The organism is Vibrio sp. CAU 1672, from assembly GCF_029223195.1.
Lineage (GTDB): Bacteria > Pseudomonadota > Gammaproteobacteria > Enterobacterales > Vibrionaceae > Vibrio.
In genome coordinates this window covers 1-115,343 of record NZ_JARHUF010000013.1, presented here as the reverse complement: position 1 = coordinate 115,343, position 115,343 = coordinate 1, and the positions used below count along the sequence as shown (strand labels likewise).

Here is a 115,343-nt window from a genome sequence, read left to right as displayed (position 1 = left end):
AATGATGGGAAAATCAGCCATATCGAAGCCAAACCGCACCGCATTGTAAGCCTGTGGAACCAGACAGATGTCAACGACACCAGGTGCATCTGTGACAGCGTAACAGCAATCTCCCATCTGGCTCCGGTGAACGGAGAGCTTTTCTTCCAGTGCATCAAAGCCGGCTTTCAGCCAATGGTGGATCCAGTCCAGTTTACTCTCCTGATCACAGTGCAGTGTACCTTCCAGATACTGCAATACTCTCAGGTTATTTAACGGATGGATCTCGCAGGCAATATCTTGCGCCAGCGCCAGCGCCTGATAACGCAAAGCGCCCTGCCTCGGGAGCACGGGATGATCGGCATAGGTATCGTCGAGATACTGAATGATCGCCAGCGACTGGCTGAGCGTCATATCACCATCGACCAGAACCGGCACCAACTCGCAAGGATTCATCTGATGGAAGCGAGCAGTGTGCTGCTCCCCCCCGTTTTTGATCAGGTGGACCGGCAGTGACTGATAAGCAAGCCCCTTAAGGTTGAGGCAAATGCGCACCCGGTAGGCCGCGGAGGAGCGCCAATAGCCGTAGAGGGAAATACTCATGCGCCTCTCCCTTGCTTAATGTTTGTGATACAGACTGACTTGCTGATCGATAGTGCCGAAAATATTGTTGCCCTCGGCATCAAACATTTCCAGACGAATCGAATCACCAAATTTCATAAACCCGGTCGACGGCTGACCGTCACGGATGGTCTCAATCATGCGCACTTCCGCAATGCAGGAATACCCCACCCCGCCTTCATCGATAGCGGTGCCGTATTCGGTTCCCTGTTTGTTGGATACCGTACCGGAGCCAATGAGCGCCCCGGCAGACAATGGACGTGTCTTAGCCGCATGGACAATCAAGTCCGCGAAGTCGAACGTCATATCTACCCCGGCATTCGGACAGCCAAACGGCTTGCCGTTATAGGTGGAAATCAAAGGCAGGTGCACTTTATTCTCATACCACGCGTCACCCAGCTCATCTGGTGTCACTGCCACCGGAGAAAATGCTGAAGAAGGCTTAGACTGGAAAAAACCAAAGCCTTTGGCCAGTTCTGCCGGGATCAAACCACGCAGCGATACGTCGTTAACCAGCATGATCAGGCGAATCGACTCCTGGGCCTCAGCAAAGCTGGCACCCATCGGGACATCCCCGGTCACCACCGCCACTTCCCCCTCAAAATCAATCCCCCAGTCGTCACTGGCAAACTCGATGTTATCGCACGGGCCGATAAACGTGTCGGATCCCCCTTGGTACATCAGCGGATCAGTCCAGAACGACTCCGGCATTTCTGCCCCGCGGGCTTTACGCACCAGTTCGACATGATTGACATAAGCACTGCCGTCTGCCCACTGATAAGCCCGGGGCAATGGTGATGCACAGTAATGCGCCTCAAACTCCTCGACATGTGAAATCTGGCCATTATTCAGCGCGGTATAGAGTTCATTCAGGTGAGGCGACACGCTGTCCCAGTTGTCCAGTGCCGCCTGCATGGTCGGCATTAGCCCTAAACTGTGAAAAAGCTCAGTGACCGGCAGGCAGTGTTTAAGATCTCGGCTCACGACCATCAGCAAGCCGTCGCGGGTTCCGTTTTTCTTGGTTGCTAACTTCATGGTTGTTCCTTATTTTTCTTGCCAGCTGTAGACATACTCTTTGTTTTCCACCCCGTCCAACTCATCGGCGAACTGCAGCGCATGACGGGTGTCGATCATCACGGCCACTTCATCGGTGAATTTCTTCTTGTATTCCTGCCCGGCTTTAAATGCTTTCGGGTGAGGACCGTGAGTAAAACCGGCCGGATGGAAGGTCACCATGCCCGCTTCGATGTTGTCACGGCTGAAGAAGTCACCGGCGTGGTAGAACAGGACTTCATCATAGTCATCATTATTATGGTAGAACGGAACTTTCAGTGCGTCAGGATCACTTTCAATCGGACGCGGAACAAAAGTACAGACCACAAATCCCGAGCCGACAAACGTGGTGTGTGCAGAGGGCGGCAGGTGGTAACGATGGGACATCAACGGACGAATGTCACGCCAGTTGATTTTAACCACCGCCAAATCTCCATGCCAGCCGATGGCATCCAACGGATTAAATGGATAAGTGATCACGCTGATGCGCTCATGGCGTTTCACCTGCACCTGAGTCTGCTGCTCTGAATACTGGGCTTTGAACTGATCATTGATAGAGGGGGTTTCGAGCACCGCCGGATCAAACACAGCATGATTACCGACTATGCCCTTCTCGGGCAGCGTGTAGGTGGCATCGGTGTTTTCGACCATCAGGATAAACATCGGCTCAAATACTTCCAGCCGCCAGTTGGTGGTACGCGGGATCAGCACATAATCGCCTTCACTGACCGTCAAATGACCATAGTCACAATATAAGTCGGCTCTGCCCTGGTGAATAAACAGCAACTCATCACCATCGGCATTGCGTACCAGAAAATCCATCTTCTCCTCGAGACGCCACACGCGGATTTTGCAATCTGAATTGTGCAGCAGGTTGGGCACCGCCCACGGTGAGATCTGACTGGCTTTTTCCACTAAATTGAAATTGAACGCGCGGGGACGCAACTCCCCTTCCCACTCAGACCAGGCTGTAGGGGCGTGCTGATGATGAAAGTGTGCCGCCGGGCCAAAAAAGCCACTGCGCCCGGCTTCTCGTTCGTAAATTGCCTCTTTAGGGAAATCCGCATGCGCCTGCTTCGAGCACACGCCCTCCCGGTGAGGGAATGTGATCCATTTATGCATCGCTTAGTACTCCCCGGCGGATCTGGTCTTCCTCAATCGATTCAAACAACGCTTTGAAATTGCCTTCACCAAAGCCTTCATTGCCTTTGCGCTGGATGATTTCAAAGAACACCGGACCAATCACTGTCTGGGTGAAGATCTGCAACAAGATACCGTCTTTCATTGGTGCCCCGTCGATCAGGATCCGTAACTCGCGTAGCTTCTCCAAATCTTCGCTATGACCTTCTACCCGCGAATCCACTTTTTCATAATACGTGTCCGGCGTCGGCATGAATTCCATGCCGCGGTCACGCAGTGTTTGCACCGTGGTATAAATATCATCGGTCGTGAGCGCGATATGCTGAATACCCTCACCATTGTACTCACGGATGAACTCTTCAATTTGTGATTTGTCGTCGGACGACTCATTGATTGGAATGCGGATCTTGCCACAAGGTGCGGTCATCGCCCGGCTTACCAAACCGGTCAGTTTGCCTTCAATATCGAAGTAGCGGATCTCACGGAAGTTACCAATTCGCTCATAGAAGCCGGCCCAGACATCCATATTGCCCTGTTTGACGTTGTGCGTCAGGTGATCGATCTCATACAGGCCGACACTGGCCTCATCCAGGCGCGTTTGTGCATCTGGATAGAAATTAAAATCAACATCATAGATACTTTGTTTACCGTAACGATCGACAAAGTAGAGTAAGCTGTCACCAATGCCATAGATCGCCGGAATACTCAGTTCCATCGGGCCGATTTCAGTCTGATACTGCCCGGCGCCGTTTTCCAGCGCGTAAGCCAGAGCAACCGAGGCATCTTTGACCCGGAAAGCCATCCCGCAGACGGAAGGCCCATGCACTTTGGCAAAGGCTTCAGCCTGGCTGTATGGCTGCGCATTGACAATGAAGTTCACATCCCCCTGGCGATATAACCAGGCTTCTTTTGAGCGGTGTTTGGCAACCTCGGCAAAGCCAAGCGAGACAAACAGTGCTTTAAGTTGTGCAATACCGTCGAGGTTGGCGGCAGTGTATTCGACAAACTCAAATCCATCTGTACCGAGCGGGTTATGGGTGTCCACCATGACTTTCTCCTTGTCCTTGTGTTCATTTCACGGCTGTGTTGTCTAACTTGGCTCAGATGGATTGAAAAAGGAATATCATGGCAACAATCTGTCAAACCGGCATCGGGCACACAAAATGTAAAGCATTTGTTACACGAATTTTCTTTGCGCCATCCATGGGTAAACTCGGCTGACATCGCCCTTGTTATCAGTACGTTAGCGGACAGAGAGCAGGTTTACAATCCGATGATAAATGTAAACATTGTGTTACTTTAATAGGTATTCATCGGGCAACAGCGCCGCATTGCCGGCTTTGTCGTTAGAAACGACACGCCTGAGCTTGCCTGCATTAAATTGACTAAATGATCGGCTGATCCATTAAGCCAGGTTATCGGTCATTATGTTTAATATCAGTATTAAATTGGCCATTCGTGACCCTTTCATCATATCCGTAAGTTCAACGGTCAGAATACTGTCAGGCCGCTGAGTTTATTGATTTATCTCACCTTTTCCACAACGTCCCTGTGACATAAAAAGTGCTCTGTTCCCGACCGGGCGCATATTGCATTCCAATGCGCTCGACAACAAAGAGAGATAACCACATGACACAAATCAATCAACAACGTCTGGTTGAACACTTCTGCCAACTAGTCCGTATCGACAGCGAATCAATGAATGAAAAGCAAATCGCTGAAACACTGGCAGAGCAGCTTGGCAGCATGGGCTTTACCGTACATAAACTACCAGTACCCGAGCATATCTCTAACGGTTTCAACGTATATGCACGTCTGGAAGGTAAAAAGGAAGGCTCTATCCTGATGAGCTGCCACATGGATACTGTTACGCCGGGTATTGGCATCGAGCCAATCATCGAAGACGGTATCATCCGCTCTAAAGGCAACACTATTCTGGGTGGCGACGACAAATCCGGTATCGCGGCTATCATGGAAGCAGTACGTTGCATCCAGGCTGAAAACCTGGAACACAAAACCCTGGAACTGGCTTTCACGGTGCACGAAGAAGGCGGCCTGTTCGGCTCAGAATACTTTGATATGGCACACGTAGCTTCTAAACAAGCCATTGTGCTGGATACCGGCGGCCCTATTGGCACCATCGTGACGGCAGCGCCGGGTCAGCAGAAAATCGTTGCAACCATCAAAGGCCGCCCGGCACATGCTGGTCTTGCGCCGGAAGAAGGCATCAGCGCCATTATGGTTGCAGCGGATGCGATCAACCAAATGAAACTGCTGCGTATTGATGAAGAAACCACCGCTAACATCGGCATGGTGAGCGGTGGCCAGGCAACCAACATCGTTATGCCTGAGCTAACCATCGTTGCTGAAGCGCGTTCGTTAAACGGTGAAAAACTCGATGCACAAGTAAACCACATGATCTCGACTTTCGAAGCGGTGGCCGAAAAGCACGGTGCAGAAGTAGAAATTGAATCAAGCCGTGCCTACGATGCATTCGTAATTGAAGAAGGCAACGCACACGTTGCTGAAATCAAAGCGGCATTCGCTGACATGGGCATCGAGGCATTCACTAAAGGCACTGGTGGTGGCAGCGATGCGAACAACTTCAATAAGAAAGGCCTGACAACCGTCAACCTTTCCACCGGTATGGCAAAAGTGCACACCACTGAAGAGTTCATCGCCATTGATGATATGGTGAAGATCACTGAATTTGTTAAGCTGTTCCTGACCAAATAACCCCCGGCTTAGCCAGACTTCCCCTCCCCGCTCAACCAGCGGGAGGGGCATTACTCTCACCGATTAAGTACACGGCACCGCCATAATCACCGTTAAGTCAAGATCATGATAACAGGAGCAGGAATGGTACCGTCGCTTATCTTGCGGGCAAATAATGAGTATCAGGTAAACAACAGAACTATGCGGCTTTATTGTAGAGCGAGGTTATTTCATCTTTTAATGCACATAGATATTCAACATCAAGCATATTTTGCTGATAGTCTTCGTACTGTTTAGAATTATAAAAGTACTCTTGCATATAATTGCTCGGAACCTGACTGAAACACAAGGTTTCCAACTGCTCCTCAAGCTCACTATTTCTTAGCTGGTCATAACTATATGCAGAGCGAAACGTAAACTTATTTTTGACATTTTCTACATATAAGTGACAGTCATTAATAAGTTCTTCCACCCGGTGGATACGCTGTTCCAGCTGCGGCACGCAAGAGGAATTCCAATCATATTTTTCACGTTCAAGCTGCTGCAGAGCACCTCGTTCGATTAATTTGAGGCCAGTTTCTTTGATCTTGATTAGTTCATCCTGCACCCGCATATACTCCGACTCCGCCTTGAGCTGCAAAACCTCCAACTCCAGGGAGAACAACTTTGCTTTCAACTCACTGGCTTGATGCAAGCCTGAAACGACAGCTTGTTTACTAACTCCAAACATAAAAACCTTCGGACAATAAGCGAATATTAAACCGTGACTATTCAAATTAAGGCGCGGTCACCGATAGCCTATGAACTGCACATTTAATATAACAGTAGTCGGTATCTATTCATAATCAAACGACTACAATCAATGCTATCATTAAACACTGCATTTAACTATCTGAATGAATGTCACATAACTCTCTTATTATAAAGGAAATTATTCATATCATTCGACCCAAAATCGATACTAAACAGATTGCAAACATATGCAACAAATGTAATTGCAATTTCCTGTTCGACAAACAGTATAAATAAACGGCCAATGTAACCTATTTCCTTGCGCAAAATATACTGCCCTTAGCGCGAACTGATCCTGCTTTGGTTTTGTTTGAAAGCACGCTAAAATGCCAGCAACCCTATTTTAATCACCTTTTTATGAACAACGCAGATATCGAGCTTCAGCATATTTGGCTGGAAATCCAGGCACAGCGCTGGTCCAATATCGGGCGCTTCTTATTCAGTTACTATTGCTTCCTACATGGATGGGTAACAAAAGCGAATAAGCCCTGTTGGGAAACCGCACGCCGCAAGCTATGCGCATCAAGCACTATTCAGACTCGTAGCCAAACGCTGATTGAGCCACTGGTACCAGAAGACACCGTCATCGGATTACTCAAATCTCACAGTAAATCTGAGCCTTTAAGTCTGATTGAAACCCAAAAAATCCTGACTCAGTTTTTGCACTACGCTGTGATTAGCAAACAGGAAAAGCAGCGCTTGTCGGTCAATATGCCTGCTCACTGGTATCACCAGGATGAGAAACCGTTACAGACAAGATTTGAACAAGCCGGAATTGTGATTAAGGAACAGTAGATGCAGCTGCAAACCTTAGGTAAAGGGCGCTTTGAAACATCCTGGAGTCAGGACAAACAACTTATTGAACATACGATTCGGCAATGCATCTGCACCCGGCGGATTTTTGATGAAAACGAAAAGCTTCTGACCCAAGGGGAGTATGTTGAAAACCTCTATCTTGTCGATTCAGGCCGCATTTCCATGGGCATGACGGCACGAAACGGCCGCACGTTCTTATTGGGGACGCTCGAGTGTGAGCAACAGGTTTTCGGTGAAATGGAGTTTTTTACCGGCTATCGTTGCCAGATGGACATCATCCCGCTGGAGCCGGTCGAGGTGGCCATCATCGATGCACAGAGACTACAACAATGCTTGCTGGAGCAACCGCGGCTATCCCTCTACTTTGCCAGTGCGATTGCGATTGATTATCAGGACACGCTGGAAATCCTCTCAAGGCGGATGCTCTATCCGATCACTTACAACGTGGCGTATGACATTTATCACCAGTACCTGAATGATTTACCCGTTGATGGCTTCCAAAAGAACTATCTAGAAGCGGAACGCTTTGCCACCACTGATCGCGTCTATCGCCGGGCGGTTAAAGAACTGAAAAGTAAAGGACTGATCGCTAAAGAAAAACAGGGTCTGCGGATTCTCGATCTGGATGGATTGAAAGCCTTTTTGGAATGAAAGTAAATGGCAAAAGGTCTGCATCTGAGCAGACCTTTTGCGTTTAAGGTTAAGCCGCTTGTACCTGGGCTTGCCCTACTTTGTATTTCATCGAAACAACCAACATTGCCACAATCACCGCGTAAATTACCGGGATTGCATACATCACCGTCTGCAGACCAACAATGCTCTCCATCACCGAACTGATCGCCGGACTGAACATCGCACCCGCACTGCCGCTGATCAAAATGTAAGACACATTCTTACTGGTGGCACTGCGGACAAAAGAGACACCGTAAGCGATAAAGGCATTATACAGCGCCGCACACGCGAATCCGTAACCGTAGGTCAGGTAGGCCAGCCACTCTAAATTCTCTGTGGATACGATCACACTGGTGATAACCATCGCCACAGAAATGATGGTCAACAGGAAGTACTGGATCTTCATCCGCGATACAATCACGGTTGACACCAGTGCCCCAACCAATGCCGCAGACCAATATTGGGTAATGATGTTGCCGGCCTGCTCGAATGGAATATCAAACTTCTCTTTGACAAACATTGGGGCCCAGGTCAGGAAGGTGTAGAGCGCTAACATACCCAGGAACAGACCCACACCCCCGCTGATGATGCCAAAGTTCCACTCTGATTTCGCTTCCTGTTCAGAGCCAGTTTCGCTGCCACACTGGTTGAAGTTGGTCAACAGGGCGATAAACATCGTCGCCAGCGCCACTACGCCGACGCTGAGGTAGCTGATACTCCAGTTCATAGCATTGGTTAATGCGTAGGTCGTGATCATCGGGAAGACCACCCCGGCGATATTAAACGTCGCATCCTGTACCACCAGCATGGTGCTTTGGATTTTGTCTTTCCATACCGAAACAACGATGGTACCGGCAATACAAAGACCCACACCGCCACAGAAGCCGATAACCGTCATACTCAGCATGACAACCAGCAGGGATGGTGCAAGGTATAAACTAAATGCCGATAAAGCGATAGCAGCATAGCACAGCACGGTCATGCGCTTAATCCCGACTTTCTCAATCAGGAAAAATGCAGCGATGGTACCCGCCAGGGCGCCGCCGTTAAGCAAAGAAAATATCGACGCCACTTCATTTACGTTAGCAGCGAAAGCATGCGCAATCGGTTCGACCAGCATACCAAACTGGGTCGCGAAACCGGCCATAATAAAGTTGGCCAGAAAACTGATAGCGGTGAGTGTCATTTTATTATTCATTGTTCACTCCAAAAGACTCATAGGGTTGATGTTCTATAAAAGTTAGGAGCCGAACTAACCGGCCCCGGGTCTGCGCTACGCGGTTACGGCGGTTTCCAGCGCGATTTCGATCATGTTATTGAAAGAGCGCTGACGCTCCTCAGCGGTAGTCTCCTCACCGGTGATGCAATGATCCGAAACGGTCAGGATCGCCAGTGCCTCAATACCGAACTGATGCGCAAGGCCATACAAGCCAGCCACTTCCATATCAACACCCAGTACACCAAAACGTTCCAGTGCCGGGATCAAATCTTCATCCGGATCGTAATAAAGGTCGCCGGTAAATACATTACCCACTTTTACCTCAATCCCTTTCTGTTTCGCGGACAGATAAGCATGATGCAACAGCTCAAATGTTGCCGAAGTAGCCATATGATAACCGCTGCTGCGCTTGGCGTTAGTTGGTGAGTCCGTACCCGCCGCCTGGGCCAGGATGACATCGCGCATATGAACATCTTTTTGCGTTGCGCCAACACTACCGATACGAATAATGCGCTTCACGCCAAAATCATTAATTAATTCATGACCATAGAGCACCATAGATGGGATACCCATACCATGGCCCATTACGGTGATCCTCTGGCCTTTATAGTAACCGGTGTAGCCCAGCATATTACGGATGTCGGTAACCAACTGCGCATCCTCAAGGTAGGTTTCAGCGATGTACTTCGCCCGAAGTGGATCACCCGGCATGATGACGGTTTCAGCAAAATCTGCTGAGGTTCCTGCAATATGAGCAGTCATAAATTAGTCCTCTTTGGTTCTGATGGCGTCATCATAATGAAAGGAGCTTGTTAAGCTTGAGGACAAAAGTCCGGTTTAAACGGATGAACTCTCATAACGGCACAAACCAAGGAACAAATAATAAAAGGCACCACAAACGGTGCCTTGTCGCCAATTAGTACAAACCAAAAAAAAACATCGGCATATTGCCGATGTTTTACATGCTATACAACGCCCGAACGAAGGGCCAACAACTGGTGTTGCTTATAAAAAGTGGAACGTTGCGTTTAGAGAGAATGTACCAATGTCGTCTTTATCGGCAGTGTAATTCATGTAGCTTGCGCCAAGAGAAACAGGTCCCATCATAAAGTACTCGGCACCAACACCGTACATCACGTCAAAGCCGTCGTCGTTAGACGCACCGGTCACGTCTTCTTTCCACTGGTGAAGGCCACCTTTTGCATAGATATGCAGTGGGCCGAAATCGATACTTGGTTTCAGCGCAGCATAGTAAGACGTCAATTTAGTGTCATTACCATCGACTTCAAATGTACCGTGCTGAGTGATACCCGCTTCAAGACCAATAATAGGCAGAATACCAGTACCGACATGCACTGAGTAAGACGTATCCGTTTCACCCTTGTAATCTGACTGACCAACGGTCGCACCGCCGTAAATCCATGAATCTGCCATCGCTGCAGAAGACGCGCTTAGAAGCGCCACTGCCAATAGAGTTTTCTTCATCATCAACTTTTACTCTTATATTTTTTACCACACCCAGAAACCAGGCATCAGTACTGCAAACTGAAGGAGGCTAACCATTGCCTCCTTCAAAACCAAATGTATCTCTTGCCTAGTTTTCTAGCAAAAAACGTACCGTCAATTTAATGCCAGCTTAACATGCATCAATCGCGTTTTTAACTCGTTTGTCAGAAACCGGATAAGGTGTACCTAATTGCTGAGCAAAATAGCTTACCCGCAACTCTTCGATCATCCAGCGAACTTCCTTTACGTTATCTGGAACCGCCATGCCCTTTGGAATCTTATTCAACAACTCTTTGTAGTCGTTAGCTATCGATTCTATTTTGAGCATGTGCAGGCGATCTTTATTCGGGTCAATCGGCAACTTCTCCATCCTGCGTTCTATCGCTTTCATATAGCGCAGAATATCCGGCAGGCGCTTCCAGCCACACTCAGTGGCAAAACCTTTGAAAATCAATCCTTCAACCTGCGCTTTGATGTCAGACAGGGCAAACGCCATGCTAAAGTCAATCTTGCCTTTAAGCTTTTTGTTAATATTAAATGCCGTGGTCAGAATGGTTTCGACCTGCTTGGCGATGTCGACTACCGTATCACCCAGTTCGGCTCTGACGTGTTCTTTCAGCGCTTCAAACTGTTCCGGCTCCCAAACCAGACCACCCTGCTCTTCAATCAGCTTGTCGACACCACAGGCAATACAGTCATCAATCAGATCCAAGACTTTACCATACGGGTTAAAGTACAAGCCCAGCTTGGATTTATTCGGCAGGTTGGCATGCAGGTACTTGATCGGCGAAGGCACGTTAAGCAAAATCAGGCGTCGTTGACCACCGCGCATCGCAGCGGCCTGATCTTGCTCGGTTTCGTACAGCTTAATTTCCACGCTGTCTTTGCTATCGACAATCGCCGGATAGGCTTTGACCTCGTAGCCACCCCGCTTTTGCTTATACACTTTCGGTAACTGGCCAAAGCTCCAAGTGTGCAATCCCTGTTGCTCAATATCGTCATCGGCCACTTTCGACAGCGTTTCCTGAACTTTGTCTTTTAAGCTCTCTTTTAACTCATAGAGATCTTTGTTTTCCTTCAGCTTACGGTTTCTGTGGTCAACCGCGCGGAAGGTAACCTTCAGGTGTTCCGGAACCTGGCTCAGGTTCCAGTCTTCCCGCAGCACCTCAACCCCGGTCATCCGGCGTAGTTCTTTCTCCAGCGCGTCAAGCAGTGGCATTTCCATTGGCGTCGCCCGCGCCAGAAACGCGTCGGCATAGTTCGGCGCCGGAACAAAATTCTTGCGCAGTGTTTTGGGCAAAGACTTGATCAAGCTGACCACCAACTCATGGCGCAATCCCGGAATCTGCCAGTCAAAGCCGGCAGGCTCAACCTGGTTTAAGATCGGCAGCGGCAAATGCACTGTGACACCGTCACTGTCATCGCCTGGCTCAAACTGATAGCTCAACTTGAGTTTCAAACCACTTTGATGCCAGAAGTTCGGGTAATCCAAATCGGTCACGTGGCTGGCATCGCCCCTGAACAGCATCTCTTTTTCAAAGTTCAGCAGTTCAGGATTGTCTTTCGATGCTTTCTTCCACCAGCTATCAAAGTGCTTACCAGATACGACTGCGGTACCGACACGCTGATCATAAAAATCAAACAGCTCATCATCATCGACCAGAATATCGCGTCGACGGGACTTATGCTCGAGCTCTTCGACTTCCTGTAGCAATCTGCGGTTCTGCTTGAAAAACGCGTGCTTAGTATCCCACTCTCCTTCAACCAGAGCACTGCGAATGAAAATTTCGCGGCTGACCGCTGCATCAATACTGCCATAGTTAACCAGGCGCTTAGGTACGATCGGCACACCGTACAACATCACTTTCTCGTACGCCATGACTGCGGCACGCTTTTTCGACCAGTGCGGCTCACTGTAACTGCGCTTGATCAGGTGCTTCGCCAGCGGCTCAATCCATTCAGGTTGGATCTTGGCAATAACCCGGCCCCAAAGCCTGGAAGTCTCAACCAGTTCTGCCGACATGATCCACTTAGGTTGCTTTTTAAACAAACCAGATGCAGGGAAGATATGGAAGCGCGCATTACGAGCCCCCTGGTACTCATTCTTTTCCTGATCCTTCATGCCGATATGTGACAACAGGCCAACTAAAATCGCACTGTGCACGCTTTGGTATGCCCCCGGCTCATCATTGAGTTTGAACTCCATTTCCCGCATCGACTGATGGATCTGGAAATAGACATCCTGCCACTCGCGGACACGCAGATAGTTAAGATAATCCTGCTTACACTGTTTACGGAACTGATTGCCGGTCAGCGCTTTTTGCTGTTTCTGCAGATATTCCCACAGATTCACAAAAGTCAGAAAGTCCGAGTCTTCATGGAAGAAACGGCGATGCTTATCATCCGACGACTGCTGCTTATCTGATGGACGCTCACGCGGATCCTGAATCGACAGTGCAGACGCAATGATCATCATTTCTTTCAGGCAGCCCAGCTTAGGCGCTTCCAGCACCATTCGCGCCAGACGCGGGTCAATTGGCAGACGGGCTAACTTGCGGCCAATCGGTGTCAGGCGTTTTTTCGGGTCTTTCGCCTCCGCATTTATCGCGCCCAGCTCTTCCAGCAGACGGATACCATCTTGAATATTGCGCTTATCCGGGGCTTCGACAAACGGAAATGCCTGAATATCACCCAAACCCAGTGCCGTCATTTGCAGGATAACCGACGCCAGGTTGGTACGCAGAATTTCCGGATCGGTAAATTCCGGACGGGCGCTGAAATCCTCCTCAGAGTAGAGACGAATACAGATCCCTTCTTCAACACGACCACAACGACCTTTACGCTGGTTGGCGCTCGCCTGTGATACCGGCTCAATCGGCAGGCGCTGCACTTTAGTGCGGTAACTGTAACGGCTGATACGCGCGGTACCCGGATCGATCACATATTTGATGCCCGGTACCGTCAGTGAGGTTTCCGCCACGTTCGTCGCCAGTACAATACGCCGCCCGGCATGGGGTTGGAAAATTTTGTTTTGCTCACCCGCCGACAAACGTGCATACAAAGGTACGATTTCAGTGCTTTTCAGGTTGCGTTTTGACAACGCGTCAGCGGTATCTCGAATTTCGCGCTCACCGTTCATGAAGATCAGGATATCACCCAAGCCTTCATCGCACAGTTCATCGACCGCATCAAAAATACCTTCCAGTTGATCGCGATCGCTGTCGTCATCACCACTTAGCGGGCGGTAACGTGTTTCAACCGGGTAGGTACGGCCCGACACTTCGATGATCGGCGCATTGCCAAAGTGCTGCGAGAAACGCTCCGGGTCAATGGTGGCCGACGTGATGATGACTTTCAGATCCGGGCGGCGTGGCAGCAGCTCTTTCAGATAACCAAGGATAAAGTCGATGTTGAGGCTGCGCTCATGCGCTTCATCGATAATGATGGTGTCATATTGGTTGAGGAAGCGGTCATGCTGGATTTCAGCCAGCAAGATACCGTCGGTCATCAACTTGATTTGGGTATTTTCTGAGATCTGATCGTTAAAACGAACTTTGTAACCAACAAACTCACCCAGTTTGGTCTGCATCTCTTCCGCGATACGGTTTGCAACCGAGCGGGCAGCCAGACGGCGTGGCTGGGTGTGGCCAATCAGGCCAAACTTACCCCGGCCAAGCTCCACACAAATCTTAGGTAGCTGAGTGGTTTTACCTGAACCGGTTTCACCGGCGACGATCACCACCTGGTTCTCTTCAATCGCTTTGGCGATATCATCACGCTTCTGGCTGACCGGCAGCAGATCCGGATATTCAATGTGAGGTCGGGCGCTACCACGCTGTTCCGCTACCATCATTGACTGCGCAATGTCCAACGCGATTTCATCAAAAACCGCATTGCGAGCCGCGTCTTTTTTAATCTTGTTTGCACCCGAGATACGTTTGCTTAAACGAAACCGATCACGCAACATGCACGAGCTGAGCGCTTTGCGCAGTGAAGCCGCATTGTTGGCTTGCGCTTTTTGCTCACCACGAGTGGGTGTAGCCGGCGTTTTGACGCGGGTGTTTTTTTCAGGCTGTGACGAAGTCAAAGCGTTTCCTATTCTTTTCATTACATAAAACTGCGCGGATTGTACCACACACCGAGGTAAACGGGGCAACCGAAACCATCGTCAAACTCTTATTCAATTTTTTCGAACGACTAGAGCGAAACGCTCGGCTTATCTTGAAGCACTGACCGTCATAGAATGGCCGCTATAGGCTGATACAACCAATAGGAACAACATTATGTCTCGTGTACTTGCATTAAAATCCAGCATTCTTGGCGATTACTCTCAATCCAACAAACTCATTGAAGAGTTCATCCAGCACGTTGACCAGGACAAGTTAACCGTACGTGACCTGGCGGCAAACCCGCTACCAGTGCTGGACTTTTCAGTAGCAACGGCACTGCGCGCGACTGAAGATCTATCTCAGGAGCAACAACAGGTGGTGAACCTGTCAGATACCCTGATCGAAGAAGTCAAAGCCGCCGATACCCTGATCATCGCAGCACCAATGTATAACTTCACCATCCCGACACAGCTGAAAAACTGGATTGACCTGATTGCCCGCGCCGGTGTGACGTTCAAATACACCGAAAATGGCGTCCAAGGGTTAATCCAAGGTAAAAAGGCGATTATCGTCACCACCCGCGGTGGTATTCATAAGGACGCACCAACCGACAATATCACCCCTTACCTGCGCACTGTGCTAGGTTTTGTCGGCATCACTGATGTGGAGTTTGTCTACGCAGAAGCACTCAATATGGGTGAAGAGCCGGCTGCCAAGGGCCTGGCTGATGCCGGTGATAAACTGGCTGCGCTGCAGGCTTAACGCTTCAGCAGCGAAGTGACCCAGTATAAAGACACAAAGCCCTCGCTATTGAGGGCTTTGTGTCTCGGGCAACCGCTAAAACTCATACTGGAAGTAAACCGTGTTATAGTTACTCCCCCCTTTGATCCGGCCAAACTGAGACGCACTCTCAAAGATGGCTGAGCGATGATGGAGTGAATAACCCACCCACATATTTTTCCAGTGGCTTTGGTTAAACAATTCACCCACATTGACATCAAACGAGAAATCCAGATAGTTGAGTAACTTACTCGGCGTATAGCCTTTGCGCTCCATTTCAGAACCTTCAATGTAGGTAATGCTGTCTACATAAGACAGCCCTTCCGCCACGCCGAAACGCCATTGCGTCGGCCAGTTGAAGGTGTAATAGGCTTTGATGGCCGCGACAAACTCGGTACTGGCAGACTGAACCTCTGATGGCCAGTGGTGTACCAGCCCCGGAGTTAAGTAGATGTCCAACGGAAAACCAAACAGTTCATCGGTCAGCGGGTGGCCATAAAACACTGAGCTCAGCTGGTTATTATACTCGTCTTTTTCACGTGCAAAGTTAAAGATCTCACCAATGTTAGACGGTGTTGCCCAGCCATGAGCGACTCTCAGGTAGGCATCATTGCGTAATACGGGTTTTCGCGACTTGCCCTTTTCGTTAAAAAAGCCAAAACCGACCATCACCTCACCCTGATAGCGCTCTTCCACAATATCACTACGATAAGCAGCATTATCAAGACGGGTAACACTGGTTTCACCCAGCAGGTATAAATTAGAGATCACATGATAACGCGCTTTGATGCCAAGGTTTGCATCGATACCCGCCCCTATGTTCTGCCGGGTATAATCGGAGAACGCATAGTATTCACTGTTAAAATCCGCACTTTTATAACGAAACGTTAACGACGGCTCCAGATCCCAGTCACCCAGGTGATAGCTGGCCGCCAGACGATAGTTGGCATGGAGCTGAAACTCATCATCACTCATCGCTTCCACTTCAGCACGCCAGTGATCATCAAACCGATAACGAAGCTGCGCCCCGATATCAACCCGATCCCCTTCTAAGGTGTTCTGCACCGATTTTGGCACATCAACAAAACGTAAGCGCATAATGGCATTCGCCTGCCAGTTCGATTGCGGATTATCATAAAGATGGAAGCCCCCCTCCACCCCATCGATATACAGGTGTTCATTGTTAAAAAACATCATGGGTACAAATGTACTCACGGACGCATCATCGTTTGCCGTATAAAAAGGTATCGACGCAGAACGAACCATGGCGGCAATCCCCCACTCCTGTTCTTGCGCTGCCAATGCCGGCAGTGAAATGACACTCAGCGCCAATGGCCAAACGGTCTGTTTCAATCTGTTCATGACACTCCCAAAATTGGTTGAGAAAAGTGCAAACAAACATGGTTAATCATTTTGGCTTATGTTCTTTGATGTTTAGCCGTTACAATGGTTAACCGGTTTATTGGGCTCGGTTAAAATGAGCTCAATCGGGCAATAAAAAACACCGTACGTGTTTTTGGGAACTTTATCACGGTTACGATCCAAGTCGTCGCTTTTTTTCAATAACTAACAATAAGATAACCCAGGTCATCGCGTTACAATAGCCAGGCACCATGAAAGCTTCAAAACTCATCTCTATTCTCAATAATCTACCAGCAAACTGCGATCCAGACGTCGTGATGGGTGAAACCTGGTTGCCGGAAAGGTTAGTTGATACCACAATAGACGACAATATGCTGTTCTTACAGTTTGATAACGCCCCCGAGGAAAATCAAGGTGATGAAGAAGGCCGTGGGTTTGTCGATCACGAAATCGCATTAATCCGCAAAAGATTGCAGCAAGTCCTTGACGAAGATGCTGATTCCGCCACCAAAGCCGATGCCCTGCTGGGCCTGTTCCTGATGGGGCATGAACTGAGCAGCTCGGAGATTGTAGAGCTGCTTGAACAAGAAGCCGAACCATAAGGAATACCGGTAGCCGTGACTGTCTCTCCCCCATTACCGCTGATCATTACCGGGCCGATGCTGCGCAAAATAAGCGCCGAAGAAGTCACCCTCTGGCTGGTCACCACACAGCGGTTAGAAGGTGAGGTGGAAATTGTCGACGCGACAAACGGTACCCCGATTTATAAACAGGCTATCTGCGCTGAACAACAGGTGCAGGTGGGCGCACAAGCCTGGGTTTGCCTGTTGCACTTATCGGGTAACTTTCCCACTCAGCGGGCGTTAACCTATCAGCTCTATACCCAGCACGGCACGTTGAGCGACCTACTGCCCGAACTCTGTTATTGCCAGCCTTCAGAGCCACCAAACGGGGTGACATTCCAGATCAGCGATAGAGCCGATTACCTTTTGCATGGCTCCTGTCGCAACCCACACCACTTCAGTCAGGATGCTCTGGTGGCGTGCGATGAAAAAATGGCTTCACTTGAGCTGAGCGAGCGGCCGGACATGCTGATCATGAGTGGGGATCAAGTCTACGGCGATCACGTTGCCGGGCCAATGCTGGACGCCATCGAACAAACCATTGAGTTACTCGGCCTACCGGCAGAATCCTTTGAGCAGGCTGTCATTAAAGATACCAGCGCACTTTACAATCACCCCGGCTGTTATTATGGCCGTGACGCGATACTGCCCAATTATGTCGATAGCAACAGTCTGCTGAGCAAGCTTTTTTCCAAGCGATATAAGCAGATATTCAGCGCAAAAGAGATTGAAAATCATCTAATTAGCTTTGCTGAGTTCTTTGCCATGTATTTATTAGTCTGGTCACCGACTGTCTGGCAACTGATTAATCCGGACAGGCTCAGAGATCGTAGATTTACCAGCGGCGGGATACCCCTTTCACCGCAATGGCAACAGCATTGGTACGACGAAAAAACCAATATTGATGCTTTCGTCGCCGGGCTGGGCAAAGTACAACGTTTACTGGCACACATTCCCAGCTACATGATTTTCGATGATCATGACATTACCGATGACTGGAACCTGACCATCGGCTGGGAGAAAGCCGCCTATGGACACCCGTTTTCCAAACGCATTATCGGCAACGGGCTGATCGCTTACTGGCTCTGTCAGGGCTGGGGTAACGCACCGGAAAAATTTGATCAGACCTTTCATCACCACGCTCGCAGGTTCTTTTCCAGTTTAACCAGTGACGCACATGATGCATTTATTCAACACCTCTATCGGTTTGAAAACTGGCACTACACCATCAATACTTCGCCCAAAGTGGTGGTGCTGGATACCCGGACCCGCCGCTGGCGCTCTGAGTCACGTATGAACAAGCCTTCAGGGTTGATGGACTGGGAAGCACTGATTGAGTTTCAGCAGGAACTGTTGCACCAGGATAAGGTAGTCATTGTCTCAGCTGCGCCTATGTTTGGCGTCAAGTTTATTGAGACGTTACAGCGTGTCGTTACCAGTTTGGGCAAACCACTGATGGTAGATGCAGAAAACTGGATGGCACATCCGGGCAGCGCCAATACCCTGATCAGTATCTTCACTCACACTAAGACGCCAACCAATTTTGTCATTCTCTCTGGCGATGTCCACTACTCCTTCGCTTACGATATTAAGCTTCGCTACCGCAAAAACAGCCCGAACATCTACCAAATTACCTGCAGCGGGATCAAAAACCGGTTCCCGGTTAAGCTGCTGAAATTTTGCGACAGTATGGACCGCCTGCTCTACAGCCCCCGCTCACCACTGAACTGGTTTACCAAGCGCAAGCGACTCAAAATATTCAAACGCTCCCCAGGTAACCACTCCTTTTATCGCTTGGTCAACCACAGTGCGATTGGTGAGTTACGGTTAGATAATGAAGGTAAACCTCAAAGAATCAGTATACTAACCGCAGAAGGAAACGAAATTTCTTTTCCGGCTACCGAAAAAATCGACTGAAAATAACCCGCAAGCCTTGAGATATACGTATAACGCTATCATGTTAGTACTAATTGAAAAAACTGAGCACGATTATGTTTAACTCACTCACGTCATTGTTTAAAAGCCTGCTAGAAGGAACAGACTTGTCGAAAGCGGCCACCTCTTCCCCTGACCTGGCGATTGCCTGTCTGTTATGTGAAGTGGCCGGAGCGGATTATCAGATAGACGATACCGAGCTGGCAACAAAACGCACGCTGCTGATGAAGTTACTCTCTGTTAGTGAGGCAGAAAGTGAAGAGCTCCTGGCACAAGCACAGATGAAGATCGCGGAATCCGCTTCACTGTATGACTTTACCTCGCAGTTACGCGAACTCAGCCAGGAAAAGCGCTATGAACTGATCAAAAGTATGTGGCAAGTTGCGTATGCCGATGGTCAAATCGATCCACTTGAAGACGCGGTGATCCGAAAAACCGCAGAACTGTTGTATGTAGACCACCACGACTTTATCCGTGCCAAACTGCAATCTCAGTAAGTTGACACCGACAACCAAAAAACGCGCCGTAATGGCGCGTTTTTTAATGTTCTGACAGTTTTCGCTCACAGCATGGTAAGCGCAAGCTTAGCCAAATTGTAGGCATCCACATAACCCGAATGCTGGCGCCCTTCCCATTCGATGCCTTTGGCTTCCTGCGCAGCTTTGTGTCCAATCCGTTTGTCTTTGAGCCGGTTTTGGATCCGGTAGAGTGTGGCTAAGTTTATAAACTCAACAAACGGTGCATCGATACCTTTCTGTTCACACTCCTGGAAAAGGACCTGATCATCCCGTCCCCACGAGGCAAAAATTTTATTGCGGCCACCAAAATTTTTGATCATCGATTTGATGACGTCTTGTAGCGGCCGGCCCTGTTTTTCAATTTTCCGCGGTGTAATGCCGGTTAATTCACAACAAAATTTAGAAACCTCATCGTGCTCCGGTTTCACAAAATACTGAGCTCGCTTAACGATCTCACCCTTCGACAAATCTATCTCTGCTAAGCCGACTTCAATGATTTCACCTGTACGGCCAACGCCATCTTCGTTCCAGCAGCACATTTCCAAATCAAAGCAGACGACGCGGTTATGATTCATAGTTTGTCATGGTTCCTAAGCTAAAAATGAAAACGTGAAATTCTACATTAACCATTAGAAAAACTCGAATCGACTCGTTGAATTAATCAGCGATTGATACTGAATTACGGCCTTTTTCTTTGCTGTTATACATTTGAACATCCATCTTGTGGTACAACTCTGTAGGATCCTCACCAGCATACAGTACCGCGCCGATACTCAGAGAACAGTTGATCGATGCCCCCTTCCACTGAAATGGGGTACTGGACACCTTCTCACGCAACTTCTCCAGATAACCGGCTAGCTCTCTTTTGTTCCCGACCCGGGACAAGATACAAAACTCATCCCCACCGGTTCTGAACAGTGGGTCTCCGCCATGCAGGGACTCCTTAACCAACCCAGTGACATGAACCAGAGTTTGGTCACCGACCAGATGACCAAACTCATCATTGATCTGCTTAAAGTGGTCGATATCAAAACCTATTAGTGCAAAGAATGCATCATGATCAATGAATTTGCGCAGGTAGCGATTGAACACACGGCGGTTACGTAAGTGGGTCAGCGGATCGCGCTCAGCCATGATTTTGAGCTCTAAGGTTTTCTTATCGAGCATCTCCGCGATGCGCTCTTTTTCCCGGGTCTGCAAATTGATGATGTAACTGATCAAGCTCGCAATCAGAACGCCGGTCAGCGCAATAGCATACAAAATAAACTGATCCCAAGCGCTAAGCGTGTCAGATAACTTAAACTCTAGCGACCATTGGCGGTTTGGCAGTTCGATATACTTCTTCAACACCCGACCGGTTTTGCTCTCCCAACCGTCACTCTGGAACAAAACCGGGTCGTCGTCAGCCTCGAACCCCAAGTCCATGACTTTTACCAACATGTTTATTTCGGTTGACGTAGAGGAGATCAGCTCATCGAAATACACGCTGGTTCGCACCACCCCAATCACCACCCCCAACAGGCTGTGATCCTGACGGTCAAAGACCGGATGGTAAATCAGCATGCCGTTTTTTTTAACCGACTTATCAATGCCATCCTGAAGCAGCCGTACCTTGTCGGAGACATTTGCCCGCCCGTTTTGAGTAATATCATCAAGGATCAGGCTAAAACGCTGCCTGGATGAATAGAAACCCATAACCTCAATATTTTGCTTATCGCGGGGATAAACGTCTGACGCAATAAAAACGGGCTGGTTACCTTCTAAGAGGTAGCCACTGATTTTATTTCCGTTTTTTGGCACCGTATATGGTGTGTAGCCGGGAAACACCACCCGCATCTTTTCGGTATGCGCGGGCAATTCTTCCGCTGAGACCTTCTGCATCCACTGCAGTGAAATCAAACTTGCCGAACCATTAACCACCTGGCGGGCATAAATCGGGAACTGATGCCAGTAAGCTCGGTCGACAGAATGGTAAAAGTTGGCACCGGCGCCAATAAATTCCAGATCATTTTCCAGAAACTCTTGTAAGACGTCAGCCTGACGCTCAGCCAGACCATCAAACATGCGTAAGGTATAACGCTGTTGAATGCTGTAGGCAACCACAACAAAAACGACAGTAACCATCATTACCGCCAGAAAGGCAATAACTGAAGGAAAATAGCGCTTAATCACGTTGTTAGAAATAGTGCTGTTTATCATCCTGTGGCCCATGTCGGTAGAGTAATTACTATCCGATATAAGTTAAATAGTGCGCGAGGGTGAGATTAACTTCAAGTAACAACCCTATTGACTCGAATATTCGCTGCATTTTTCAACGGATCATGCGCTATGTTCACGAATTATTACAGCCTTAAGGCTTGATTATGCTAACATCCACCATCATTTTAATGTCTTAACTGGGTGCAAGTCACAAAGTTGACCTTTACTTAGATTTTAATTGAGCCAACCCTAAGCACCTGTAAATCAATAAATAGAGATAAATCATCATGAACATTGATTTGAACCTGATTCCTCACACGTTTGATATGCTTCACGCGGGCCTGACAGCATCAAGCGTTTTATTACTCCTTGTTGCCGTTTCTCGTAAATCCAAAGTCGTTGAGAAAATCGTTGAAAAACCGGTAGAAAAAATCGTCGAAGTCGAAAAACCAGTAGAAAAAATCGTCGAAGTCGAAAAAGTGGTAGAAGTTGAAAAAGTCATTGAAAAAGTCGTCGAGGTTGAGTCGAAACTGGCAACAGCTTCAACGGATTCAGCAATGCAGCTGCTGTCTATTATGCAGCAAGAAGCTCGCCTGATTGACTTCCTGCAAGAAGATTTGACCTCATTCTCAGATGAAGAAGTGGGCGCAGCAGCACGAGTTATCCACACCGGTGGGCAAAAAGTGCTGAACGATTACGTGACACTGGCACACGTACGCAATGAAGACGAGGAAACTCGCATTACGGTTGAAGATGGCTTCAATCCGCAGGAAATTCGCCTGACTGGCAACGTAACCGGCAGTGCGCCATTTAGCGGCACTCTGGTCCACAAAGGTTGGAAAGCTACATCTATGAACCTGCCAAAACTGGCGGAGAACTACGATGCATCAGTCATCGCCCCAGCTGAGGTTGAGCTGTAATGGAACACATGAACCAAGAAAACAATTCTCACGAACAACAAAGCCAGGCGGCCGCTGAACAGCAGTCTCCAAAATTCAGTGTCGGTATTGACTTAGGTACCACGCACTGCGTGATGTCTTTCATCGATACCCACGATGAAGAGTCACGCGTGCAAGTCATGCCAATTCCGCAGTTAACCGCACCGGGCACAGTCGAAACTCGCAGCCAGCTAGGCTCGTTTCTCTACCAACCACACGAACACGAAATGAATCCCGCTTCACGGGTTCTGCCGTGGTCTGGAGAACCAAGAGCCCTGGTGGGAGCCATCGCGCGTAACTTGGGCTCTAAAACACCTATTCGTTTGGTCGCCAGCGCTAAATCATGGCTTTGTCACGGCGGGGTAAACCGTCGTGAAGCATTTTTACCGGCAGGTAGCCCGGAAGAAGTTGCTAAAGTCTCGCCACTGCGTGCAACAGAACTGTACCTCGAGCACCTTAAAGATGCGTGGAACCACACCCACCCGCATGACTCCCTCGCGGAGCAAGATGTCACGATCACCGTTCCTGCTTCATTCGATCCGGCCGCTCGTGATCTGACCGCAGAAGCGGCGCGAAACGTTGGCTTTGTCCATCTGACCCTACTTGAAGAGCCTCAAGCGGCACTGTACAACTGGATCGACAACAGCAACGACAATTGGCGTGATGAAGTCGAAGTGGGTGATGTCGTACTGGTTGTCGATATCGGCGGGGGTACAACTGACCTGTCTCTGGTGGAAGTCACTGAAGATGAGGGCAACCTGACGCTGAACCGGATTGCAGTCGGTGAACACATCCTGCTTGGCGGTGATAACATGGATCTGGCGTTGGCCTACCGCCTTAAAATGAAACTCGCACAAGAAGGCAAAGAGCTGCAACCATGGCAAGTTCAGGCGATGACCCACGCCTGCCGCGACGCCAAAGAATCCCTGCTTAACGACAGCGAACTGCAGTCTGTGCCGATCGTAGTCCCAAGCCGCGGCTCTAAGCTGCTCGGTGCAACACTGAAAACCGAACTGACTCAGGAAGAAGTACAGCAAACCCTGGTGGATGGCTTCTTCCCGAAAGTAGCTGTTACCGATCACCCGGTCCAACGCAACCGTGGCGCGTTAACCCAGATGGGTCTGCCTTATGCGCAAGATGCGGGCATTACGCGTCATATTGCCGCATTCTTGTCTAAGCAGGCCAATGCACTTTCACCATCAGGAAACGGTGGCGAACCTGCACAGGCGCAGGATTTCAACCCGTTTGCTAATATGCCGGGCATGCCGGGGGCAGAGACTGCTCAATCAGGAGAGTTCATTAAACCAACGGCAATCCTGTTCAATGGTGGCGTGCTAAAATCAACGCTGTTAGCAACTCGACTGGAAGAAACGCTCAACGAATGGCTGATTAACGCAGACGCAGAAATGGCAAAACGCCTGTCTGGTGTTGATCTGGATCTCGCTGTTGCCAGCGGCGCAGCTTATTACGGCTCTGTGCGCCACGGTCAGGGCGTGCGTATCCGCGGTGGTATCGCCTCGGCTTACTATGTCGGTATCGAAAGCGCCATGCCAGCAATCCCGGGCATGGCACCACCAATGGAAGCCCTGTGTGTGGCACCATTCGGTATGGAAGAAGGCTCAGGCGTTGATGTACCAAGCCAGGAGTTTGGCCTGATCATCGGTCAGCCAGTAAACTTCCAGTTCTTTGGCTCAACAGTGCGCCGTGATGATCTGGCGGGTACCCACCTGGATCATTGGGCGCCGGATGAACTGGAAGAGCTACCAGAAATCCAGGTAACGCTACCTGTATCCGAAGGCCGACGTGAAGGTGAAGTGGTTCCGGTCACTCTGGCTTCTCGCGTCACTGAACTGGGTACCCTTTATCTGGAAGCCATTGCCACCGACAACGGTCAGAAATGGCACGTTGAGTTTGATGTGCGCGAAGACGCGAAAAACGACTCCAGCGAAGAAGAATAACTAAAAATTCAACGGCATCCATACGGGTGCCGTTTTCAAATACACGAAGGTTTGTATGGCATCTCCCCGTTTTCTTGTCGGTATCGACCTTGGAACCACCAATACTGTGGTGGCCTACTGTGAAATAACTGACAACCTTGAACAATCCCCTGTTTCCCTATTTGATATTGACCAGTTAATCGGTCCCGGCGAAGTGGTACGTAAACCGCTATTGCCCTCTTTCCGTTACCATCCGGCGCAGAGTCAGATCTCCCCTGCTGATTTAACTCTACCGTGGGAACATCAACCGGTTTCCGGTGATATCAGCAATGTCATCGTTGGTGAATGGGCGCGCGAACTGGGCGCAAAAGTTGAAGGCCGTCAGGTTTCCAGCGCCAAAAGCTGGCTGTCCCACCAGGCCGTTGACCGCAGCTCAGACATCCTGCCTTGGGCTGGCACACAAGATGTCGATAAAGTTTCCCCTGTAATTGCCAGCGCCAGTTATCTTAACCACATCCGTCAGGCATGGAACTACCGCCACCCAAGCAACAGGCTGGAGGAGCAGGATGTGGTGGTTACCGTCCCGGCATCGTTTGATGAAACTGCGCGTAAACTGACACTTGAAGCCGCACAACTGGCTGGCCTGGGCAACATCATACTGCTCGAAGAGCCACAAGCGGTATGTTATGACTGGTACGCCCGCCACCAGCAGACCGCGGCTGACAAGTTAAAAGCACTGCCACTTATCCTGGTGTGTGACGTAGGTGGTGGTACCACCGACTTGAGTTTAATTGAAGCTAAATATAAGGGTGGCGAACTGGCACTGGACCGTATTGGCGTTGGTGAGCACTTAATGCTAGGGGGTGATAACCTCGATTTAGCCCTGGCCCATCTGGCAGAAAGCCGCTTCAGCCAGAGTAAAAAACTCACCGCAGCAAGCCTGACGAAACTGATCCAACAGACTCGGAAAGCCAAAGAGAACCTGCTTTCAGCTGATGCGCCGGATGAGGTAAAAATCACCATGCTGGGCAGCGGCTCCAGGCTGCTTGGCGGCACCAAAAGCATCGCTCTGAGTAAACAAGAAGTACACCAAATTGCGCTGGATGGCTTTTTCCCGCTGTCGGATTTCAGCCAGGTGCCAGACAGACGCCGCAGCGCTGTGGTGGAGTTTGGCCTGCCTTATGTCGCCGACCCTGCGGTCAGTAAGCACATCGCCGAGTTCCTGACCCAACATCAGCACGTTTCACGCGCAGCACTGGGGATTGAAGACGATAAGCAGCCCGCTATTCCTGTTGGCCTGCTACTAAACGGCGGGGTATTCAACAGCGACCTGGTCACTGAACGGGTAACGCGCCTGCTCTCTGACTGGCGCGGCGCCCCGGTCACGGTATTGGACAACCCACATCCGGATTGGTCGGTAGCCCTCGGTGCCGTCGCCTTTGGTAAAGCCCGCCGTGGTGCTCAGCTTAAAATTGGTGGCGGAGCTGCCCGCTCTTACTTCCTGCATCTGCAAGAGAAGAACAGGATGGGCAAAGCACTGTGTCTGCTGGCGAAAGGCACTGAAGAAGGCGATGAAATCCGCTTAAGCGGCCGGCGTTTCTCGCTGACACTTGGTGAACCGGTGCGTTTCAATCTGCTGACCTCAACCCACGACACACTCAGCAATGATGCCACCATTCAAAACGGCATGATGACCGATGTCGATCCTGATCTGTTTGCACCCCTGCCCCCCTACATCACCACACTGGAAGGCGAAGGCTCCGAGCTACACGCCAACCAAAAAGAACGGGTCGAAGTTCAGCTAGCCTGTCAGTTAACTGAAGTCGGCACATTGAAGATGGAGTGCGTCAGCGTAAACGACGACAGTAAACGCTGGGCGCTGGAGTTTGAAGTTCGCAACAAGCAGGCTGATGACAGCGAACAATTGCAACTTCATCCACGGCTCAATGAGTGCCAGCATCTCATTGCTCGCCTGTACAGCGGTAATAAGAAGAGCGCGGACAGCAAAGAGATCAAAACGTTAGCCAAAGATCTGGAGAAACGGCTCGGCAAACGTGATGAATGGGACTTCACCACTCTTCGTCAGTTGTTTGATGCTTTTGCCCAGGGACGAAAACGTCGCCGCCGCTCTGAACAGCACGAAAAAAACTGGCTGCGCTTAGCTGGTTTTGCCCTGCGTCCTGGCTTTGGCGATGCCACCGATTCGTGGCGTATCGAGCAAATCTGGAGTCTGTATCAACAAGGCATTCAGTTTAAAAACCATCAGGGCTGGACAGACTGGTGGGTATTCTGGCGACGTATTGCCGGTGGGTTAAGTCAGGAACAGCAAGAAACCATCCTGGCCGATATCGCCAAATACCTCCACCCTGGGGCAATGAAAAACCCACAATCGGCCAAAGCCGCACAGGACATGGGTTATGAATCCATGGTACGCCTGTCAGCCTCGCTGGAGCATCTGGAAGTCGAAGACAAAGTACTGCTGGCAAGTTGGTTCCTGAGTAAAGCTCTCAACCTGAACCAGTTTGAGCAGGCGCACTGGTGGGCAATAGGCCGCCTGGCTTCCCGGACGCCATTATACGGCAGCCAACACAACGTCGTTCCCCGTGAACAGGTGGAACAGTGGTTGCCTAAACTGATGGAGCAGAACTGGCAAAAAGAACCCATGATTGCCTTCGCTGCGGTGATGATGTGCCGTAAAACAGGTGACCGCTTATTTGACATTTCAGATGATTTTCGCCGCCAGATGTTGGCCAAACTCAAGCTGAGCAAAGTGCCGGCGTCTTGGGTGGAACTGGTTGAAGATGTCAAAGATCTGTCAGAAAGTGAATCCAGACGCGTATTCGGCGATGCCCTGCCAAGCGGCTTGACGTTAGTTCCGCATCCGTAACCGATTACCCACTTCATTTACGCCCTCTCTGCACTTTAGAGAGGGCGTCGGTTCAATTCATCTCCGTGGTTACCACCACATCCAAAGTCTCATTATCAAAATCGGTGATCCCCACCACTGACACATCACGATCCGAGAGATTTTCAATCAGGTCATCCTCCAGTCCCCCGTCAGCCAGCCAAGTATAAAACTTGTTGGCGACACGCTCTGAACCTTCACCAACAAACGTCAACGTAACCTTCTTCATCTGCGGCCCCTCCTATCAAGATGAAATCGTCTGCTTTCTATCATCCACGTATGAATGACGTTATCCATCGTGGTGTAAATTTATGATTCAGCTACTTAATTAAGCGTAGTATGCTTATCAGTGTAGCGACACCAACACGGGCAGAATTCTTTTATGACCATTGAGAAATTTGATGCTATTTATCAGCGCGCGGCAAAACGCAAGGGAGGGGAAGACCAACTGGAAGCCCGACTCTCACGACCATTGAGTCAGGCAGAGTTGCTGGCGATTCCTGATGAACGCTGGCTTGCGGCATTTACGATGAAAGTCTTCCAAAGTGGTATTTCCTGGCAGGTTGTACGCAATAAATGGCCAAACTTTGAAGATGTTTTTTTCGGATTTAACCTTGAGCCGCTATTGATGCTCTCCGATGAACAGTGGGAGCAGAAAGCGACGGATAAACGCATCATTCGCCATCTGACTAAAGTGATGTCGATCCCGGCCAATGCGCGTATGATCCATGACGCGGCCCTGCAACACAGCTCGTTTAGCAACATGGTCGCTAACTGGCCGGCAGACGACATCACCGGCCTTTGGCGCTATCTGAAAAAGCACGGCAAACGGCTGGGTGGTAATACCGGTCCTTACACCCTGAGGCAAATGGGCGTCGACACGTTCATTCTCTCATCGGATGTCGAAGCGTACCTGCGTAACAGCCAAATCATAACCGGCGGCAAAGAGAGCAAAAAGTCGCTTGATGCCGCCACTCAGGCTTTCCTTCAGTGGCGGCAAGAAAGCGGGCGGAGTTTCACCCAAATCAGCCAGGTCATCGCATTCAGCACCGGTGACAACCGAATCTAGGGTTTAGCAACGCCATGCTACCAAACCATGCCATTCGCTCGCCCGGGCGCGCATGGCATGGCCAAACTTGTTCACCGACTCCAGACATTTGGCTCAGTTCCCGCGCGGCTAAGCCTGACGAACAGCAGGCTGTGATGAAAGATACCATGTCCTCGCTGTCAGTTGACTCATTTGCCATTCACGCCGCATTGGTGGTAGTGGTAACGGCATTTTCTTATGTGGCCGCCAATTACCTCTCCTCTTTCCACGACAAAGTCCAGAACCCGACTTTCGTCACTGGCTTTCTGGGCGGTATGCTCGTCCGTATCATCGCCCAACAGACGCGCGCCTCCCACTACCTGTGCGACGGTGCGTTTAAGCATGCAGCGGGCATTAGTACCGATTATCTGATTATCTTCGGTATTTCCGCGATTAAGATCACCGTGCTTGCTCAGTATCTCATGCCGATGATTGTTCTGGCTGTCGGTGGTGTCGGCTTTACCCTCTGGCTGATCTTCTGGGTCGCTCCCCGCATCATGGGAGACGACTGGTTTGAGAAAGGCATATTCTCCTGGGGATGGCTGACCGGCACCGTTGCAATGGGTATTGCGCTGCTGCGTATTGTTGATCCTAAAATGCGCTGTAAAGTGTTGGATGACTACGCGATCGCATACGTGCCCGGCTCTATTACGGATATTTTCATCATTTCCCTGATGCCAATTGCCATGTATAACGGCATGCACTGGCAGGCTTTGAGCGTCGGGTTAGCCTACATCGCCCTTGTACTGTTTATTTGGCGCTTTGTCTTCAGACGCTCCTCTCAGGCCATTTCAGAAAGCTGAACCGCCTTCCCCTTCAAACCCCTGGAATAGACGCTTTCAGGGGCTTTCCTCTCTCCCCGCCCCCCTACCGGCCAAACTGACAAAAATAACAATAAATTCACATTATTTCATTAAGTCGCAACTTCTTAGCCAGAGATCATCGGGCTTTCGCGTCATTAAACCGTCCCGCGACACAATCTCCCGTTTTCCTATCAGCTTGAAAAATGTGCTTGTAATCAATTTATTAACACGAATAATGAATTGAATGTTCTATAAAAATTTCAATTAGTTACGCAGGATGCACGATGAAAATTTTCTGGCAATTGCGTTGGTATTTCCAACTCAAGTGGAAGCATTATGTAGGCTCTATCCTATTGTTTGCCGTTATTTCCGCCCTCCAGCTGGTGCCCCCCAAGGCAGTCGGTGTGATCGTGGATAATGTGGTGGCTGGCACCATAACCGGTCAAACGTTAGCCACGTGGTTGCTCGGGCTGACTCTGCTGCTCTCTGCCATCTATGGCTGCCGAATTTTATGGCGCATTTGGTTGTTCGGAGCCAGTTGGGAGCTGGGTACCATTTTGCGCAACCGGCTCTACCGTCACTTGTCGACCCAACCACCGCGCTTCTTTGAACGCTATAAAACCGGCGATTTAATGGCCCGGGGCACCAATGACGTACGTAACATCGTAATGACGGCGGGTGAAGGCGTGCTGACCGCCGCTGACTCATTGATCACCGGCATTGCGGTGTTGATCGTCATGGTCGGCCACATCAGCTGGAAACTGACGCTAATGGCCTTATTACCAATGCCGTTTCTTGCTGTAGCAATTTTTTATATTGTGCGTATTCTGCACACGCGTTTCCGCATCGCTCAGGAAGCCTTTTCCTCAATGTCGGACATGACGCAAGAGTCACTTAACGGCGTTCGGATGCTACGTGCATTTGGCCTGGAGGATCAGGAACAGCGCCACTTTGAAGGCGTGGTCGACGACACCGGGGCAAAAAACCTCGCGGTTGCCCGTGTTGACGCGCGCTTTGATCCAGCTATACAGATTACGATTGGCATATCTTTCCTGCTCAGTGTAGCAGTCGGTGCCTATCTGGTCGAAAATGGTGAGATCACCCTGGGTGACCTTACCGCCTTTACTATGTATCTGGGCCTGATGATTTGGCCAATGCTGGCCTTTGCCTTTTTGTTCAATATTCTCGAGCGCGGTTCCGCTGCGTGGAACCGCCTGGAGGAAATCTTTAACGAGCAGCCAGAGATCGTCAGTGGTAATACCCCGATACCACAACAGCTGTTGCCGCTCACGCTTGATATTGAAAACTTTCACTGGTCACCAGAATTACCGCCGGCCCTGAGTCAGGTTAGCTTTACGCTACTCCCTGGTAAAATGCTGGGTATTGCCGGTCCGGTCGGGAGCGGTAAGTCTACCCTGCTGGCTCTGTTATTACGCCAGCATGAACTGTCTGGTGGAGCGATCCGATTCGGTGAAGTCGAAATCAAAGATGCCCAACTGGCACAGTGGCGTCAGCGGTTTGCGGTCGTCAATCAAAGTCCATTTCTATTCTCGAAGTCGATTTACGACAACATTGCGTTAGGCAATCCATCCGCCAGCCAAGAAGAAGTCTATCGCGCGGCTAAGCTGGCGTGCATTCATGATGACATTCTAAAGTTTCCCCATGGCTACGATACCGAAGTCGGAGAAAAGGGCATCACGCTCTCCGGCGGGCAGAAACAACGGATTGCAATTGCACGGGCGATGCTCCTAAACACGCAGGTACTGGTGTTGGATGACGCCCTATCAGCCGTTGACGGCCGAACCGAACATCAAATACTAACAAACCTTGAAACCCATTACCGTGAGCAGGCCTTAATTGTCATTGCCCATCGCTTAACGGCTCTCGAAGCCGCAGAGGAAATCATTGTACTCAACCACGGCCACGTTACTGAACGAGGTCAACACGCAGAGCTACTTAAACAACAAGGTTGGTACGCTGAGATGTTCCAATATCAAAAACTCGAACAAGCTATGGAGGACTGATTGATGCAACAAAGTACTTTCCGCCGATTATTGTCATACCCATTAGCTCAACCAAAGCCGATGATAAAAGGCCTGATACTGCTGTTTATTGCTGCGTTAGCCAACGCCGGCGGCCCTTGGCTGATCCAGTATTTTATTGATGAACACATCGCCAAAGGCGATTACTCGACTCCGGTTCTGGCGTCACTGGCTGTAGGTTATATCCTACTTCTGGTAACATCCGCGACATTTCAGTACCTGCAGTCGCTGCAGTTTAGTTTAGTTGCGACCAACACGATTAAAACCATTCGTAAACAGACGTTTTCTGGTGTGCTCAGACAACCCCTGTCAGCTTTTGATTATACTCCTGCAGGTAGGCTGGTATCACGTATCACCAATGACACTGAGTCACTACAGCAGTTTTACGAACTACTGATTGCCACTGTGGTGAAAAATGTCGTGATGATTCTGGTCATGATTGGAGTGATGTTTTTTCTCAGCTGGAAACTGACTGTGGTAGTACTGGTACTCTTACCCGTGGTCATTGGCTTTATGTATCTGTTTAAAAAACTCAGTACCGAAAGCTACCGCAACATGCGCGACTTGTTAACTGACATTAACGCCAACTTAAGTGAGTCAATCCAGGGTATGAGTGTCATCCAGTTGATGCAGCAGGAAGAGCGATTTAACCAACAATTCAATGACCTGACGGAGCAGCATCTGGTCGCCTCTAAAAACGTGATCCGGCTAAATGGCTACATGTTGCGTCCGCTTATGGATCTGCTGGCCGGAGTTGCCCTGCTCTGCTTAGTGGCTATCTTCGGCGTCAGTGGCGTTGAAATGATCGGCGTCGGGGTTTTATACGCTTTTATCAGTTATCTCGGACGGGTGACCGAACCGTTAATCGAAATGACCCAACAGCTGGCGTTACTCCAGCAGGCATTGGTCTCCAGTGAACGGGTGTTTGAACTGATGGACGCAAAAGCGCAAACCTATGGTAATGACGATCAGCCCCTTGTCACCGGTGCTATCCAGCTTGAACAGGTAACATTCAGCTATGATGGTAAACAAAATGTACTGAAGGATATCTCCTTGCAGGCCGACTACCAGCAGTTTATTGCTCTGGTCGGGCATACCGGCAGCGGTAAAAGCACGCTGGCCTCACTGCTGATGGGCTTTTATCCGGTAGAAACAGGTGAGCTGCTTATCGACGGTCGGCCGTTAAAGAGCTTAAGCAAAACGGTATTGCGGAAAGATGTCGCCATGGTGCAGCAAGACCCGCATATTTTGCCTGCCTCAGTGCGCGAAAACATTGCCTTAGGACGTGCCATCAGCGATTCAGAACTATGGCAGGCACTCGAGAGTGTGGGTCTGGCGGAACAAATCCAGCGTTACCCGGATGGCCTGTCAACCGAGTTAGGTCAGGGGGAGACTAACCTTTCTGCGGGCCAGAAACAGCTGTTGGCTCTGGCTCGGGTTCTGGTGGCAAAGCCGAAAATTCTGATTTTGGACGAAGCCACCGCAAATATTGACTCCGGTACTGAGGCACTGATCCAGCAAAGCTTAGCAGTGTTACGTGAGAACATGACCCTCATTGTGATTGCTCACCGCTTATCAACCATTTTAGATGCCGACCAAATCATGGTACTGCATCACGGTGATTTAGTTGAGCGAGGTACACACCAGTCACTGTTAAAAAGCAAAGGACGCTACGCTCAGATGTACCAGTTACAACAAGCCGATCGTCATCTCAAACAGCTCGAAGAAGAGGATAAATGGCTGGAAGAAGCCGTCTAAAAGGATTACGAAAAGAGCCCGCTTATATTTTCCGGGCTCATTTTCGGCCGAGTTCTTGTATAACAACAGCAAATCGTATATTTCTTACCTATTATTGACATTTGCCCTCGCTATTTTCGGCAAGCTCGTTGTAAAATCAGCATCAACGCCAATACTACCCTTTTGAACATTTTAAATTAGCTAATGTTAAGCACAGGGTTGTGTCGGGTATTTCTCGTATTACTTAATAATGTCATGACAAAAGTCCATGGACCAAGATAAGTTTACCAACATATTTCGTCTGCCAAGTTCAATACAGATCCGTATTGCCAAGTGGCAAAAAACTTTCCGCGGCACCTCTGATCTGGTTTTACATCAGGCCTTGGTAGAGCGTAACAAGCAATTTAAGAAACCAAACTTTTTACCCAAAGGATGGTGTATTGCGCCACTCGAAGAAAGTGATATCTCCATTACTCATCATGGTAAGTACATCCAAACAGCCATGAGAACCATGATTGACAGAAAAGTATCGTACAAACGCCTGTTTTTGTCTCGCATGCCAGTGGAAGAAGCCGAAAAGACTCTGCATGAATATAAGCTGGAGTGGATTCGCAAGCATAATCAGATCGCCAAAAAATATAACCAGATTAAAAAGAAACAATACCTCAATTTCGCACGGGAAGAAGAAGAGACCCTCTACCCGTCGATCGAAAAAGGTGAGTTTGACAAGGTATTGTGGAATAAGCTTGTGATTTCATCATTCGGCCCGCCGAAAAAATACAAAAACCCCCACTTTGTACGTAAAGCCGACTTCTGATCCTGAAAGTCCCTGTCTCTGGGGGCTTTCATAACATTCACTTTCCCGGTATCGATTTGGCTCCAGCAATAAAAGAAGACTTACCAAAACACGTGAGTCAAAACCAAATGGGTACTAATACCAGGTTCAAAACTATTCCCATGCTTTTGTCTCACCGGACCGTTACGGATAACAAAAACATCAATCTGAGTGCACAAGCAATAATAAATTATCCCAGACACATTCCGGCATAATTTATCCCTCTCCATTCACAACTGTTCGATCACTTTTATCTATGTGGCTTCTTTGTCTATATAGCATCAACCAGCATGAATGCTTATATCCATGCGTAGGCTGGCATATGCAGAACACTAATCAATGACGCGCGTCTGCACCAAACTCAACTTGTTTATAAATATCAGCCAGTGATTTCTTATCTTGCTTAGCTTTGTGTCGTCTCGGAGCTACCGGGTGGTTCTCTTGTTCATGCAACGCTGCTTCGTGCTCTTTAGCAGACTGCACAAACTCCGGATTGGCCAGTGCTTGTTGCCGCAAGCGGTTGACTCTTTCTAAGGTATCCCACAACATACATTACCTCCCAACGAGTTACTGTATATATAACCAGTATTGGTTATTCCTCCTCTTTCGTCAATAGTTCGTTAAAGTTTTCCTTAAGCTGGTATTACCGCGCGCCAAATCCCAGTGAATACTCCGGATACTTATTGAGTACCTCTTTGAGATATGCCTGATGGCCGCGCAACGCATCCACGCATTCCAGTGAAAGCGCGCCCTGGTAAACCAATTTTTCCAGATCCAGTAATGCCGATGTAATAGAACTGGCTTCTCTGTCAGGATGGTGAGTGGTCATTACATCAAACACATTCGCGACCGCAACGATTCGAGCCGGCACCGGGATCAAATCTTGTTGTACACCATATGGGTACCCTGAACCGTCCAGATTTTCATATTGGTAAGCGATGATCTGATTAAACAAAATAACGCTCGGATGCACCGGGTTACCAATGCGCTCGATAATGCCATCCGCCGCTTCCACACACTCATCCATGTGGCTTTTGAGTATTGCTTCCTGCTCGTTATTCAGACCTTTACGACGACACACAATATCAGGATGCAGACTGATGTCGCTTAACGCATGATACTGAGCGAACAAACCGATTTGCTCGACAACTTCATCACTGAACTGATAACGCTGCGCCAGCTCTTTGGCAATCAGCCTGGCGTAAAGTGTGATTCGTCTGGTGTGGGAGTAGACTTGCGGTGTGTAACCCGGCAAATGACACTGTATCCGTCCGGCGAGGAACTCTATCGCCTGTACAACATTGAGCTCAGACTCGATAGCATACTGAACCATATCAAAATAAGGTTTAAGCGGGTTAAGCTGCGCAAGAGTAAACGCATTTGGCTGGACAGAATTAAGGAAAATGAACCCCGTAAAGTCATGGCTCTCATAACAGGGAATGGCGGCTGAAGAGCAGTAACCTCTTTGCAGCAGGCTGCGTACCCTTGGACTGTGGGCAACTACTTTTAAGTTGTCGATAATGTGTGGAGTAGCAGATTGAGCCGCCGCTTTTAACCGGGGAAGTTTACTCAAAGGCGCTTCGTAGTGAGGCAAACACCCGTTATCACCGATGCTTTCAGCAAAAGAAGTAAGCAAGCCTTGTTGCGGGATGTATTTTGCGTAAGAAATCCGGTCGACAATGGGCAAATGTGCCTGCATGCGACACTTCAATGTTTGCATCTGCTCATTAAGCGGCTTAGCAAATGGATAAAAGCTTCTATGTGCCACGCTCCACCTCCACAGTGAAGAAGAGAAACCAAAACCGACAGCCCATCTGAACGTGATTAATTAACTAATGCTTTTTTAGTCAAAACTTTGACATACCACAACATAAGTGTAAGAGACAATTTCATGACTCTGCCAGTTATTGTGCAAATTATCATTCGTGAGATTGATCTCAAATAAAAAAAGCCAACCGACACGTGTCGGTTGGCTTAAAAACACGTTGGATGGCCTCAGCCTAATGCAGGTAAAAAGCCTAATGTAATCAGTAGTTGCGCAGCCACTATACCAAACCCCGCAAGCCCGGTGAGCACTAACGCAGTTTGCCCGCCGGCAACACGATATTCACCATTAAAGTCCGTACTGCGGCGTACTTTAGCGACCATCGCCAGCGGCAGGAAGATAGCTAAAATGGCCAGAGCGATTGCAGCATAACCCAGCGCCATAATAAAGCCTTGAGGATAGAAAAGCGCGAACACCAATGGTGGAGTGAAAGTCACCGCTGCGGCCAGCATCCGGTTTGGCTGTGCGTTTTTGCCCCGAATGGTGTCACCCAAGAATTCAAACAACCCTAAGCTCACACCTAAAAACGAAGTCAGTAACGCTAAGTCGGCAAACAGGCCAACGATACTTGCTAAGCGGGATTCATGTACTGTCAGAGCAAGTTGATTGATCAGTGCTGTAAGCCCGGTGTTATCAACCAGTTCGTCCTGGCTGACGACACCAAGGGTGACGACCTGCCAGAAGATGTAAATCACCAACGGAATCGCTGAACCAAAAATAATCGCTTTACGCAACGAAGGGGTATCACCTTCCAGGTAGTTTACAATCGCCGGGATACTGCCGTGAAAACCAAACGAGGTGAAGATAACCGGGATGGCCGCCACGATCAGCCCCTGCTCGACTGGCATACTCAGTAGATAAGATTCCGTCACATTCGGCGCAAGAAATGACAGTACCGCGATCATCATTACCATTTTCAGCGTAAACAGCACACGGTTTACCTTATCTACTGTTCCGGTTCCAACGGTGACCACGCAGGTCACAATAAGCGTAAATACGATCGTTGCACTGCTCCCGGCAATCTCAATGTCAAACCACTGCGACAGACGCTCGCCAAACTGCGCTCCGCCACCGGCAATGTAGGCGGCACACAGAGCATAAAACAAAAACAACATGGCAAAACTGGCTACCCACTTACCTTTCGGCCCGAGGATTTGCTTGGCTAAGGTATGCAATGTGGCACTGCTATCGGCGTATTGGTGTAACTCGAGCATCAGCAATGCGGTGAAGGCCATCAGCACCCACAACAAAAGCATGATCATTAATGATGTAGAAAAACCGATACCGGCAGAAGCCAGAGGAAGTGCCAGCATCCCGGCACCGATTGTAGTACCTGCGATGATCAGCGTACTACCAAATACTTTGGATTGACTCATTTGTATAATTATCTTTACAGCTTATTAAGATTAACCAGTATCAGATCCGGGAACAGCCGCCCAAAACTAATACCATGTAAGGCATAAATCCAATTCTGTAGGATATCCACAAGAAGATCAAGCAAAGTGTAAGGATAAAAATCCATTTGTGTACACTAAAGTGTACGCATCAACTAACTGCGCATTTCAGCTAACAGCATGGCACATTGATTCTCATCCATGAATTTGGGAACCGGGTAGTTCCAGTGCGCTTCTTTCAAAATATCCTGCACGAGCTGATCGATGTCGGTTGGTTGAATGGCATTCGAAGTTGGCATAATTCCGATACGCTCATACAAGGCTTCAACTTTAGCCAGCAACCAAGTCGCTTTTTCGCTTTGCGTCAGAGTCCGATCGACTTGTAACACTTCTGCCAGTTGTGCCAGTTGCGGCTCAATGGCAGGTAAAGAAAAACGCAGAACCGGCAACAGAGCAATACTATTGGCTAAGCCATGAGGCAACGCATACTTAGCCCCCAGGTTATGGGAAAACGCATGCACATAACCCAGGCTGGCTTTGGTAAATGCCAAACCAGCGTAGTAGGAAGCCATCGCCATACGCAAACGTGAGGTTTTGTTGGTCCCCTCTTCCACCACCAAAGGAAGGTGGGTGAAAATCAGTTTAATCGCGGCTACGGAGTAAGCTTGCGTTTCAGCAGTCGCATTGCGGGAGATATACGCTTCTAATGCATGGGTTAACGCATCAATGCCGGTTTCCGCGGTAATCGCCGGTGGAAGCCCCAGCATTAAGTCAGGATCTAACGCTGCCATAAGTGGCACCAGTTTGGGATCCACCAGCGGAGTCTTTTTGTGCGTTGCCGGGTCCGATACAACCGCAGCGACGGTGACTTCCGATCCGGTCCCTGCCGTGGTGGGAATCACAAATAACGGTGCCGGCGTTCGCCAAACCCGAAACAGCCCCGCCAAGCGGGCGATCGATCTATGGTTAGTGACTCGCGCAGCAATCACTTTCGCGCAGTCCATGGCTGAACCTCCGCCCAATGCCAGAACTGCATCACACTGATTGTCCGTGTAGTGACGAAGCCCAAACTCAACCTGCTCATAGGTAGGATCAGGTTTCACCTCTGAAAACACATGTACCTTTAACTCAAGCGAGCTGAGAATATTGCCCACTCTCTCAGCCATGCCCAGCTTAACCAGACCATCATCAGTGACTAGCAAAATGCGCTGGTAACCCAGATCGGCGATAGCCTGACACATATCTGTCACTGCCCCCTCTCCGGAAAAAAGCGTCGGTTTGGGAAAAGGTAAAATCTTCGCCGCCAGTTTCAGTCCATTGGTATAAGTGCGGTATAATCGATGAGTTAACATTAGAATTCCTTATCTACGTCAGTTCAGTTTGATTACCTTACCGTTTAAAGCTGTCCGTTTCTTGAAACTGCGCATCAGAATTTCAATCTGGATAAACCAAGCTTAAACGGTTTTCACAAAAATTCGTACATAGCTCAAATTCCTGATCCTCCGCCACAATTCAAGGCTAATATTTTTCCTCCACACCAAGTAGAATCGACACATACAAAATTCCAATAATTACAAATAATATAGTCGGCCCATTAAATGAATAATAACTGTACCCCTGCTGCAACTGATTTTGAGGTTGATTTAAAACAAGCCATCATCTGGGTTGCGCGCGCGCTGGATTATGTCGGAGTGGATGACACCCATCACAACCATCGCGTGGCGTATATTGCGTATGAATGTGCTCTGGTAATGAACTGGGACTTAAATAAGGCAGAGTTTTGCTATTTTGCCGGCATGCTACATGACTGTGGTGTGTCTGAAACCCGAGAGCACATGATGCTCCTTGAAGAGTTAATTCCCCAAGGAGCCAAAGCCCACTGCCTGCGCGGCTATCAATCGCTCAGCCAATGTGGCCTGTTGGCTCAGTTTGCGACCCCGATACTGCATCACCACACTCAATGGCATGAGCTAAAACACCTGAATATTCCCGCTTTTGATAAAGACGTTGCCGCGCTGCTTTACTTGTCAGATCGGCTCGATTTTCTCCGGGCACGTTATGTTACCGACTGTCATTTTGACCTTGTCACCTTGCATGAGTCGCTAATTGCAGACTGTGTCGCCGACAATGCCGGTACCCTGTTCCATCCCGAGATGTGTGAAGCAATGATTAAACTGATCATGACTGACGGGTTCTGGTTTGCCATGGAATCAGAAAACATTGAAACAATAGGACTGCGCTTCGATAACATCGCCTGGCTACAGAAGCAACTCACTATCGAAGACATGAACAGCTTAGGTCTTTTTCTTGCACGGATTGTTGACGCCAAGAGCCCGTTTACTTACCAACACTCGCAAAAGGTGGCGGAGTTGTCGCGCTATTTAGCATTGTGTATGGGGCTGGATGAACATGATCAGGAAATGATATTTATCGCCGGCTTAGTCCATGACATCGGCAAGCTTAAAACACCGGACGAAATCCTGCACAAAGCCGGAGCGCTGACGGCTGAGGAGTACACACGGATAAAACGGCATACCATTGATACCGAACTGGCACTACACAAAGTATTTTCTAATGCCAAAATCGCCCAGTGGGCATCGAATCATCACGAGCGCCTCGATGGCTCAGGTTATCCGTATCATAAAACGGCAGAGGAACTGGACATCCCCTCCCGTATCATTGCTGTTGCAGACGTATTTCAGGCTTTGTCACAAGATCGCCCTTATCGGGGGCCGATGGGGATCACTGAAATTGAAAAACTAATGGACGGCATGATAACAGAGGGCAAACTGTGCAGTGATGTATATGGGGTACTCAAAAGCCACATTCACGACTGTTACCAGCTTTCCTGCCAGGTTGTCTGAAGAGGATGATAATTTCAGGGGCTGACTCTAAGCCCCGATGATTACCGGCTCAAACCACTATTTTAACAAAAGCAACACCTTCTTTTGCTACGAGCAGCCAGCAAATCCAGCTAGCACAATACCACCTCTGTGATATTTCACTAAATAGCCATAGTAATTAATTATTTCATACTGATATAATTAAAAAAATTCGATTTTGAACCTTATCTATGGATTATATCGCTCTTTCACGCATCAGCCTGAAACACCTCACCATTTTGCATACGCTCCTGACGACACACAGTGTCACCCAGTCGGCAGAAACGCTCTGCGTTACCCCTTCCAGCGTAAGTAAAACACTCAGCCAGTTGCGACAAATTCTGAAAGACGACCTGTTCTACAGGGAAGGCGCCCAACTCGTGCCGACGCCATTTGCCGTCAGCATCGGCCCGACCATCCATTGCATTTTGTCGAGCATGAATGGCTTGCTTCACCAAGGTTCATTTAACCCGGCTGACTATCAGGGCCGTTTTTCGCTAGCGATGAGAGACAGTACCTTTGAAGTTTTCGCTCCGGTGCTGCAACGCCTGTCCGAGCAAATGAGCACTCAGGCAATGTTAAGCATTTACGCCAAAGAGCACATGAGCTTTGATGCCCTGAACCGCGGGCAGGTGGACTTTGTGATCCTGCCTCATGACCTCAGTCAGCCGCCAACCCTCAATAGTGAGCTGGTTTGGCAAACCCTTGTCTCTGATGAGATGATTTGCCTGATGGGCGCCAACAACCCGCTCGCTGAAACCGAGCTCACCATCGAAAAGTACCTGGGTGCAAGGCATTTGGGCATTCACGACAAAGACCTGGCTCAACCCTATTTTGAACAGCTGCTTACCCAGTGCCATACCAAACGAAGCATGGCCATGTATGTAGCGGATTTTGGTTCGGCAGCGGTAATGTGCCATCACTCGGATTATCTATTCACCTGCTCAAAACACTGGGCCAGCATGGCATTACAGGCAAAAGGACTGGTTGAAAAGCCATTGCCTTTTGATTACGGCCAAGTGGCCTACAGTTTGGTGTGGAACAAAGCGTCAATGAACGACCCGGCACTCAAATGGCTGCAACAAGAGTTACTGACGGCTTGCAAACCCGGCTAAGGCTGGCTTTAGCGGATCACGCTGGGCAGGGTAATAGATTTGGTGACATAACGGCTTAATTGATCACGAAAACGGCGAATCTCCACCAAGCTACATCTTGGCCAGGTCAATGCCTCGCCGACAACACCGTGATGCTGAAATGCGTTTAACCGGATACGGACCTCGCCCGGTAACTGCTCCAGATAATGACCGACCTGAGCGATCTCCGCCTCCAGATCGCTGATCCCCGGAATATGCAGCAGGCGAACTTCATACAGTTTGCCCTCCTGCGCTAATCGGCTTATTGACTGAAACACACGATGATTTCCACGCCCGACCAGCCATTGGTGAGTTTCTTCCTGCCAGGCTTTGAGGTCTATCATTGCGCCGTCACAATAGGGAATGAGCTTATCCCAGCCTGCCGCGGACAAAGAACCGTTACTGTCAATAAAGCACGTCAGTTCACACAGCTGCGGATCCGCTTTAATGGCTTTAAACAGTTCAATAACAAACGGGAGCTGAAGGGTGGCTTCCCCACCGGATAGCGTAACACCACTTATAAAAAAGCGTTGCTCGCGTATCAAATCGAGCACTGCATTGACACTGTAGTCAGCGATTTTAGGATTGGATTGATGCTGACAGACATCAATACAGTGATCGCAGTGGGTGCACACCTCTTTTAGCCAAACAACGTTGTTGCTTTCGTTTAACTCCAGTGCGCCTGCCGGACATTCGCCCACACAATCACCACAGTGATTACAATGGTTGATCGTATGAGGGTTATGGCAGCTTAAACACTGGTAGTTACAACCCTGAAGAAAGATGACCAGCCGATTTCCCGGACCGTCAACGCAAGAGAAAGGCAGTATGCGACTAACCCTCGCCACCCGATTTTCCGCTCGTCCAGACATCCTATTTAACTCCGTTAGCCACTATTTTACATAGGTTGGCGACATTTCGTGACTCACCACGCGCGGTGAGCGCTCTAAAATCCCGGAATTTTTTACCGCCTCGGCACCAAGGAAGGTGGTGTTAGTGCGTGAACCTTCCTGCTCATATTTGGCAATATCAGACAGCTTAACCATATAACCTGTTACACGGACTAAGTCGTTAGACGCTACATTCGCGGTAAACTCACGATAACCGGCCTTCAACGCGCCTTTACACAAGTTGAACATCGCTGCCGGATTCGCTTTTACTGTTTCATCGATGGTCAGAATATCACTGATACCAGAGCGGTAATATTGGTGATGCCCTGCCGTAGCCTGCACATAAGAAACCGGATCAGGCTCCGAACCATAAGGAATACGCACCCCCGGCGTAACATCCAGATCCAGGCTGATGCCGCCTTGAGCGTGCAGTAATGCCCGGCCCTGCAGACCAAACTTCACCGGAGTGGTTTCGACCAAGTCAGACAATTTTGCCGAAATCGCCAGGCCAAGTTCATTGGCGACACTATCATGTCCGTATTTACCGGCAGTCCCCTCTTTTTCCAGCAGCAGATTAACCGCTTCTGCCATACCGTAAATCCCGTACATTGGGGCAAATCGTGATTCTTCGATCAGGCCTTCTGTGGTTAAAAAACCCTGGAAAAAGTTCGACTTCTCATGCAGGTGTGAGCTACGCGCGTCGATCAACTCTACCATCAGAGTATGGTACATCGGCAGGATGTGACTGAAAAAATCGTCGCGACTTTCTGCACATTGTACTGCTTGTTTGAGGTTCATCCGCACCAGCGTATTCGCGCCCCCAGCCAGTGGCAGTGAATTGTAGCAACTCACTATCCCGAACCGGCCATCATCGTAAGCGTTCGCATGGAGCGGATAATTAGCAATATGGGGTTTGCTGCAATCACAGATATTTTGTGTCGCTTGCTTAAGCAAGTCATCCGGTGTCACCACCTCGTCGTACATAAACGTCAAGTTTGGGGCGATCTGTTTTAGCTCTGCATCAATCTGTAAAATAGTGCGGCAGATAATGTTGTCACTCGGGCCAATATTGACATGCATGAAAGCATCTGGCAGCGTTCGATCCAACATGATCCAGAAGCGCTTCAGCTTCTTATATAATTGGGATGCCGTCAGGTCTCCGATAAACGGTAGCAACAGCTCGTCCAGCTGTCCGAGATAAACCGGAATGTTCGTCACCGAAGGAACATGATGGTAAAGAATGGTCAGCATGTTGAGGGCATCATCAAAATCCTCAGCCGGGGCCAGCTCAAGATAGTCAGAACCCCGGGCAAGAAACTTTGCGTAATCGGGTAAAACATAGCGTGGTTTAAACGGCGCATGCCCCTCGAACATGTCGCAGATAACGCCCTGCGCCATCGCCTCTTTGAGCGCCGGCGAAAGTGGCATATAAGGTATTACAGCTTCAGCTTCTAAAGCCAGAAAATTAGATTTCTGTTTGGGTGACAGTTGGTGGTCGGTAGCGATCGCGAAAAAACGATGCTGAAGTTCGGACAGACTCTGACTCATCGGCGATATTCCTGATAATGGGAGAAATAACGCTCCAACGTCTCGCAAGGCAATGACACTTAACCCGGCTATAAACACAATAGGAGCTCGGCGAAAGTGTACGCCTGCTGCCCCATCATCACTATTGAAAAAAAACAAAAGCCTTATTTCCAAATAAGAAATAAGGCTTCGCTAATTAAGAACAAGGTAATACAATCGTTAGCCGCGGCTGGTGGTGGACAACATCACCCCGGCGCCGACAAACACGCCTCCAAAGAGTCGGTTGAACAATTTTGCCCGGCCTTTGGCAAATAACCAATTAGAGCTTTTCACCCCCAGAAAGGCATAAAACAGCAACCAGCTCAGCTCAAACACCACAAAAGTACTGGCAAAAACCAGATACTGACCGAACATTGATGCCTGAGGATCAATAAACTGCGGAAACAGAGCGGTAAAAAACACGATCGCCTTGGGATTGCTCGAGCCAACAATGAAGCCACTGGTAAAAGCACTTAGGTAACCAATCGAATCCCCTCCGGCATCGGCTTGAGTAAAATCCGTCTGCCTGGAAAGCAGCGCTTGAATGCCCAACCAGACTAAATAAGCCGCCCCACACCATTTGATCAGATTGAATACCAGCTCTGATGACGCGACCACCACACCAAGGCCGGTAAAAGAGAGGGTGAGGATAATCGTGATCGCACTTAAGCTTCCCAACGCAGTAACACCAGCATAACGAAAGCCATTACTGACGCCCTTGCTCAAGCAAAGCAGAGAACTGGGACCCGGAGAAGCTGTCAGGATCAATATCGCGAGGGTGTAATAAATCCAGATATCAAATTGCATTAGTGTTCCTTTCTAATGTGTAAAGTCAGATATTCAAGCCGCCCTCTTCGCGAGCCTGAATCCAGAACGGTTTCTATCCGTGAAACGTCTGTCAATAAACCTGAAGGCTCAAAGCGTGTCATTTAACCAGGGTGAATGCCGCTAAACATCAACGCCTGTTCAATGCGCTCAGCACTGTTTAGTTATGCATTCAAAATAGTCATTATATGCAACAAAGTAAAGAAACTCATATCAAGACTTACATTGGCATGTCGGGCAAAACGAACATAACCATGATGCTGAGCCCTGCCTCAACCTAAAGCGCAACTCACTGCTTTAGCGAAGCATGCATCCTACGAGATCCCACCAGTAATGTGACTTCACAACATATTGACGGTGACTATTTCTATAAACTGTGCCATTCATCAACCACAGAGCGACGCAATTAGTATTTACTATGAGAAAATCGACAGATACACCGATGCCAGGTAACCAATTTGAAAAAACTCTATTGCATACTAAAGCGTATCGATTATTATGCACCCACTAGCACATAACCTGATAAATCAACTTTGATATTACAAAACCAACACAGAGTTGAAGGATGTACCAGACAGAATGATGTTGCCACGACTCCCCGCCCCCATATCTGTACCTGAACAACCTTTGCATGGGGATGACCAGTTATGATCAATGCCTTAGACCCGACAATGACAGATTGCGATCGCGATTTTCTCAAAATCGTTAAAGAACGCTTTGTGCATATCTTTGATGTTTTTAACGAAGGTCTGTTTTACATGGACGAACTTGGGTCGATGGTGTTCTACAACCAGCAGTTTTATGCTCAGTTTGGTATAGATGCCGGAAGAATCAGCCTGGAACAGTGGTTGGATCTGGTACACCCGCTGGATCGAGAACGACTGGCCAAACGTGTCGATTCGCACATCACTACCTCCGATCAACGGGTGGCCACCACCTATCGGTTACGTAAACCCAATGGCCAGTATATCTGGATTGAAGGGGTAGCCATGACCAAACAGAGTGATGTTGGTCAGTACATGGTCGGCAGCCACCGTGATATTTCCGAGCGTAAACTGATGGAAAGTTACATCCATCAGGTTGCGTTTCATGATAATGCATCCGGCATGGCCAACCGGGCTAAATTACTGCTTGATATCGAAGAGCTCACCAACGCCGGTTACGACCAGGCCTCTTTGATTTACATTCAGATTGATGACATCAAATCATACCTCAATCACTATGGTGGGGATTTAATGAATGATCTGGTCGATAAGTTAATCAATACATTACATCAGTTACCATCAGCGGTAACCAACATCTACCGGGTCCGGGATGACGACTTTGCCATCCTGATAGAAGAGGCGTACAGCCAGGAAGAACTGCAACAATTCGCCAATACGATCAAGCAGAATTACCACACTACGGTTATCCAGGACGGCCAGTTACTGGGAAGCAAGATCAGTATCGGGCTTTATCCCTATTTTGACCCTACGATTGAAGCCGAAGGCATTTTGCGTAAAGCAGCGCGTACTTGTCAGTACGCGAGTGAAACCGATGGAAACCGGCTGGCCATTTACAGCAAAAACACGCAAAAAGCGGTGGATCGCTACTTTTTTATTGAGCGGGGCCTCAAGCATGCGCTTGAACAACACAGCCTGAGTGTTAAGTTTCAGCCAATCATCAATGCCCAAAATGCTGAAGTCGCGAGTTTTGAATCATTGGTCCGCTGGCGGAGTAAAGAGTTCGGTGAGATTTTCCCGGATGAGTTTATTCCGGTCGCAGAGAACAAAGGCCTGATCGTCGAACTTGGCTACCAGGTCTTTACCAAAGCCTGTCAGTTCATTAAGGACTACAATGATCGCTATCAACGTAATACCCGAGTCAATGTAAATGTCTCTGTATTACAGCTGTTGAACAGTGAATTTCCAACAAAAATCAAGGCCATAGCAGATAAAATAGGTGTCCCGCCTCAATCGATCGTACTGGAGTTAACGGAAACATTCATTCTGGATAATAACCAAGCCGCGATTGAGCCTTTGAACACCCTTGCTGAACTCGGTTTCGCTTTATCACTAGACGATTTTGGTGCTGGTTACAGTTCGTTAAACTGCTTTTTCGACTTGCCGATGACACAAATTAAAATTGACCGCTCTATGGCTCGCAAAGCGCTCACCAACCGCTCTTCACATGAGTACCTCAAACTTCTGACCGCAATGTGTAAGGAAAACAACATTGAGGTAGTTATTGAAGGCATTGAAGACACCACTATGTGCCAGTTTTACCAACAGTTGCATGTCAACTTTTTGCAGGGATACTGGTTTGCCAAACCACTGTCTCTCGCCAGTGCCAGTCGCTACACCCAAGGGCAGGGTTTGCGCGACGCTTCAAAGTTATCGCACTAAATACCAATCTCACCGCAACGTAAAGGCCATGGAATATGGCCTTCACGCCAACATGCCAGCCACCGCGAGCTTCTGGTGCTTACTCTGCCTTGCCAGCGATTCAAGGCGACCGGCTCATTACTTCATGAGGCGTAACACAGCCTGAACAACAAAAACAAACCACCACCCGGCTTGCCGCTCAGGTGGCATCCGTTTCATCACACTATCTTAAGCTTGCCAGTACAACCTGCTGATCAAGGTGCTCATGGTACTGCGTGTAATCTAAGCCCATATCAAAAATATACCGGGTCACCAAATTACGTACACACTCAATCAGTTGTTCTGCTTGCCAGGGTTTCTCGAAATATCGGTCAATACCTGCAGAATTAATGGCGTTGATGGTATCCGTGTGAGTGGCCTGACCGGTCAACAGCACTTTACGGGTCAGGATAAACCGGCTGTCTTGAGATATCTCAGTTAACAACTCGACCCCGGTTTTCCCCGGCATCACATGATCGGAAATGACCAATGCGATCATCTCTCCGTCGGCATCCAGCTCATCCATTAACTCCAGAGCTTCATCGGCAGATTCGCAATCCTCAATATTCAGCCACTGAGACAAGGGCTGTAAATCCTGCAGAACCGCGCTTAACACCTCTCGCTGGTCATCAACGCAAATTAAATTAAGCTTCTCCATGTTCATCCTCTACCGGTAATTTGATTCTAAAAATGGTTTTTTCGTTGTCACTTTTCACCGCTATCGTCCCGTTATATCCTGTGAGAATACGTTTCACAATAGACAGCCCTAACCCCAGACCGAATGACAACCCACCCTTTTTGGTTGTGAAACTAGGTTGAAAAATCTTCCGCCGTGTCATTTCGTCGATTTCAGGGCCATTGTTGGCGATCGTCACCAGAATACGTTTTTTGCTTAACCGTGTCTGGATATCAATTACGGGGCTTGGATTACCCGCTAAAGCATCACAGGCATTTTTTAAAATATTGACCCAAATCTGAACCAACTCAGTTTGGGAGCCGATAAACACCGGTAGCTCTCCAGGGCGAAAACGCACATTAACCCGGCGCAAATCGCTCTGCAGTAAAGCCAGAGCCCGGTTAATCGAGTCATTGATGTTCAATGCCTCATCTAAATCAATATCCACCCGTCCAAGCTGCTTAACCGATTTGACGATGCCGATAGTATGCTTAGACGCTAAACGCAGATCATGCAGATCGCGCCCCATCTGCCAAAATCGAATCGCTTCCTCTGGCTGTTTGAGCCAATGGGTATTCAAATAGTCGTCAGGCACGGCGCGTGCAAGATCTCTGGCTAACTCTCTGGGTAGCCCATAATGCTTTTCGAACTTTTTCCCCCTGGAACGAGCCTCGCTCGAAGAGACTTTTTGCCCCTGCAGCAAACCAAAATCAAAAAACTGGCTCGCCTCAGGGTGAACTTCTTCCAGCAGCTCCATGATCATAGTTTCTAAGCGCTGTGATTTACTGCTGACCACACCAATGGCGTTGTTCAGCTCATGGGCAATCCCTGCTGCTAACTGCCCTAGTGTCGTCATCTGTTCAGCGGTATGCAGCTTTTGTAGCGCTTTTTCCTTTGCCAGCGCCTCTTGTGTCGCCCGGCGCTGCCGCTGGGATAACTCATTCACGATCACCGGCATAAATTGCGCAGTCAGCGGGCCGTACTTTTCCTCTTCCACGGCCGGCGTTTCGCGCTCGATCCAGGCCAGATCCGCATCTGTTTCTGCGAGCACGGTAGAAGACGCTATTCCTGTGCCGGAGAAAAAACTGTGCACACCAATAAATGCCCCTTGCGAAGCAGAGAATACCTGAGTTTGCTTGTTGCCATCTTCAGAATAAAAACCAGCAAGCTGGCCTGACAGCACATAATACAGCCGCTGATTATGCCCATCCTGCTCAATCAGTACCGACCCCGCGCCGACGGTAAACCGGCGCTCGGTATCACTAAAGTAGCGTTCGACCAGACATTCAAGTTTACTCTCGTACATGTATCAACCAATATGCCCCACCGTGTGGAGGATCCACACCATCACGAAACTAAGCAGTACCCCGACGACACCCAGAATCACCCCTACTTTTGCCATCTGGCTGCTTTGCACATTGCCAGTCGCATGTGCCAAAGCGTTAGGTGGTGTACTGATAGGCAGCGACATCCCCAAAGAGGCGGCGAAAGTCACCACCAGGATCAGGGTCACTTCCCCGCCAAGTGGCGTTAAAGAGGTCATTGATGTACCCAATGCAGCCATGATTGGCATCAACAAGTTTGCTGTCGCCGTGTGGGACATAAAATTCGCCATCAACAAACAAAGTGCGGCGGCGCCGAACAGCACCACATACGGTGAAAACTCATTAAACGGAATGCTGTGTACCACCAAACTCGCCAAACCCGTTTTATCAAGCGCCAGGCCTAACGCAATCCCCCCCGACACCAGCCACAACACATCCCATGAAATCTTCTTCAAATCCTCTTTATTGATGATCCCCGTCAGCGAAAATACCGCGACCGGGATCAGCGCCACTGTGTAAGAGTTCATCCCATGAGACGACCCCATCAACCATAAAATGATTGTCGTGGCAAAAGTAACATAAACTACTATCGCCTTAGGTGTTTTAAGAAACTTACTCTTGATGCTCAGTTCAATCTTGTCTTGCTCTGCCTGGTATAAGAAACCAATCAGCACCCAGGCTAAGGCCATCATTACCACGACAAACGGCACGCCAAACATCATCCACTCACCAAAGGTGATCAAATTGTCGCCAACTAAATACTTTAACGCGATAGCGTTAGGTGGAGTGCCAATCGGTGTGCCGATCCCACCAATGTTGGCCGCCACAGGGATGCACAAAGCAAAGGCAATTCGGCCCGGGTCTTTCGGCCCGAATACCGCGATCACCGGGGTTAGTATTGACAACATCATTGCGGTCGTTGCGGTATTGGACATAAACATCGAAAACACCGCCGTGATCAGCATCAACCCTAACATTACATACTTAGGGTTCTGGCCAAATGGCTTAAGTAATACCCGCGCTAAGTTAACGTCAAGACGGTACTTAGTGGCCGCCATAGCAAGGAAAAATCCCCCTAAAAACAGCATGATAATTGGACTTGCAAAGGTCGCCATGATCTCATGGTACTGGAGCAAGTCACCAAAATGAGGCTGCCCTTCTTCAAGCCGGAACAATACGATTCCTTTATTCGATACCATCAACAGCTCAAGTACAATAATCACAACCGAGGTGGCATAAATGGGGATCGGTTCAAATACCCAGCATAATGCTGCCAGTAAAAAGATCGCAATAACCCGTTGCTGAACGACCGTCATCCCCTCGAACGGGAATGCCGATAACGGCATCAGCAAAATCAGCAAAGGGATAACGGTAGGAATAATATATTTGAGATAAGGGCGCATAGTACTACTTCTCTTCCTGAGACATTTAGCGAGTCGACATTAACCACGAAAACACAAGATAGAGTTTATACTCTACCCTGCTGATAAGTTGAATTATGAGCGCAGTTGAGCACTCATTGTTTGGAGTTAGATCAATGAATTAGGATTCATAATCCACAACTTGGCTTAACTGTGTGCGAGCTCACTATATCAGCAGTAAAACCCGATTTAGTTGACTGATAATCCGGTCAAATGCTTGATTACTCGGGTATTGACCGCGCTACGCTTTATTTGCCCGGCACGACTGGTTAGAATGGGCAAAACATTAAGCAAGGTAGATATCCATGGCCAAACTTACCCTTCAAGAGCAAATGCTGAAAGCGGGTTTAGTAAACGAGAAAAAACTCAAGAAAGCGAAAAAAGGCTCCAAGAAGTCACGCGTACAAGCGCGGGAAGTCAAGGCGGCTGTTGAAGAGCAAAAACGCCAACAACAGGAACGTGACAAGGCATTGAGTAACCAGCAGAATGAGCAGCGCCTTAACAAAGAGATCCAGTCACAAATCAAGCAGCTTATCGAAATGAACATGCTGAATTTGAAAGACGGTGAGATTAAGTACAATTTTGCTGATGGCACACTGGTCAAATCACTCTATGTCGACGAACTCGTCCGCGAGCAGTTAATCAAAGGGGTGTTGGCAATCGCTCGTCATGGCGAAGGCTACGCAGTGATCCCAAGCGTTGTCGCCAATAAAATTTCACAACGAGACCAGGACGTCATTATTGAACAGAAAGAAGCGGACTCCGACACCATCGCGGAAGACGATCCTTACGCAGACTTTGTCGTTCCAGACGATTTAATGTGGTAACACACCAACCGTAATCCGGCAGTAACCTGATCTTGGCATATGTGGTTACTGTCAGATTTCGACCTAATTGGGTTTATTGCTGCCTTCTCCCGCTCCCTGACGCTAGATACCATTCAGGTAAAAGCCTTCCCCTCTCTGCATTCACAAATAATGGAGCCCTTCACTGGGCGACCACTCTGTACCAAAACCAGTCACCGGCATTTCGAGCTAATAGTCCGAACACTGCACAGCTCACAATTTAGACCAATAAAACCAAGATTAAACCATCAAAACCAACATAAATGACGGATAATATCAATCACATCTCATTTAACTACAAAGAGAATAAACCGTATGTTCTCCTATGACCACTTACTGGCCTTCTGTGCCACCTATGAAGAGCAAGGTTACAGCGCAGCCGCAAAAAAGTTAGGGAAAGACAGGACGACAATCCGCGACCAGGTAAAAGCGCTGGAAGAGTCCTATGATGTGGCGTTATTCAATATAGTGGGTAAAAAAGCCACACCAACACCGGCCGCTCAGCATGTTTACCAGCGGGCGAAAAGCATCATTGCCAATACCAAAAAGCTCAACCAGTCGCTGTGTGTACTGCATCAGGAAGATCTGGCCAGTATCACGGTTTACCACGATATTTCATTACCTCTGGAACTGGCATTAAAAATTGAACATGCAATGGGCCAGAAGTTCCCGGAAGTCAAACTGCACTGGCTGCACCGCAACCGCGATGAAGCTTTTGCCGAAATAGAACAGACCAGCAATAGCATCGCCATCATGCAACATCGTCACCGACAGTCGACTCAGCAAGCAATTGAGTTCGTCTCACTCGGATACGGTAAGCTTTCTCTTTATACCGGTGCCCGCAGTACGCTTCGCCACCTTAATAATCTGACAGCTGAAGATCTAAAACTCGCTAAACAGTACATCAGTGAAAACCATTTCAACATCCTGCCGGAAATGTTTGCTATTTCTCCGCATTACCATTTAGTCAGCAACAATGATCTGCTGATCACCCTACTCAAATACGATGGCTGGGCGATCCTCAGCACGGAACTGGCCCAAACCTTTGTGGCTAAAGGCGAACTGTATGAACTTGATATAGCCGAAGTCGCCAATCAGTTTTCCTATGGCTTGAGCCTGTTTTACTCAGCACCGCTGGAAACACACCCGATGATGGAAGTGATTAAGTCAATCTGTAAGCAGCACTTCACTCATCAATAAATGATGGAATTCATCACTCATTTGTGTCTTTTGGACCGACATGTACTCAGGCAATCTTTAGCTCGAATACAAACCTGAAAGGTAAAAGTGATGAACAAAAAACTGCTTTCTTGTGCGGTGGCCGGATTAATGACAATGGGCCTTGCGACCGCAGCTGAAGCGTGTACACGTGTTGTTTGGCAAACAGAAAACCAAGGTACATTTGTAACCCGAACGATGGACTGGTCGGAAGCCACCAACCCTCATCTGGTGAACATGCCAGCAGGCGCAGAATACACGCCACACCTGGATCATGCTACCAAACTGAAAACACGTTACGATGTAACCGGCACAACCACTTACGGCATCATCACCGACGGGATGAACAGTGCAGGTCTGAGCGGTAATGTCTTGTATGACCGTAATATGCATACCGAAGATGACGTTAGAGATGGTGAAGTGGGTGCCCTGCACTACCTGACCCATATTCTTGGCCAGTTTGCGACCGTCGAAGAAGCAGTAAAATTCGTTGCTGACAACCCGGCGAAGACAGAATTTATCCCTGGCGTACCTGTCCGCATTGCGGTGCACATCAGCTTGCAGGACGTTACAGGTGACTCGGCCATCATCGAGTTTAGTCAAGAAGGTTCGCGCATCTGGCATGGTGCTGAATACAGCATCATGACCAATCAGCCGGATTATGATCAGCACCTGGCTAACATTCAGCGCTCGCAGCGCGGTTGGGGTGAACTGGATAAGCAGTTCTCACAAACTAACCTGGGTACAGGCGGTAACACCAACCCGGAAGATCGCTTTATTCATGCAAGCTACTTCTTTGGCCACCTGAAAGAGCCAACCAGCGTGATGAACGGGATGCTTAAGCTAGATTCTACGACTTACAAGATCCCGCAGGACGCACCAAACATGCCGATCAACGGCACCATGGCGGGCTATGCCACCGAATACTCCGTCAACTATCACCTCCAGTCAGGTGAAACCCTGATGCGTTACCAGATGGACGACCACTACACCCAACTGCAATACAACATGAGAGCAATCCAAGAGACAGGGAAAGCCATCAGTTTCCAGTTGGTGCAACCGGGCTTGATTGGCGACATCACTGGCCAGGTGATTAAATCGATAAAATAATTCTGACTCATTAGAACAAAGGCTAAACCCGATTGGGTTTAGCCTTTTTAATTTGCGCTGTTCAGTCAAAGCCAGCGGTCAGTCGCCTGGGTTTCAGGCGAGTTCAAGAATGATCTTCTCAAGTTTATCCAGACCTTGTTCCAGTACTTCCGGCTCTATCGTCAGCGGCGGCAGTAACCGGATAACGTTGGCCTTCACGCCACAGGAAAGCAGGATCAGACCGTTTTCCTGAGCTTTACCGATCACCGCTTTGGTCATCTCTTGCAATGGCTGTCCGGATTGCGGGTCGGTAAACTCTATCGCCATCATCGCCCCCGTGGTACGGATTTCGCCAATCGCCGGTACTGACTGCTGCAGCTTACTCATCCGTGCATTTACCACTTCGCCAATCCCCATTGCTTTGGCGCACAAATCCTCTTCTTCGATGATTTTAAGTACTTCCAGCCCCGCCACACAGCCCAGCGGTGAGCCGGCGTAAGTACCACCTAAACCGCCCGGTAATGCCGAGTCCATCACCTCCGCTTTCCCCACTACCGCGGAAATAGGGAAACCACCAGCGATACCTTTCGCCATCGTCATCATATCGGGTTCGATACCCAGGTATTCGGTTGCAAACATTTTACCGGTGCGGGCAAAACCGGTCTGGATTTCATCGGCAATCAGCATAATACCGTGCTGATCACAGATGCTGCGTAATCCCTCAGCAAAGGCTTGTGGCGCTTGGTAGAAGCCCCCTTCACCCTGTACCGGCTCGAAGATGATCGCCGCCACGCGGGAAGGCTCAATATCACAGGCAAACAGATCCTGCAGGGCCTGCAGGCTCTGCTCGACGCTGACACCGTGAAACGCATTCGGGTACGGCGCATGATAGATTTCGTTGGGGAATGGGCCAAAGCCTGCTTTGTAGGGCGCAATTTTACCGGTCAGGCCCATGGTCATATTGGTGCGGCCATGAAAGCCCCCCTTAAACGCAATCACCCCACTGCGACCAGTATGAGCCCGGGCTATCTTGACCGCGTTTTCTACCGCCTCTGCACCGGTGGTAAGGAAAACCGCCTTCTTCTCGCTGTCTCCCGGAGCCAGTTCGGTGAGCTTTTCCGCCAGTTCCACAAACGAGGCATACGGAGTCACCATCGCGCAGGTATGGGAAAAATTATCCAGTTGCGCTTTCACCGCTTCATTGATGCGCTTATTAGCATGACCGGTGTTAGTAACCGCGATCCCAGCCGCAAAATCGATGTACTGGTTGCCTTCGATATCCCATACGTGGGCATTCTCTGCTTTCTCAACGTAAAGCGGATACAGTGCGCCCATTCCCTGAGCAATTACCTGACTTCTTCTTTGATGTAGTTGTTGGTTTGTCATTGTCTTGTCCTTATTAGTTACCGCCAAAGCAGAGATATTTCACATCCATGTATTCATCGATACCTTGTTTTGCCCCTTCACGTCCGATCCCGGACTGTTTCACCCCACCAAACGGCGCCACTTCAGTAGAGATCAGGCCTTCGTTAATGCCGACCATGCCGTACTCCAGCGCCTCGGCAATCTTCCACACCCGGTGAATGTTCTGGCTATAGAAGTAAGACGCCAGACCATAGATGGTGTCATTGGCCATCTCAATCAGCTGCTCGTCATTGTCAAAACGTATGACCGGAGCGACCGGGCCAAAGATTTCCTCGGAAACGATCTGCATGTCATGGCTGACATTTTTCAGCACCACCGGCTGCATAAACAGGCCATCTAACACCGCCGGTTGCGATACCGGCTGTGCGCCCTGCTCAATCGCGCCATCAATCAGCGCCTGGATATTCTGCTTCGCCGATTCGCTGATCAGCGGCCCGATGTGAACGCCTTCTTCCAGGCCATTACCGACCTTAAGCTGTTGTACCGCCGCATCAAACTTGGCAACAAACTCATCATAGACCCGGCTGTGTACATAAAAACGGTTAGCACAGACACAGGTCTGGCCGGCGTTGCGGAACTTGGACGCCATCGCCCCTGCCACGGCGGCATCAATGTCGGCATCATCAAACACAATGAACGGCGCATTCCCGCCCAGTTCCATTGAAGTACGTTTGATATCGTGCGCACTTTGCTGCATCAAAATGCTGCCCACCTGGGTAGAGCCGGTAAACGAGAGCTTACGGATCAACGGATGCGAGGTAAAAATGCCGCCGACCTGACGCGAGCTTTCGCCAAGCACCACCTGAAGCACATCGCGCGGAATACCGGCCTGATACGCCAGCTCTGCCACGGCAAACGCGCACAACGGCGTGGATTCCGATGGTTTCACCACAAAACTGCAACCGGCCGCCAATGCCGGCCCGGCCTTACGGGTGATCATCGCAATGGGGAAGTTCCACGGCGTAATGGCACATGCAACGCCAATAGGCTGCTTGATGGTCATCAGGCGTTTATCACTGGTCGGCGCGGGGATAGTTTCGCCGTAGGTACGCTTGGCTTCTTCCGCGAACCATTCAATAAAGCTGGCACCGTAGAGCACCTCCCCCTGCGCTTCCGCCAGAGGCTTGCCTTGTTCCAGCGTCATCAAGCGGCCAAGGTCCTGCTTGTTATCCAGCAGCAGTTGATGCCAGCGCAGCAACAGTTGCGAACGCGTTTTCGCCGGTGTTGCCGCCCACTTTTTTTGCGCCACACTGGCACGTTCAATCCCATCAAGAATGGCTTGTTCAGAAGCCACCGGGGCATAACCGAGTACCGCGCCCGTCGCCGGGTTGGTGACCGCAATGCCCTGCTCTTGATTGGGCACCATAAACGAAAGAAGACTTTGATTTTTGATTTGTTGCATGGTAGTTCCTTTTTACAGCTTTGTATGCCACTTACTGGGGGAAAAGTGGACGGTAATAGGTTTTACGCCGGGATTTGCTGCGTAATGCAGTGAATATTGCCGCCTCCGAGTAACACCTCCCTCGAGGGTATGCCGATGATCTGATGATCCGGCATCGCACGTTGCAAAATCTCTATCGCATGGTCATCAGTTGCTTCATCCAGTAACGGCAAAAACACATATTCATTGACGATCAAAAAGTTGGCATACGACGCGCTGAGGCGCACGCCCGCTGCCCGCGTCATTCCGGCACTGGGATCAATCCCGCAGGCTTCACCTTCACTGTAGTGCAGCGGGCCGGGGATCGGTAAACGGATAACCTTGATACGGCGTCCCCTGGCATCGGTCTGCGCAGTCAGCGCCTGCTCTGCCTGACGAGACAACGCATATTGCGGGTCGTTGGGATCATCACTCCAGCTCAGCACCACTTTCCCCGGCGCTATCACATGCAGCAGGTTGTCAACATGTCCGTCCGTTTCATCATTGAACAGGCCGTTCGGCAACCACACCACTTTGTCGATACCAAGATAAGCCGCTAACTGCTCTTCAACCTGCAGCTTGCTCAGGTGCGGGTTCCGGCCGGAGCTCAACAGGCACTCTTCCGTGGTATAGAGCGTTCCTTCGCCATCGGTATGGATCGCCCCGCCCTCAAGAACAAACGGCGCCCGGTAGTAGTCAATGCCGATAATGTCACAGACAGCACTTGCCACCTGATCATCCTGCTGCCAGTTCTGGTACAGGCCGTTATACTCACCGCCCCATGCGTTAAACTGCCAGCTGATCCCCCGCCGCGCCCCGGCCTGGTTGACCACCACCGTCGGGCCGATGTCTCTCATCCACGCATCGTCAAAGGGAATTTCAGCCAAACTCACGTCGGGGTGAAGTAGCCCTCTGGCATGGTCAAACTGCCTGGCACTCACCGCCACGTACACTTTGGTCACCTCAGCGATGGCATTGGCGATAGTGGCAAAGGTTTTTTGCGCCGGAAGCGCATTGGCACGCCAGTTATCACGCCGCTCGGGCCAGGCTAACCAGACTTCGCTCACCGGCTGGAACTCAGCCGGGAAGTAAAATCCGTCTTGTTTAGGTGTTGTCGATAACTGCATCTTAACGCCCCTCTAAACAGCCAGCTTACCAACGCTGGTGTAAAGGTCCGGACGCCGGTCACGGAACAGGCCCCAGGCGTGACGCGCTTTGGCGGTGGCAGCTAAATCGATCTCCGCATAGATGATTGCTTCACCTTCACGTGGGGCTTCGGCCAGCTTGCCCCCGGTGTGATCGGTAATAAACGATGATCCATAAAACGTCGTTTCAACGCCGTCATCAACTTCGGTGCCGACCCGGTTTGAGGCAATCACCGGTACCAGGTTCGCCGCCGAATGGCCCTGCATAGTGCGTTGCCAGTGGTCACGCGAATCCAGGCTTGCATCCTGTGGCTCCGAGCCGATGGCGGTCGGATAAAAAATCGCTTCGGCCCCATGTAGCGCCAGGCAACGCGCCAGCTCAGGGAACCATTGGTCCCAACAGATCCCGGCACCAAACTTGCCAAACCGGGTCTGCCAGACTTTAAATCCTGTATCGCCAGGGCTAAAGTAGTATTTTTCGCTGTAACCCGGTCCGTCCGGGATATGCGACTTACGGTAGTTCTCCAGTACCGTGCCATCGGCATCGATCATCACCAGCGAGTTAAAAAAGGTGTTACCGGCTTTTTCAAAGTAACTGACCGGGATCACCACCCCCAACTCTTTCGCCAGTACACTCATCTCCTGGATAAGCCGGCAATGGCCAGTTTCTTCGGCAAGTTCGAAATACTTGGCTTGCTGCTTTTTGCAAAAGTACGGCGCGGCAAATAACTCCTGAGGCAAAATTACGTTGGCACCATTTTGTGCCGCTTCACGAATCGCGTTTTTTGCCTTGTTGAGATTATCCTCCAGATCCCAGCTCTTGGTTAATTGCAGTGCTGCAAATTTCACGACGTTACTCATTGGATGTTCCTTATCTGTTAAATCGCCAGTTTGTCTCGCAAGTTGTAATACGCCGCACCGATCGCCGTAAACGGGATCTGGAAATGACGGCCACCCGGGAAGGCGTAGTGCTTGAGAGCGGCAAATGCATCAAAGCGCTCAGCGTGTCCGGTTAACGCTTCTGCCAGTAACTTGCCGGCCAGATGGGTACAGGTCACGCCATGGCCACTGTAACCTTGCAGGTAATAGATGTTGTCGGAAAATGAGCCAAACTGCGGCATCCGTGAATAAGTCAGGAGGAAATTACCCGTCCAGGTGTAATTAATCTTGATCCCTTTCAGCTGCGGGAACACTTTCTCCATCTTAGGACGGATCAACGCTTCGACGTTTTCCGGGTCGCGCGCGCCATACACCACACCGCCACCAAACAGAAGGCGCTTATCCGCACTGAGGCGGAAGTAGTCCAGCAGGTAATTGCAATCTTCCACACAGTAGTCACTTGGCAGGATATGTTTCAGCTGCTCTTCAGTTAACGCTTCCGTTGCCACCACTTGAGTGCCGCACGGGATGGCCTTATTGCTGATGTTCGGTGCCAGGCCGCCAAGGTAGGCATTACCGGCCAGCACCAGGTACTTACTCTTAACACTGCCTTTAGCGGTTTTCGCCACCGGGTTGGCACCCTTCTCGATTGAGGTCACCGCCGACTGCTCAAAAATCTGCCCGCCCAGTGATACAAAGGCCGCTGCTTCACCTAACGCCAGTTTTAACGGGTGGATATGGCCACCGCGCATATCCAGCAGGCCGCCGTGATAAACCTGGGTGCCGACCGCTTCTTCCACCTGGGCGGCATCGAGCAGGGTCAGCTGATCGTTACCATAGCGCTCCCAGTTTTTTTTGTGTTCTTCCAGCCCTTTGAGCTGCTTGGTGTTCAGGGCGGTAAACAGGCCACCTTGTTTGAAGTCACAGCTAATATCGTATTTATCTATCAGGCCGCGAATGATATCGCCACCTTCAAAAATCATGTCACACAGTGCTTTGGCCTGGTGTTGGCCGTAACGGCTTTCAATCACGTCAACATCTCGGCTGTAACTGTTAACGATCTGGCCGCCGTTACGACCTGTTGCTCCAAACCCGACTTTGGCACTTTCCAGCACCACCACTTTGAAGCCTTTTTCGGCCAGATGCAGGGCTGATGACAACCCGGAAAAACCCGCGCCGACGACACACACATCACACTCTATATGTTCTTGTAATTGTGGGTAATCCGGCATGTTAGGCACAGAATGAGCGTAGAACGAATCCGTATGCTTGTTCATAGAGATATTCCTTTCTTAATCGTCGTAGGCTTAAGGGTGAAGACGAATCCAAGTCGTTTTAGTTTCAGTGAATTTTTCGATAGCGTGTAATGACTTGTCACGGCCATTACCACTCATTTTGAATCCGCCAAACGGGACGGTCATGTCACCTTCGTTGTAGTTATTTACCCAGACCGATCCGGCCTGAAGTTGCTTGGCAACGCGGTGTACGCGGTTGATGTTACTGCTCCACAGTGCCGCACCGAGGCCATACTTTGAATCGTTGGCGATCGCGATGGCCTGAGCTTCATCTTTAAAGGGAATCACACACAAAACCGGGCCAAAAATTTCTTCCTGGGCAACCCGCATTTTGTTGTCCACGTTGTCGAGGATAGTCGGCTCAACAAACGCGCCGGGGCCTTGCACGTCACCGCCGCAGCGCAGCACCGCCCCTTCCGATTGGCCCAGGTCTATGTATTGCAACACTTTCGCCTTGTGCTCCTGGTCGATCAATGCGCCCATTGAGGATGACGTATCCATCGGATCTTTAGGCATAAAGGCCCGGGCAGCGGAAATGACCTTATCGACAAAGCGGTCTTTGATGCTTTCATGGACCAGCAGACGAGTCGCCGCCACACACACCTCGCCCTGGTTATAGAAACAGCCGGCGGCAGTTTCAGCGGCCGCGCGATCCAGATCATCACAATCATCAAAAACAATATTGGCATTTTTGCCACCGGCTTCGGCGAACACTCGTTTCAGATTCGATTCACCGGAACGAACCATCAACTGGCCAGCGATACGGGTAGAACCGGTAAAGGCGATACAGTCCACATCATCATGTTTCGCCAGTGCATCACCCACCTCGTGGCCGTAACCGGTGATAACCTGAAAGACACCGTTTGGCAGACCCGCCTGTGCCGCCAACTGGCCCAGATAAATCGCGGTAAGAGAGGATTTTTCGGAAGGTTTAAGGATCACACTATTGCCGGCGGCAAGCGCAGGCCCAAGTTTCCAGCACGCCAGCCACAGCGGGAAGTTCCAGGGGACCACGGCCGCCACCACCCCGATTGGCTGATGAGAAATATAGGCGTGAACATTCTGCTCAGTCGGAGCGAGTTCACCATACACTTTGTCGATCGCTTCGGCATACCAGCGCAGGGAATTGGCCGCACCGGGAATATCAGTCGACACACTGTGGGCGATCGGTTTACCGGTATCGAGGGTTTCAAGCAGCGCGAGCTCATCGCGGTGCTGATCAATCAAATCAGCAAACTTATTGAGTATTTTTTTACGCTGTACCGGCGCACTCTGGCTCCATTGACCAGCCTGAAAAGCTTGTCGAGCGCATTTAACCGCAAGATCCACATCCTGTTGCTGACAGCGGGCAATCTCTGTCAGCTTTTCATCGGTAGCCGGATTGATGACTTCCAGCGTTTGGCCACTCTTGGCGGAACTGTATTCGCCGTTGATGTACGCCCTGCTTTCAATGTTAAGATGTTGTTTAAGCTCTAGCCATTGCTCTTGGGTTTTCATACGCTCTCCTTGTTATCACAACAAGGCAAGGCCCACTCAGAATGTGGTTGGCGTATGCGCGCTTATCATTCGACAAGCCTTGTCCGTGTGATTTGTAAACTTATGCGGCTGGGTCGTATCAATGACGTACGACTCACCCTGCCTGATAACGTGAGACTGTCCTTTATATTCCAGAGTGATTTCCCCCTCCAGAACCGTACCAATCTCTTCGCCTTCATGTCTGATTTCACCGGCACCTGTGGTGCTGAGTGGGGCATACTCCTCGATCAGAAATCCAATCACCTGATCTTTGCTGCCGTTACTCACCAGTTTCATCGAAACCGACTCGCTGCCCATTTCAATTAACTCTTCCGGTGTGATTACCACTTTTACTTCGTCACTTTGCGATTGTTCAAAGGTGAAAAACTCAGAAAGTGATAATGAAAAAACGTTAACTATTTTTTGCAACGAGCTCACCGAAGGGCTGACCTTTCCGTTCTCTATCGAAGAGATGGCGCTGTGTGTAATACCTGCGCGCTCGGCGAGTTCTCGTTGCGACAATCCGTGTTGTTTCCGTAACTGAACAATATTTTTACCAATCTGATGATTGTCCATTCATGCAGCTCCTAAATTAAAGAGAGGCTGCCATGATAAATTCTTTGAACAAAATCTGAGAGAAATGATTGGTTTTTGCTTTCCATTCTGGGTGCCACTGCACGCCGATGAAAAATTTCTGTCCCGGAAGACTGAACGCCTCAATTAAGCCATCGGGCGCTTTGGCTTCGATTTGTAGTCCGGGTGCCAGCTTATCAACCCCCTGATTGTGCAGCGTATTAACTTCAAACAAGGTCGTCGTATCCCAGTGGTTATTGACCAGCCACTGTTCAAACAGGCTTTGCTTCTGGACCAAAACCGCGTGAGCAGGGGCATATTTTTCGTCAAAATTCTCAACGGGATTTTCGCGATGATCGTTAAAACCAAATTCATGCACCGCCGGGTTGAGGCTGCCCCCCAAGGCCACGTTCATTTCCTGAAAACCACGGCAAATACCCAGACATGGAATGTCTTTATCCACCGCCTGGCGGATAAGATTCAGCGCTAGTTCGTCACGGGCTTCATCGGTTTTGGTTTCCACATGCGTCGCGTTATAGCGATGCGGTGCGACATTTGAATGACTGCCGGGAAATAACAGACCGTCACACAACTCCAACAGGGTGGCAGCGTCCTCCCCGGTCATCTCTGGCGCCAGCATTAAAGGTAAGCCACCAAAGTCTTTGACCGCACGCAGATAAAAGTCGTTAACCGCCTGGATTTGGTAACCACCCAACTCTTTTGCGCAGCTCACGATACCAATGATCGGTTTTCTTGCTTCAGTCATAGTGTTTCCGCGTTCAATTTATTTAACAAACACACTACAAACCGTGTACAAAATTATCAACACCAATGTTCGATATTATGACCATTTCGTGATCCATCCCACTCTTTTGGCCAAAAAAGCAGCGATTTATGCTCATTATATTGAGCAAAACAGCGCCAGCTGTTACAAAATAGTTAACATTTTAACCCAAACACAAACCAACCAAACACAGTTAAATCAATGCAAATAACTGTAAAACAAGAAAATAATTGAATGGCTTAATACTTTAGTCTTATAAATGTAACTTAAATGTTAACCCAATTATTTTTAGCTCGCTGCTCATCAGGCTATCTGGAGAACTAAAAATGGAATCGTATTTACAGGAAGTTGAAAATTTTAGACAGCAATGGCCCGAGATTGAATTTGTTGACCTCATTTTCACCGACATTAACGCCACGCCAAGAGGAAAACGCATTCCGGTCTCAGTCCTGGAGAAATTGCACAAAGGCGTCGCACTGCCCCTATCTACTATTACTCTCGACACCAAAGGTAATGTGGTTGAGTCCGCCGGCCTTGGCGAAGATCTCGGCGAACCGGACAACATGTGCTTCCCGATCGCCAACACCTTAATGCCGACCGCCAAAGAGCAGGTCGGGCAGTTAATGTTGAGCATGATGGATGAAACCGGAGCCAACCCCAGCCCGCTATTTATCCGTAATATCTTAGCGAACATGCTCGGCCAGCTGCACGCCAGAGGCCAGTATCCCTGCGTGGCGCTTGAACTGGAATTTTACCTAATTGACAAAACGCGCGGCGACAACGGCGAACTGCTCACCGCAATCAACCCCAAGAAAAAGACGCGGGAAAAGGATACCGAAGTCTATGATTTAAATGGACTTGATGACTATGCTGATTTTCTCTCTGACCTGAACCAGGTCGCACAAGAACAGGGGCTAAACACCTCCGGGGCACTGTCTGAATCGGCCCCCGGCCAGTTTGAAATCAACTTTAATCACTCCAAGGATGTGCTCCGGGTCTGCGATGAAATCATTATTGCCAAACGCCTGATCCGCCAAATCGCTCACCAGCATGGCTTCGACGCCACCTTTATGGCCAAACCATTTACCGAAGAAGCGGGCAATGGCATGCATATCCATCTGAGCTTGCTCGATGCAGTGGGCAATAATCACTTCAGCCAGCCAGACGGCCAGGCCAGTGACCTGTTTTATCAAACCATGGCAGCGATGCTTGCTCAAACATCCGATTCCATGGCTTTGATTTGTCCTAACGTTAACTCTTACCGCCGCTTTGTCCCCGGCGCTTATGTTCCGACTAAAGCCGACTGGGGGATCAACCATCGTGGTGTGGCCTTGCGTGTACCAATCAGTGACAGTAAAAACCGCCGGATTGAACACCGCATCGCCGGAGCTGACGTTAATCCTTACATTCTCGCTGCCGTAGTACTTTCCGCAGTATTAGCGAGTGATAACTATACCAAAGACCAATGTCCTCCCGACCTCAGTGATGATGCCATTGACTTGCCGGTGCGCATGTCAGAAGCACTCGAACAGTTAGAACGCAGTGAACTGGCTCATTACATCACCTGGGAATTTATCGATTTGTACTTAGCTTGTAAACGGAGTGAACTCGAGGAGTTTGAACGAGCCATCACCCCTTTGGAAATCGACTGGATGTTGCACTCAGCATAACAAAAGGAAATGCACACTATGACGACGCAAACTAAGGCGCTGGACGCGCCGCTGAAAACAAACAGCCAACACATTTTGGTCACCCTGCTGGTTGTGGCAACTTTCATCTTATTTACCTCCATCGGCCTGACCCATGAAGAAGGGCAAGCCTACGGGTGGATGAGTCTTCTTCCCACCGCACTGGTACTGGTTTTCGCTCTTACCACCCACAGAACGGTCGAGGCGCTGTTCAGCGGCACCATCGCCGGTGTGCTGCTGCTCAACCCGGCAGAGGCGGTCGAGCAGATCGTCGGTATCTCGATGGATGTGATGATGAACGAGACCATCGCCTGGATCATTCTGGTCTGTGGCCTGATGGGCGGGCTGATCGCGATACTGGAGAAAGGCGGCAGTATCCTTAGTTTCTCAGACATGCTGGTCACCAAAGTCAAAAGCCGTAAACAGTCTATGTTGATGACCTTTTTCCTCGGCATTTTGATCTTTATCGATGACTACCTCAATGCGATTGCCATCTCCTCTTCGATGAAGAAAGTCACTGATGGTTACCAGATTTCACGCGAGAAACTTTCTTATCTGGTTGATTCAACGGCGGCACCTATCTGTATCCTGGTGCCAATCTCTACCTGGGCGATTTTCTTCAGCTCATTGCTGGAAGCCAATGGTGTGGCGGAAAGCGGCCAGGGCATCAAAGCGTACATTGAAGCTATCCCTTACATGGCTTATGGCTGGGTTACACTGCTGATTGTGTTGTTGGTTGCCATGGAAAAACTCCCGGACCTGGGCGCAATGAAACAAGCAGAACAGCGTGCCAAAAATGGTCAGGTTCGCCCGGACGGCGCCACCGACATCGACTTTGGTGCCGATGTCTCAGCCCACACCAGTCCGACTGTCGGTCTGGTTAACTTCCTGCTGCCGATGGTCGTACTAGTGGCTGCCAGCTGGTATTTCGGTATTGATCTGCTGGCCGGGGTGTTTGTCGCGATTATCTTCACCATCTGTTTCTACGGAGCGCAAAAGCTCATCTCGATGAACGATATGTTCGAAGCGGTTTATGACGGCATCAAGGTGATGCTACTACCACTGGCGACCGTGATCGGCGGTTTTATGCTGAAAAACGTTAACGATTCGCTGGGCGTCACGCAATACGTGATTGAAACCGTGAGTCCTTACTTATCCGCTTCGTACTTCCCGGCCATCATCTTTATGATCACCGGTGCTTTGGTCTTTGCCACCGCATCATCATGGGGTACGTTTGCTGTTGCCATGCCGATTGTACTGCCGCTTGGTGAACAGCTTGGCGTACCACTTCACCTCACGGTTGCAGCGCTGCTCTCTGCATCGGCGGCCGGCAGCCACTCGTGCTTCTTCAGTGACTCAACCGTCCTGTCTGCGCAAGGTTCTGGCTGTACCTCAATGCAACACGCCACCACTCAGTTCCCGTACGCCCTGATTGGTATCGTCGCCACCTGTATTTTCTTCCTGGTTATCGCTTAATCAGGCCAACTATGCAAAATAAAGCCCTGCTGCCTCCAGCAGGGCTTTTTCATCCTCTATAAATGAAACCTATTACACTGTTTTCTGTCAGCCTTGCTTCTTCCCTGTTTGTCGCCCCCACGCTGCAAACGGCAGAAGATATCGATAATGGTCATGAAGACTACACCATTAACCGCACCATTGAAGATTTGACCGCAAAAGAGGTGCACAGCTGGCGGTCAGCAGCCAGGATCGGATTGACATCATCAAGCCGCTGAAACACGAACATGTCGCGTCGATTGACACGATCCGCTCACCTTTTAGCCTCAATTTCGACAACGGCGGCTATAACCTGTATGTCACCGAAGCGAACAGCGGCAAAACGCTGATTTATCGTAATCACGACGGCCAGCAGACCACCATCCAGCTCGGTGACGGCCAGGTATCGGATATTACCCTGTCACCAGACGCCCGCCTGGCAATGGTGTCGGACTACCAAACCAACTCGGTGGCCGTCTGGGATCTGTTTGCTGAAGCGCCATACAAATCCTACCCGATGCAGGCAAGGCCCTGGCGCCCTTACGTCAGTTCAGATTCAGAACACATGGTATTTGTGGCAGAAAACGGTCAGGCCCAGGTTTTCAATACCTGGTCCGGTGAACGGGTGAACCAGTTCCAGTTTGACCAGGCACCAAAATCGATCCGTACCGGCTGGCTGGCTGGCTGGAGACCATCGGCATTGTCGAGAGCCAAAATACACTCAACATTTTCGAACTGGCCGAGCCAAACGCAGCAACCACACTCACGCTCAAGCAACCGCTGAATGAAGTCGTGGTGGTTTCCGACTCCAAAACTCTGTTTGCCACCCAGGAAAACAGCAGTGAACTGTTCATCTACGATATTCGGCTCAATAAGCAGCGCCCCGCTATCGATACCGGGCTCCGACAACCTCATCACATCGTGATGGGGATCACCAACACCATCTGTCATTGATCAGGAGAGACTATGCGATTACTCATCTCTTACTTTATTTATGGCCTGCTCACGCTGGGGTTACTGGCTCAGGGCGCACTGGCCGCACCACTGCAGTTTGAACTGCAAGAGCACAACTTAGGTACGGTAACCGAAAAAACCTGGCCGGATAAATACCTGCTGATTGGAGTCGGATACACCAGTTGCCCGGACAGAGAGCTGATTGATGTGTTTGGCTACGGTGAAGGCGGCCTGAAGATTGGCCAGAGTTTACAGAGATACCTCAATGAATAAGCTCACCCCGACTTTTAGTCTGTTACTGCTCACGGCTTCGGCCGTTGCTCAGCCCTGTACGCCACCCGACGGCTTCACCGAGCTTGACGGCACTCAAACCTGGCCGGGTAGTAGCCACCCCGTAACTCTGGTAAACCTGTGGGCAGTATGGTGCCCGCCTTGCCTAAAAGAGCTGCCGATGCTCGATCGCATCGCAAACGCCGACGACTACGCCATCGACACCATCCATCTGGGAGATAATCCTGAGGCAATTGACACCCGGTATAAACAATTAGGTATTCGCCACCTGGCCAAAACCACCGAACCGGATTTGGCCAGGCTGCATCAGTTAGGCTTTCAGGGGTTACCTGCCAGTATGGTGGTGATAAATAACCGGATCAGCTATCGCTATGCCGGTTATATTCAACATGATGGGGAATACCTTCAGGCATGGCTGAACTGCCTGAGTCACAGCAACCGCAACACCAACCGTGAGGAAAGATAACCATGAAAGCGGCACTTACTCTGTTAGCAGCAATGCTTTCTCTGCCCGTACTGGCAGTGGATGATTTCGCGCAGGGCAAACAATTGTATCTCTCTCCCGGCAAAGGAGGATGTGGCACCTGCCATGGCGAAAACGGTAACCAACCGGTAATGCCGATGTACCCCAAAATTGGCAGCCAAAGCGAAATGTACCTGTTCAACCAGATGAAAGACTACAAACTGAAACAGCGAAAAAATGGCTTGTTTGTGCCGATGGAGGTGGCTATGGCGCATTACAGTGATGAGGAGATCAAACTGATTGCCAAATACCTCGCATCGATTGACTGATGGTGATCAGCCTGTTGGCAACGATGGGCTGGTTTACACCGTTCTGGATAAGTCGGTGTTCAGAAAATTATGCAGGAAAAATCGTATTGTAGACCGCACGATGGGGCAAGACGTGATTGACACAAAAACCAGGCAGGCAAATGCAAGAGAAAAACCAAACGTCCCTGTTTGGTATAACGCATAATTACAGCGTACGGGCGACTTCGAACCCGTCCCAGATGGCAGTCATGATAGTCCGCGCTTTCTGGCTGTCACCGATGTTAAACACATTCTCGACATCAAGCTGATTAGCCAGTGCTTCGTGCAGGTGATCGTCTGCCTGATAGCCCAGGGCGAGAACAACATGGTCAGAAAGAATTTCCATGTCACGCTGCTCGTGCTTGACGACAACAGCAGTATTGGTGATGGTTTGCAACAACGTCGAGATCATTACCGTCACCTGCTCTTTGACCAACAGCTCTTTTAACATCTGGTAGTTGGCAAAACAGGTACCATGTGGACCACCAATAATATCATCACTTGCTTCAATCAACGTGACCGCTTTGCCTTGCTGTGCCATCCACAGCGCCGCTTCCGCGCCAACCAGACCGCCACCCACAACCGTGACTTTGTCACCGGTAATTTTCTCCGGGTTCATCAGCATATCTTCCGCGATTATCACGTGCGGTTTATCCTGGCCGTTCAGCCACCCCGGTTTCACCGGACGGGAGCCTGTCGCAAAAATCACGCTGTCAGGTTTTTCCGCCTCAATGGTTACTTTATCCGCGCTGGTATTGAAGCGCACCTCAACATTCTTACGCTGCATTTCACCGGCAAACCATTCAATCAGCAGTTTGTCGTCATGTTTAAATGGAGGCTGGCAGCCCGGAATAACGTTACCGCCCAACTGAGACGACTTCTCCAGAAGTACTACTTTATGTCCGCGTTCAGCAGCAATTCGCGCCGCTTCCATACCGGCGACACCGCCGCCCACTACCACCACTTTCTGCGAACGGTGGGTCGGCTGCAAGCGAAACTCTTCTTCACGGCCACAGCTTGGGTTCACGGCACACGACAGGTTACCCACTTCGGCCATGCGGCCAAGGCAGCCCAGGTGACACGATAAGCAAGGTCTTACTTCTTCAAAGCGTCCGCGGCGGATTTTGTTCACCACGTCCGGATCGGCAAGCAGAGGACGGCCCAGGGAAATCCCGTCCGAAATGCCTTCGCTCACTGCGTGGGCCGCCAGATCAGGGTTTTCCATACGACCGGCCATCAGTACCGGAATGTCGACCACTTCCGACACCGCCTTACAGTACGGCTTGTACATTCCCGGCTCAAAATAGTTAGGCGGATGGTTCCAGTACCATGAATCATAGGTACCGGCATCCACGTTCAGCGCGTCATAGCCGGCATCCTGTAGATACTTCGCCGCTTTAAGCCCCTCTTCCATATCCCGGCCGACTTCCTCGGCGATTTCACCAGGTAAGATCCCCTGGCCAAAGCCTTTCATGTTACCTTTCACTGAGTAACGCAGTGAAACCGGGAAATCCTGGCCACAAATAGCTTTGATCCCCTGAACAATTTCTACCGCAAAACGGTAACGGTTCTCAAAGCTGCCGCCATATTGGTCAGTGCGCTGGTTAAAGAACTCCATGGTAAACTGATCGAGCAGGTAACCTTCATGCACCGCATGGATTTCAACCCCATCAAAACCGGCTTTCTGCGCAATTGCCGCAGACTCAATAAACTTGCCGATAAAATATTTGACTTCATCGGTTGTCAGCTCGCGGTGCTGAATCGACGGGTCAAAACGGTTAGGCGCATCAGATGGCGCAATTGATTTATCTTCCGGAGTAAAGCCGGGAATACACGAACGTCCCCAGCCTGCGGTCAGCTGGGCAAAGATTTTTGCACCATAGGTATGAACCCTCTCAGTCATCTCTTTGGCACTGCGAATATACGCCGTCGTGTGATTGGTCGGGCAAGGCAAAGATGGCATCGGGAACTGTTCCAGTTCATTCTCAACCATCTGTACGCCGGTAATGATCAGCCCCACGCCACCGCGCGCGCGGGCAACATAATATTCCACGCCACGCTGGTTGTAAGCACCATCGTTATCCACGCAGCCCAATGTGCCCATCGGGGCCATTGAGTAACGGTTTTTCAGCTTTAATGAACCGATCTTCATCGGTTCAAAAAGCACCTCGTGCTGTTGTTTCAACATTTAACACTCCACATATTGGTATGCACCGGATTCATCCAGTGACAAAATCTGTGGGCATTAAACCAATTGCTTACCGCTATTACTTGGCATTTTAGGACATCCTATTAGCACTAACAGACATCACCAGCAAGTTTGACCCAAATCATATCTTACTTCAGGTGTTTTCCGCTGATTGTCTTATGGATAAAGGCGAACTGCCGGTCCAGCGCTTAAACGCGCGTGAAAAAGTACTCAGATCCGAAAAGCCCAGCTGATAGGCGATTTCGGTCATATTAACCCGGCCTGCTTCGAGCAGATGAAGGGCTTTTTCCAGTTTGTATTTCTCCACCACGCCGCGATAACTGGTGTTTTGCAACGCCAAGTGGCGATTAAGGGTGCGGATATTCATGTTCAACGCAGCGGCGACAGATTCCCCGCTAATGTCGCCCAGCTGATGGTGCTGATTAAGAAACTGGTAAATCTGCAGAATAAGATCATCTTTCTTTAGCCGTTCAGCCTCTTCACGCAATAGGTTCACACAGCTAAAGTGCAGCGCTTTATCCCGCTCAGCAAACGGCTCATATAAAAAACGTTTAGGAGTAACCAGCTTTCTGATCGGGGAACCCTCTCTGATCCGGCACTGGGTTGCGGCCTCCAGGTTAGCATTATCCTCAGGCGAGTAACGGTGCTCAGGCAGGCAAACCTCTAGTGACACCCCACTTCTGGGTAAAACACTTTGGATAATATGAATGATGGTGGCAACAAACAGGGTGATGCCGAGAAAACTGACTTTCGATTCTTTACCCAGTGATTCGGTATCAAGCACCCACAACTCGGCATTACCCTGCCGGTCGAGTTTGTATTTAACCCGAACCGGGGCGCTCATCACCATCACAAACTTTTCCAGCACGCGAAACATGCCATCAAGGTTGTCGGCTGTCCATAAGGCAGTAGAGAAGCCACCAAAGGTCAGCGGTCCGACCCGCTGAGCCATGCGGGTCAGCAATAAGGGCGAGCGCTCTGCTTCATAAGCCTGATAAAGCACATTACGCAAGTCATGCACATGCAACCGGCCACTCTCATTCACCTTAATGGAAGGCAAATCGCTGCTTTCCGGTTGCATTAACTTCAGCCACCCCGGGTGCACCGAAAGCGCGTCTTCAAACGTCACCTTGGTATGCTTCATATCACCATTCGCTCCAATTTTGTGACGTTAGCCACAAAGCCAAACCCTGTCTTACCTTGCATATTAACTGTCTCAAAATGCCAAATATTGACCTCAGTCAACAGAGTAAGCTGTAGGCTGTGAAACGGACATTCTCCCCTACATTAAAAGCTTTGGACGCGGATTTGCTTCATACATCAAGGTCGATGATGGCATATCTTACAACCCAAAATGCAAAATATTGAGAGCGTCACTATGACTGACTGGAAAAACCAATTCGCTGACAAAATCATCTCACTTGAGTCGGCTGTGGGCAAAATTGAATCTGGCGACAAAATCTGGGCCGGCGGCCTGCTGTCTATGCCTGTAGTCTTTCTTAAAGAACTGGACAAGCACCTGACCCACTTCCACGGCTGTGAGCTATACACCGGTTTAATGACCTACCCATTTGAGTTCCTCAAACCACAATACAAGCAGAATTTCAAACACGTCAGCCTGTTCATGGGCCCGCTTGAGCGTAAATGCCAGCATGGCGGTAATATCGAGATCATGAACTTCCACTTCTCCAACTTTAAGCAGATTTTCGCCACTCTGAAGCCGAACACGGTCATCATTGAAGTCACGCCACCAAATGAAGACGGCTACGTCAGCTTGGGCGCCTGTGGCGGTGTCGGCAGTAAAGAAGCACTGAAATACGCGCAAAAAGTCATCTTTGTCGTCAACGAACAACAACCTTTTATTGGCAACCACGACAATATTATCCATGTCGATTACGCCGATTTCCTGGTTGAAGGCCACCACAGCATTGCAACGCCGAAAGCGGGTGAGCCGAGCGAACTGGAGCAGCAAATTGCCCAGCATGTCAGCCCGTATATTAAAGATGGCATGACAGTACAAATCGGCATCGGCACCATCTCTAACGCAATGGGGATGGCGCTGCGTGACCGCAAAGACCTCGGTATCCATACCGAAATGTTCACCGAATCGCTGATGGAAATGTGTAAAGCCGGTGCGGTGAGCGGCAAACTCAAGAACCACAAACCAAACAAGATCGTGGCAGCCTTTGCCGCCGGCCCGCAAGAAGTGATGGACTTCCTGCACAACAATGAAGCGATCGAAATGGGCGGCATGGCCGATGTCGTCGATGCCTATGAAGTCGCCAAAAACGACAACTTCGTTTCAATCAACACCTGTGTAATGGTCGATGTGGTGGGGCAAGTCGCATCAGAAGGCGTGGGTTTCTCGCAAATTTCCGGTTCCGGCGGCCAGTTAGACTTCGTGCGCGCCGCTGGCATGTCTAAAGGTGGTGTAAGCATTCTGGGGCTGTCATCAACCCGTGACGGTAAAGAAGGCCTGGAATCGAATATCCGTATCGCACTGCCAACCGGCACCCCAATCACCACACCACGTAATGACACCCAGGTGATTGTGACCGAATACGGCGCGGCAGACCTGCGCGGCCTGACGACTTCACAACGGGTCAAGGCACTGATCAATATCGCCCACCCACAATTTAGAGATGCACTGTTAACAGAAGCAACTCAGCTTGGTCTGGCAAAGTAAGAGGAACACTGAATATGTATCAAGGTCAATTTTTTACGCTCAATACCATTGCCGGCCGCAACGACGTTATGGAGCTGGTTTTCAATGCCGAGAAAGATCCGGTGAATACCCTGCGTAACGCCGCACTGACTGAACTCGAAGCGTGTATCAACGAATTAGAAAACCACCAGCCAGCAGGTCTTATCATTCGCTCTGGCAAGGCGCTATTCAGCGCCGGTGCGGATGTCAAAGCATTCCGTGATCTGTTCAAACAAGGTGAGACGGGTATTACCCCTTTCCTTGGCTGGGTTCACTCCATTTACAACCGCATTGAAGATCTCGGCTGCCCGAAAGTTGCCATCATCAATGGTGTCGCGGCCGGGGGCGGTGTTGAGCTGTCACTGCTTGCCGACTACCGCCTGGCAACCAAAGACGCCAAGATCAGCCTGCCTGAAGTCAAACTGGGCATTATGCCTGGCTGGGGCGGCGTGACTCGTCTACCGCGCATTGTCGGCGTGGATACGGCACTGACCTGGTTAACCACAGGCAAGAACCACTCGGCAGACAAAGCTCTGACGGATCATGTTATTGACGGCATCATCGACCCTATGCAGCACGATGTCATTGAACAGGCATTGCAGGTGATCGACCGAGCCATCAGCGGTGATTTGAACTGGCAGGCTCGCCAGGACGAGAAGCGTCAGCCTCTGCCGCTTAACGACCTGGAACTCGCAATGTCAATCAATGTTGCCCGCGGTATGGTCGCAAAAGCAGCCGGTCCGCACTACCCGGCACCCGGCATTATTCTCGACACAGTGTTTAATGTGGCGCGCTGCACCCGTGATGACGCGCTGAAAATCGAAGCACAAGGCATTGTGGCCTGCGCTGAAAGTGGCGTTGCCGATGCATTGGTCAACGTGTTCCTCAGCGATATGGCCGTCAAAGCATCAACGAAAAAACTGGTCGAAGGCGCAAGCTTTGAGAAAACCAAGCAAGTGGGTGTCATTGGTGCCGGTATCATGGGCGGTGGCATCGCTTATGTCAGTGCCGATCGTGGCCTGGATGTGGTAATGAAAGACATCAACCAGCAAGGCCTGGCTCTGGGTTTGGCCGAAGCGAACAACCTGCTGGCGAAACAGGTAGAGCGTAAAAAGAAATCTCCTCGCGCCATGGGCGAAGTGCTCAACCGTATCGTCCCGACACTGCACGACGCCTCACTGGCGGATAACGATCTGGTTATCGAAGCCGTGGTCGAAAACCCGCTGGTCAAAGAAAAGGTACTGGCGCAGCTGGAAGAGACAGCCCCTAATGCGGTAATTGCCTCAAACACCTCGACCCTGATGATCAGCGGTCTGGCCCAGGCGCTGAAAAAACCTGAGAACTTCTGTGGTATTCACTTCTTCAACCCGGTCCATCGCATGCCGCTGGTAGAAGTAATCCGCGGCGAAAAGACATCTGAGTCAACCATCGCCAAAGCGGTCAGCTATGTCCTGCAACTGGGTAAAGTTCCGGTGGTGGTCAACGACTGTGCCGGCTTCCTGGTTAACCGCTGCCTCACGCCGTACTTCCTGGCATTCAACCAGCTGTTGGTGGATGGCGGTAACATTGCCCAGGCAGACAAAGTGATGAGCAAAGGTTTTGGCTGGCCAATGGGCCCGGCCCACCTGGCTGATGTGATTGGCCTCGATACCGCCAAGCACTGCATGGACGTGATGGATGAGGCCTTCCCTGCCCGCTTAGCCAAACCAGCAGTGAACCTGATTGAGCAACTATGCACGAAAGGCCAGCTGGGCCAGAAATCTGAGCATGGTTTCTACACTTACGAGAAAGACCGCAAAGGCCGCCTGAAGCCAACACCAAGTGTGGATACCCAAGTGATGCTCGATAGCGAATGCGCCGCCCCAGTAGTGTTCACAGACGAAGAAGTGACCATGCGGATGATGCTGCCAATGATGTTTGAAGCGATTCGCTGTCTGGATGAAGGCATTATCCGCTCACCACAGGAAGGCGATATCGCGTTTGTTTACGGAACCGGCTTCCCTCCATTCCGTGGTGGCATTTTCTACTACATGGATAACCTGGGTCTGGCAAATCTGGTTGAACTGGCCAAACAGTATGAACCGTTAGGCCCGCTTTACGCGATACCACAAGGCTTGATTGAACGTGCCGAAAACAACCAGAACTTTTACGCCTGATGGGGAGAAATAAGATGAAAAATGTAGTTATTGTTGATGCGATTCGTACCCCAATGGGTAAATCAAAAAACGGGGTATTTCGCCATGTGCGTGCCGATGATCTATCGGCTCACTTAATGAAAAGTATGCTGGTACGACAAGCAAAACTGGATGCGACGCAGATTGACGATGTGATCTGGGGCTGCGTACAACAAACCGAAGAGCAAGGTGCCAACCTGGCTCGTCTGGCTGCACTGCAGGCAGGCTTGCCTGAGACCGTTCCAGCGACAACCGTCAACCGACTTTGCGGCTCCTCAATGGATGCACTGCATATGGCAACCCGCGCAATTAAAGCCGGCGATTCTGATGTAGTACTGGTAGGCGGTGTCGAACACATGGGTCATGTGCCGATGACCAAAGGCATCAGCATGAACGGCTATAACCGCCATATGGCACAGGCGTCGGCAATGATGGGGCTGACAGCCGAAGCCTTGGGTAAGTTACACAAAGTATCTCGCGAAGAACAAGATGAGCTGGGCGCTCGCTCGCACCGCCTTGCCCACCAGGCCACAGTTGAAGGCCGGTTTGACAACGAAATCGTGCCGACCATGGGACATGACGCCAACGGCCTGCCGGTATTGGTCAAGCATGATGAAGTGATCCGCCCGGAAACCACCGCCGAATCCCTGGCGACACTCCGTCCGGTATTTGACCCTCGAGGCACAGTAACCGCAGGTACCTCCTCTGCCCTGTCTGACGGAGCGTCATGCTTACTGGTAATGAGTGAGGAAAAAGCCGCGGAACTTGGCTTGACCGCTCGGGCACGGGTGATTGCTGCAACTAGCGCTGGTGTACCCGCTGCTATCATGGGTTACGGCCCGGTCCCGGCCACACACAAAGCCCTGGCAAAAGCGGGCTTAGACATCAGCCAGATCGATTTTGCTGAAGTCAACGAAGCCTTTGCTGCGCAGGCCATTCCATGTCTGAAGGATCTGGGCCTGTGGGAGCAACGCGATGATAAAGTCAACCTGCATGGTGGCGCGATCTCTCTTGGCCACCCTCTGGGCTGCTCGGGGACTCGTATTGTCGGTTCATTGCTCAATATCATGGAGCAACGCGGAGGCCGTTATGGCCTGGCAACCATGTGCATCGGCATGGGGCAAGGTATCGCCACCGTTATTGAGCGCATCGAATAAGCGCCATTGAAAATAAACCTACCGATACAGAGCCCTAGCAGGGCTCTTTTTTTCTGACCATGAGTTATGGGGCACGTTCCCCTACATAATGTAATTTTATGCATGGTTGATTCGGATAAAATGGCAACGAATCAAAACAATCCTGTTCCTGTAACGTTTCTACCTTTGGGGAAAAACATGAAAAAATTCGCACTAAAAACCCTTACCTTAGCGCTGACTTCTGCCGCAGCGTTGTCTGCACACGCAAATGTACCGGCTGATCACCCATTGGCAAAATACCTCAGCGAACCGGGAGCCAGCGTGACGCTGCCGGTCAGCGCGGCGAAACAACCATTTGATCTGGATTTTGTCCAGGCCGCTTACGACAGCTTTGAAAGCTTCCACGCTCAGATGGGCGGCGACCATACGCTTTACTACCTGACCAACTGGAGCACATTCATGCGCACCGACATGGTTAACCCCGCCAATGAGCAAATGGTTCTGGAGCGCAACCTCAACAGTGAGATCGGCAACATCGTAGTGAACACCGACAGTGAAGGTGAGCTGAAAATGGACGACTACTTCGTTCATCCGACGTTCCGTCACCAGGGGGTAATGATGATCCACAAAGGTAAAGTGGTTTATCAAGCCTACCCGGGTATGAAGCCAACCGATACCCATGTCTGGATGTCGTCATCGAAAACCATCACCGGCCTTGTCACGGCGATGCTGGCTGAAGAAGGCATACTTGACCTCAATGCCTCGTCAACCAAATACGTGCCGGAGCTGAAAGGTACAGCATGGGACAAAGTGACGGTACTTGATCTGGTTAACCACACAACTGGTTTGGATCACGAAGAAAACAACAGCTCAATCCTTGATCCGGACGGCGTATTCGTACGCTTTATCAGCTCGGCACTGGGCACAACTGAGCGCTGTACTGAGGGTGAAACCTGGCGTGATGTGCTGAAAGATGTCCAGCCGCTTAAAAACGAACAGCCGGGCGATCGCTTCCGTTACTCTTCGCTAAACACCCATGTACTGGGCCAGGTGATCCAAAACGCCACCAACAAGCGCTGGACAGACGTTGTCGAGGAGCGTATCTGGGGTAAACTGGGCGCGCGTATGCCGCTGATGGTGCACCTGACACCGGATGGCACACCACTTAACCTGGCGATCATATCTTCAACGCTGGAAGACTTTGCCAAGTACGCTACCCTGTATACGCCAAGCTGGGACAAAGTCGCCCACGAACAAGTGGTTACCCCCGCGCTGCTTGAGCAGATCCGCACTGCCGGTAAGGTAGAAGCCTTTGTTGGCGGGCATAAGGAAAAGCAAGCCATCGGCCTGTTTGCAGAGAAACCGGTAAAAGGCGCTTACCAGTTTGACTTCTTCTTTGAAGATGGTGCGATGTACAAACACGGTAACAGCGGACAAGGTATCTATGTCGATCCTGAGCGCGACTTCGCAGCGGTGTACTTCTCAGCCACACCATACATCGCCCCTTACGGTGAAGTCAAAGCACCGGCCTATTTCAGAAAAGTCGCCGAACTGCTGGATAACGCAAAATAGTCACCACCCGGCATAAATCACAAGCCCTGATTAAATCAGGGCTTTTTTACCCCACCAGGCAGACAAGTAAGCGCTAAAAGTGTATCTTTATCAGCTAAGCTTCTGATTAATAGATACAAAGCATGATATCAATCGAACAAATTCACGCCTTTACTCTTGTTTATCAACACGGTTCTTACAGTGCAGCAGCTCGTGCCGCCGGCCGAGAACGCAGCACCATCAGAGAACATGTCGTAACTTTAGAAGACCTACTCGGCGTTAAACTGTTTCAGATTGAAGGACGCAAAGCCAAACCCACCGACGCTGCCAAGCAGTTGATCACTCGCGCCACCAACCTGAGTAAGCAGGCAAAAGACTTTGAACTGCAGGCGTTTTCTTTACTCGATGATCCGCTGGATAAGCTGGTGCTGATGCATGATGAGCAAATCCCGCCAGAGTGGCTCGGTAAAACAATCAGAACGCTCAAAAGCCAGTACCCACATTTGAACATTGACTGCGTCCCATCCTCCCGGGCTCACGCCTATCAATGCATTGAAAACGGAGAGTGTCACATTGCCGTGATGGCAACTGAAAATAACCCCAGAACCCAAGCCCGGATTGCTTCTCTGTACATAGGTAACTTAGCCGTAAGCGCTTATATTCACCCCTCCTCCCCATTCGCAGATCAAGACGGCGTCTCAATGGAAGATCTCCGGCTCGAGACCCAGTATGAACTTTCCCACACCGATGAAGGTGACCTGGGGCATTTCCGTGTCTCCAATGTCACCGAAAAAGTCAGTACCATTGGCCTGGCCACACAACTGCTGGCTGACGGTGGCTGGATAGCGTTATCGGATGCGCTCGCTGCACCGTGGGTAAAAACCGGTACCCTGCAGGCGATGATGCTGGATGAAGCGAAGCGCAATTACCAACAGGGGGTGTGCCTGTTCTTCGGCCTGACCAGCCAAAACAGAGAAGAGATCCGTTTCGCCCTGGATACACTCAATCACACCGCTGGTGAATACCTTGTCTGATCAGGAACGAAAGCAATCCAGTGCCACTGATGATGAAAACGCGGCGTGGATAGAACACTTCCTTATCACCAGTCAGCATGCTACTGGTACAGCGGACTCCTTATCAATCACCCCGGAGCAGTTCGCTATACGCTGCAGTCTTACTATCACCGGCCTGAGATACAGTGAATAACAAGCAGCGTTGAAACCCCTCTTAATAATTTATTAAGTTAATCAATATGAACGGCAAACTTTGTCGTTACCATCGCAGATAATGGCTTTACTTGTCGACCTGTCTCTCCGCCTGGGTGCATAACGTTTTATAATCAATTCCTAAGCTGTAATACGTTTAACGTCATTTCAAACGCAGAAAGGTGGCTCCTATCAAACAACTAATATCTATTACATTTGACGACGGGCCAGATGAGATTACCAACACACTTCTGGACACGCTTAAGCGTCATAACGCGACTGCGACATTTTTTGTTCTTGGCTCCCAGGTTGCCAAACGGCCGGAAACCATTAAGCGAGCCCATGAGGAAGGACATATAATAGCAGGTCATCACTACACCCATGAGCATTCACCGTTGCTCACCATGGAGGAATTCATAAGCAAGTTGACGCTACAATTAGCATTATTGAAAAAACCATAGGAGATAAGATCAAGTACTATCGACCTCCATACGGGGAAGTTACCGATGAGCAACAGGCTGAACTATCTCGCCGTGGTTTAATATCCGTATATTGGAATGGCTGTTCATATGACTTCGACGAAAGCATAAACACCGTTGAAGAGATAACAAAAAGAGGGATAGGTGCTTTTAGAGATAACGCTGTTATCTTGTTTCATGATGGTCGCGGGAAACCAACCAGAGAAAGAACGCTCATTGCGATGGACAAAATTTTAACTGCCGCAAAAGAGCGTAATTATCATTGTGTCGGCGTCGATCAGATTGACCAAAACGCCGCAAACACATTCGGCGACTGGACACGCCCTACTTTCGTACACTAAAGCCAGCCCCCGCCAAAACTTAAACGTATTCGCTGGAGACTGCCCTGATTGCTGAGTAGTTGTTCAAGTTTAAGCCTTCAAAGCTAGCAATTGTCAGTGCCCCGGTAATGCTACCAAACTAAACTGGTGAAAGAGTCTGTTTGCCTGCACTGACAGCTAGTTTATACCAGGGACGTATCATTAGAATAGTTTGCAATCAGAATCAGCGGTGACCTGATACACCAGCAATAATGCACTAAAAGGATCATGAAAAATCACCAGATCGGCCTGAACGCTGTCATATAACGCGAGAATGGTTTCGCTTAGGTCATGCGCATGTTTGCCTAAAAATTTCGCCTGTTGAGTCGGATTTAAGCGCTTAACTTCAACTTCAACTTCAACTTCAACTTCAACTTCAAACAACGCTAATCCGGTTGAATCCTCCAGTGCCACTATATGTTCTCGCTAAACACATCACTTGACGGGATATCCCCCCCATAATGGTTTTCAGAACGTTTAGCAAAACCAATAAAATCACTTTATTGGCAAACAATATAGATAACAGGCAAGGAAGCATCTTTATCCCTTGGAATGAAAGTCGATTAATTGAGGGCACATATGGCACGCATCACACTTATTACCAACGTCCGATCGTGCTAAACACCTGTCCCAAAATGCAAAGCGTCAAAAGTCATCAACGGTTTTAATTCGGTAGTCGTTATGACGCGATTGATCCGTTACATATCAGTTTGCAGGCATATTTACATTCAACAACAGCAGATATGACTGTCTCTTATCGGCTGTAAACATACAACTAACGCAAGGAAGCGCCTTTACCCCGCCGTTCGGAGCACAAATTTGGGGGTGTTAATAAGGTAAACCATGAAAAAAACTATTCTAACCTCTGGCCTTTTACTCGCGTTCTCTGGCGCAGCATTTGCCGAAAGCCAAGAAGCAGAAACGATTAACCCGTCGGATCTGACCCGTGTCTATACCCAGGCCGCCGTTTTTCTTGATTCCAACGCCGATGTTCGCGCCTCAGGGATGTGGACCGGTGCCTGGAACGACAACATCCAGTTTGCCGGCTTTGCGGAAGGTACCTTTGGTAATGACAAAGCCAAAATTGAAGGCAAACATAAAGTGGGTACCGACTATCAAAAAGGTCGCGCCCAGTACTTTCAGGTCCACGCATTAAACAACAGCCTGATGCCACGTATTGGTTTCTCAACTGACCTTATTCACCAGAATGGTGAAGCCGGCGCGCTGAAAGGGTCTGGTCTGAAAGACACCACACTGTTCTCTGCCGGTGCCATTGGTTTGATCAATCCAGCTTACACCTTCGGTGCTAAAGTGTTCCCCAATGTTGCCTACACCACCGGACAAGTATTTGGTGAAAGCGCAGACGGCTACATGTTCAATCTGTTTTTAACCAAAGAGTTCGGCGGTTCAGGCAGTTTCATCCAATTCTCGCCTGAGTACTTCAAAGTTGAAGGCGATGTGGTGGAAATGGAATCAAGCAAACTGAACTTCTTCATCAGTGCGCCAACCCGTCCCGATCGCTCTCAGTGGTTAATGACTCGCTTTGAATATGGCTCTGCCGATGTAGTACTGCCAGACGGCACCGCTATTGACAATGATCCTGAACTTCGTGTCGAAATCGGCATGAAATGGTTCTTCTGATACCAATTAACTTAACCACAGGGTTGCCGCGGTCAGACTAAACATGTTTTACACTGCTGAAGAATACCGCTGCACCAGTAACGTGGACGTACTCATCTTAAGTAAAGCAAGTAATAAACAGTAAAAACAGCATATGGATGGAAATACCATTCATATCTGTTTTTTAAACTTTTCCTAAAAACAGTAATATAGCGATAGAGCAAGCCGATACTATCCGGAACTCCTGGGGAAATACTATATAGCCATTAACGCGGGTCGTACTTATATTTAGTTAAATAGGAAATAGAAAATGAAAACATCAACTGTGTTCGCTTGGATATTCTTATTTATTCTGGTGTGTTCTCCGCTACTGCTTATCCAGTGGATACATCATTCCGCTCAGAACATAGAGACCATCAATGAGCCAAGTCAAAGTATGGTAAATCATCTCCAAGACGTATTATTCCATCGCTCTTCAAAATAGCTTATTGAATGAGCTGTGTCGTTTAAAACACCTTACCAACCCAAATAACTAGCGTGAAAAATAAATGATCATTAAACAACCTGAAACAATGTACTTTGTCTCACTTTTTCAGGAAATTATTTATCACGTCAGGGAAGACAAAGTAAAAACATTTCCTCAGGAAAAGCAAACTATTATTTCATCAGTCGAACAATTAGTGACTGAAACACTAGACAAGTACACCATAGATGACAGCCTCATTGCAAGTGCGCTCAGTATACTGAGCCGTATTTCAGCAGTAGTAAACCTGGATCGCTACGCGCATTTTAATCTACTCATTACCCGGGCAAATAAAATCGCGCATTACCTGCTTAAGGTCAATGAGGAAAAAAGTGAACCTTCTGATAACAGGATGGAACTGCTCGTCGCCTATCTTAAATATCGGCAAATCATTACGGAACCTCAGGAGCTGGCAAAAGGCAATGGCGTGCACATTGCAGATGCCTATCGCAAAGGCTTTTTAAACCTCACCGAAGCAGTGGATGCCTTTACCGCGCAACTGGCTTGTAAGCATCGACTGCAGTTCATCCAACTTAACCACCATTTTCACCCACAAATGGCTTAACCCCGGGTTAAGCCATCCTTGTTTATTTAGAGATATATCATGAACCACTCATCGAAAGCACTAGTTTTAACTACCGTTCCCGCGGGCCACAGTATGGTGGCTCTGGCAACAACGGAGTTTGATAACCACCTGATCCAGGACTGGGGTGGTACACGGACTCAACTTGACAATGCCGGTGTATCAATCGAAGCGGAATACACCAATGTATTCCAGGCTCCGCTCAGTGACACACCAAAAGATAAAGACAATTTCTCACACCGATTTGATTTACTGACTAGTTTCGACTTTGAAGCATTAGGCTTGTGGAAAGGTGGTAAATTGAATACTCAAGTTGTCAGCCGCGGTGGTAGTGCCAATGATTTTGGTCTGGTACACATTTCCAGTCCGAACTCCTCATTCTTCGCCGATGATGAGTCACTATTCATCTCGGCGTTCAACTATTCTCACAAGTTTTCCGACGATACCAGTGTAATTGTTGGTAAAATTGATGCGTTCGAGCTGTTACGCAATGCTCCTTTCTATGGTGGTGCGACACGCCATGGTTTTATGAACCTGGCTTTTTCAGCTCCACCAAGTGGCGTTGTCCCACCGGCATTTTTTGGTGCTGTGGCCAATCACCGTTTGAATGACACTTTATTGACTGCCATGTTCTTCGACCCCAGAAGCCGTTATACCAAAAACTTGAGCACCAGTGGGCTGTTTGATGATGGCGTGAGCTTTAGCCTTGGCGTGACGCACAAAACCAGCCTGTTTGACCGCCAGTCACTAATTTCTGCAGCCTGTGCATACAGTACCGAGGAAGGCGCGGATTTCAGCTCTCTGACTCCTGACCTGAACTTTGATTCAACTGCCAAATACAAGTACAACGCCAGAATGCAGTTCTCACATAACCTGGTTGAGAAAGAAGGCGATGCCTCGGAGTCCTGGGGTTTACATTTGCGTGGCTCGATTGCCGATGGCAACCCAAATATGTTTAGAATGACCTTTGCTGGCGGCTTAGGCGGAAAAGCACTGTTCTTCAACCGTCCAATGGATAACTGGGGACTAGGTTACTACTACAACTTGTCAAACGACTTGCAAAACAGTGTCAACAATCTGGACGCCCCGTTCGAAATCCAAAACGAACAAGGCTTTGAAGCCTACTACGCGTATCAGGTGACACCGTGGCTAACCTTCACAACTGATGTACAGTACATCACCCCAGCCCTCAGCACCCAAGACGATGCCTGGCTGTTCGGTTTAAGAACCAATATTCGTTTCTGACCGATATATTAATAATATCCGTTCACGCTCTGAAGCTCCCCTCAAATAGGGAAGCTCTATTTTTATATCGCCTCAAATATCAATGATTTAATTTTTGGTGAGGCAAATTGACCGCACCACACCATGTCAGAAATCAGAAATCAGAAATCAGAAATCACCACAAGCTGATCACTCTGTCTAAGTTGGGGCTAAAACAACGCGCGTCTATAAACCTTCAGCATTACTGGCCGTTAAGAACGACCAACAAATGAAATAAGTCAACAATAACCAACTTACTTTAACCTCAGCTTTAGCTACTTCCGGTTAAGCGGCAAAAAAATATCAGACCAGAACTCATTATTACCGTTCATCCACCTAAAACGGATTATTTCCTTCCTGAGTGGCTCAGCCTTATTTCATTCAACTCCAAATAATATCGCACATATCACAATATGTTCCTGCCTGATTTAAAAAACACAAAAAACGCATCAATTACACTTTGCCTGAGGTTAAAAGATAGTATCAGAAAGGCGCCGGTTTAATTTAACGAAAGTCTGCTAAAAAATAGTGATTGCAAATAAGCAGATCAAAATAATATCAAGTAACCAAAGCCCGGAACTCTGTATTCACTTGATAGGAAATGAACAAAAAACGGAGCTCATTGAGCTCCGTTTTTGCGGTTTTTAACCAGCTTCAGTTAATTACCACCTTTTACTTTTTCCCTTAGTTTCTGGAATACCGCGTAGAAACCCGGCGTCATAATCGAGCCGACTCCAAGCACCACCAGCATGCCACCGAGCAGCGCCAGGCCCGTAGTGTTTTGTGCAATCGCACCGGCGCCTTGAGCAAAGGCCAGAGGCAAGATACCCAGGATAAATGACCACGAGGTCATGTTCACCGCGCGGAAACGCATTTTACCCCCCTGAATCGCCGCCTCTTCAATCGGCAGCCCCTGCTCTTCGCGCTTAATTTTTGAGAATTCAACCATCAATATCGCGTTCTTCGCTGCCAGCGAGATCAGCAGGATAAGACCAATCTGACCATAAATCGACAGCGCTTGCCCGCCAAGCAGGAGTGCGGCATAGGTACCAACAGCTGCGGTCGGTGCTACGATGATGATCGCCGCAGGTAGCGCCCAGGACTCATACTGTGCCACCAGGAACAAATAAATGAAGACTAGAGCCAGCACCAGTGCTATCTGCGCGGTATTGCCCGCTTGCTTCTCCTGGTATGCCATGTTGGTCCATTCATAGGTATAACCGGATTCCAGCATCTCCTCTGCCACACGCTCCATCGCCTCAATCGCCTGGCCTGATGAGTAACCCGGGGCTGGATTCAGCTGGATGCGTGCCGCCGGAAGCATGTTATAGCTGGTGACCAAATCCGGCTCTAAGGTTGGCTCGATGGTCGCAACGGTTGATAACGGAACCTGCTTACCGCCCATCGACGGCACATGGATGCGCAATACGTCATCCAAATCGTTGCGCTGCTCACCCTTAGCTTGAACAAACACGCGGTAACTACGGCCATTAAGCGCAAAGTCATTCACATATGATGAAGCCAGATGGGTCGCCATGGCGTCGTTAATCGCACCCAGAGTTACCCCCATTTGGCGCGCTTTTTCACGATCAATTTCTACCTGGTAATGTGGTACGTTAGCACGGTATGTGGTCATGACTCTGGTAACTTCCGGCGCCTGATTCGCAGCCGCAACCAGCGCGTAAGTCATCTGAGCCAGTTCCTGAGCACTACGGCCACCGGTGTCCTGAACCATAAACTCCAGCGAGTCACTGGCACCAACACCCGGGATTGCCGGCAAGCCCATGGTGATCGTCATGGCTTTATCAATGCCATACAGTTGGCGGTTCAGGCGCTGCGCTACCGCCGCCTGAGAGTGCTCACCATCCAGCGCCAAACGCTCGTCCCAATGTTTTAAGTTAATAAACATGGTGGCAGCGTTGGCAGTAACACTACCAGTGACCGCATTAAAACCAATCGCGCCGGCGTAATCTTCAATCGCTGGATCCTGATCCAGAATCGCTTCTGCTTGTTTAATTAACTCATGAGTACGTTCTTTCGAAGCATTGTCCGGCAAGAACATCGCCAGTGCCAGTACCCCTTTGTCCTCTACCGGTACAAAGGCCGTTGGCAGTTTGCCGTTCATCACCACCACTGCAGCAATCGCCAACACGAAAGTTGCGCCAAGCACTAAGCTCTTACGCACCATCAGCGCAACCGCTTTGCCATACAGGTGGGTTAACTTATCAAACGCGCGGTTAAACACTACGAACCACTTGGCTGGCTTGCTGTTACGCTTCATTACCATCGCACACAGTGCAGGCGACAGCGTTAACGCATTAATTGCCGACAATACCAGGGCGATACAAATCGTGATTGAGAACTGAGCAAACATCAGGCCAGTAATACCCGGAAGCAATGCCACTGGGATGAACACTGCCAGCATTACCAACGTTGAAGCGACAATCGGGCCGGTCACTTCTTTCATGGCCTGAATGGTCGCTTCTTTGCTTGACCACTCCGGGTGCTCTTCAAGAATACGTTCGACGTTCTCTACCACCAGAATCGCGTTGTCCACCACAATACCAATCGCGAGGATCAGACCAAACAAGGTCACCGTGTTGATACTAAAGCCCCCCATCTGCATGAAGGCAAAGGTACCAATCAGTGAAACCGGAATGGCCACCACAGGCGCGAGCGTTGCACGGACATTACCCAGAAACAGAAACGTTACCGCAATTACCAGCAACACTGCCACAATCAGCGTCTCAACAATACTGTTAATCGATGCTTCCACCGACAGCGTGGTGTCGTAAGGGATGGTGTAAGCCATTCCCGCCGGCATGATATCTTCAATCTCTTTCAGTACCGCTTTTACTTCCGCACCGGTGTCGAGGGCATTGGCATCCGGGTTAGCCTGCATAGTTACCAGCGCCGCTTCCTGGCCCTGATAGGTTGCGTACGCATCATAAAACTGGCTGCCCACCTCCAGATCCGCCACATCACCAAGGTAGACGTGATTTCCATTCGGTAGCGTTTTTACAATGATTTGCTCAAATTCCTGAGCACTGGTCAGACGCCCCTGGGTGATCAGGTTAAATTGCAGCGCCGCGTTCTCCCGGCTTGGTCCCTGGCCGATACGTCCGGCAGGTACCACCGCATTTTGCTCACGAATCGCATTTTTAACCTCTAAAGTACTGACATTCAACGATGCCATACGATCCATATCCAGCCAAACCCGCATGCCATAAGTTGCGCCGATAAGCTCACTGGTCGCGACACCGGAGATACGGGCAATCCGCTCCATGAAGTTAGCCTCAACCCAGGAGTTGAGCTCTAATTCTGACATCGATTGATTTTCAGAGTAAAACGCCACCGCTAACAGATCATCCGGTGTTGCTTTACGGATACGGATACCACGGGCACGCACTTCGAATGGCAGCATATTCTCCGCAACGGCGACACGGTTAGAAACGTTAACCATCGCCATATCCGAATCAATACCGTTTTCAAAGGTGATATTGAGGAAATAACGTCCGTCGTTGGTTGAGCGAGATTGCATGTACACCATGCCGTCTACACCGTTCACCTCTTCTTCAATCGGGTTACCGATCACTTCCTTTACGGTTTCCGCACTGGCGCCGGGTAAATTGGCCACCACTCGCACCTGAGGTGGTGTCACACTCGGGTACTCAGCCACCGGCATGGTTTTAATGGCAATCAGGCCAATCAACGTCAGGAATATCGAAATAACAAAGGCAAACTTAGGCCTGTTAATAAAAAATTTGCTTAGCATTCACACTACTCCGCAGCTACTACTGGCGCACCTTCACGGATACGTTGCAGGCCACCGATGATCACCGGCTCACCAACTTGCAAACCTGCCGTCAGGAACACTTTCTGGCCCAGGCGGTCAGCCACTTCCACATCTCGGCGCACGGCATGTCCATCTTCTATCGTCAGTACATATTGCGCCTTGTGATCCTGGTGAATCGCTGAATGTGGCACCTTCACCCCTTCAATCGCGGTGCTTGGCGCCAGGCCAACCCGAATATACTGGTTGGCTTTCAGATGGCCGTCTTGATTATTGAACGTCGCCGCAATGTCTACCGTTCCACTCTGGGGATCAATTTTGTTATCAACAAAGGAGAGAGTCCCGTTGTCAGGAACCAGTTCACCGTTTACTTCAAGTGACACCAGTGTGGCCGTGCCTTCCTGAAGGTTATGGCGCTGTAGTTCTCCTTGCTTGAGCGAAAAGCTGGCTTCTATCGGATGAATTTGCACAATATCAGTCAACGGACCAAAGTTCGGACCAACCATATCACCGATAGAGAACAGGCTCTTACCCAGCTTGCCACTGTAAGGAGCGCGTAATTTAGTTTGCTCTAAGTTGTCTTGCTGAACCACCACATTGGCTTTGGCAGACTTAACCCGGTATTTCGCCATCGACAACTCTGCCAGACTCAGATCGAACTGGGCTTGTGAAACCCCGCCGGTGGTCAGCATGTTAGATGTACGTTCATGGTTTAGTTGTGTCAGCGCCAGTGCCGCGTTCGCTTCGCTGAGGGTAGCCCTTGCTGCATCTAAAGCAGCTTGATAAGAGGTCGGGTCAATTTCAAACAGGACATCGCCCTTTTCAACCAAAGCGCCATCTTCAAAATATTTAGTTAATAGATAGCCTGTGGTTCTTGGCGTCAGTTTCGCCGACTCGATCGCCTGCATGCGTCCGACATAAAAATTGACCGGGCTATGCTGATATGCCGTCGCATTAACGACACTCACCGGGGTTGCCGGTGCAGCTGCTGTACTAGTTGTTTCAGTTGTACCACCGCAACCTGCAAGCAACAAAGCGGTTGCTACGTATAAAGGTGTTCTTTTCATTATGGTCACTTTTTAGTTCGTGAGTGATAAATCGGTTTATTCAAACAGATGTAATAAATTAGGAGGTAAGTAATGTGTTGACCGCCGTCAGATCATCGTCGTCCAGTGCACCGACTAAGAAATGCAACTGTAAGTTGGCGACCAGAAAATCGATCTGTGATTCGGTTAACTGCTGCCTTGCTTCATAGAGCTGGCGGGTTGAGTTCAGTACATCCACAATCGTTCGGCTGCCAATCTCTAAGCCTTGCTCCGTGGCGAGCAACGCAGATTCGGCAGAAATGACCGCTTGCTGATAGGCAGACTGGGCACTTTTCAGCGCCAACAGATCTTTTTCAGCACTGCGGATACCGCGAACCACCTGACGCCAGGTATGATGCTGCAGTTGCACAGACTGCTGGTACTGAATGTTGGCTTGTTCCACTTTATTACTGGTCGCACCGCCACGGTAAGCCGGCAGTTTCATCGCCACGCCAGCAAAAAGAGTGGCATTGTCATCGATATCATTGAACGAACCTTTCGGGTCATTCATACCATTACTGCGTGACTGACCCGCAAATGCGTAACGATACTCCGCCACCAGTCCGAGGGTCGGCATGTGGCCGGCTTCCGCCAGCGCCACCTGCTCGCGTGACAGCGTCACAAGCTGACGTTGAATTTGCATCTGGGGGCTGTGCAGCTGCGCCTGCTCTTCCCAGCTGATCTGCCCCTTGGGCTGTGGGATTGAGATCGATGGCAACTTGGCGGATAACGGTGTCACACTGCTGTAAGTCTGGCCGGTCAGTTCATAGAGATAATCCAGTGCTTTCTCGACTTCGTTTTCGGCAAATATCACCGCCGTTTTGGCTAAGTCATATTGGGCCTGCGCTTCCTTTACATCGTTTTCCGGCACCAGGCCGTTAGCAAAACGGTGCTGCATCTGCGTCAGGTGCTCACCAATGGCGTGTTTCGTCGCTCTGACCTGCTTACGTTTTTCCTGCGCTTTTAGCGCGTTGAAATACCCTTGGGCAACGCTCATTTGCAGGCTGTTCAAGGCATACTGGTAGCTGACTTCGGTTAACGCCTGTTGGTGCTTGGCAATATTGTCAGTCGCATTTAGTTGCTGGTTGTATAGGTTCTGTCCGACAGAAACCGATACTTCAGCACCGTGGGCATCGGTTTCATTCATTGTGGTCCAGTCATTACGCAGCATGCCGTATTGCAGACCCAGATCCACTTGAGGACGATACTGCCCTTTAATGACACCACGTTGTTTGTTCGCGCTCTCTATTTCTAATGCCGCGCTGGCCAGAGTTGGATTATTGTCTAAGGAGTCAAGGTAAAGCTGGCTAAGGTTAATGCTTTCTGCATGAGCAGATTGCCCTGCTAGTGCCAGGCCGATACCTATCGTGACCAGTGATTTTCTGTTCATAATATTTGCCTATTGGTTTGCACAGTAATGACGCGATTACCTGTGATCTGATGGGCGCTTTTTATCGAAAATCGACATTTGGACAAATAGAAAGGCCTGATCATATTTGCTTAAGATCAGATTTATACCGGGTTAAAAGGAAAATTCGTGGATTGACTCCGGTTTTTCTGCTATTTAATTTATTACTTATTAATTCAAAAAAAACCTTTTATGACAGGCCTTAAAGCGAAAGTTTCCTGGTTCAATAAAGACAAAGGGTTTGGCTTTGCCATACCCGATGTTGTCCCGATCGATGTCTTGATCGATGCCACTCTGCTGGCGAATCCACAACTTGATTTAACCCCGGGACAACGGGTGTATATTGAGATTGAACGTCAGCAAGACGGCGGGTACCGTGCATGTCAGTTGGTGCCGCTCTGAAATGGGAAATCGAACTCAGCTGCCAACCAGAAAGCCGGGACGGCCAAAACGCGATCCTATGGATAATTGTGAACAGCACGTCGCCAAGAGTTATGACGCCTTGGTTAGCTTACGTCAGGAATTCAACGAAGAGCTCACCAGGCAGTTCCCGGCTTTAAGCCCGGAATCCCGGGCTGACGTAGCGCAGTTGGTTCTGGCCGCCGCAGAGGAATATCGTCTGTGGTCGAGTGTCGATAATCAATTGCTGTCGATACAACGGCACCACACGCCAACAGAACAGTTAACGGCTAAGTCAACAGCAATCGGCGCGAAAGTGGCTCAATTGGCGCAAACCTATCAACTGATATTCATCCACCGTAACGGTGAGCCGTTTCGGGAAGATTGTTTTTTACACGCGGATTATGAGACCGTCCGACAGCAGCTAGTGACGCTGAGCTATCAGCCCCTGGCCATACAAACGCCGGTCTTGTATGCGTTTGCACTCTGGATTGAACGCCAGGCCGGATCAGTAACGTTTTCGCCCGACGTGCCACAATTGCGCCGGCTACTACGTTTAGCCTTGTTGGCGATCCTTAATCATCGTTTAGGGATGGTTTACAAGCGCACCGCACAGCCAAAAGTTGGCCGCCCCGAGTTACCACTGCCCGTCGCGGTCGTACGCGCAGAGCAGGCCGTGATTGACGATTATAAAAAGCTATCCGCGGCCTGTATGGAAAAACAACTGATACCGTTAAGTCCGGAACAGCTATGGATAAAACATCGCCAAACCGCACCGAAAACTAAAATTGGCCGAAAACCATTGAATCCGCAGCAAACAATTCAGCGCGACCTGCGCCAAATGCGCCAACAGTTAGCCCGGTTAGAAGCCAGTAAAGCAGAGATAATTGCAAAAGAGCAGGTTTCGCAGGGCAAGAAGGGAAGAAAACCCACACCTTACCGTAAAAGACATCATTCATTGACCAGCAAAATTGCGGAACTGGAAAAGCGGCTAAAGAAGCACTCGGGCTCCGGTTAACCTCGTACCATTTTTCAGCGTATCTCACCCGGTTTAAACTGTGGTGACACGCTTGTTCTCATCGTTGCTTTTCGCCATCTTCAGAAGCATCGCTGCCCCCCAAATCCGCGTATTCAGAATCATTCTTAAACTCATTTTTTTTGGTCGAAATAATTTCCAACAATGATCACATTTCATACGTTTATTCAGATTGTCATTAAAATGTCATCTACACTTTTTCTATAACAATCACAAACATAATACATCCCCATAAAGCTACATGGACTTAGTATCGCTATGACAATGAATAATCACGCATACCTTACAGAATCAGAAATGATCATTGTGTTCCGGCACCAATACCTTTGCTTCTGCAACCACACCATTAACGCCCGTGCTTATTTAAGCCACATCAGACTTGATGACTGCTGTAACACGGTCCACCTGGGCTACAGCGAGCAGATCGAGTTACAACATAATGACTATACCGTGCTATCCAGATTCATAGAGCAGTGCCAGGATCACTGTGAACATTACTAGCTGTCCATTCCCCCTTGTTATCCCCGTTAACCTGATTTCAGATGGCAAACCGAGATTACCCCACAGTAAAAAACCTTACTGCTCATTCAACATCACGGTTTGCCTTATTGTATAAAAAGCTGCACCTGTTAAGCGCCCTCTGCCAGCCGGATTTAAATGCTGACTGGCACACTCTCAATCAAGCGCATATTTTGCCAACACTTCTTGCCAATGCTTTTTACCTTTGTCGCCTCTTTTGAACTGGAAAAACTGCCATAGCTCAGGAGCCGACATGCTACCTTGGGTAAGGACGGTTCACCTACCGCCGCAGGGTTTGCCAGCGCCTGATGGCAAAAAGTGGTTCGACAGAAACCAACCAGGCCTGTTCGGCATCATCAGCGCAATCCGCTCATACGGTTTCCGCTTTGGGAACGTGCGGTTTCTCCCACGACACCTGTGGCCTGCCGGGCTCAACCTCACAGAGGGGCTCAACCAGCTTTAACTCACTGTGACAGCGCTCGGCCAGCCTCTGGTACATGGCAGTGCCATTTTCCTTCCAGCGCAGCTCATCATCAGTCACATCGCGGGTACGCCTTGCCGGGCTGCCGAGAATCATACTTCGTGGCGGGTAATCGCTGCGGGTTTTGACAAAACTGTTGGCACCGATGATCGACTCTTTGCCGATCCGGGCCAGATCCATCACCACCGCGTTCATGCCGACCAGGGTGTTTTCACCAACATAACAACCATGGATGATCGCACCATGGCCAACGTGGACATTTGCTTCCAGTATCGTCTCCTTACCCGGAAATCCGTGCATCACACAGTTGTCCTGGACGTTAGCTCCCTGCTTGACGATAAGGCGACCAAAGTCACCTCTCAGCACCGCAAGGGGGCCGATGTAAACGTTTTGTTCAATGATGACATCGCCAATGATCTCAGCGCTCGGATGAATAAACGCCGAGGGATGGACCACCGGAATAAGATTGGCAAATTGGTATATGGGCATTGTGCATTCCTTGTCACAAAGTCCACGCTAGCTCAGGCCGCCAAAACGAATGTAGTAGTTGGGTGACGGCAGCGGCAGGGTTCCGCTTGGTGTTTCGCTGTTTTCGATGAGGTACTCCAGCGCTTTCGCGTGCACTTTTCGGTAAATATTGACCGTAAGCTGCTCGGCGGCCTGTCTGGGCCATTCCCTGGGCAGCAGCTCCGCGGGTAAATAAGGGTCTTTAACGATGATTCGTCGGTAAAAATGGATCACAAGCAAACGCAGCTTGAACGCGTCCACCGGAGTAATGGCATCGTCCTCCATCCCTTTCAGGGTGTTCCATACGGGTGAAAACAGCGCGGAAAACTGTTGATAGTCCTCTTCGATACGCGTGATATCCCATGACTGACTGACGATATTTCTCAGCGCATCGCTATGCTCAGAATACAACTCCGCTTGTTGAAATATCTTGGCACTGGGAATATTTTCACAGATTTCTTGCTTGATTTCCGGTGTTAACTGCTGCAGGTCGGGTTGAACAAAAAAGTCCTTATCGAACAAACCAAAGCCTTTGTGTTGCAGATAGCGCACTTTGTCTTTACTGCTATTGGTCGGGCCTAACGAGGTATGAATAATGTTCCAGCGCTTGTTCCAGGCGGTGGGCTCAGAATGGTAGATTTTCTTGTTAGCATTCAGCATTTCGTTGTATCTGGCCGGTTCCAGATAATAGTAGCTTTTTCTGCCCACCTTTTTGATCGTCAGCCATCCGTCTTTATTGAGCCGGAACACCGACGAGCGCACCACCCGCTGATTCAGGCCCAGAGTCTCCATGGCCTGGATCAGACTGCCAAGCCAAATACCGCCACCACAGGTCCACAAATAATCACCGTAGTAAGACACAATCAACGACGTGCCACTGATGGACTGATGACCGGCCATTGCATCGTAAAAGGACTCAAATTCTTGATTCAAAATAACTCCGTGTTTGGTTTCAGGCGTGCTGAAACCCATTCCGTTACCCGACTTATCTTTGTATTATTCACAATTGTGGTTTTTATACCACTCCCGAGCCAGACCTTTCTCGGGAGCAGCATTTCAGGCGCTTAGAGTTTGGGACGCAGATCGCGCACGCGAACCGCCTTTCCTTCTGAACGGGGAATCCCATTCACCGGCAGCAGCTCTATGGTGGTGGAAATCCCGATCATCGACTTGATTTGATGTTGCAGGCGCTTGGTAATGACGTCGGCCTGATCCAGATAGGCGTTGTCTTTTGGCTCAAGCAAAACCACCAAATGATCTAAGTTGCCTTTACGAATCACTTCCAGCTGATAATGAGGGCTAAGCTGTTCGATTTGCAGAATTTGCTCTTCAATCTGCGAAGGAAACACGTTAACCCCGCGGATAATCAGCATGTCGTCACTACGACCGGTGATTTTGTCCATCCGGCGCATGGTTCGTGCCGTCCCCGGCAGAAGACGGGTCAGATCGCGCGTCCGGTAACGAATCACCGGCATGGCTTCTTTGGTTAACGAGGTAAAGACCAGTTCTCCATGCTCACCGTCAGGCATCACCTCCCCGCTGAGCGGATCAATGATTTCCGGATAGAAATGGTCTTCCCAGATGGTTGGGCCATCTTTGGTTTCGGCACACTCCATTGCCACCCCCGGCCCCATCACTTCAGACAAGCCATAGATATCAACCGCTACGATGCCCAGACGCTGTTCGATCTCTTTGCGCATTTCGTTCGACCATGGCTCAGCGCCGAAAATACCCACTTTCAGTGAACAACCGGACGCATCACCACCGTAGTGCTCTTCCAGTTTGTCCAACAGGTTCAGACAGTATGACGGCGTGACCATAATAATCGACGGTTTAAAATGTTCGATCAGCTGAACTTGTTTCTCTGTTTGTCCACCCGACATCGGGATCACGGTCGCCCCCAGCCTTTCAGCGCCGTAATGGGCGCCTAAGCCACCGGTGAACAGGCCGTATCCGTAGGCAATATGAATGATGTCTTTGGCGCTGCCGCCGGCTGCGCGTATAGAGCGGGCGACAATATTGGCCCAGGTATCAATATCGTTTTGGGTATAACCCACCACCGTCGGTTTACCTGTGGTGCCGGAAGAAGCATGCACACGGGCCACCTCTTCCATCGGTACGGCGAACGAATCAAACGGGTAGTGTTCTCTCAAATCCTGTTTGGTGGTGTAAGGGAATTTTTTGATGTCTTCGAGACATTTAAAGTCTGACGGGTGCACCCCTGCTTCATCAAACTTTTTGGTGTACATCGGCGAGTTCTTATACGCGTGCTCCAGTGTCCACTTCATGCGCCGGAACTGCAGTTCCTTTAGTTCTTCAACGGAAGCGGTTTCAATGGCCTCAAGCGTGTTTGAGTACTTAATCATGACTCTTTCTCCTAATAAGTCCTTTTATCTCTGTTGGCTGACTAGAAACGTCTTTTCTGTTTGTTTTAATCTCAGACGTTCTCGATGATCATTGCGATTCCTTGCCCTACGCCGACACACATACAGCACAAAGCGTATCTTCCTTGTCTGCGTTTCAGCTCGTTACAGGCTGCCATTACGATCCTTGCCCCGCTCATTCCCAGCGGATGGCCAAGCGCAATTGCACCGCCGTTAGGGTTGACGTGTTCCGCATCGTCCGGTACACCCAGTTCACGCAAAACGGCCAACGCTTGTGATGCAAATGCTTCATTCAGCTCAATAACATCCATATCATTAATTGATAAACCTGTTATTTCCAGCACTTTTTTCGCTGCCGGTGCCGGGCCGATACCCATAACCGCAGGCTCTACCCCAACGGTAGCCGTCGCCAGCACTTTTGCTTTCGGTTTTAAATCAAAACGTTGTACTGCTTCTTCACTCGCCACCAGTACTGCGGCCGCTCCATCATTGACTCCTGATGAATTTCCCGCCGTCACGGAGCCATTTTCCGCAAACGGTGTTTTCAGTCCAGCCAATTGCGCCAGGGTGGTTTGCGGACGGGGATGCTCATCTTCGCAGACCAGTAACGGCTCACCTTTACGCTGCGGGATCGTCACCGGCACGATCTCTTGTGCCAGTACGCCCTTCTCTTTAGCCGACTGGGTTTTCTGCTGGCTGCGCAGGGCAAACGCGTCCTGATCTTCGCGGCTGATGGCAAAACGGCTGGCCACATTTTCCGCCGTTTCAGGCATTGAATCGGTGCCAAACTGCTGTTGCATAACAGGGTTAATAAATCGCCAGCCGATGGTGGTATCAAACATCTGGCTGTTTCTGTCAAACGCGCTGGTCGGCTTGTTGACCACGTAAGGAGCACGCGACATCGATTCCACCCCACCAGCCACCATCAGCTGGGCCTCACCCGCTTTAATCGAGCGCGCCGCATGGCTGATGGCATCCATCCCGGAGCCACATAATCGGTTGATGGTTGTGCCCGACACGCCGGTTGGCAGACCGGCCAGCAACAGAGACATCCGCGCCACATCACGATTGTCCTCACCAGCCTGGTTAGCACAGCCTAAGATCACATCATCTATCGCTGACCAGTCTAGCGTCGGGTGGCGCTCCATTAACGCTTTAAGAGGGATCGCGCCAAGGTCATCGGCACGCACAGCTGAAAGTGCACCGCCAAACCTGCCGATCGGTGTCCTTACGCCGTCACAAATATATGCATTAGTCACTGACTGTTCTCCTCTACTAGTTTTGTGCCAATTCGGTGTGATTTACCCCGAAACAGCGCGACTAACTTTTGATTCTGGTTGACGATTTCTACGTCGTAGGTACCCGTCAGCCTTCCTTGAGATTTCACACTGGCAAAGGCCGTTAACACGTCATGCTCAAATGCCGGCCGGATGTACTCGATGCTGCACCCTGACGCGACAGCGGCAAGGTTTTCGCTGTTGCAGGCAAAGGCAAAAGCGGTGTCACCAAGCGCAAACAACATACCGCCGTGGCAGGTGTTGTGGCCGTTCAGCATTGTTTGGGTGACCCGCATTGATACCGTGGCCAGCCCCTTTGCCACGTCGACCACTTCCATTCCCATTGATTTGGTGCAGAAGTCATTCTCCAGCATGGCCGCAACGGCTTGTTGTGCGACGACTTTGTCCGGATCGTGTTCACAGACGGGCGTTGGGTCAGATAGTGTCATAGCTCACCTCGTTGATATTGAATGGCAAAACGGCGCAGCAGCGGCGACGGACGATAACGCTCTTCGCCGTAAAACGCCTGCAGGTGGGTTAAGGTGTCTAACAGCCGCGGCCAGCCTAAGCGCCCTCCCTGTTCAATCGGGCCCAGCGGGTAGTTGACGCCACTTTTCATCGCCACGTCCACGTCGGCTGTAGAGGCACCGTTCTGGTTCACCAGATCCAGCGCTTCGTTGATCAGCATGGTCCAGGTACGCCAGAGAATAAGCCCCGGATAATCATCCAGCACCAGCACCTGTTTGCCTTTTGACTGGAAGTAAGCGATCACCGCGTCGGTATTTGCCTGTGAGTTCTGCAGCGCCGGTGCAATCGCGATCACCTCACTGCTGCCATAGTCCTGGCAGTAGTCAAACACCACCACAGGGCGGTCCAGCTGTGCCGACAGGTCGGATGCTGTCATGCCAAAAGTAAGCAAGACATAAGTACCGTCGATATTGAGGTGTGGCTGGTTGAACGGCGCGTCGCCGTCATCCCCGGCGCTGGTGGTCAGCCCGACCAGTTCAGGCAGGCTCGGCGTAACACGCCAGTCACCATGCAACGAAACAGGCAGATCTTGCGGCAGTGCCCGCTTGCTGGCGAGATTAACGGCAGGCCTGGTCGCGGCATCAGCGTAGCTGTAAAAGCCTCGCCCGGACTTGCGGCCTAAGTAGCCGGCTTCCACCAGCTCTTTCTGAGTCAACGAAGGCAGGAAGCGTTTATCCTGATAGTATGCATCATAGACACTTTTGGTGACCGCATAGTTAACATCGTGACCAATCAAATCCATCAGTTCAAATGGCCCCATGTTAAACTGACCGGCCTGGGTGATCAGGTGGTCAATGTCCTGCACCTCTGCCACGCTGGTTTCCAGGGCACGCAGCCCTTCCGCATAAAACGGCCGGGCCACCCGGTTGACAATAAAGCCCGGGATGGAACGGGTCACCACCGCGTGTTTATCACACGACTGCGCCCACGCCTGCGCCGCTTCGCTCACACTCGCAGCGGTAGCGATGCCGCGCACCACTTCAACCAACTTCATTAATGGGGCCGGATTGAAAAAGTGCAGGCCAACGAATCGTTCTGGCCTGGCCAGCGCACTTGCAATTGAGGTCACCGAGATAGACGAGGTATTAGTTGCAAGCAGGCAGTCATCACGGCAAATCGCCTCCAGATCGCGGAATAAGCTCTGTTTTATCGCCAAATCTTCCACTATCGCTTCAATGACCAAATCGGCCCCAGCCACATCGCCGAGTGCATCAGAACAATGCAATGCCCCGAGCAGCGCCTGTTGGGCGTCACGGGTCATTTTGCCCCTGGCCACGCGTTTTTCCATTCGCACGGCGATGTCATCTTTGGTCTGGGCGGCCTTACCTGGCTGCACATCAAACAGCACAACCTGGTAACCGGACTGTGCCGCCACTTGCGCGATGCCGGCACCCATGGTACCGGCGCCGATAACCGCAACGGTTTGAATCCTATACTCCATGACTTACTTCCCTTTAAATTCAGGTGCCCGCTTATCAAAGAAGGCCTGAATGCCTTCACGGTAATCATCCGTGCGGCCAGCCAGGCGTTGCAGATCTTTTTCCAGACTCAACTGCTGGCCAAGGCTGTTATCCGTGGCGTAGTTAAGTGCGTGCTTGATAAAACCAAGCCCACTGGTTGGCTGGGTCGCCAGATGGTTGGCTACCGACATCGCCTGCTCAATCAGCGCCTCATCGTCAACACATTGCCAGATCATGCCCCACTCCTGTGCCTGACGGGCACTGAGCTTATCTCCCAGCAACATCAGCGCTTTGGCACGCGCCATTCCGACCAGGCGTGGCAACACCCAGGTACCACCCGAATCCGGTACCAGGCCGATTTTGCAAAACGCCTGAATAAAGCTGGCCGACTGCGCGGCAAACACGATGTCACAAGCCAGGGCGATATTGGCCCCCGCCCCGGCCGCGACCCCGTTGACCGCGGCGATGACCGGCTTCGGCATCGTGGTGATTTGTTTGATCAGCGGGTTATAGTATTTCTCGATACTTTCACCCAGATCCGGCATCTCATCGCCGCTGTTAACGTTGCGGTCATTCAGATCCTGCCCGGCACAAAAGCCGCGCCCGGCTCCGGTCAGCAGCACCGCACGCACTGATTCATCTGCCTCGGTCTGCCTTAACGCCACCTTAAGCGCTTTGTGCATATCCGGGTTAAAGCTGTTCAACTGCTTAGGTCGATTAAGCGTGATCACCGCCACACCGGCTTCCACCTGAACTAAAATTGGCTCTTCTTCCATTGATTATTTCCCTTCAAATGTCGCTTTTCTTTTATCCAGAAACGCTTGAATCCCTTCGGCCCGGTCATGGGTTTCCGCCAGCAGGCTGAACAGCTGCCGCTCCATCATCAGACCCTGACCCAGTGTGTTATTCGGTACGGACTTTAACGACACTTTTGCAGCGCGCACCGCCAGTGGTGCCCGCTGCGCGATCGTCGCGGCGATCTCCTGCGCTTTGTGCAGGGTGTTCTGTGAAATGGTCACTTCGCTGATCAGCCCGGCATTTAACGCTTTTTGTGCCGTGATCGGCTGGCCGGTCAACACCATCTGGTTGGCCAGCGAACGACCCACCGTACGCGCGAGGCGCTGGGTACCGCCGGCTCCGGGCATTAACCCGAGCGTAATTTCCGGCAAACCAAAAAGTGTGCCCTCCCCGGCAACCACCACATCGCACAACAGCACCAGCTCCAAACCGGCACCCAGCGCGTAGCCATTTACCGCCGCGATCAGGGGCTTTTCAAACTGGTCGATGCTCTGCCACAACTTAGGTCGGGGATTAAGCCAGGTATCAATAGCATGCTGGCTCGACATCTCTTTGATATCCGCCCCGGCGGCAAACATGGACTCCCCGCCGTATAGCACCACCGCCTTGATTGAGCTTTCCTGATCGGCCTCCTCGAGCAGTTCCGCTAACTGCATCAGCACCTCATTGCTGAGTGCATTGCGTTTTTGCGGACGATTTAAGGTCAGGGTTAACACCCCGTCGGCAGAGATCGCACATCTTACGTCTTGCTCATCGTTTTGAAATGGCATGGCGTCCTCTACACATCAAAATCAATTTCGATTTCACTGGTGGTCGGTACGGCCTGACAGCTCAGTACGTAGCCCTTCTCGACCTGATCCGCCTCCAGGCTGTAATTGGTGCCCATTTCGACATGACCCGATTTGACTTTACAGATACAGGTCGCGCACACCCCGCCCTTACAGGCATACGGTAAATCCACCCCCTGTCTGAGTGCCGCGTCAAGCACGCTGTCGTCTTGTGACGTCATGTCGATTTTCATCACCCGCCCGTCACGCTTTAATGTCACCAGGGTGTTATCCGATTGGTTAGCCGGCTTTTCTCTGGATTTGGTCGCAGTATTGAAACGCTCTACGTGGTAGCTCTCTTCACTCAGACCGCCTTCGACCAGCGCGGTATAGCAAGACTCCAGGATCTCTTCCGGACCACACACATAACAGGCGTCAAACGAACTCCAGTCAAACAGGCCATTGCCCAACTGGCGGATTTTTTCACCGTCTAAACGGCCGTTCCATAGTTCCACGTCATTGGTTTCACGAGAAAAGAAGTAGCTGACGTGCAGGCGCTCCGGGTAGCGGTTCTTTAACTCAAGCAACTGATTGCGGAACATCATGCTCTGACCGTTGCGGTTGCCGTAGAGCAGCGTAAAGGTGCTGTTTGGCTCCTGATCTAACGCGGCTTTCAGCATCGAAAGGATCGGCGTGATGCCCGACCCCACCGCAATCCCCAGATAATTCACCTGACGCTCCGGGCTGGGGCTAAAGCCGAAATGGCCTTGCGGCGTCATGACGTCAAGCTCATCACCTGCCTGTATCTCGTTAACCGCAAAGTTTGAAAATCGGCCTTCTGCTATCGCTTTGATCCCGACCTGCAAACGGTGTTCGCCGGGTGCCGAGCAGATGGAGTAACAACGGCGCAGTTCCTCACCATCAATGGTGGATTTGAAGGTTAAATGCTGCCCGGGGTGAAAACGAAACTGCTGTTCGAGCTCTTGTGGCACCTCAAATTCGAGTACGACTGAGTCCTGGGTGTCCTTGTCTGCACGAGCGACCTTTAATGGGTAAAAATCTGTCATAATAATCCCTTACTTTATATGCACTTGAAGTAGTCAAATGGCTCCAGGCAGGCTTTGCACTGAAAATGCGCTTTACACGCCGTGGAACCAAATTCGCTCACCATTTTGGTTTCAGCACTGCCACAATGGGGACATTCTGGCTGTGCGTTAATGGCACTGTGCATACACGCTTTTCTGTCTGGTGGAGCGATGCCGTAGTCACGTAACTTCTGCTTGCTCGATTCCTGAATCCAGTCCGTCGTCCACGCCGGGTCCAGTTGCACTTCAACTTCAACCTGAGAGTAACCTTCGCTGATTAAGGTATCCCGGATATCACCGATCAGCATTTCCGTCGCCGGACAGCCGGAGTAAGTCGGGGTAAACTTCACCACCCAGGATTCTCCGGTTCTGACGATGTTTCTCACCATACCCAGCTCACCAATTGAGATCACCGGAATCTCGGGATCAGGAATGGCGCTGACTAACTGCCATACACGGTGCATCTCTGGATCGGCAAGCGTGTCGAGTGTTTGCTTAATCATCCGCAGGCCCTACCATTGTTGGTTCGGATATGTCCGTTGCATGTACTGAAGTTCGGCCAGAATATAGCCCAGATGCTCACTGTGTTTGCCTGACTTACCGCCCTGCTGGAAGTATCCCGGCTCAGGCAGGGTCAGCGTCGCTTTATCCAGCGTCGCTTTGACATTGCTTAACCACTGCGCTTTCAGTTCAGCCACGTCAACAATGATGTTTTGCTCAGCCAGGGCCTGTTCCGCTTCACTTGGCTCAAACATCTCATCGGTGTAGCGCCATAACTCGTTCAGCGCCGCCTGAACTTTGGCGTGGCTCAGTGCAGTACCATCGCCCAAACGTTCGATCCAGCCGTTGCTGTAACGCAGGTGGTATGTCACTTCCTTAAGGGATTTTTTGGCGATCGCTGCTAACTGTTCATCACAGCTATTGCTCAGCTCTGTCAGCAGCAATGCATGAAAGTTGTCGTACAGGAACTGGCGTACGATTGAGATATCGAAACCTTCATTAGGGCGCTCGACCAGTAACAGGTTCTTGTACTCACGCTCTTCTCTGAGGTAGGCATATTCGTCTTCGGTTTTATGACCACCCTCCAGAACTGCCGCATACTGATATAAATTGCGCGCTTCACCAAGCAGATCCAGGCCGATATTGGCAAGGGCCATATCAATTTCCAGCTCCGGTGCAACACCACACCATTCGGCGAGGCGATGACTAAGGATAAGGTTGGTGTCAGCAAGCTGAAGCAAGTAACTTACTTTCTGTTGTTGTTCTGTCATGAGCCCCTCCTACATATGCTTGATATCAGCAGGAATGGTGTAATGGCTGGCATGGCGATAAACTTTATCTTCAGCAGGATCGAACAGCGGGCCAGACTCACTCGGTTGCGATGCGGTGATTTGATTCGATTCGACGACCCAGATGGAACAACCTTCGTTACGGCGGGTGTACAGGTCACGGGCCGCTTCCAGTGCCATCTGGCCATCCGCTGCGCGCACGCTTCCTACATGCTTGTGATCCAGACCTTGTTTGCTACGGACAAATACTTCATACAGCGGCCATTTAAGTGCACTCATCTTCATTCTCCTTAATCTTTTTCCAATCATTCGGCGCGGCTAGGCAGCGCTTTCCATCTGTTTTTGCGAGTGGGCCATTGCAGCTTCCCGGACCCATTCACCGGCTTCCCACGCCTCACGCTTGGCTTTCAACCGCTCGTGGTTACAAATCCCGTGACCGTTAATCACCTGGTAGAACTCTTTCCAGTTGATGGTGCCGAATTCGTAGTGACCGGTTTCTTCATTCCACTTGAGGTCCGGATCGGGAATGGTCATTCCCAGCGCATGAACCTGATGCACCGTGTTGTCGACAAATTTTTGCCGTAGATCGTCATTACTGACACGTTTAATTTTCCAGCCCATGCTTTTCGCTGTGTTCGGTGAATCGTTGTCACTCGGACCAAACATCATCAATGCCGGCCACCACCAGCGGTTAATGGAATCCTGCAGCATAGCCTTCTGTTCATCGCTGCCATCCGCCAGTACCCGGCACGCTTCATACCCCTGGCGCTGGTGGAAACTTTCTTCCTTACAAATCCTCACCATGGCACGGGCATAGGGTCCGTAAGACGTACGGCACAGCGCGACCTGATTGACGATCGCAGCGCCATCGACCAGCCAGCCGACGACGCCGACATCAGCCCAGTTAAGAGTCGGATAATTGAAGATGGATGAGTACTTCATCTCACCAGACAGCATTTTCTGGTATAAGTCGTGACGCTCACCACCCAGCGTTTCTGCCGCGCTGTACAGATACATACCGTGACCGGCCTCATCCTGTATTTTCGCCAGCAAAACCGCTTTACGGCGCAGTGAGGGGGCACGGGTCAGCCAGTTCGCTTCCGGCAGCATCCCAACCACTTCTGAATGGGCGTGCTGACCTATCTGGCGTACCAAGGTTTTGCGATAGCCCTCAGGCATCCAATCCTTAGGCTCAATAGCAATCTCTTGTTCGATCTTACGCTCGAATAACGTTTGCTCTGCAGACATCCTTCCTCCATTTGATACACATCATTCGCTTTCAGTAAAAATAATGTATCACGCAATTCATCAATCGCAACAGTTTATTTACATAAACACCCCAATATGCACATTGAATTGTTAAATTTGTGATAAAAAAACAGGGCCAAATGGCCCTGTTTACTGTCTTTATTCACGAGTCTGTTCCGGTGTGCTGTGCTTAAAAGTCACCGTGCTGTCTGGCAACTAACGTGAGAATGGTATAGAGCGCAACCGGTTTGCCGTCCTGGTTGACCACTTCGACATCCCAGGCGACCACACCTTGCGCCGGTTCCTCTGCTGAGCGCTGACGCTTTTTGATTTTCTTTTTGCAGGTCAGGTGAACCTGGATGGTATCGCCGATTTTTACCGGTTCAATAAAGCGTAAGCCTTCCATACCATAGTTCGCCAGAACCGGACCCGGGGCGGCTTCGACAAACAGTCCGGCCGCAGCAGAGATGACAAAGTAGCCGTGTGCCACTCTTTCACCAAACATCGACTCTCTTGCCGCGATCTCGTCCATATGAGCGTAAAAATGATCGCCGCTCAAACAGGCAAAGTTGACAATATCGGCTTCAGTGATGGTTCTTCGCGCGGTTTTCAGCGTTTCCCCCAACTGCAACTGCTCAAAGTATTTCTTAAACGGATGAACAGGGTCGCTGATGGTTTGTGCACCGCGAACCCATTCCCGGCCAATTTGCGCCAGCATGGTTGGCGAACCCTGAATGGCGGTACGTTGCATATAGTGTTTCACCCCGCGCAGCCCTCCCATTTCTTCGCCGCCACCCGCACGGCCGGGGCCACCGTGAACCAGCATCGGCAGCGGTGAGCCATGGCCGGTCGACTCTTTGGAGGACTCTTCATTCAACACATGCAAACGGCCATGGACCGGGCCGATGTCAAGCGCGAGTTGGGCAGCCACACTACCGGAAGCGGTCACAACACTGCCCGCCAGACTGCCCTGGCCTTTTCTCGCCAGCGCCGCTGCATCGGTTAAATCCTGGTATGGCATCAGGGTACAAACCGGGCCAAATGCTTCTACACTGTGCACCTCTTCAACCTCGTGTGGGTTGTGGCAGCGCAGCAGGGTTGGTGGATAATATGCCCCCTCCGGTGAGCCGTGCACCTCGAATTCGGCGGTATTTCCTCCAATCAGTACCTCACAATGGTTAGACAGCGTAGTCACCTTTTCCCGCACATCATCCAGTTGACTCTTGCTGACCAGAGCCCCCATCTTCACGCCTTCCTGCGACGGATCACCCACGCTGATGGTCCTGAGCTTCGCCGTCAGTGCCCCGGCGACCTCCTCGATCAAATGCTGCGGTACCATCGCCCTTCTGATTGCAGTACATTTCTGACCCGCCTTGACCGTCATTTCCCGCAACACTTCACGAACGAACAACTTAAACTCTGGCATCTCAGGGGTCACATCCGGGCCGAGGATCGCACAGTTGAGTGAATCGGCTTCCATGGTAAATGGAATCGAGTTTCGCGTGATGTTCGGGTGTGAACGCAGCATCTGCCCGGTTTGGGCAGAGCCGGTAAAAGTCACCACGTCCTGGTAATCAAGATGCTCAAACATATCACCCACTGAGCCACACACCACCTGAATCGCCCCCTCAGGCAGCAAGCCACTCTCCAGCATGGCTTTCACCATTGCCTGCGTTAAATACGCGGTTTCTGTTGCCGGTTTGACGATCGCTGCGACCCCACCCAGCCAGGTCGGAGCCAGCTTTTCTAACATCCCCCAGCAGGGAAAATTGTAGGCGTTGATGTGCAGCGCAACGCCGGTTTTGCTGGTGAGGAAATGGCGCGCAGCAAATCCCCCCTCTTTGGAAAGCGGGATCAGTTCGTCTTCCGGCCAGATGATGTCGTTTGGCAGCTCGCGGTTCGCCAGGCCTGAATAATTAAATAAGGTGGTGATCCCGCCTTCGATATCAATCCACGAGTCGACCCGTGTTGCCCCGGTGTGTTGCGACAGTGCATAGAACTCTTCCTTACGAGAAAGCAGGTACTTAGCGAGCTCCTTAAGCATGTTCGCCCGCTCAAGGAAGGTCATTTGAGACAGCGCCTTGCTGCCGCGTTCGCGGCCGTAATCAAGCACTTCGGCGGTGTTCATTCCGTCTGCACTAACCTGATACAACGCCTCTCCCGTGATCGCGCTGGCAACCACACGCGGTTGACCTGCTCCAAAATACCATTCTCCGGCTAGATAGCTGGTTAATTGTTCCATTTCTATACCTCGTTAATCCTTAATGCCGTAGCTAGCTGCTACCGAGTCGTTTGCCTATTGAATGAGATGCCAGTTTTAGTAACTACACATCGTTGATGAAATCGCTGAGTTGTTAATCGATAAAACATAACCTGATTCACAAAAACACAATTCATTAACATTCATGATACACAACTGAATTTTTAAATGATACGTTTTAATCATCAAATGATAGATTGATGTGTCATTTGTTTGAGATATACCTACTTTAACGGGACTGATAAAGGAAACAGTTATGTTTAAAACAACCTTCGCCAAAGGCGTAGCCGGATTGCTCGCTTCTACCATGCTGATGAGTCAAAGCGTTCAGGCGGAAACTCATCAACTCAAAATTGCAACTTGGTTAAGCCCAATGCAAACCATGAATGCCGACGTACTGCCGACGTGGGGAAAATGGATAGAAGACGCCACTGAAGGCCGGGTCACGATTAAACTGGAATACGATTTGGCCCACCCTAAAAGTCTCGTTGAACTGGTCGAAGATGGTGCTGTTGACGCCGCCTGGACGTTTCACGGTTACCTGCCCGGACGTTTTCGCCTGACTCAGATTGCTGAGCTACCAGGCAATAAAGCCAGTGGCGAAGCGGCATCGGTGGCACACTGGCGAGTAAACGAAAAGTATTTTAAAAACTCATTTGAGTATAACGGCGTCGAACTTGCCGGCGTATTTGTGCATGGCCCCGGTCAGGTTCACATGCGTGAACCCATCGCCTCTCTGAAAGATCTTAAAGGCAAAAAGATGCGCGTGGGCGGTGGGATCTCGACCGAAATCGGCAAACTTCTCGAGGTTTCCGGGGTAAGCGCACCGGCAACCAAAGCCTACGAAATGCTGTCACAGGGCGTAGCAGATGGCTTATTTATGCAAATGGATATGATGAAGGCCGCACGGTTTAAAGACGTCGCCCCATACAGCTACAAACTACCGACCGGGCTGTACCTGGGTTCATTCGGCATTTTCATCAGCCCGGAGTTTATGGCGAAGCTGTCAGAGCAAGACCGTCAGGCGCTCAGAAGCGTGTCCGGAGAAAAACTTTCAGCCATGGCCGGACATTACTGGTCGAAAGCCGATGAAGTTGGCGAAGCGGATATCATCGCATCAGGCAGCAAAGTTAAAGACCTATCGAAAGAAGACATTCAATACTTTGAGCAGTTAACCGAAGGTTTGGATGCCCAGTGGATCAAATCGGTGAAGTCCCGCAAAGTTGATGCCCAGGCTGCCCTGGTTGAATTCAGACAAATCGTCAGCGACTACCAGCCAATCGAGCTTTAGGGATTGATGATGAAAAGTTCACTGTTCTGGTTTACCCGAAGCTGGGAGTCCGGCGCCCAGCTTCTGGACAAGTTTTTAAAACTGTGTGCGTGCGTGATCCTGTTCGCCATGATGCTTCTTACCTGCATAGACGTGGTAGGCCGCTACCTGTTTGAAATGCCTGTAACCGGCAGTGTTGAACTGACAGAGCTCCTTCTGGGGGCTCTGATTTTTTCAACCATGCCGTTGGTAACCTGGCGTAAAGAACACATCAGCGTTGACCTGACCGACAGCATCATTCCCAAGAACATCAAAAACATCCGTGATATGGGCTTTGACCTTGTTGTGGCGGCCAGTTTAGCGGTGATCGGTTTCAAGGTGTGGGAGTTGGCCGGGCGGGCGCTGATGTATGATGAAATGACGGAGTACCTTGAGATCCCGACCCACTATTTTGTCTCTTTTCTGGCGATATCATGCTGGCTTACCGCGATCACTTCCGTTGTTTTGGTCGTCACACGAATCTTTAACAAAGAGTATTTGAATCAGAGGGATTGATATGACTATTGCCTTAATCGGTTTTGCGGTACTGATGATATTAATACTGCTGAGAATGCCTATCGCCTTTGCTATGGGTGTGGTGGGGTTTGTTGGCTATGCGGCATTGGGCGACTGGAACTTTAACGGCGCATTAACCGTCAGTGCCAAGCGCCTGATCGATACCGCTCAGGATTACGGCTTGTCGGTGATCCCGATGTTTATCCTGATGGGCAACCTGATCACCCGCGCCGGTATGTCCCAGGAGCTGTACCGGGCCTGCTATGCCTTTTTGGGTCACTATCGCGGTGGATTAGCGATGGCGACAGTCGCTGCCTGCGGCGGCTTCTCTGCAATTTCCGGCTCCAGCCTGGCGACATCAGCGACCATGGCGAAAGTCGCGATGCCTTCCATGAGAAAATACGGCTATTCCGATGGTCTGGCCGCCGCTTCGATTGCTGCCGGTGGCACATTGGGGATCCTCATTCCACCGAGCGTCATCCTGATCATCTACGGCGTCCTGACCGAACAGAGTATCCGCGATCTGTTTGCGGCTGGTTTCATTCCCGGAATACTGGGGATCTTTATGTACCTGTTGGCAACCAGATATGTGGTCTGGCGCGATCCCAGTGCCGGTCCCAAGGGCGAAAAGATGTCCAGACAGGACAAAAAAGCAGCCTTAAAGTCAGTCTCTGGTATCCTTGGCCTGTTCAGCCTGGTCATGGGCGGCATTTATCTGGGTGTATTTACCCCGACTGAAGCCGCCGGGATTGGTGCCGGGGGCGCATTTGCCATCGCCCTTTATCGCCGTTCGCTGACTCTGGCGATATTGAAAGATATCCTGGTCGATACTGCCAGAACGTCAACCATGCTGTTCGGGGTGGTTATCGGCGCCCTCATCTATTCCAACTTTGTTAACCGCACTGGTTTACCTAATGAACTGGTCACCTGGATGACCTCTTTTGGCGCCGAGCCGATTTACGTCATCCTGGCGATCATGGGGATTTACATCCTGCTCGGCACGGTATTTGAGAGCCTGTCGATGCTGTTGTTAACCGTTCCGGTTTTCTACCCGTTGGTTGCCAGCCTGGGGTTTGACCTGGTCTGGTTTGGCATTGTCGTAGTGGTCGTGACCGAGATCAGCCTGATCACCCCGCCGGTCGGCCTGAATATCTTCGTCCTCAGCAGTGTGGTGAAAGACATTAAAACCAGCGCAATATTCAAAGGCGTCACCCCTTATTGGTGCGCCGACATTGTACGACTGCTGCTACTGCTTCTGATCCCACCGCTGTCTTTATGGTTACCGAGCATGCTATAACCAAACAACCCGTTACAAGTGGCAACAGTGTAACGGGTTGTCTTAGCTAATTTCGATTCGTATACTAATGCCGCAAGTGGCGAATCTGTTCAAACCTGTCAATAAAAGGCTTAATCGCCTGACGACTAGCTCGCCTGACTGCAGGTACTGTCGGTAGCAAGGCGCGTTTCGAGTTGCTGGAAATACTTCAGTAGCTGAGAACAGAGGTACTGCAGCAACAAATCACTCTCATCACCGCATGACAAGTCAAAGTGCAGTTTTGTCCTGTGCTCCTTACCGGCGATATCTGCCAGCAGGTTTCTAGATTTACCTCCACCACTGCTGTCGCCATATGGAATATCAAGAATTTTCAGCAATGTCTGCGCCTGCTCTGATGCCTGCTCAAAGGTCAGATCATGTTGGTATTCTAAATAAACGTTTTGCTGGGTAACCTGGCACGAGCAGTCGTTTCGTTCCAGGTACTGGCCAATTTGACTGTCAAATTCCGCCATACTTTCAGCCACATTCGCCAGGCGATGGTTTAGTTCTCTTAACATTAGCGTCACCTTAGTTTTTTTAAATGCCCCATATACATTAAAGCCTATAAATGCATTCTTAAGCGCCATGTCAGAGCGTTTTTTCCATTTCTATTGAATTCCAGATCCTCCCACACACCGGCTCTTGCCCCCGGCTGGTAGACACCACCTCAAAACCCAGCGACACATAGCAGCTCAGTGCCGCCTGATTGTGTTCAAAGACGCTTAAACTCAGCCGCTGACAATCAAACTCCGCTTGTACTTTCTCAATCAGCCTCGTCAGCATCTGCTTCGCGTGTCCACGTCCACGATACGGGTCGGCGATGAATACGCGGCAAATGCGATAGCAGCCCGCTGACATTTTACGCAGTTCCACAAAACCGGCACGTTCATCACGGATACGGAAAAGATAAGGGGAAATATCCGGGTTAGCACAATGCCGCGCTATTTTGGCCTGCGTTAAAGGGTACGTGTAGGCTGGCCCGCCCCACTGATAATTCAGTTGCTCACTGTCAATCCATGTCACCAGCAACTGGTAATCTGAACGCTCAAACGGTACAAGTTCCATCTTCGTCCTCTTGGTGTTAAGTGCTTCGAGTGGCCACAAAGTACGCGGCTCAGCCGGGCGAATTATGATCACCCAGTTTGTTATGCCACCCGCTTAACTTCCAAACGCGCTGCCGGTTCAGACAGCCAAGTGTGACAACTCTGTGCCCAATGATTAGTTAGCCAACAAAACTGGCAAGCATACAAATGACAAACGCGGGTACCCCCGCTGCAAATAATTTCAAGCATAACAGTGTGTTGGCAGAAAAACGTTCATCATCAATGTCATCGGCAGCATGGCGTTCGACCATAGAATCAGCCACCCTGTCAGCACGCGCATCGGATGGGGTCATCCCGCCCAAGGGTGGATACATAAACAGCAGCGCAGCCATGCCCCACATAGCAATAAGGACATAAAATGCGTAATCAGACCAAAACCTGATGCCAAAAAACGCGGTAACACGCTCAACCAGCACCACCACCATCAGCGCAATGGCATTACTAATAACGATAAACCGCACAACCTTGGTCACTCAAACTTCCCTGTTTCTTGATCAATAACATTTGCCCGACAGGCGAGGCTTCGCGCCTGCCTAACCGTTCATGAACAGTTTTAACTGGCTTTTTTCACGAACTTGGCCGTGACCATCATTTCACCAGCCCCTTCGACTTTACAGTCGAGTTGGTGATCCTTACCTTCTACGATCCGGCGAATCACGGCTTTGGTACCGATTTTGAGTACCAAAGAACTGCCTTTCACTTTAAGGTCTTTGGCTAAGGTTACTTTGTCACCTTCCTGCAGCAGAGTTCCGTTGGCATCCTTAATTGCTAACGCTTGTTCGTCATGGCTGGCCTCTAAGGGGTTCCACTCATGGCCACACTCCGGACAGACGAGGTGGTTTTGGTCTTGGTATACAAATTCCGACTGGCAATGAGGACAAGGAGGAAATGACATAGATGTTAACTTCTTCTAGTGAATTTAATCTATATAGTAATCGGTCTTAACGCCCGATGCGAGAGGAGGACATTCAACGTACCCTCTACACAGCCCTTAGCCCGTGGAGAACCACATTTTCACTGCCCATCAAGTGATACAACACAACCGCTAACGCAACATTAAACAGTCACGCTCGCATCGTCAGCATACCAATCCCAACAACGGAAAGATCGCACTGCCCAATCAGGCCCGGCAGCTGCCTAAGCCAACACATGCTCACTGATATGACGATTAAAAGAGACCAGATCGAATGAACCTTTTATCTCAAACCGAACTCTGCCAACCCCACTGAGGAACAGCTCAATTTCGCAATCCAGATCGAATGTGCCGGATGTTTCTACCGAAAACGCACTGATTTTACTGAAAGGCAACGAGGTATAATCCACTTTTGAGCCGGTAATGCCCTGTACGTTGGCCGAGATGACCCGTTTATTGGTAAATACGACCTGATCGCGAACACTTTTAAAAGCCGCAATGATCTCCTCACCACTTATCAGGAACTTGTAAAAATCGTCCTTCACTTTCGATTCATCAATTGGTTTCAGCTTAAAAACCGATGAATTTTCAAAATCTATCATAGTTGTCTCCTGATTCACTGGATAGTTCGATACCACGCCCGGCAGGCAAATGACCGATATAGCTTATTAGCTTATTAGCTTATTAGCTTATTAGCTTATTAGCTTATTAGCTTATTAGCTTACTATACGCAGCCATGTAAGAGATTGCCACGTATCGCCAATCGCGCCGGCACAGTTTGTGATATAGCGCTGTACGGCTGCAGTATCTGCACTTCAGGATGATTTTTTGTCCAGCCAACTAATTATGCAGGGAGCCACTGATTTGATCTAATGCAGGGCAACGGAGTTCACTTCCCGTGTTTTCCGCAACTAATTCTTCTATTCTTCTATTCTTCTATTCTTCTATTCTTCTATTCTTCTATTCTTCTATAAATTTTCTACCGCAGTTTTCACAAATCAGGTGACGTGAAAAATCGTCCATAGATGCGATAAACGGCCCCACGAACCAAGCTTTGATGGCACCTGCGACAAATTCTTTGAATTTACGATTACTCGCATTTTCAAAACCGGTAGGTTTTCTTACTAAGACAACGATGTGCTGAGTTTCCACACCACAAGAAGGACAAAAATGCACTTCTTTTTTCTGAGACATTATTTTCTCCAATATAAACCAACACCGCATCACGCTAAAAGTATTCTATATTTAACTCTCACCTCAGCATTAGAACTGAAATAAAATGCAACGCTAACGCATTATATACAATACATAATTAACGGCTACCACTCGGTTTTATAATCGTATTCTCTATTACAAAGAGATATTCACAAATCCATTAATAACACCGATCATTAATAATATAACCGTGATGCTCAGCAGTCCAATATAGTTCACCTTCACCCGCTCTGACTCACTGATATCCAGTGTCGGAAAGCGCCCCAACGAAAAAGCTTTGGCAACAGCAAACCCCACCGAATAAACAATTAACTCAATAACTTTAAGCTGAAGGAACACTTTCAGTACAAGACCGATAACCCTAAAAATCGATGATACTAGATCTGTCACTTTTCAATACCTACTAATAATGAAAACTACTTTTTTGTTTAAGCAACGAATACGGTATTGCAATCCTGGCGAATGCAAATCCGATATTGATATTACCTCTAAGCTCTAATGCCAAGCTCTTTGGCTTCTTTTAACCACTTAACCCTCATTTTATCGGTTGAATACTTGATGGGTGAAAATTCCGAAATCGCATTAACTTTAATACCACAATAGCCAAGAATGGATCGTTTCATCTCATTGTGTCCCGGGCTACGAAAGATCAAACGATAATACCAGGGTGGCGTATCCATTGTCACTAATAACTGGGCGCTTCTTCCTGCTAATAACTTATCCCAAAATTTAGATTTCTCGCGATATTTAAACGCAAATTCAGGCAGGAATGTTCTTTCGATAAATCCTTTCATTAGTGATGGCATGGTCCCCCACCATGTGGGATAGACAAACACCAGATGCTCAGCCCACAGAATCAACTTGCAACATTCGACTAAATCAGGTTCCAGCTCCTGCACTTCACTGTAACCACGCCAAAGAACCGGATCAAAATTAAGCTCACCGACGCGAATTTCACGCACCTCTGCTCCTGCCATTTTGGCACCGATGATATACTCTTGAGCCAAAGCACCACAAAAGCTTTCCGGGTTGGGGTGACCAAGAATAACTAGAATTTTCCTTTTCATACTTCCCTCTTACGTTTTACGCCCGACCTAATAAAAAATCACCCGCACGTCCAATCATACCGACATGTCTTCCGTCGCAAACCATAAAAAATCAATTATAGCAACCTGAGCCATAACGAATTTCGAAGCACTTCAAATATGGTGAGAATATATCGCCACACTCAAAGGGTGACTGATAAGACTGGTGACCTTCCCGGCTTTTTTAAGCCTGGAAGGAAGCATCAATAAAGAAAGAAGCTAAATGCCTTAGCCATGCAAAATTAACTCTAGATGTATTTTTGAAAGCGAAAGTTTACATAAGGAACAGAAAACATAAGCAAACCGACATGTAGCGGCCAGCCAAGGATGATGGTCAATATCGCTAAATCCGATTCATTGAGCGGATGAAAGGCGATAAAAACAGTAGCTTTGCCTAGGTAACCCAACACCCAAACCATGGATACTTCATGCCAGATCCGCTGATAGTGGACGGCTTGGCTAAAATCCCATTGTTTTAAGTCAGGCTGGGCAACCTCAGCAAAAAGCCTGGGCAATGGCTTATTCACCAGGGCAAACAAAAGAAATACCAGTGCCGATTGCACAGCACCGATCACCACCTTCAAATAAATAGCATCAACCAGGCAGTTTGCCGGGATCAGACGGCCCGCTCTCTAAACACCTGGTTATAGGTTGACGCTGTATTGCAAATCTTGCACCTCATCCCCGGTAATACCGCGAAATCCCGGCGTTTTTCAAGGTGGTTGTCATCATTTGCTTACTTATTAAGCAGCTTCTCTTTCTGGGTTTAGGTGTACGTCACCAACTGGTTTACAGTTTCTGATGTCACCAGGCCATCGTTCAGGTTTTCGTTGTTTTGCAGCGAGTAATACCTCAGATCGGCGCTTCAAGATCTCTTCATCTTTTCCATTATGACGCTCTGAAGGCGTGACATAATTTAGCTTGCTGTGTTTGTGCTCGGTGTTGTACCAGCGCACGAAGGCTTCAACCCAACTACGACTGACGTCCAGATTTTCAAAGCCCTTTGACGGCCAGTTTGGCATGTACTTTACCGTTCGGAACAACGACTCAACATACGGATTGTCATCACTGACTCTTGGACGACTATACGATGAGGTAATACCTAACTCATCCATCTTCGCTCTGAACGTCAGTGACTTCATCGGTGCCCCGTTATCTGAGTGAAGCACCAGCGGTTGATTGAAGCACTGCTCTCGCATTAACGTTCGTTGCAGGAGTTGTGACGCTAACTCACCACACTCACATTCATAGACTTCATAACCCACGATTTTTCGGCTGTAGATGTCTTCTATGACGTACAGATAATAGTGCTGGCCTCGGGTCGTTGAAGGCAAGTAAGTGATATCCCATGTGTAGACTTGATTCGAACCTGTCGCCGTATAACTCGTTGGCTTAGCATGCGTTTTTCTACTCCGTTGACGGCCTCGGTTGTGAAGTTGTCCTTGTGCACTCAGTACCCGATAATAGCTCGACTCTGAGGCGATATACTCACCGCTATCAAGCAGTGTCGGCACGATTTGAGTCGGAGGTAAACTCGCGAACTCTGAGCGGTTACACACCTCGATAATCGCATCACGCTCTTGTTGTGAGAGCTTGTTAGCAGGCTCTGGCCTTGCACAGGTCGGCCTTTTATCCGTCTGAACTTCTCCTTGCCGATACCATCGACGATA

Annotated in this window: 102 protein-coding genes and 1 pseudogene (1 of these 103 running past the window's edge); 41 read left to right on the top strand and 62 right to left on the bottom strand. The window is 49.8% G+C overall.

Annotation, left to right across the window (positions count from 1 at the left end):
• The 4 genes in view from maiA to hppD are tightly spaced (at most 15 nt apart) and all read right to left on the bottom strand, a layout consistent with a single transcriptional unit that may run on beyond the window.
• Positions 1-582, bottom strand: the 5' portion of a protein-coding gene (gene maiA / locus P2G85_RS13350; protein WP_275864578.1) for a maleylacetoacetate isomerase. The gene continues 81 nt to the left of window position 1, outside the view; only the first 582 of its 663 coding nucleotides appear in the window; it begins with the start codon at positions 580-582; its stop codon lies off the left edge, out of view.
• A gap of 15 nt (positions 583-597) precedes the next feature.
• Entirely contained in the window at positions 598-1,635 is a 1,038-nt protein-coding gene (locus P2G85_RS13345; RefSeq protein WP_275864577.1) for a fumarylacetoacetate hydrolase family protein, read from the bottom strand.
• 9 nt (positions 1,636-1,644) lie between these two features.
• A complete protein-coding gene (locus P2G85_RS13340; protein WP_275864576.1) occupies positions 1,645-2,775 on the bottom strand; it encodes a homogentisate 1,2-dioxygenase in 1,131 nt (376 codons plus the stop codon).
• Positions 2,768-3,841 (bottom strand): 4-hydroxyphenylpyruvate dioxygenase, encoded by a 1,074-nt coding sequence (gene hppD, locus P2G85_RS13335; RefSeq protein WP_275864575.1) that lies wholly within the window; start codon positions 3,839-3,841, stop codon positions 2,768-2,770. Before hppD ends, P2G85_RS13340 begins: the two co-directional genes overlap by 8 nt.
• A 581-nt stretch (positions 3,842-4,422) precedes the next feature.
• Here hppD and P2G85_RS13330 point away from each other — a divergent pair.
• Positions 4,423-5,529: a M20/M25/M40 family metallo-hydrolase gene (locus tag P2G85_RS13330; protein WP_275864574.1), complete on the top strand. Its 1,107-nt coding sequence runs from the start codon at positions 4,423-4,425 to the stop codon at positions 5,527-5,529.
• A 178-nt stretch (positions 5,530-5,707) separates the two neighbouring features.
• On the opposite strand, the gene P2G85_RS13325 is transcribed toward P2G85_RS13330, so the two are convergent.
• Complete coding sequence (locus P2G85_RS13325) at positions 5,708-6,238, bottom strand: DNA repair protein (protein WP_275864573.1); 531 nt, start codon at positions 6,236-6,238, stop codon at positions 5,708-5,710.
• 419 nt (positions 6,239-6,657) lie between these two features.
• Between P2G85_RS13325 and P2G85_RS13320 the strand changes: the two genes are divergently transcribed.
• Together P2G85_RS13320 and P2G85_RS13315 are read left to right on the top strand one after the other, a co-directional pair.
• Positions 6,658-7,095, top strand: coding sequence for a hypothetical protein (locus tag P2G85_RS13320; protein WP_275864572.1), 438 nt, complete (start codon positions 6,658-6,660; stop codon positions 7,093-7,095).
• Positions 7,096-7,767 (top strand): Crp/Fnr family transcriptional regulator, encoded by a 672-nt coding sequence (locus tag P2G85_RS13315; protein ID WP_275864571.1) that lies wholly within the window; start codon positions 7,096-7,098, stop codon positions 7,765-7,767.
• 49 nt (positions 7,768-7,816) lie between these two features.
• Here the strand turns inward: P2G85_RS13315 and tsgA are convergent, their stop codons facing one another.
• The 4 genes from tsgA to hrpA all read right to left on the bottom strand — a co-directional run bounded on the left by tsgA (position 7,817) and on the right by hrpA (position 14,621).
• A complete protein-coding gene (tsgA, locus tag P2G85_RS13310) occupies positions 7,817-8,986 on the bottom strand; it encodes an MFS transporter TsgA (RefSeq protein ID WP_275864570.1) in 1,170 nt (389 codons plus the stop codon).
• 75 nt (positions 8,987-9,061) lie between these two features.
• The gene (gene deoD / locus P2G85_RS13305; protein WP_275864569.1) at positions 9,062-9,769 is read right to left on the bottom strand and encodes a purine-nucleoside phosphorylase; all 708 of its coding nucleotides are present in this window, start codon (positions 9,767-9,769) and stop codon (positions 9,062-9,064) included.
• A gap of 243 nt (positions 9,770-10,012) precedes the next feature.
• A complete protein-coding gene (locus P2G85_RS13300; RefSeq protein ID WP_275864585.1) occupies positions 10,013-10,492 on the bottom strand; it encodes a porin family protein in 480 nt (159 codons plus the stop codon).
• 151 nt (positions 10,493-10,643) lie between these two features.
• Complete coding sequence (hrpA, locus tag P2G85_RS13295; protein WP_275864568.1) at positions 10,644-14,621, bottom strand: ATP-dependent RNA helicase HrpA; 3,978 nt, start codon at positions 14,619-14,621, stop codon at positions 10,644-10,646.
• A gap of 175 nt (positions 14,622-14,796) precedes the next feature.
• On the opposite strand from hrpA, the gene P2G85_RS13290 reads away from it, so the two are divergent.
• The gene (locus tag P2G85_RS13290; protein WP_275864567.1) at positions 14,797-15,384 is read left to right on the top strand and encodes an FMN-dependent NADH-azoreductase; all 588 of its coding nucleotides are present in this window, start codon (positions 14,797-14,799) and stop codon (positions 15,382-15,384) included.
• Positions 15,385-15,459: 75 nt separating this feature from the next.
• Here P2G85_RS13290 and P2G85_RS13285 read toward each other — a convergent pair whose 3' ends face one another.
• On the bottom strand, positions 15,460-16,764 hold the full coding sequence (locus P2G85_RS13285; RefSeq protein WP_275864566.1) for a MipA/OmpV family protein: 1,305 nt from the start codon (positions 16,762-16,764) through the stop codon (positions 15,460-15,462).
• A 251-nt stretch (positions 16,765-17,015) separates the two neighbouring features.
• On the opposite strand from P2G85_RS13285, the gene P2G85_RS13280 reads away from it, so the two are divergent.
• From P2G85_RS13280 to P2G85_RS13270, 3 genes are all read left to right on the top strand, one after another.
• Positions 17,016-17,366: a hypothetical protein gene (locus tag P2G85_RS13280; RefSeq protein ID WP_275864565.1), complete on the top strand. Its 351-nt coding sequence runs from the start codon at positions 17,016-17,018 to the stop codon at positions 17,364-17,366.
• Between the two features lie 57 nt (positions 17,367-17,423).
• Entirely contained in the window at positions 17,424-19,304 is a 1,881-nt protein-coding gene (locus P2G85_RS13275) for an alkaline phosphatase D family protein (RefSeq protein WP_275864584.1), read from the top strand.
• A gap of 74 nt (positions 19,305-19,378) precedes the next feature.
• Complete coding sequence (locus P2G85_RS13270; RefSeq protein WP_275864564.1) at positions 19,379-19,819, top strand: TerB family tellurite resistance protein; 441 nt, start codon at positions 19,379-19,381, stop codon at positions 19,817-19,819.
• 65 nt (positions 19,820-19,884) lie between these two features.
• Here the strand turns inward: P2G85_RS13270 and P2G85_RS13265 are convergent, their stop codons facing one another.
• A complete protein-coding gene (locus tag P2G85_RS13265) occupies positions 19,885-20,415 on the bottom strand; it encodes a 3'-5' exonuclease (protein WP_275864563.1) in 531 nt (176 codons plus the stop codon).
• Between the two features lie 82 nt (positions 20,416-20,497).
• Complete coding sequence (locus P2G85_RS13260) at positions 20,498-22,039, bottom strand: sensor domain-containing diguanylate cyclase (protein ID WP_275864562.1); 1,542 nt, start codon at positions 22,037-22,039, stop codon at positions 20,498-20,500.
• A 287-nt stretch (positions 22,040-22,326) separates the two neighbouring features.
• Here P2G85_RS13260 and P2G85_RS13255 point away from each other — a divergent pair, with 287 nt between their 5' ends.
• From P2G85_RS13255 to P2G85_RS13245, 3 genes are read left to right on the top strand one after another with little or no spacing between them, the layout of a single operon-like run.
• Positions 22,327-22,959 carry a DUF2760 domain-containing protein gene (locus tag P2G85_RS13255; protein ID WP_275864561.1) on the top strand — a complete coding sequence of 211 codons (633 nt, stop codon included), beginning with the start codon at positions 22,327-22,329 and terminating at the stop codon, positions 22,957-22,959.
• A complete protein-coding gene (locus tag P2G85_RS13250) occupies positions 22,959-24,935 on the top strand; it encodes an Hsp70 family protein (RefSeq protein ID WP_275864560.1) in 1,977 nt (658 codons plus the stop codon). Before P2G85_RS13255 ends, P2G85_RS13250 begins: the two co-directional genes overlap by 1 nt.
• A 55-nt stretch (positions 24,936-24,990) precedes the next feature.
• Complete coding sequence (locus tag P2G85_RS13245) at positions 24,991-27,801, top strand: Hsp70 family protein (protein WP_275864559.1); 2,811 nt, start codon at positions 24,991-24,993, stop codon at positions 27,799-27,801.
• 52 nt (positions 27,802-27,853) lie between these two features.
• Here the strand turns inward: P2G85_RS13245 and P2G85_RS13240 are convergent, their stop codons facing one another.
• Complete coding sequence (locus P2G85_RS13240) at positions 27,854-28,048, bottom strand: hypothetical protein (RefSeq protein WP_275864558.1); 195 nt, start codon at positions 28,046-28,048, stop codon at positions 27,854-27,856.
• Between the two features lie 153 nt (positions 28,049-28,201).
• Here P2G85_RS13240 and P2G85_RS13235 point away from each other — a divergent pair, with 153 nt between their 5' ends.
• From P2G85_RS13235 to P2G85_RS13215, 5 genes and pseudogenes are all read left to right on the top strand, one after another.
• Positions 28,202-28,888, top strand: a complete 687-nt coding sequence (locus P2G85_RS13235) for a DNA-3-methyladenine glycosylase I (protein ID WP_275864557.1) — start codon at positions 28,202-28,204, stop codon at positions 28,886-28,888.
• Between the two features lie 110 nt (positions 28,889-28,998).
• Positions 28,999-29,709, top strand: a pseudogene (locus P2G85_RS13230) (sodium:glutamate symporter); the annotation flags it as partial.
• Positions 29,710-29,993: 284 nt separating this feature from the next.
• Positions 29,994-31,733 (top strand): ABC transporter transmembrane domain-containing protein, encoded by a 1,740-nt coding sequence (locus tag P2G85_RS13225; RefSeq protein WP_275864556.1) that lies wholly within the window; start codon positions 29,994-29,996, stop codon positions 31,731-31,733.
• Positions 31,734-33,509, top strand: a complete 1,776-nt coding sequence (locus P2G85_RS13220) for an ABC transporter transmembrane domain-containing protein (protein ID WP_275864555.1) — start codon at positions 31,734-31,736, stop codon at positions 33,507-33,509.
• A 247-nt stretch (positions 33,510-33,756) separates the two neighbouring features.
• A complete protein-coding gene (locus P2G85_RS13215; protein ID WP_275864554.1) occupies positions 33,757-34,305 on the top strand; it encodes a hypothetical protein in 549 nt (182 codons plus the stop codon).
• 354 nt (positions 34,306-34,659) lie between these two features.
• On the opposite strand, the gene P2G85_RS13210 is transcribed toward P2G85_RS13215, so the two are convergent.
• The 4 genes from P2G85_RS13210 to P2G85_RS13195 all read right to left on the bottom strand — a co-directional run bounded on the left by P2G85_RS13210 (position 34,660) and on the right by P2G85_RS13195 (position 38,894).
• A complete protein-coding gene (locus tag P2G85_RS13210) occupies positions 34,660-34,872 on the bottom strand; it encodes a hypothetical protein (protein ID WP_275864553.1) in 213 nt (70 codons plus the stop codon).
• Positions 34,873-34,966: 94 nt separating this feature from the next.
• On the bottom strand, positions 34,967-36,091 hold the full coding sequence (locus tag P2G85_RS13205; protein ID WP_275864552.1) for an HD domain-containing phosphohydrolase: 1,125 nt from the start codon (positions 36,089-36,091) through the stop codon (positions 34,967-34,969).
• Positions 36,092-36,318: 227 nt separating this feature from the next.
• On the bottom strand, positions 36,319-37,524 hold the full coding sequence (locus P2G85_RS13200; RefSeq protein ID WP_275864551.1) for an aromatic amino acid transport family protein: 1,206 nt from the start codon (positions 37,522-37,524) through the stop codon (positions 36,319-36,321).
• Positions 37,525-37,697: 173 nt separating this feature from the next.
• On the bottom strand, positions 37,698-38,894 hold the full coding sequence (locus tag P2G85_RS13195; protein WP_275864550.1) for an iron-containing alcohol dehydrogenase: 1,197 nt from the start codon (positions 38,892-38,894) through the stop codon (positions 37,698-37,700).
• Positions 38,895-39,140: 246 nt separating this feature from the next.
• On the opposite strand from P2G85_RS13195, the gene P2G85_RS13190 reads away from it, so the two are divergent.
• Both P2G85_RS13190 and P2G85_RS13185 read left to right on the top strand, forming a co-directional pair.
• Positions 39,141-40,406, top strand: a complete 1,266-nt coding sequence (locus tag P2G85_RS13190) for an HD domain-containing phosphohydrolase (protein ID WP_275864549.1) — start codon at positions 39,141-39,143, stop codon at positions 40,404-40,406.
• Positions 40,407-40,615: 209 nt separating this feature from the next.
• Positions 40,616-41,539: a LysR family transcriptional regulator gene (locus tag P2G85_RS13185; RefSeq protein ID WP_275864548.1), complete on the top strand. Its 924-nt coding sequence runs from the start codon at positions 40,616-40,618 to the stop codon at positions 41,537-41,539.
• 8 nt (positions 41,540-41,547) lie between these two features.
• On the opposite strand, the gene P2G85_RS13180 is transcribed toward P2G85_RS13185, so the two are convergent.
• The 3 genes from P2G85_RS13180 to P2G85_RS13170 form a co-directional block, all read right to left on the bottom strand.
• Entirely contained in the window at positions 41,548-42,429 is an 882-nt protein-coding gene (locus P2G85_RS13180; RefSeq protein WP_275864547.1) for a YjjW family glycine radical enzyme activase, read from the bottom strand.
• Positions 42,430-42,450: 21 nt separating this feature from the next.
• Positions 42,451-43,995, bottom strand: coding sequence for a YjjI family glycine radical enzyme (locus P2G85_RS13175; RefSeq protein ID WP_275864546.1), 1,545 nt, complete (start codon positions 43,993-43,995; stop codon positions 42,451-42,453).
• A gap of 198 nt (positions 43,996-44,193) precedes the next feature.
• Positions 44,194-44,820, bottom strand: a complete 627-nt coding sequence (locus tag P2G85_RS13170) for a LysE family translocator (protein ID WP_275864545.1) — start codon at positions 44,818-44,820, stop codon at positions 44,194-44,196.
• 665 nt (positions 44,821-45,485) lie between these two features.
• Between P2G85_RS13170 and P2G85_RS13165 the strand changes: the two genes are divergently transcribed.
• Positions 45,486-47,222 carry an EAL domain-containing protein gene (locus tag P2G85_RS13165; RefSeq protein WP_275864544.1) on the top strand — a complete coding sequence of 579 codons (1,737 nt, stop codon included), beginning with the start codon at positions 45,486-45,488 and terminating at the stop codon, positions 47,220-47,222.
• 202 nt (positions 47,223-47,424) lie between these two features.
• Here P2G85_RS13165 and P2G85_RS13160 read toward each other — a convergent pair whose 3' ends face one another.
• Genes P2G85_RS13160 through P2G85_RS13150 form a run of 3 tightly spaced genes read right to left on the bottom strand, consistent with a single transcriptional unit; the run spans position 47,425 to position 50,644 of the window.
• The gene (locus tag P2G85_RS13160) at positions 47,425-47,898 is read right to left on the bottom strand and encodes a response regulator (RefSeq protein WP_275864543.1); all 474 of its coding nucleotides are present in this window, start codon (positions 47,896-47,898) and stop codon (positions 47,425-47,427) included.
• A complete protein-coding gene (locus P2G85_RS13155) occupies positions 47,885-49,222 on the bottom strand; it encodes an ATP-binding protein (RefSeq protein WP_275864542.1) in 1,338 nt (445 codons plus the stop codon). The genes P2G85_RS13160 and P2G85_RS13155 overlap by 14 nt, the downstream gene beginning before the upstream one ends.
• 3 nt (positions 49,223-49,225) lie before the next feature.
• A complete protein-coding gene (locus P2G85_RS13150) occupies positions 49,226-50,644 on the bottom strand; it encodes an SLC13 family permease (protein ID WP_275864541.1) in 1,419 nt (472 codons plus the stop codon).
• Positions 50,645-50,967: 323 nt separating this feature from the next.
• Between P2G85_RS13150 and P2G85_RS13145 the strand changes: the two genes are divergently transcribed.
• The 3 genes from P2G85_RS13145 to P2G85_RS13135 all read left to right on the top strand — a co-directional run bounded on the left by P2G85_RS13145 (position 50,968) and on the right by P2G85_RS13135 (position 53,835).
• Positions 50,968-51,489: a DUF2058 domain-containing protein gene (locus tag P2G85_RS13145; protein ID WP_275864540.1), complete on the top strand. Its 522-nt coding sequence runs from the start codon at positions 50,968-50,970 to the stop codon at positions 51,487-51,489.
• Between the two features lie 333 nt (positions 51,490-51,822).
• Complete coding sequence (locus tag P2G85_RS13140; protein WP_275864539.1) at positions 51,823-52,707, top strand: LysR family transcriptional regulator; 885 nt, start codon at positions 51,823-51,825, stop codon at positions 52,705-52,707.
• Positions 52,708-52,797: 90 nt separating this feature from the next.
• The gene (locus P2G85_RS13135; RefSeq protein ID WP_275864538.1) at positions 52,798-53,835 is read left to right on the top strand and encodes a linear amide C-N hydrolase; all 1,038 of its coding nucleotides are present in this window, start codon (positions 52,798-52,800) and stop codon (positions 53,833-53,835) included.
• A 93-nt stretch (positions 53,836-53,928) separates the two neighbouring features.
• Here P2G85_RS13135 and gabT read toward each other — a convergent pair whose 3' ends face one another.
• The 8 genes from gabT to P2G85_RS13095 all read right to left on the bottom strand — a co-directional run bounded on the left by gabT (position 53,929) and on the right by P2G85_RS13095 (position 62,832).
• Entirely contained in the window at positions 53,929-55,200 is a 1,272-nt protein-coding gene (gabT, locus tag P2G85_RS13130; RefSeq protein ID WP_275864537.1) for a 4-aminobutyrate--2-oxoglutarate transaminase, read from the bottom strand.
• A 13-nt stretch (positions 55,201-55,213) separates the two neighbouring features.
• On the bottom strand, positions 55,214-56,641 hold the full coding sequence (locus P2G85_RS13125) for an NAD-dependent succinate-semialdehyde dehydrogenase (protein ID WP_275864536.1): 1,428 nt from the start codon (positions 56,639-56,641) through the stop codon (positions 55,214-55,216).
• Between the two features lie 62 nt (positions 56,642-56,703).
• Positions 56,704-57,786, bottom strand: coding sequence for an agmatine deiminase (gene aguA / locus P2G85_RS13120; RefSeq protein ID WP_275864535.1), 1,083 nt, complete (start codon positions 57,784-57,786; stop codon positions 56,704-56,706).
• A gap of 12 nt (positions 57,787-57,798) precedes the next feature.
• Positions 57,799-58,665: an N-carbamoylputrescine amidase gene (aguB, locus tag P2G85_RS13115; RefSeq protein WP_275864534.1), complete on the bottom strand. Its 867-nt coding sequence runs from the start codon at positions 58,663-58,665 to the stop codon at positions 57,799-57,801.
• 17 nt (positions 58,666-58,682) lie between these two features.
• Positions 58,683-59,960 (bottom strand): FAD-binding oxidoreductase, encoded by a 1,278-nt coding sequence (locus tag P2G85_RS13110; protein ID WP_275864533.1) that lies wholly within the window; start codon positions 59,958-59,960, stop codon positions 58,683-58,685.
• A gap of 30 nt (positions 59,961-59,990) precedes the next feature.
• Positions 59,991-61,475, bottom strand: coding sequence for an aldehyde dehydrogenase (locus P2G85_RS13105; RefSeq protein ID WP_275864532.1), 1,485 nt, complete (start codon positions 61,473-61,475; stop codon positions 59,991-59,993).
• A 36-nt stretch (positions 61,476-61,511) separates the two neighbouring features.
• Positions 61,512-62,069, bottom strand: coding sequence for an HTH-type transcriptional regulator PuuR (puuR, locus tag P2G85_RS13100; protein ID WP_275864531.1), 558 nt, complete (start codon positions 62,067-62,069; stop codon positions 61,512-61,514).
• Between the two features lie 16 nt (positions 62,070-62,085).
• Positions 62,086-62,832, bottom strand: a complete 747-nt coding sequence (locus P2G85_RS13095; RefSeq protein WP_275864530.1) for a gamma-glutamyl-gamma-aminobutyrate hydrolase family protein — start codon at positions 62,830-62,832, stop codon at positions 62,086-62,088.
• Positions 62,833-63,176: 344 nt separating this feature from the next.
• Between P2G85_RS13095 and P2G85_RS13090 the strand changes: the two genes are divergently transcribed.
• From P2G85_RS13090 to P2G85_RS13080, 3 genes are all read left to right on the top strand, one after another.
• Positions 63,177-64,520: a glutamine synthetase family protein gene (locus P2G85_RS13090; protein ID WP_275864529.1), complete on the top strand. Its 1,344-nt coding sequence runs from the start codon at positions 63,177-63,179 to the stop codon at positions 64,518-64,520.
• A gap of 18 nt (positions 64,521-64,538) precedes the next feature.
• Positions 64,539-66,014, top strand: coding sequence for a Na+/H+ antiporter NhaC family protein (locus tag P2G85_RS13085; protein WP_275864528.1), 1,476 nt, complete (start codon positions 64,539-64,541; stop codon positions 66,012-66,014).
• Between the two features lie 62 nt (positions 66,015-66,076).
• Complete coding sequence (locus tag P2G85_RS13080) at positions 66,077-66,271, top strand: hypothetical protein (protein ID WP_275864527.1); 195 nt, start codon at positions 66,077-66,079, stop codon at positions 66,269-66,271.
• Between the two features lie 349 nt (positions 66,272-66,620).
• Here the strand turns inward: P2G85_RS13080 and P2G85_RS13075 are convergent, their stop codons facing one another.
• Positions 66,621-66,983 carry a hypothetical protein gene (locus P2G85_RS13075; protein WP_275864526.1) on the bottom strand — a complete coding sequence of 121 codons (363 nt, stop codon included), beginning with the start codon at positions 66,981-66,983 and terminating at the stop codon, positions 66,621-66,623.
• A 15-nt stretch (positions 66,984-66,998) separates the two neighbouring features.
• Between P2G85_RS13075 and P2G85_RS13070 the strand changes: the two genes are divergently transcribed.
• The 3 genes from P2G85_RS13070 to P2G85_RS13060 are packed head-to-tail and all read left to right on the top strand — an operon-like array spanning position 66,999 to position 68,069.
• Positions 66,999-67,259, top strand: a complete 261-nt coding sequence (locus P2G85_RS13070; protein ID WP_275864525.1) for a hypothetical protein — start codon at positions 66,999-67,001, stop codon at positions 67,257-67,259.
• Positions 67,252-67,743, top strand: coding sequence for a TlpA disulfide reductase family protein (locus P2G85_RS13065; RefSeq protein WP_275864524.1), 492 nt, complete (start codon positions 67,252-67,254; stop codon positions 67,741-67,743). The genes P2G85_RS13070 and P2G85_RS13065 overlap by 8 nt, the downstream gene beginning before the upstream one ends.
• 32 nt (positions 67,744-67,775) lie before the next feature.
• Positions 67,776-68,069: a c-type cytochrome gene (locus P2G85_RS13060; protein WP_275864583.1), complete on the top strand. Its 294-nt coding sequence runs from the start codon at positions 67,776-67,778 to the stop codon at positions 68,067-68,069.
• A gap of 184 nt (positions 68,070-68,253) precedes the next feature.
• Here P2G85_RS13060 and P2G85_RS13055 read toward each other — a convergent pair whose 3' ends face one another.
• The gene (locus P2G85_RS13055; RefSeq protein ID WP_275864523.1) at positions 68,254-70,275 is read right to left on the bottom strand and encodes an FAD-dependent oxidoreductase; all 2,022 of its coding nucleotides are present in this window, start codon (positions 70,273-70,275) and stop codon (positions 68,254-68,256) included.
• Positions 70,276-70,429: 154 nt separating this feature from the next.
• Positions 70,430-71,440: an AraC family transcriptional regulator gene (locus P2G85_RS13050; RefSeq protein ID WP_275864522.1), complete on the bottom strand. Its 1,011-nt coding sequence runs from the start codon at positions 71,438-71,440 to the stop codon at positions 70,430-70,432.
• Between the two features lie 234 nt (positions 71,441-71,674).
• Between P2G85_RS13050 and P2G85_RS13045 the strand changes: the two genes are divergently transcribed.
• From P2G85_RS13045 to P2G85_RS13020, 6 genes are all read left to right on the top strand, one after another.
• On the top strand, positions 71,675-72,982 hold the full coding sequence (locus tag P2G85_RS13045) for an acetyl-CoA hydrolase/transferase C-terminal domain-containing protein (RefSeq protein ID WP_275864521.1): 1,308 nt from the start codon (positions 71,675-71,677) through the stop codon (positions 72,980-72,982).
• Positions 72,983-72,996: 14 nt separating this feature from the next.
• Positions 72,997-75,156: a fatty acid oxidation complex subunit alpha FadB gene (gene fadB / locus P2G85_RS13040; protein WP_275864520.1), complete on the top strand. Its 2,160-nt coding sequence runs from the start codon at positions 72,997-72,999 to the stop codon at positions 75,154-75,156.
• A 14-nt stretch (positions 75,157-75,170) separates the two neighbouring features.
• On the top strand, positions 75,171-76,331 hold the full coding sequence (gene fadA, locus P2G85_RS13035) for an acetyl-CoA C-acyltransferase FadA (RefSeq protein ID WP_275864519.1): 1,161 nt from the start codon (positions 75,171-75,173) through the stop codon (positions 76,329-76,331).
• Between the two features lie 177 nt (positions 76,332-76,508).
• Entirely contained in the window at positions 76,509-77,882 is a 1,374-nt protein-coding gene (locus P2G85_RS13030) for a serine hydrolase domain-containing protein (protein WP_275864518.1), read from the top strand.
• A gap of 122 nt (positions 77,883-78,004) precedes the next feature.
• On the top strand, positions 78,005-78,895 hold the full coding sequence (locus P2G85_RS13025) for a LysR family transcriptional regulator (RefSeq protein WP_275864517.1): 891 nt from the start codon (positions 78,005-78,007) through the stop codon (positions 78,893-78,895).
• The gene (locus tag P2G85_RS13020; protein ID WP_275864516.1) at positions 78,888-79,067 is read left to right on the top strand and encodes a hypothetical protein; all 180 of its coding nucleotides are present in this window, start codon (positions 78,888-78,890) and stop codon (positions 79,065-79,067) included. Before P2G85_RS13025 ends, P2G85_RS13020 begins: the two co-directional genes overlap by 8 nt.
• Positions 79,068-80,066: 999 nt before the next feature.
• On the opposite strand, the gene P2G85_RS13015 is transcribed toward P2G85_RS13020, so the two are convergent.
• Positions 80,067-80,318 carry a hypothetical protein gene (locus tag P2G85_RS13015; protein WP_275864515.1) on the bottom strand — a complete coding sequence of 84 codons (252 nt, stop codon included), beginning with the start codon at positions 80,316-80,318 and terminating at the stop codon, positions 80,067-80,069.
• Between the two features lie 429 nt (positions 80,319-80,747).
• Here P2G85_RS13015 and P2G85_RS13010 point away from each other — a divergent pair, with 429 nt between their 5' ends.
• The 3 genes from P2G85_RS13010 to P2G85_RS13000 all read left to right on the top strand — a co-directional run bounded on the left by P2G85_RS13010 (position 80,748) and on the right by P2G85_RS13000 (position 83,875).
• Positions 80,748-81,545, top strand: coding sequence for a hypothetical protein (locus P2G85_RS13010; RefSeq protein WP_275864514.1), 798 nt, complete (start codon positions 80,748-80,750; stop codon positions 81,543-81,545).
• A gap of 527 nt (positions 81,546-82,072) precedes the next feature.
• Entirely contained in the window at positions 82,073-82,612 is a 540-nt protein-coding gene (locus P2G85_RS13005) for an acyltransferase (RefSeq protein WP_275864513.1), read from the top strand.
• Between the two features lie 39 nt (positions 82,613-82,651).
• Positions 82,652-83,875: a carbohydrate porin gene (locus P2G85_RS13000; protein ID WP_275864512.1), complete on the top strand. Its 1,224-nt coding sequence runs from the start codon at positions 82,652-82,654 to the stop codon at positions 83,873-83,875.
• A gap of 676 nt (positions 83,876-84,551) precedes the next feature.
• On the opposite strand, the gene P2G85_RS12995 is transcribed toward P2G85_RS13000, so the two are convergent.
• The 3 genes from P2G85_RS12995 to P2G85_RS12985 are packed head-to-tail and all read right to left on the bottom strand — an operon-like array spanning position 84,552 to position 90,161.
• Positions 84,552-87,668 carry an efflux RND transporter permease subunit gene (locus P2G85_RS12995; RefSeq protein ID WP_275864511.1) on the bottom strand — a complete coding sequence of 1,039 codons (3,117 nt, stop codon included), beginning with the start codon at positions 87,666-87,668 and terminating at the stop codon, positions 84,552-84,554.
• A gap of 5 nt (positions 87,669-87,673) precedes the next feature.
• Positions 87,674-88,753, bottom strand: a complete 1,080-nt coding sequence (locus P2G85_RS12990; protein ID WP_275864510.1) for an efflux RND transporter periplasmic adaptor subunit — start codon at positions 88,751-88,753, stop codon at positions 87,674-87,676.
• 58 nt (positions 88,754-88,811) lie between these two features.
• Entirely contained in the window at positions 88,812-90,161 is a 1,350-nt protein-coding gene (locus P2G85_RS12985; protein ID WP_275864509.1) for a TolC family outer membrane protein, read from the bottom strand.
• A 210-nt stretch (positions 90,162-90,371) separates the two neighbouring features.
• Here P2G85_RS12985 and P2G85_RS12980 point away from each other — a divergent pair, with 210 nt between their 5' ends.
• Together P2G85_RS12980 and P2G85_RS12975 are read left to right on the top strand one after the other, a co-directional pair.
• Positions 90,372-90,581 (top strand): cold shock domain-containing protein, encoded by a 210-nt coding sequence (locus tag P2G85_RS12980; protein WP_275864508.1) that lies wholly within the window; start codon positions 90,372-90,374, stop codon positions 90,579-90,581.
• Between the two features lies 1 nt (position 90,582).
• Positions 90,583-91,596, top strand: coding sequence for a hypothetical protein (locus P2G85_RS12975; RefSeq protein ID WP_275864507.1), 1,014 nt, complete (start codon positions 90,583-90,585; stop codon positions 91,594-91,596).
• Positions 91,597-92,503: 907 nt separating this feature from the next.
• Here P2G85_RS12975 and P2G85_RS12970 read toward each other — a convergent pair.
• The 14 genes from P2G85_RS12970 to paaZ all read right to left on the bottom strand — a co-directional run bounded on the left by P2G85_RS12970 (position 92,504) and on the right by paaZ (position 106,199).
• Positions 92,504-93,103, bottom strand: a complete 600-nt coding sequence (locus tag P2G85_RS12970) for a DapH/DapD/GlmU-related protein (RefSeq protein WP_275864506.1) — start codon at positions 93,101-93,103, stop codon at positions 92,504-92,506.
• 27 nt (positions 93,104-93,130) lie between these two features.
• Positions 93,131-94,054, bottom strand: a complete 924-nt coding sequence (locus tag P2G85_RS12965; protein WP_275864505.1) for a PaaX family transcriptional regulator C-terminal domain-containing protein — start codon at positions 94,052-94,054, stop codon at positions 93,131-93,133.
• A 131-nt stretch (positions 94,055-94,185) separates the two neighbouring features.
• Positions 94,186-95,487: a phenylacetate--CoA ligase PaaK gene (gene paaK / locus P2G85_RS12960; RefSeq protein WP_275864504.1), complete on the bottom strand. Its 1,302-nt coding sequence runs from the start codon at positions 95,485-95,487 to the stop codon at positions 94,186-94,188.
• Between the two features lie 71 nt (positions 95,488-95,558).
• Positions 95,559-96,764, bottom strand: a complete 1,206-nt coding sequence (gene pcaF, locus P2G85_RS12955; RefSeq protein ID WP_275864503.1) for a 3-oxoadipyl-CoA thiolase — start codon at positions 96,762-96,764, stop codon at positions 95,559-95,561.
• Positions 96,761-97,231 (bottom strand): hydroxyphenylacetyl-CoA thioesterase PaaI, encoded by a 471-nt coding sequence (gene paaI, locus P2G85_RS12950; protein ID WP_275864502.1) that lies wholly within the window; start codon positions 97,229-97,231, stop codon positions 96,761-96,763. Before paaI ends, pcaF begins: the two co-directional genes overlap by 4 nt.
• Complete coding sequence (locus P2G85_RS12945) at positions 97,228-98,751, bottom strand: 3-hydroxyacyl-CoA dehydrogenase (protein WP_275864501.1); 1,524 nt, start codon at positions 98,749-98,751, stop codon at positions 97,228-97,230. The genes paaI and P2G85_RS12945 overlap by 4 nt, the downstream gene beginning before the upstream one ends.
• A 3-nt stretch (positions 98,752-98,754) precedes the next feature.
• The gene (gene paaG, locus P2G85_RS12940) at positions 98,755-99,546 is read right to left on the bottom strand and encodes a 2-(1,2-epoxy-1,2-dihydrophenyl)acetyl-CoA isomerase PaaG (RefSeq protein ID WP_275864500.1); all 792 of its coding nucleotides are present in this window, start codon (positions 99,544-99,546) and stop codon (positions 98,755-98,757) included.
• A 3-nt stretch (positions 99,547-99,549) separates the two neighbouring features.
• Complete coding sequence (locus P2G85_RS12935) at positions 99,550-100,338, bottom strand: enoyl-CoA hydratase-related protein (protein ID WP_275864499.1); 789 nt, start codon at positions 100,336-100,338, stop codon at positions 99,550-99,552.
• 8 nt (positions 100,339-100,346) lie between these two features.
• On the bottom strand, positions 100,347-101,402 hold the full coding sequence (gene paaE / locus P2G85_RS12930; RefSeq protein ID WP_275864498.1) for a 1,2-phenylacetyl-CoA epoxidase subunit PaaE: 1,056 nt from the start codon (positions 101,400-101,402) through the stop codon (positions 100,347-100,349).
• A 14-nt stretch (positions 101,403-101,416) separates the two neighbouring features.
• Positions 101,417-101,923 (bottom strand): 1,2-phenylacetyl-CoA epoxidase subunit PaaD, encoded by a 507-nt coding sequence (paaD, locus tag P2G85_RS12925; protein ID WP_275864497.1) that lies wholly within the window; start codon positions 101,921-101,923, stop codon positions 101,417-101,419.
• Positions 101,924-101,932: 9 nt separating this feature from the next.
• Complete coding sequence (gene paaC / locus P2G85_RS12920; RefSeq protein ID WP_275864496.1) at positions 101,933-102,691, bottom strand: 1,2-phenylacetyl-CoA epoxidase subunit PaaC; 759 nt, start codon at positions 102,689-102,691, stop codon at positions 101,933-101,935.
• A 9-nt stretch (positions 102,692-102,700) separates the two neighbouring features.
• The gene (paaB, locus tag P2G85_RS12915; protein WP_275864495.1) at positions 102,701-102,988 is read right to left on the bottom strand and encodes a 1,2-phenylacetyl-CoA epoxidase subunit PaaB; all 288 of its coding nucleotides are present in this window, start codon (positions 102,986-102,988) and stop codon (positions 102,701-102,703) included.
• 39 nt (positions 102,989-103,027) lie between these two features.
• On the bottom strand, positions 103,028-103,957 hold the full coding sequence (gene paaA, locus P2G85_RS12910) for a 1,2-phenylacetyl-CoA epoxidase subunit PaaA (protein ID WP_275864494.1): 930 nt from the start codon (positions 103,955-103,957) through the stop codon (positions 103,028-103,030).
• 190 nt (positions 103,958-104,147) lie between these two features.
• A complete protein-coding gene (gene paaZ, locus P2G85_RS12905; protein WP_275864493.1) occupies positions 104,148-106,199 on the bottom strand; it encodes a phenylacetic acid degradation bifunctional protein PaaZ in 2,052 nt (683 codons plus the stop codon).
• Positions 106,200-106,473: 274 nt separating this feature from the next.
• Between paaZ and P2G85_RS12900 the strand changes: the two genes are divergently transcribed.
• The 3 genes from P2G85_RS12900 to P2G85_RS12890 are packed head-to-tail and all read left to right on the top strand — an operon-like array spanning position 106,474 to position 109,339.
• Positions 106,474-107,508 carry a TRAP transporter substrate-binding protein gene (locus P2G85_RS12900; RefSeq protein ID WP_275864492.1) on the top strand — a complete coding sequence of 345 codons (1,035 nt, stop codon included), beginning with the start codon at positions 106,474-106,476 and terminating at the stop codon, positions 107,506-107,508.
• Positions 107,509-107,517: 9 nt separating this feature from the next.
• On the top strand, positions 107,518-108,042 hold the full coding sequence (locus tag P2G85_RS12895) for a TRAP transporter small permease (protein ID WP_275864491.1): 525 nt from the start codon (positions 107,518-107,520) through the stop codon (positions 108,040-108,042).
• A gap of 1 nt (position 108,043) precedes the next feature.
• Positions 108,044-109,339 carry a TRAP transporter large permease gene (locus tag P2G85_RS12890; RefSeq protein ID WP_275864490.1) on the top strand — a complete coding sequence of 432 codons (1,296 nt, stop codon included), beginning with the start codon at positions 108,044-108,046 and terminating at the stop codon, positions 109,337-109,339.
• A 125-nt stretch (positions 109,340-109,464) separates the two neighbouring features.
• Here P2G85_RS12890 and P2G85_RS12885 read toward each other — a convergent pair whose 3' ends face one another.
• The 10 genes from P2G85_RS12885 to P2G85_RS12840 all read right to left on the bottom strand — a co-directional run.
• The gene (locus P2G85_RS12885) at positions 109,465-109,875 is read right to left on the bottom strand and encodes a hypothetical protein (protein WP_275864489.1); all 411 of its coding nucleotides are present in this window, start codon (positions 109,873-109,875) and stop codon (positions 109,465-109,467) included.
• Between the two features lie 70 nt (positions 109,876-109,945).
• Positions 109,946-110,422, bottom strand: a complete 477-nt coding sequence (locus P2G85_RS12880; RefSeq protein WP_275864488.1) for a GNAT family protein — start codon at positions 110,420-110,422, stop codon at positions 109,946-109,948.
• 157 nt (positions 110,423-110,579) lie between these two features.
• On the bottom strand, positions 110,580-110,933 hold the full coding sequence (locus tag P2G85_RS12875) for a hypothetical protein (protein ID WP_275864487.1): 354 nt from the start codon (positions 110,931-110,933) through the stop codon (positions 110,580-110,582).
• Positions 110,934-111,013: 80 nt separating this feature from the next.
• Positions 111,014-111,355: a zinc ribbon domain-containing protein YjdM gene (locus P2G85_RS12870; protein WP_275864486.1), complete on the bottom strand. Its 342-nt coding sequence runs from the start codon at positions 111,353-111,355 to the stop codon at positions 111,014-111,016.
• A 242-nt stretch (positions 111,356-111,597) separates the two neighbouring features.
• A complete protein-coding gene (locus P2G85_RS12865) occupies positions 111,598-111,975 on the bottom strand; it encodes a PH domain-containing protein (protein ID WP_275864485.1) in 378 nt (125 codons plus the stop codon).
• Positions 111,976-112,333: 358 nt separating this feature from the next.
• On the bottom strand, positions 112,334-112,567 hold the full coding sequence (locus P2G85_RS12860) for a hypothetical protein (protein WP_275864484.1): 234 nt from the start codon (positions 112,565-112,567) through the stop codon (positions 112,334-112,336).
• A 156-nt stretch (positions 112,568-112,723) separates the two neighbouring features.
• On the bottom strand, positions 112,724-112,978 hold the full coding sequence (locus P2G85_RS12855) for a hypothetical protein (protein WP_275864483.1): 255 nt from the start codon (positions 112,976-112,978) through the stop codon (positions 112,724-112,726).
• A gap of 98 nt (positions 112,979-113,076) precedes the next feature.
• The gene (locus tag P2G85_RS12850) at positions 113,077-113,655 is read right to left on the bottom strand and encodes an NAD(P)H-dependent oxidoreductase (RefSeq protein WP_275864482.1); all 579 of its coding nucleotides are present in this window, start codon (positions 113,653-113,655) and stop codon (positions 113,077-113,079) included.
• 266 nt (positions 113,656-113,921) lie between these two features.
• Entirely contained in the window at positions 113,922-114,236 is a 315-nt protein-coding gene (locus P2G85_RS12845) for a hypothetical protein (protein ID WP_275864481.1), read from the bottom strand.
• Between the two features lie 180 nt (positions 114,237-114,416).
• A partial coding sequence (locus P2G85_RS12840; RefSeq protein WP_275864480.1) for an IS3 family transposase occupies positions 114,417-115,343 on the bottom strand: 927 nt, incomplete at its 5' end.

Coding starts and splice junctions, on each gene's coding strand:
- P2G85_RS13185 (WP_275864548.1), top strand. CDS start 40,616: ATGGATTATATCGCTCTTTCACGCATCAGCCTGAAACACCTCACCATT.
- paaE (WP_275864498.1), bottom strand. CDS start 101,402: ATGACAGATTTTTACCCATTAAAGGTCGCTCGTGCAGACAAGGACACC.
- P2G85_RS13260 (WP_275864562.1), bottom strand. CDS start 22,039: ATGATAAACAGCACTATTTCTAACAACGTGATTAAGCGCTATTTTCCT.
- P2G85_RS13060 (WP_275864583.1), top strand. CDS start 67,776: ATGCTTTCTCTGCCCGTACTGGCAGTGGATGATTTCGCGCAGGGCAAA.
- P2G85_RS13075 (WP_275864526.1), bottom strand. CDS start 66,983: ATGACAGATGGTGTTGGTGATCCCCATCACGATGTGATGAGGTTGTCG.
- P2G85_RS12980 (WP_275864508.1), top strand. CDS start 90,372: ATGACAGGCCTTAAAGCGAAAGTTTCCTGGTTCAATAAAGACAAAGGG.
- P2G85_RS13330 (WP_275864574.1), top strand. CDS start 4,423: ATGACACAAATCAATCAACAACGTCTGGTTGAACACTTCTGCCAACTA.
- paaK (WP_275864504.1), bottom strand. CDS start 95,487: ATGATTAAGTACTCAAACACGCTTGAGGCCATTGAAACCGCTTCCGTT.
- P2G85_RS13195 (WP_275864550.1), bottom strand. CDS start 38,894: ATGTTAACTCATCGATTATACCGCACTTATACCAATGGACTGAAACTG.
- P2G85_RS13225 (WP_275864556.1), top strand. CDS start 29,994: ATGAAAATTTTCTGGCAATTGCGTTGGTATTTCCAACTCAAGTGGAAG.
- puuR (WP_275864531.1), bottom strand. CDS start 62,069: ATGGACAATCATCAGATTGGTAAAAATATTGTTCAGTTACGGAAACAA.
- P2G85_RS13325 (WP_275864573.1), bottom strand. CDS start 6,238: ATGTTTGGAGTTAGTAAACAAGCTGTCGTTTCAGGCTTGCATCAAGCC.
- P2G85_RS13340 (WP_275864576.1), bottom strand. CDS start 2,775: ATGCATAAATGGATCACATTCCCTCACCGGGAGGGCGTGTGCTCGAAG.
- P2G85_RS13030 (WP_275864518.1), top strand. CDS start 76,509: ATGAAAAAATTCGCACTAAAAACCCTTACCTTAGCGCTGACTTCTGCC.
- P2G85_RS13290 (WP_275864567.1), top strand. CDS start 14,797: ATGTCTCGTGTACTTGCATTAAAATCCAGCATTCTTGGCGATTACTCT.
- P2G85_RS13070 (WP_275864525.1), top strand. CDS start 66,999: ATGCGATTACTCATCTCTTACTTTATTTATGGCCTGCTCACGCTGGGG.
- P2G85_RS12850 (WP_275864482.1), bottom strand. CDS start 113,655: ATGAAAAGGAAAATTCTAGTTATTCTTGGTCACCCCAACCCGGAAAGC.
- P2G85_RS13265 (WP_275864563.1), bottom strand. CDS start 20,415: ATGAATCATAACCGCGTCGTCTGCTTTGATTTGGAAATGTGCTGCTGG.
- P2G85_RS12890 (WP_275864490.1), top strand. CDS start 108,044: ATGACTATTGCCTTAATCGGTTTTGCGGTACTGATGATATTAATACTG.
- paaZ (WP_275864493.1), bottom strand. CDS start 106,199: ATGGAACAATTAACCAGCTATCTAGCCGGAGAATGGTATTTTGGAGCA.
- P2G85_RS13210 (WP_275864553.1), bottom strand. CDS start 34,872: ATGTTGTGGGATACCTTAGAAAGAGTCAACCGCTTGCGGCAACAAGCA.
- P2G85_RS13170 (WP_275864545.1), bottom strand. CDS start 44,820: ATGCAATTTGATATCTGGATTTATTACACCCTCGCGATATTGATCCTG.
- P2G85_RS13090 (WP_275864529.1), top strand. CDS start 63,177: ATGGAATCGTATTTACAGGAAGTTGAAAATTTTAGACAGCAATGGCCC.
- P2G85_RS13135 (WP_275864538.1), top strand. CDS start 52,798: ATGAACAAAAAACTGCTTTCTTGTGCGGTGGCCGGATTAATGACAATG.
- P2G85_RS13095 (WP_275864530.1), bottom strand. CDS start 62,832: ATGACTGAAGCAAGAAAACCGATCATTGGTATCGTGAGCTGCGCAAAA.
- P2G85_RS13125 (WP_275864536.1), bottom strand. CDS start 56,641: ATGCAACAAATCAAAAATCAAAGTCTTCTTTCGTTTATGGTGCCCAAT.
- P2G85_RS12870 (WP_275864486.1), bottom strand. CDS start 111,355: ATGTCATTTCCTCCTTGTCCTCATTGCCAGTCGGAATTTGTATACCAA.
- P2G85_RS13280 (WP_275864565.1), top strand. CDS start 17,016: ATGAAAGCTTCAAAACTCATCTCTATTCTCAATAATCTACCAGCAAAC.
- P2G85_RS13145 (WP_275864540.1), top strand. CDS start 50,968: ATGGCCAAACTTACCCTTCAAGAGCAAATGCTGAAAGCGGGTTTAGTA.
- P2G85_RS13000 (WP_275864512.1), top strand. CDS start 82,652: ATGAACCACTCATCGAAAGCACTAGTTTTAACTACCGTTCCCGCGGGC.
- P2G85_RS13110 (WP_275864533.1), bottom strand. CDS start 59,960: ATGAACAAGCATACGGATTCGTTCTACGCTCATTCTGTGCCTAACATG.
- P2G85_RS12865 (WP_275864485.1), bottom strand. CDS start 111,975: ATGATAGATTTTGAAAATTCATCGGTTTTTAAGCTGAAACCAATTGAT.
- P2G85_RS13150 (WP_275864541.1), bottom strand. CDS start 50,644: ATGCGCCCTTATCTCAAATATATTATTCCTACCGTTATCCCTTTGCTG.
- P2G85_RS13245 (WP_275864559.1), top strand. CDS start 24,991: ATGGCATCTCCCCGTTTTCTTGTCGGTATCGACCTTGGAACCACCAAT.
- P2G85_RS13160 (WP_275864543.1), bottom strand. CDS start 47,898: ATGGAGAAGCTTAATTTAATTTGCGTTGATGACCAGCGAGAGGTGTTA.
- P2G85_RS13085 (WP_275864528.1), top strand. CDS start 64,539: ATGACGACGCAAACTAAGGCGCTGGACGCGCCGCTGAAAACAAACAGC.
- P2G85_RS13055 (WP_275864523.1), bottom strand. CDS start 70,275: ATGTTGAAACAACAGCACGAGGTGCTTTTTGAACCGATGAAGATCGGT.
- paaI (WP_275864502.1), bottom strand. CDS start 97,231: ATGACACTATCTGACCCAACGCCCGTCTGTGAACACGATCCGGACAAA.
- P2G85_RS13315 (WP_275864571.1), top strand. CDS start 7,096: ATGCAGCTGCAAACCTTAGGTAAAGGGCGCTTTGAAACATCCTGGAGT.
- P2G85_RS12985 (WP_275864509.1), bottom strand. CDS start 90,161: ATGAACAGAAAATCACTGGTCACGATAGGTATCGGCCTGGCACTAGCA.
- paaA (WP_275864494.1), bottom strand. CDS start 103,957: ATGTCTGCAGAGCAAACGTTATTCGAGCGTAAGATCGAACAAGAGATT.
- P2G85_RS12900 (WP_275864492.1), top strand. CDS start 106,474: ATGTTTAAAACAACCTTCGCCAAAGGCGTAGCCGGATTGCTCGCTTCT.
- P2G85_RS13215 (WP_275864554.1), top strand. CDS start 33,757: ATGGACCAAGATAAGTTTACCAACATATTTCGTCTGCCAAGTTCAATA.
- P2G85_RS13155 (WP_275864542.1), bottom strand. CDS start 49,222: ATGTACGAGAGTAAACTTGAATGTCTGGTCGAACGCTACTTTAGTGAT.
- P2G85_RS13270 (WP_275864564.1), top strand. CDS start 19,379: ATGTTTAACTCACTCACGTCATTGTTTAAAAGCCTGCTAGAAGGAACA.
- P2G85_RS13190 (WP_275864549.1), top strand. CDS start 39,141: ATGAATAATAACTGTACCCCTGCTGCAACTGATTTTGAGGTTGATTTA.
- aguA (WP_275864535.1), bottom strand. CDS start 57,786: ATGCAGTTATCGACAACACCTAAACAAGACGGATTTTACTTCCCGGCT.
- P2G85_RS13235 (WP_275864557.1), top strand. CDS start 28,202: ATGACCATTGAGAAATTTGATGCTATTTATCAGCGCGCGGCAAAACGC.
- paaC (WP_275864496.1), bottom strand. CDS start 102,691: ATGACAGAACAACAACAGAAAGTAAGTTACTTGCTTCAGCTTGCTGAC.
- hrpA (WP_275864568.1), bottom strand. CDS start 14,621: ATGAAAAGAATAGGAAACGCTTTGACTTCGTCACAGCCTGAAAAAAAC.
- aguB (WP_275864534.1), bottom strand. CDS start 58,665: ATGAGTAACGTCGTGAAATTTGCAGCACTGCAATTAACCAAGAGCTGG.
- hppD (WP_275864575.1), bottom strand. CDS start 3,841: ATGGTGGACACCCATAACCCGCTCGGTACAGATGGATTTGAGTTTGTC.
- P2G85_RS12895 (WP_275864491.1), top strand. CDS start 107,518: ATGAAAAGTTCACTGTTCTGGTTTACCCGAAGCTGGGAGTCCGGCGCC.
- P2G85_RS13320 (WP_275864572.1), top strand. CDS start 6,658: ATGAACAACGCAGATATCGAGCTTCAGCATATTTGGCTGGAAATCCAG.
- P2G85_RS13180 (WP_275864547.1), bottom strand. CDS start 42,429: ATGTCTGGACGAGCGGAAAATCGGGTGGCGAGGGTTAGTCGCATACTG.
- P2G85_RS12945 (WP_275864501.1), bottom strand. CDS start 98,751: ATGGAGTATAGGATTCAAACCGTTGCGGTTATCGGCGCCGGTACCATG.
- P2G85_RS12990 (WP_275864510.1), bottom strand. CDS start 88,753: ATGAAAAGAACACCTTTATACGTAGCAACCGCTTTGTTGCTTGCAGGT.
- P2G85_RS12975 (WP_275864507.1), top strand. CDS start 90,583: ATGGGAAATCGAACTCAGCTGCCAACCAGAAAGCCGGGACGGCCAAAA.
- P2G85_RS13065 (WP_275864524.1), top strand. CDS start 67,252: ATGAATAAGCTCACCCCGACTTTTAGTCTGTTACTGCTCACGGCTTCG.
- P2G85_RS13300 (WP_275864585.1), bottom strand. CDS start 10,492: ATGAAGAAAACTCTATTGGCAGTGGCGCTTCTAAGCGCGTCTTCTGCA.
- paaG (WP_275864500.1), bottom strand. CDS start 99,546: ATGGAAGAAGAGCCAATTTTAGTTCAGGTGGAAGCCGGTGTGGCGGTG.
- paaB (WP_275864495.1), bottom strand. CDS start 102,988: ATGAGTGCACTTAAATGGCCGCTGTATGAAGTATTTGTCCGTAGCAAA.
- P2G85_RS13050 (WP_275864522.1), bottom strand. CDS start 71,440: ATGAAGCATACCAAGGTGACGTTTGAAGACGCGCTTTCGGTGCACCCG.
- P2G85_RS12935 (WP_275864499.1), bottom strand. CDS start 100,338: ATGCCATTTCAAAACGATGAGCAAGACGTAAGATGTGCGATCTCTGCC.
- P2G85_RS13200 (WP_275864551.1), bottom strand. CDS start 37,524: ATGAGTCAATCCAAAGTATTTGGTAGTACGCTGATCATCGCAGGTACT.
- P2G85_RS13250 (WP_275864560.1), top strand. CDS start 22,959: ATGGAACACATGAACCAAGAAAACAATTCTCACGAACAACAAAGCCAG.
- P2G85_RS13080 (WP_275864527.1), top strand. CDS start 66,077: ATGAAACCTATTACACTGTTTTCTGTCAGCCTTGCTTCTTCCCTGTTT.
- P2G85_RS13005 (WP_275864513.1), top strand. CDS start 82,073: ATGATCATTAAACAACCTGAAACAATGTACTTTGTCTCACTTTTTCAG.
- P2G85_RS12880 (WP_275864488.1), bottom strand. CDS start 110,422: ATGGAACTTGTACCGTTTGAGCGTTCAGATTACCAGTTGCTGGTGACA.
- P2G85_RS13165 (WP_275864544.1), top strand. CDS start 45,486: ATGATCAATGCCTTAGACCCGACAATGACAGATTGCGATCGCGATTTT.
- P2G85_RS13140 (WP_275864539.1), top strand. CDS start 51,823: ATGTTCTCCTATGACCACTTACTGGCCTTCTGTGCCACCTATGAAGAG.
- P2G85_RS12860 (WP_275864484.1), bottom strand. CDS start 112,567: ATGTCTCAGAAAAAAGAAGTGCATTTTTGTCCTTCTTGTGGTGTGGAA.
- P2G85_RS12995 (WP_275864511.1), bottom strand. CDS start 87,668: ATGCTAAGCAAATTTTTTATTAACAGGCCTAAGTTTGCCTTTGTTATT.
- fadA (WP_275864519.1), top strand. CDS start 75,171: ATGAAAAATGTAGTTATTGTTGATGCGATTCGTACCCCAATGGGTAAA.
- P2G85_RS13010 (WP_275864514.1), top strand. CDS start 80,748: ATGAAAAAAACTATTCTAACCTCTGGCCTTTTACTCGCGTTCTCTGGC.
- deoD (WP_275864569.1), bottom strand. CDS start 9,769: ATGACTGCTCATATTGCAGGAACCTCAGCAGATTTTGCTGAAACCGTC.
- P2G85_RS12885 (WP_275864489.1), bottom strand. CDS start 109,875: ATGTTAAGAGAACTAAACCATCGCCTGGCGAATGTGGCTGAAAGTATG.
- P2G85_RS13285 (WP_275864566.1), bottom strand. CDS start 16,764: ATGAACAGATTGAAACAGACCGTTTGGCCATTGGCGCTGAGTGTCATT.
- P2G85_RS13025 (WP_275864517.1), top strand. CDS start 78,005: ATGATATCAATCGAACAAATTCACGCCTTTACTCTTGTTTATCAACAC.
- fadB (WP_275864520.1), top strand. CDS start 72,997: ATGTATCAAGGTCAATTTTTTACGCTCAATACCATTGCCGGCCGCAAC.
- tsgA (WP_275864570.1), bottom strand. CDS start 8,986: ATGAATAATAAAATGACACTCACCGCTATCAGTTTTCTGGCCAACTTT.
- P2G85_RS12970 (WP_275864506.1), bottom strand. CDS start 93,103: ATGCCCATATACCAATTTGCCAATCTTATTCCGGTGGTCCATCCCTCG.
- P2G85_RS13045 (WP_275864521.1), top strand. CDS start 71,675: ATGACTGACTGGAAAAACCAATTCGCTGACAAAATCATCTCACTTGAG.
- paaD (WP_275864497.1), bottom strand. CDS start 101,923: ATGATTAAGCAAACACTCGACACGCTTGCCGATCCAGAGATGCACCGT.
- P2G85_RS13345 (WP_275864577.1), bottom strand. CDS start 1,635: ATGAAGTTAGCAACCAAGAAAAACGGAACCCGCGACGGCTTGCTGATG.
- P2G85_RS13105 (WP_275864532.1), bottom strand. CDS start 61,475: ATGAAAACCCAAGAGCAATGGCTAGAGCTTAAACAACATCTTAACATT.
- P2G85_RS13175 (WP_275864546.1), bottom strand. CDS start 43,995: ATGAGTCAGAGTCTGTCCGAACTTCAGCATCGTTTTTTCGCGATCGCT.
- P2G85_RS13275 (WP_275864584.1), top strand. CDS start 17,424: ATGCTGCGCAAAATAAGCGCCGAAGAAGTCACCCTCTGGCTGGTCACC.
- P2G85_RS13240 (WP_275864558.1), bottom strand. CDS start 28,048: ATGAAGAAGGTTACGTTGACGTTTGTTGGTGAAGGTTCAGAGCGTGTC.
- P2G85_RS13255 (WP_275864561.1), top strand. CDS start 22,327: ATGAACATTGATTTGAACCTGATTCCTCACACGTTTGATATGCTTCAC.
- gabT (WP_275864537.1), bottom strand. CDS start 55,200: ATGACAAACCAACAACTACATCAAAGAAGAAGTCAGGTAATTGCTCAG.